Below are 91,918 nucleotides of genomic sequence, written 5' to 3' on the forward strand. Positions count from 1 at the left end.
CGATAGCGGTGTATCAGTCAACATCATTGCTGAGTGATCCGCCGCTATCGCGAGCAAGCTCGCTCCCAGAAGTTTCTCCACAAGGGTTCTGTGCAGGGCCCATGGCCAAAATTACTACTTTAGTACTGGTTTTCGTGTCTATGGTCGCATTCACAAGACCTCGACCCTGGCATGTAATGGGCGCATAACAAAAAGGATAAATCCTATGCCCCGTTTGCTGGCGATCCTCCTGCTGGGCCTGGCGCTGAATGTCGCGCAGGCCGAGACCGCGCTGTTTTCAGCGCAGGGCTATCGCATCGCCCAATACCGCAGCCCGACGCCCGCCACCGTCGACGGCGCCCAGACCCTCGACACCCAGGCCCTGCAACGTCTGCTCGGTCAAGCCCAGCCTCCGGTGCTGATCGACGTTTATCGTCGGCCGTGGCTCCAAGGACGTTTCATCGACAACGAACCCCACGCCAACCTCCCCGGCAGCCTGTGGCTGGCCAATACCGGTGACGGCGAGCTCGACCCGACCTGGCAGGACTACTTCAGCCATCACCTGCGCACGGCCACCGGCGGGCGGCTGGATCTACCGCTGGTCTTTTATTGCCGCGCCGATTGCTGGTTGAGCTGGAACGCGGTAAAACGCGCCGCCGCCATGGGCTATAAGCAAGTGTACTGGTATCGCGATGGCCTCGATGCCTGGGAGGCGGCCAACCTGCCCCTGCAAGCGGCCCGGCCCGAACCCTTCCCCTGACTTTGCTAAGAAACGCGTGCAACTGCCCTGCCCCACACGACAATAACGAGGTGAATGGCCATGTATAAAATCCTGATAGCCGACGATCACCCACTGTTTCGCGAAGCCATCCACAACGTCATCAGCGACGGCTTTCCTGGCAGCGAGGTCATGGAGACCGCCGACCTGGACAGTGCCCTGGCCTTGACAGCCGAGCACGACGACCTGGACCTGATCCTGCTGGACCTGAACATGCCCGGCATGCACGGGCTCAATGGCCTGATCAACCTGCGCAACGAGGCGCCGACCATCCCCGTGGTGATTGTCTCCGCCGAGCAGGACAAGCAGGTGGTGCTGCAAGCCATCACCTATGGTGCGGTGGGTTTCATCACCAAATCCTCGCCACGCTCGCAGATGACCGACGCCATCGAGCAGATCCTCAACGGCAACGTGTACCTGCCGCCCGACATCATTCGCACGCAAAAAAGCCCGATGGGCCGGCGCCTGAACGAAAACCCGAGCTTCCCGCCGGAACTGCTCCAGGCCTTGACCCGCAAGCAATTGCTGGTGCTCGAACGCATGACCAAGGGCGAATCGAACAAACAGATCGCCTACACCCTGGACATCGCCGAAACCACGGTCAAGGCCCACGTCTCGGCGATCCTGCGCAAACTCAACGTGCACAACCGGGTGCAGGCGATCCTCAGTGCCGGGGATATTGATTTCGGGGCTTATTTGCGGCGTTGACACATGTCCCTGTGGCGAGGGCGGTTGCTCCCGCTGGGCTCTGTAGGAGCTGGCGAAGCCTGCGATCTTTTGATCTTGATCTTGATCTTGATCTTTCGCTTGAGACTCAACTGTCTGGGACAAGATCGCAGCCTCGTTGCACTCGACAGCTCCTACACAGCTCCTACACAGCTCCTGCAGCGCCAGCGGGAGCAAGCTCCCTTGCCACAAAAGCCATTCGGCTCAATGGCTCTGGGCCTGGCCCAACAGATGACTCATCGCAATCTTCAGCTTCATCGGCCGCACCGGCTTATGCATCAGGGTGTGCCCGCGTTCGCGGATCTGCTGCTTGAGTTCGTTGCTGTAGTTGGCGGTGATCATCATGGCCGGGATCGGTGAGGCACGGCGGGCGTTGATCCTGGCCACCGCATCGACGCCGTTCTGATCGTGGTCCAGGTGATAATCGGCGATCAGCAAGTCGGCCTCGGCGTGGTAGTTGTCCACCTGGCGGGCCAGGTCCTGTTCCGACAACGCGGTGACTACCTGGCAACCCCAGCCCTCCAGCAACGTACGCATGCCGGCACAGATCGCCGCATCGTTATCCAGCACCCAGACCCGCGCCCCACGCAGGCGTTCGAGCATCGGCTCGCTCATGTCCAGGCACGGCAGCGGCTTGGGCGCGGTGGCGCTCAAGGGCACGTCGATAGAGAACATCGAGCCCTTGCCCGGCCAGGAGCGCACCTGGATCCGGTGCCCGAGGATCCCGGCGATTTTCTCGACAATCGCCAGGCCCAGGCCCAACCCACGGTCCTGGTTCGGGCGCTGCACGTCGCCGCGCTTGAACTCCTGGAATATTTCCTCCAGGCGGTTTTCGGCAATGCCGATGCCGCTGTCCCAGACCTGGATCGACACGCGCTGGCGATGTCGGCGGCAACCCAGCACCACCCGGCCGTTGGGGGTATAGCGAATGGCGTTGCTCAGCAGGTTGCGCAGGATGCGCGCGAGCAATTGCATGTCGCTGCGCACCAGCACCGAACAGCCGACAAAGTGCAGCTCTAGCCCTTCGCTGCGGGCGACCTGGGCATATTCGGCGGCCAGGTTGTCGAGCAACTCGCTGAGGCCAAACGGCGCGACATCGGCCTTGATCACCCCGGCGTCGAGCTTGGAGATGTCCACCAGGGTGCCCAGCAGGTTCTCGACGTCCTGCAGTGAATTGCTAACGTTGCGCACCAGTTGCGCGTTGGCGACCGGCTCGCGGCGCTCCAGCAAAGCACTGGTGAACAGCCGGGCGGCGTTGAGCGGTTGCAGCAGGTCATGGCTGACCGCTGCGAGAAACTTGGTCTTCGACAGGTTGGCCTGCTCGGCCTCGCGCTTGGCCTCCCGCAGGCGCAACTCCACCCGGCTGCGCTCATCGATCTCGCGCAGCAACTGGTCGTTGAGGGTGGTCAGTTCCGCCGTGCGTTCCTGCACGCGTTGTTCCAGGTTCTGGTAGGCCTGGTGCAGCGCTTCGGCGGTACGCCGGCGTTCGGTGATGTCGCGGATCAGCACGAAAATCCCCACCACTTCGCCGTTGGCCAAGCGGTTGGGCACATAGGAGCGCAGCATGTAGCGCTCCTGGTTGTTGATGTTGGTCTCGGCGAATTCGAAGGTGACGCTCTCACCCGCCAACGCCCGCGCCACGTAGGCCTCCAGGCGCTGGTAATGCTGCTCGCTGTGGGCTTCGCGCAGGCTCTGGCCGAGCATCACGCCACGGGGCCAGCAATACCATTGCTCGTAGACCTTGTTGGTGAATTCGTAGACCAGGTCGGCGTTGAGGTAGGCGATCAATGCCGGCACATGGTCGGTGATCAGGCGGATCCAGCGCTCGCTTTCACTCAGCGCCTCGGCGTGCTGGTAGCGTTCGGTGATGTCGGTGAAGGTGTTGACGTAACCGCCGGTGGGCAACGGATGCGTACGGATCTCCAGGACCCGGCCATCGGACAGGCGCTGCTCGGATTCGTGGATCAGCCGGCCGTTGCTGTCGCGACTGGCCGGGGTCAGCAGTTGCAATTCACTGTCGGCAATCACTTCGTTGAATGGCCGGTGCGCCGCTACCGGGGCCAGGCCGCTGAGTTCGAGGAAGCGCCGGTTCCACAACTCCAGCACGCCTTGGGCGTTGACCATCGCCACGCCCTGGGACAGGTTGTCCACCGCCCGCTGCAACAGGTGGGATTTCTGCGCGATGGCCTGCTCGCGACGCACGGTTTCGCTGAGCTTGACGTCGGTGATGTCGGTAAACAGGATGACCCGGCCGCCCTCCTGGGTCGGCCGCTCGCTGACTTGCAGCCAGCGCCCGTTCTGCAAGCGATACAGCACGTGTTCGTCGGCCTGGCCCCGGGGCTCTTCGCTGAACAACCCGTTGGCGGTCATCAAGCGCTTGACCTCGGAGAGGCGCATGCCGGCAATGATGCGCACCCGGCTGTTGGCCCAGAAAGCCTTGAAGCGGCTGTTGAACAGGACGATGCGTTGCTGCTCGTCGAACAGCACAAACGCATCGGAGATGCTTTCGATGGCGTCGATCAGGTGCCGGTGGGCGGTTTCTGCCCGCAGCCGCGCCTCGCCCAGCAAGTGATTGCCGGCCTTGAGTTCAGCCATGGCCTGGTTCAGCGCGTCAGTGCGCTCGCGTACCTGCTCGGCCAGCACCACCGAATGCTGGAACGCCGCATACGGGTCGTTGCCCCGGGTTACGCCGGACTCCACCCGTTCGATCAGCGCCTCGTTGATGCGCCGCAATTTGCGATTTTCATGCTGCAGGGCAGCGAGCTGGGCCTGCAGCTCAACGATGGCCGGGGACGCGATGGCGGGCAATGGCAACTCCGGTGAACGTCTGGTTGATGTGCATGCCATTGAACTGTTCTCCATAGGTGTTGAACCCCATCACCCGTTGTTCGCGCAGGAACTGGCCGATCTGCTCCAGGCCGCCGCGATCTTCCAGCTCCAGGCGCCGGAGAAAGCAATCGCAGCCGATGGTCAGCAGCAAGTCACCGAGGCGTGCCTGCAAACCGTCGAACAGCGTTTGCAGGTTGTGCAGCAAGGGCCCGGGGGTCATGGCGGTGAGAACGATGCCGTTTTCCACCGCACAGTAGAAACTCAGGCTCAGGTCCGGGTGCACCTGCTGGATCGCCCGCACGTAGTACTGGTCGTTGATGCGCACCGCCAAGGGATGGGCGGCGAAGACCCGGTAGTCGAGGGCGCTCACCGGCACGCCGATGTGCCGGGCGTATTCTTCGGCGGCGGGTTCGGCGTTGAGCTCGTAGACCCGTCGCGAGGCGCTGTCGGCGCCGGTCACCACCAGTTTTTCCTCCCGGGGCAGGATGTGATGGGTGGTGAAGACTTCGAATTCCAACCAGGTGTTGATCAGTACCACCACGGCCGCGCCGCTGTGGAACTGACCTTCGAAGTACACGTGGGTGTGGGTCAGGTAGTTGTCGTCGCCGGCCGAACCGCCGAAATGCGGGATGTCCCCCAGCGCGGCGCTCAAGGCCGCCAGCACCATTTCCTCGCGGCTGGACAGGCCATCGAGCAAGGTCAAGGCGAAACTGTGACCCTTGATCGGTGCCAAGGCGTTACTGCGACAGCCGCTCGCCAGGCGCTCGACCATTTGCTGGGCGTCGATCAGGCTGAAGCGCTCCATTTCACCGATCAGCTCGGCGGCAATGGAGAAGTGCCGATGATCGAAACCCACCGCCGTCACACAGTTGCGACCATAGCCCTGGGCGGTGATTTCACCGGCGCTGGTACAGCCCACCAGGCGAATCCCGCCGAAACTCTGGGACAGGGCCTGGCCCAGGGCCGGCAGGTCGTATTCGGCGGAACAGAAAAACAGCACGAAGCCCAGGTGCGGGTGCAACAACTGCCGCGCCAACTCCTGGGCCACCTGCTGGACGTCCGTCGCCTGGGACATGGCGCTCACCACACCTTCGCTCTGGGCCTGCTGCATCTTCGCCTCCGCCGGGTGCGTGATAGGAACCCTGAGTGTACGAAGCTGCGTCGAGTCCACGAATGCTACTTGGGTAGCGGGTGGACGCTTCCATGGGATGAGATTGATGCACAACGTGGCGAGGGAGCTTGCTCCCTCGCCACAAAGGCGGTTCGGCATACAAGTAAGATTGCCAGGTATCAGTGACTCATCGGCGCCATGGCAGTCGCCTGCCCCAGCAGTTTCTGGTCGATGTCTTCCAGGCGCAGCACCCGGCCGCCGGTGTCGCTGGCGAGTTTTTGTGCCGCCTGGGGGTCGGAGAACGAGGCCAGTACCACGCCCATGGCACCTTTGAGCCCGCTGCCAATGACGAAGTAGGCGGTGCGGGCGTCGATCAGGTGGGCGTCATCCGGCGTGTCCCAATGGCTGCGGCCCATGTCGTGGACATACAGCTTGACGTCGGCCCGATGGTTTTCCGGCTGCAACCACCAGCCCAGCATCTCCGCCGGCGAGCAGAATTTCTTCACACCCCCTGCCCCGACCGCCGCGCCCTTGGGCCCGGGGAAGTCATTGATGACCATGCCACACACATGGCACTCGTCACTGGAATGGAACCCCAGCGCCGCCTCGCTGGCCGCAGGTGGCTCGGCCTTGTCGCAAGCCGCCAGCGCCAAGCACATCGTTAATCCGGCCAAGAGGCGGCCCACCTTGAAGTACACCCTGTTCATCGTTACATGCTCCTTGATCAAATTTAGAAATTCATGGGCATCGGCGATTGAACAACCGATAAGCCAACCACAACGGCACCGCCATCCACAGGCCCAGGCACAGCCAGAGCAACCGCGCCGACACCGGCAGGTCGCTGCCCAAAGTCAGCACCGCGGCGCCGCTGGACGCCGCATCGAACCCGGACAGGTTGATCAGCCGATACACATCCGTTGGGTTGAACAGCAACAGCCATGGCAACAGTTCCGGGCTGAAGCGCCCTTCGCTCAGCACCAGCAACGCCAGCAAGGCCAGGTCGAACACCAGCACGAAGAAAAACCAAACCCCCAGCGCCAATCCGGCGGCGGTGGATTTCTCCGCCGACAGGCTGCTCAGCACATAGGCCAACCCGAGGAACACCCAGCCCAGCAGCGTGCTGGACACCATGAACCGACCGAAGGCCCAGAGCAGCAGGCTCAACTGGACATCGTCCACCAACAGGGCGATGGCAAGCATCGCGCAGCCAAAACCGATGAAGGTGGCCAGGGCCAGGATCAAGCCGTGCCCGACAAACTTGCCCAGCAGCAATTGGCCGCGGCCCAACGGGTAGGTCAGTAACAGCAACAAGGTGCCGCTTTCGTCCTCGCCGACAATCGCGTCATAGGCCAGCAGCAAGGCAATCAAGGGCATCAGGAAGGTCGCCAGGCTGGACAGGCTCGCCACCGTGGCGGGTACCGAGGTGAACCCCAGTTGACCGGACGCCGCCGCGCCGAGCCAGGCGATGCCGATCGCCAGCACCGCGAACAACAGGCTGATCGCCAACAACCAGCGATTGCGCAGGCCATCGCTGAATTCCTTGCGGGCCATGTTCCAGACCGGATTCATAGGCGCGTCTCCTCGGCCGCCGCACGGACCATGTAATGACGGTACAAATCCTCCAGCGACGGCGGCTTGATCTCGACATCCGACGGGTCATCCTGGGCCAGCAGCTGGCGCAGCAATTTAAGTTTGCTGCCATCCGGCGCGGACACCTGCACCCCTTCGGCGCCCCAGCCCTGGGTGGCGTGCCCTTCACTGCGCCAATGCTGGCGAAGCCAGTCGGCCCGCGACAGGCCCGAGGCGCGGATCAGCGTCGGCAGCCCGGCGTCCTCGCGCAGCCGGGCCAGGCTGCCCAGGGCCAACAGGCGCCCGCGGGTGAGAATCGCGGCGCGGTTGATGTGAGCTTCCACGCCAGGCAAGACGTGAGAGCAGAGAATGATGCTGGTGCCCTGCCAACGCAGGCGGTCGAGCAACTGATAGAGGTCCTGGGTGGCGATGGGGTCCAGGCCCACGGTCGGTTCATCCAGCAATAACAGGCGCGGTTGGCCGAGCAGCGCCTGGGCCAGACCGAGACGCTGGCGCATGCCCTTGGAATACGTCTTCACGCGCCGTGTCGCGGCACCCGCCAGCCCGACCTCTTCCAGCAAGCGCTGCACTTGCTCCGGCGCAGCGCCTTTGAGCCGGGCAAAATGGCGCAAGGTTTCCAGCCCGCTCAATTGCGGATAAAACATCACGTTCTCGGGCAGATAACCGAGCATCTGCCGCACGCTCGGGTCGCTGGGCGCGCGGCCGAAGACACGTACCTGCCCCTCGCTGGCCCGCAGCAAACCGAGGATCAGTTTCATGGTGGTGGTCTTGCCCGCACCGTTATGCCCGAACAGGCCGAGCACTTCGCCCTGGGCCAGGTTCAAGTCCAGCCCGCGCAGCACGGCGACATCGCCATAGTACTGGCTGACCCCTTCGATCTCGACGACGTTCAAGACGCGTCCTCCTGGGCACTGTTGCGTGGCGGGGGTTGGACAGGCGTTTCCATCAGCGGATGACTGTCCATCACCCCGGGGGATTTCATCACCGGGAAGGCTCGCTGCACCCAACGCAGCAGTTCGATCCCCGGGCTGTTCATCAACAAGCGCACCTGGGGATACAGCCACAGCAGGCGATCGACGTTGTCGTTGGGTTCATAGGCGACATCGCCCAGGCCATCGCCGTTGCGATCCCAGCCCAGGTAGTCGCTCCAGTAATTGCCGCGGCCGTCCGCCGACCATTCTTGCAACCGCGTGGCCACATACTTGACCTGGCGCTGGTTGTGGACGAAGGCATTACCGGCGATGCGGTTATCCTCCGAGCCGGCCGTCAGGTGGATACCCACGGCGCTGCGCTCGAAATGGTTGCCTTCGATGCGGTTGAACAACGAGTTGTAGATGAACAGGGCCTTGCCCTCGGCGCCGGTGATCATGGTGTCGCCGGTGGACCCGTCGCGCACGTCGGTGACGAAGTTGTCGCGCAGTGTGGAATAGGTGATGTAGTTCATCAGGATCCCGTAGTTCTGATCCTGTTCGGAGCGATTGCCGATGACCGTCAACTGGCGGCTTTGCATCAAGGCATAACCGGTGCGGGTACGCCGGGTGACGTTATCCAGCAAGCGGTTATCGTTGGCGAACATGTAATGCACGCCGTAGCGCAGGTCCTCCAGGACATTGCCCTGGAGCAGGTTGCCATTGGAGGTGTCGATGTAGATGCCGTCGCGGGTTTCGCGTACCTGATTACCGATGACCCGGGCGCCGTGTACGGCATACAAATGAATGCCATTGCCACGGTCCTGGGAGCGCAGGCTGGGGTCGCCCTGGATGCGGTTGTCGATCAGGCTGACGTCCCGCGTGCCATCGACCCAGATACCGAAGCCCTGGCCCTGCATCCGGTTGCCACGCACCACCGCCCCTTGAGCAACCGGTTGGATGAACACGGCCGCGTTCATGGCCGTCAGGTCGTGGCCCCAGTCCAGGAAGGTACAGCCCTGGATCCGCACGTTCGGGGCGCGAATGATCAGGCCATTGCCCTCGCCCTGGCCCTGGAATATCGCCTGCGGCGCACAGGTGAGGGTCATGGGCTGGTCGATGCTGAACGAGCCCCGGTACTGGCCCGCAGGCAGGCGCCATTGCTGGTCGCCCTCGGCCTGCAAAGGCAAATTAGTGATCGGCTGCGGCGCGCCGAACGCGCCGCCCGACAGCAGGCAGAACAACAGGGCAATGACCGGTCGACGAACGTTTGGATGCTGCGTATTCGCGGTCATTGCGCCTGTCTCCCTAGTGAATGACTCAGGCTTTTTCAACCAGCATGCGCCCGACCATTTCCATGTGCAGGGCGTGGCAGAACCAGCTGCAGTAGTACCAATGCAAACCGGCCTTGTCGGCGGTGAAGGTGATCGACGAGGTCTGTTGCGGGCTGATCTCCATGCTGGCGCCGTGGTTGGTCATGACAAAACCGTGGGACACGTCTTCGATCTGGTCGATGTTGGTGATGGTCACCGTCACCTCGTTGCCTTGCTTGACGGTGAACTCCGTCAAGCCATAGGCCGGCGCCATCGAGGTCATGTACACCCGCACCTTGTTGCCGTCGCGGATGACCTTGTTGTCGGTTTCCAGGTTGATGCCGTCCTTCTTCGCCCGGGTCACGGTGTCGGCGAAAAACGGGTCGTTGCGGCTCCAGATTTTCTGGGTCTTGATCTGGTCGCGCCGGGCGAGAATGCAGTCATGGGGTTCGGCGAAGGCCGGGCCGTCGTGCACCAGCTTCATTTCTTCACCGGAAATGTCGATCAGTTGATCGTTTTCCGGGTGCAATGGGCCGGTGGGCAGGAAGCGGTCCTTGGAGAATTTGCACAACACCACCAGCCACTTGCCGTCCGCCTCGCTGGTTTCGGTCAGGGACGCATGGTTGTGGCCGGGCTGGTACTGGACGTCGAGTTTCTGCTTGATGTAGTTGACCTTCTCGCCCTTGTAGGCGCGGATGGCCTCGTCCATGTTCCACTTCACCACCTGGCTGTCGATGAACAAGGTGGTATAGGCATTGCCGCGCCCGTCGAACGTGGTGTGCAGCGGTCCAAGCCCCAGTTCCGGCTCGGCGACGATCACTTCGCGTGGGTCCTTGAAGCGGTCGGCGAACAAATCGTCCAGGCGGTCGATGGCAATCATCGAGACCGTAGGCGACAGCTTGCCGTTGGCGATGAAGTATTTGCCGTCCGACGAGGTGTTGAGCCCATGGGGGTTCTTCGGCACGGGAATGTAGCGGGTGAATTCGGAGTCCTTGCCATCGATTTTGCGGCCATCGACCACCGGCACCTTGGAACCGTCCAGGGTGATGAACTTGCCGGCCTTGATCGCTGCCTCGATGCGCGGAATGTTGTACACCACCACCCAGTCGCGCTCGTTGCGCATCATGCCGCCCAGGTCGTAGGCCTTTTCGGAGTTGTAGCAGGTGCTCGCGGCGTATTTGCCGGTGTAGTCGGCATCGGTGTTGTCCAGGTTGCCGTCGACGATCACCTGGAAGGCCATTTCCATTTTTTCGGCATCGATGGCGTTGAACATCGTGAAGCTGTTCTTGTCCTGCAGGTCGAAGGTATGGCCGTCGTTGGGGTGCGGGATCACGAACTCAGCGTTGGCGAACACGTACTTGGTGTACGGCACCTTTTGCAGGCGCAGGCCGTGGATGGCTTGCACGTTGGGCACCGTGAGCATCTTGTCGCACTTCATGATGTCCAGGCGAATGCGCGCGACCCGGGAGTTGGCCTTGTCGTTGATGAACAGGTATTTGCCGTCGTACTTGCCGTCGGTCATGGAGATGTGCGGGTGGTGGCAATCGCCGTTCTGGTACTTGGCGCTGTCGCCCAGGATGCGCTTGCTTTCGTTGGTCAGGCCCCAACCGGTGGCCGAATCGACGTTGAACACCGGGATGCGCATCAGCTCACGCATCGACGGTACGCCCAGCACCCGTACCTCGCCTTGGTGGCCGCCGCTCCAGAAACCGTAGTATTCGTCGAGTTCCCCGGGCCCGACGTGGATCTTGGACTTGGCCTCCTTGGCCGCCGCGGCCCAGGACTCACGGGTGAACGTCCCGGCCCCCAGCGCCGTCGCACCGGCCAGTACGGCACCGGTTACCGCGCCGGTGCCGAGAAAAGTGCGCCGGCTGACACCCCTGGGTTCTTCCACCGCGCCTGGGGTCTGGTTTTTCTTATCGCTCATGCTGTGTGCTCCATGAAGAATTAAACGGTCAAGGGACAGGTCATTGGGGTGCCTCAAGGCGCCGGGGTCACCTGCACCACGGGAATCAGTTGCGCATCGGTCACGGTCGCCTTGCCGCGCTTCTTGCGCTTGTTGATCAGCGGGGGGCATTTGTTTTCGTTGTGCCAGGTCATCTGGCAGTCGAGGCAGTAATGGCATTCGTTGGCATTGATCCGGCCATCGGGATGAATCGCCTGGATCTCGCATTCCTTGGCGCACAGTTGGCAGGGGTTGCCACATTCCTTGCGGCGCTTGAGCCAGTCGAACAGCCGCAGCCGGGTCGGCATCGCCAGGGCCGCGCCCAGCGGGCAGACGTAGCGGCAATAGACTTTGCGGGTAAAGATATTGATCACCAGCAGTCCCACTGCGTAGGCCACGAACCACCACTGGCGGTCGAACCTGAGGGTGATGGCGGTCTTGAAGGGTTCCACTTCGGCCAGCCGTTCAGCGGTGGCCATCGACTCCAGCGAAACGCCGAACAGCACCAGCAAAATGATGTACTTGATCGCCCACAGCCGCTCATGCACGGCGAACGGCAACTCGTATTGGGGCACCTTGAGCTTGCGCGCCAGTTCGTTGATCAACTCCTGCAACGCGCCGAACGGACACAGCCAGCCGCAGAACACCCCACGCCCCCACAGCAGGATGCTGCCGGCGGTGAACACCCAGAGAATGAAGATCAGCGGATCGGTGAGGAACAGCTCCCAGCGAAAGCCTTCGAACAAGGCGTGGACGAAGGTCAGCACGTTGACCACGGATAACTGCGCCAGCGCGTAGCCGCCGAGAAACACTACTGTGAAGACCAGGTAGCCGCGGCGCAGCCAATGCAACAGCCTCGGCCGCCGGGCCAGTGAATCCTGGAAAAACAGGATCGCCGTCAGCACCAGCAGGGCTACGCCAAGCACGCTGATTTCGACACTTTTCTGGTACCAGAGCGTCAGCCACATCGGCCGGCTGGCTTCTTCGGCGGCCGCCAGTTGCTCGGCGGTGGGCAATGGCCGTTCCAGGTAAGGTTCGGGCAGTTGATAGGCCAACTCGAAACTGCTGAAGGTGCCGCTGACCGGTCCGGTCTGGCGGCGCACCAGCAGTTCCAGGGTCCAGGGTGAGCCAGGGTCGAAACGGTGGGAGGCACGGATGATGAAAATCGCCATTTCATCGAAGTCCGGCATGTCGTCGAGGGCCACATCATTCAGGCGCTGAAAATCCAAGTCGCGAAAGCTGATGGTGTCGCCGGACTGACGCAGTTGCACCCGGTCGAAGATGCCGCCACGCACGTATCCCGAACCCTTGAAGGAATAACGACCGCTGCCCATCACCGCGATGGCCTGCTCGCCCGGCTTGAGCTCGGCCATCAGTGTGCGGTATTGCGCCTCACCCAGCAGGTTGCGACCGATGGTGGGCGGGTTGAGGTGGGTGGCATAGAGGTCGATGAAGGTGTCGTTCACCTGCTCGCCGCTGGCGGTCTCGACCTGTTCGGCCTCAGTGCCTTTGAAGGAAGCGTCGACCTGGCCACGGGTCAGGAGTAGACGGCGGACAGCGCCGTTGCCGGTCAGGGTCTTCCAGTCGGCGGGCTCGTAGATGTCCTCGCGCACACGCGCCGGCGCCACGGCCAACCCCGCATCGCCCTTGACCAGGCCCAGGGACACCGCGACATCGTGGGCGGCACGCATGATGACTTCGTTGACCACCATCGCCGTCACGGTGGCCCCGGCGATGGCATCCACGGTCACGGCATTCGGATCGCTGGAATGCCCCACTACCACCCGTTGGTTGACCTTGATGCCGCTGTAGCGCGCGCTGAACGCGTGGAGTTTTTCTTCGGCGATGCCGATCAGCAGGATCGGCTCATGGTGTTCGAGCACATAGGCATCGAGAATCACACCGGCCGGATCGAGAATGACCTGGACGTTGATCGGCTTGCCTGAATAGGCGGGAATGTCCACCACGTCCAGGCTCTGGAACACATAGCCCACGACCTTGCCGGCAGCGGACAGCGTGCGCACCTTGAACCGCCCTTCGGGCTCGGAGATCGAGTCGGTCTGTTTCAGGACATGCTGGATGCGTTGTTGCGGGACGTCACCGTAGTCCTTGGCCTGGGCCAGGCCTGTGAACAACAGCAGGAAAACGAACAACCCACGGAGCCAGAAGCGGGATAGGTGCAGCATTACAAAGGGAGGGGTCATGGACGCCAGGGCTTAAAGACAGGATCTTGGCGATCATGGTAGGGGCCGGCCCCTTCTTCGGCCCTTGATTGAAATCAACTTGGGAAAAACTTAAGCCTTGCCCCAAAGGTGTTCCATATCAAGGTCGTGGATGTTGCTGGTGACGGCGACCGTGCGCATCGACCTTATTGGCACAGCGCCAAACCGCTCTTGTGGCGAGGGAGCTTGCTCCCTCGCCACAGGACCGTGCCCACTTTTGTGCCATGTTCACCGTTGGTACTCAGCGCAACCCATAGGAATAGATACGGCCGTCATTATTGTCGTACCAATTGCCATTGGCCCAGAACACCCGGTCCTGCGCCGATTGAAAGCCGAGAATGCCGAGGTAACCGTCAATGGCGAGGCGCTGCCAGGAGCGTCCCCAATCCTTGGAATAGAACACCCCATCGGCGGAGATGTTCGCGTCCGACCACCAGTAGAGCCAGCGCGGTGGATGGTGCTCGCTGGTGGTGTTGATCAGCAGGGTGTTCTGGCCCAGCCAGAGATTGTCGCCACGCACCTGGGTCTGCGCTGCCAGGGGTGCAAACACACTGGGCAGGTCACCCATGGTCTTCCAGGTCAGCGCGGCGGTGTCCAGTTCGGCGACAACATCTCGCCCGCGGTCACCTTGGTCAATCAGCCCAATCACCCGCCCGGCGTCGTTCTGTATCAGCTTGCTCACAAACAGGTTGTCGTCACGCTGTACGTCCACTACCTGCCATTGCCCGGCCTTGGCTTGCAACCGGGCCCGTGTCGTGACATTGATCGCGATATTGTCGCTGACGCCATCCGGATGGGCGCCCCAGAAGCGTTGGGACACCCAGATAAAGGCCGTCTGCGCATCCAGCTGCAGGACATTGGTCTGGATTTCCCCATGCTCATCTACATTCGTGCCCCAATCAGTGATGTCAGGGCGTTTGCCGTGGGCGTATTGGGCGGGCACCAGCAGCGACTCGGGCGCCATTATCGGCGCGCTGTTCGCCCCCCGATCAGCCGAGTAGAAGACGCCGGTGGAAACGGCAGTCGGCTTCTCTTCACCACTGTCTTCATCCACCGCGTCCGGCGTGCCTGCGGCCCAGACTTCATTCGAACCGTGGAAATAGGGAGCCAAGCTCCAGGCCAACGATTCGGCCTCGGGAAACCAGCCCTTGGTCAACCAGGTCCAGCGCTGGCCTTGATCATCGCTGCGAAAGACCACGGTCTGATCGGGCTCCTGGGTATTCGCCGTTTCAGGCCGACGAAGGCCCGTGAGCAGGAACACACTGGTGCCGTCGGGGCTGGCCACCAGACAAGCAGCGCCGCTGACATGTGCCACGAGCTGAAATTGCCCGTGGGCATCCAGGCGGGAAATGAAGGTGGTTTCCTTGTCACCATGAGAAAACAAACCGGCAAAGGCTCCAGACTCTTCCGCTTCATTGGGCTGCTTCGGCTGGCCATAGACCAGCGCATCCAGGTCCAACACGTCAACGGACGGGTCGAGCTCTCGGGCCTCCCTCTCCAGGCGCGCCACCAGCCAGGTTCCCTGTGGCGTCACCGTCACGCCCGTGCAATACGAGGCCATCGCCCGCAACTGGGTGTCCTTCACTTCACCGACTGTTTGCTCGTCAGGACTGTTGCCGCCCAACTCCAGCTTGGCGCTGGCAATCATCCAGATGTACCAGAGCGCGGCACCGGCCAGCAGCGCGACAAACAGTGTGGAGAACAACTTCGATCGAGGCATGAGGCGTCCGAATCCATGGGAAAAATCTGCAGAGCTTTTCTCATCTCTTGCGCCCGGAGTAAATTTTTATCGCACGCGAACGGTTGAACTCGGTCGCATAATTGTCGGCGCTGTGATCCAGTCCACTTTCCCATTGCCATAACGTCTCCAAGCGTTGCACCGACGTACAGAAGGAATGCCCGATGCCCCCACGCTCCGCCCCCGCTTCAACCGCAGACTTGCCGCAAGGCACCGGTTTCGTCCGGGTGCGTGGCGCCCGCGAACACAACCTCAAGAATGTCGACGTGGACATCCCCCGCGATGCCCTGGTGGTGTTTACCGGCGTGTCGGGCTCGGGCAAGTCGTCGCTGGCCTTCTCCACGCTCTACGCCGAAGCCCAGCGTCGTTATTTCGAGTCCGTTGCACCTTATGCACGTCGGCTGATCGACCAAGTGGGCGTGCCGGACGTGGACAGCATCGAGGGCCTGCCGCCGGCAGTTGCCTTGCAACAACAGCGCGGCACCCCCAGCGCACGTTCGTCGGTGGGCAGCGTCACCACCCTGTCGAGCCTGATTCGCATGCTCTACTCCCGCGCTGGCAGCTACCCGGCCGACCAGCCGATGCTCTATGCCGAAGACTTCTCGCCGAACACGCCACAGGGCGCCTGCCAGCAATGCCATGGCCTGGGCCGGGTCTATGAGGTGACCGAAGCGTCCATGGTGCCGGACCCGTCGCTGACCATCCGCGAGCGCGCCGTGGCCGCCTGGCCCATGGCTTGGCAGGGCCAGAACCTGCGGGACATCCTGGTGACCCTGGGCTATGACGTCGACATCCCCTGGCGCGACCTGCCGAAGAAGCAGCGGGACTGGATTCTCTTCACCGAAGAAACCCCCACCGTTCCCGTATACGCCGGGCTCACCCCGGCCCAGACCCGCGCCGCCCTCAAGCGCAAGCTCGAACCGAGCTACCAGGGCACGTTCAGCGGCGCTCGACGCTACCTGCTGCACACCTTCATGCACTCGCAAAGCGCGCAGATGCGCAAACGCGTGGCGCAATACATGCGCGCCAGCCCCTGCCCGGTGTGCGAGGGCAAGCGCCTCAAACGCCAGGCGTTGACCGTGACCTTTGCCGGCCTGGACATTGCCGAGCTGTCGCACCTGCCGTTGCTTGAGCTGGCCGACGTGCTCAAGGGCGTCCTGGCGCCTGATTACCTGGAACAGGCCGAAGCAACGGGAGACGTCCTCAGCCACCAGCAAACCCGAGAGGCCCGCGAGCAACGCGCCGCCAGGGGTGACAACCCCCACGCGGGTGGGCCCGACGCGCGCCACACCCCCAACCTCTCCCTGGAGAAACGCCTGGCCGCCCAACGCATCGCCGCCGAGCTGCTGGAACGGATCGTTACCTTGATCGACCTGGGCCTGGGCTACCTTGCCCTGGAACGCAGCACGCCGACGCTTTCGTCCGGCGAACTGCAACGCCTGCGCCTGGCGACACAACTCAATTCCCAGCTGTTCGGGGTGATCTACGTGCTGGACGAACCCTCCGCCGGCCTGCACCCGGCCGACAGCGAGGCGCTGTTTGGCGCCCTGCAACGCCTCAAGGCTGCGGGCAACTCGGTGTTTGTGGTCGAACACGACCTCGATACCATGCGCCGCGCCGACTGGCTCATCGACGTCGGCCCGGACGCTGGCGAACAAGGCGGGAAAGTCCTCTACAGCGGTCCGCCGGCAGGCCTTGGCCAAGTGCCGGAATCACGCACCCGCGCGTACCTCTTTGATGAGGAACACGTTGCGGTACGCAGCCCTCGGACACCCAGGGATTGGCTGCGCCTGGAAGGCATCACCCGCAACAACCTCGACAACCTGAGCGCGGCCTTCCCCTTGGGTTGCTTCACCGCTGTGACCGGCATCTCCGGCTCAGGCAAATCCAGCCTCGTCAGCCAGGCCCTGCTGGATCTGGTCGGCGCCCACCTGGGCCAGGCCAGCCCCAACGCCGAACCTGATGAGCAAAGCCTGGAAGACGAACCCGTGCAAACCAGCGCAGGGCGCGTCACCGCCGGACTCGACGCGGTCAAGCGGCTGGTGCAAGTGGACCAGAAACCCATCGGCCGCACCCCGCGCTCCAACCTCGCCACCTACACCGGGTTGTTCGATCACGTGCGCAAACTGTTCGCCGCGACAGACCAGGCGCAAGCATTGGGATTCGATGCCGGACGGTTTTCCTTCAACGTCGCCAAGGGCCGGTGCGAGACCTGCGAAGGTGAAGGTTTCGTCAGCGTGGAATTGTTGTTCATGCCCAGCGTGTACGCCCCCTGCCCCACCTGCCATGGCGCGCGCTACAACCCGCAGACGCTGGAGGTTCGCTGGCAAGGCCTGGACATTTCCCAGGTGCTGCAACTGACCGTGAACCAGGCACTCGAGGTGTTTGCCGAGCAAGCGGCGGCCAGGCGCTCATTGCAGGTGCTGCAGGATATCGGGTTGGGCTACCTGCGCCTGGGCCAACCGGCCACGGAACTGTCCGGCGGCGAAGCCCAGCGGATCAAGCTGGCGACGGAACTGCAGCGCAAGGCCCGGGGGGCGACGTTGTATGTGTTGGATGAGCCCACCAACGGGCTGCATCCCCAGGACGTGGACCGTTTGCTGGTGCAGTTGAATCGCCTGGTGGAGGAAGGTCATACGGTGGTGGTGGTGGAACATGACATGCGCGTTGTGGCGCAGAGTGACTGGGTCATCGACATCGGCCCAGGCGCGGGTTCCCAAGGTGGGAACGTCGTGGCCTGCGGGGCGCCGGAGGAAGTCGCGGCCTGCCGGGAAAGCCGGACGGCGGAGTTTCTGAAAAGGGCTTTGCAGCCCGGAAGATAAAGCCTGGCTCACCGCTCTTGTGGCGAGGGAGCTTGCTCCCGCTGGACCCTGTAGGAGCTGGCGAAGCCTGCGATCTTTTGATCTTGATCTTTCGCTTGGGACTCAATTGCCAGGGGAAAGATCGCAGCCTCGTTGCACTCGACAGCTCCTACACAGCTCCTGCAAGCGCAGCCCAGCGGGAGCAAGCTCCCTCGCCACAAGAGCGGTTATCAGACCGTACGCGAATACTGAACCGTCTGGTCCGCCCCCAGGTACGCGTCGAAAGCCATGGCCACGTTGCGCATCATCAGTTGCCCCTGGGGCAACAACACCAGCTCGTCGTCGCGAAGGTCCAGCAACCCATCGCGCACCAGCTCCTGGAGCCGGTCCAGGGCATCGGCGAAGTACTCGGTAAATCGAATGCCGTGGGCGCTCTCGATCTGGCCAAAATCGATGCGCCCATGACACATCAGTTCGCTGATGACCTCGCGCCGCAGCCGGTCATCGTCGCTCAGCCGATAGCCACGCTGCACCGCCAGCAAACCTTGATCCAACCGCGCGTAATACTGGGAAAGCTCCTTGACGTTCTGGTTGTAGCTGTCGCCCACCTTGCCGATCGACGACACCCCCAGGCCAATCAGGTCGCAATCAGCGTGGGTGGAATACCCCTGGAAATTGCGCTGCAGGCTGCCCTGGGCACGGGCGCGTACCAGTTCGTCATCCGGCAAGGCAAAGTGGTCCATGCCGATGTAGACGTAGCCAGCTTCAGTCAGGCGATTGATGGTCAGTTCCAGCAACTCCAACTTGCGCTCTGGCGGCGGCATGTCTTCGGGCCGGATCATCCGTTGCGCCCGCACCCGTTGCGGCAGGTGGGCGTAGCTGTAGGCTGCGATCCGGTCCGGACGCAGGGCGATGATCTTGCTCAAGGTGACATCGAAACTGGCGATGGTCTGCAACGGCAGGCCATAGATGAGATCGACGCTGACCGACTTGAAGCGCGCCAGGCGCGCGGCTTCCACCAGCTCGACGACCTGGGCTTCGCTTTGCACTCGATTGACGGCGATCTGCACCTGAGCATCGAAATCCTGGACGCCAAAGCTCAGGCGGTTGAACCCCAGCTGGCGCAAGCCTTGGATCTGTTGCGCGTCGATGGTCCGCGGATCGACCTCGATGGAAAACTCATGGGCGTCGCTGTCGTCCATGTCGAACGACTGGTGCAGGCAGTCCATCAGGTCGGCCAGCTGCTCATGGGTCAGGTAAGTCGGCGTGCCCCCGCCCAGGTGCAGTTGAGTCAGTTTGCGCGAGCGATCGAACAAGGTCGCCTGCAGGGCTATTTCGCGCTTGAGATAGGTCAGGTACTCGACGGCGCGATGGGTCTTGCGCGTGATGATCTTGTTGCACGCGCAGTAATAGCAAAGGCTCTGGCAGAACGGGATATGGATGTACACCGACAGCGACTTGGGCAGCGGCGCCTGGTTGCTGCGTTGGGCAGCCTGCTGGTATTCGTCCATGGCAAAGGCCTGGTGGAACTGCGGCGCCGTTGGATAAGAGGTGTAGCGCGGCCCCGGGCGGTCATATTTCTCCACCAGGGCACGATTGAAACCGGATGCAGCATTCATGATGGGTTCAACTTTTCAAAAGGGTGTGGGCCTGCGTCATCCAGTCCTGGGTCGAACAGATTGCAGATCGCATCGACGTTCAAGCGCCCGGCGGGCAGGATGCCGATAAACCGGCTCGACAGTTCGATCAATCCCTGGTCATGCAACGCTTCCAGCGACGGCCAGACAGAGGCGAAATGCTCGCGAAACACCAGGCCGAAGCGTGCCTCGATGGCCGGGATATCCAGCTCCAGGTCACAGGAAAGCTGCTCGGTCACGCAGGCCTTGACCTGATCCTGCGCTTCACAGCGCCAGCCGCGATAGACCGGCAACTGCCCGGCGTCCAGCTGTTGGCAATATTGATGCAGGTCGTCGGTGTTCTGTACGTACAGATGCTCGATCTGCGTGATGGCCGACAACCCGAAGCCCACGTGATCACAGCAACCGTGACGGGTAAAACCCTGGCAATTGCGATGCAGGCGTCCGTGCTCCTGGGCCACCGCTAGGTCATCGTCGGCCCTGACGAACTGGCCCAGGCCGATGTAGTGATAACCGGCGCCAATCAGTTGCTCGCAGCAGATCCGCCGCATGGCGTCCTTGTCGGCCGGGCTGCAAAAGTCGCCGGCCACTCCGGCGTTCTTCGAGCGGTAACGATAAGGCGCGCGGGCATAGTCAAAAACGTGCAGGCGGTCCGGTTCCAGTTCGATCAGCGTCGCCAGTTTCAGGGCGAAACTGCTCGGCGTCTGCCAGGCGTGGCCGTAGCCCAGGTCAATGTTGATGGAGCGAAAACCAAACGTGCGCGCTGCATCGATCAACGAATGGATCGGTGCCGGATTCTGGTAGCAATCGACCGACAGGTCGCTGTCGACGCCAATGTCGGGGACCCCGATGCTGACATGGGTGAAACCCTGGTCACGAATCAGGCCCATGGTCGACCAGTCGGTGTGGTGCAGGTCCACCTCGATGCTGTGGTCGCCGCCGTCGTATTCATTGAAGTCGAAGCGCTTGCGCAGGTCACTCATCAGCTTCTGCAGATGAGCGATCACCGGTGTGCCCCCGGTCAGGCAGAACTGCTCGACGCGCCGCCCTGTGCCCAGGTGGCAACCGACCAAGCCCATCTCATACGTCAGGCGTTGCAGATAACCCTCGATCTCACCGCAGCGGCAGTCACTGGCCAGGGTCGAACACGACGCCAGCCGCAAGCGCGAAGGCAGGTGCACTGCCAGGGACAGGGGCCGTCGTTTTTGACGGCTGCTGCGCAACCCTCGAAGCAGGTCGAGCGAGCCGATGCCTGTGTGGAATCTACGTGTACCGACCGGACAATCGAAATCAGCCACCACAGGCGCACGACCCGAAGGTCGCTCACCGAGGCTATGGAACGGGTCGAACATGACAATCTCCGAGTGGCTGTGCGGAAGCAGTTTGCGGGGTAACCCGCCGGGGCACCTTGACCTGTATCAAGCGCCTTGGAACCACGCGCCAGCGCTTACCAGGTGACGTAGAACATGGCCTTGGCCAGCAGCACGATCGCGACCATATGCAGGAACACGCTGGTATGGATGATCTGCACATAGCGGGCGTTCATGCGCCCGCTACGGAACAGCCACATGGCCCAGAGAAAATGCCCCAGCACACTGCCCGCCAACAGGATCTTCAACCCCAGCAGCAAACCGAAGGATGACTGCAACGGTGAGGAGAGCACCGGCCAATAGCGCAGCCAGACCATGCCAATGCCCGCACCGAACAGCACCAGCAGCACCCACGGCATCAACTGCCGGGCGCGTTGGCTGATGCCTTGCTCCAGCAGCACCATGACCTTGGTGGGCAGTTGCTTGCGGATGCTCTCCAGGAACAGGACTTCGAAGAAAACCGTGCCGATGAAAACCAGAGCGGCAAACAGGTGCAAGGTCAGAAACAGCGGATAAATCATGAGCTTCCTCGGTCGCCCTCTTCAGCGGGGCGATGGTTTATTCGAGGTTATCGCGCCGTCCCGAAAGTGAGGTTGATGCCAATCAAGGAAACCGCCTGTCCGCCCCAACACCGAACCCCTGTGGGAGCGAGCTTGCTCGCGATAGCGGTGTGTCAGTCCATATCGATGCAACTGATCCGACGCCATCGCGAGCAAGCTCGCTCCCACAGGGAGTGTCGTCGGCCTTAAGCGTCAACGAAACGTTATTTCCGCCCATCTCCACACAACCGCTGATCAGTTAGTCCGGCTTTTTGACACTTTCCCCGATATTCGGTCACAACTTTTGCGCTCCGTTGGGTCATAACACGAAGGCCGTCGATGGAATGTTGACGTCTACTTAGGTTTAAGCCTGATACGGAGATAAGCTCATGATTTTCAACGTACAAAATTTTGGCGCCAAAGGAGATGGCATCACGGACGACACGGCAGCCATTCAGAGTGCGATTGATGCGGCGGCCGCGGCCGGCGGTGGGCAGGTGTACATGCCGACCGGCACGTACATCGTGTCGGGGGGAGAGGAACCTTCCGATGGCTGCCTGATGCTCAAGAGCAATGTCTACCTGTACGGCGACGGCATGGGCGAGACCACGGTCCAGCTGGCCGATGGCTCCGACACCAAGATCACCGGGATCATCCGCTCGGCCTATGGCGAGGAAACCCACGACTTCGGCGTCAGCAACCTCACCATCGACGGCAACCGCGACAGCACCACCGGCAAGGTCGACGGCTGGTTCAACGGCTACATTCCCGGCGAAGAAGGCTACGACTCCAACGTCACCCTCGACAGCGTCGAGATCAAGGATTGCTCCGGGTACGGTTTCGACCCCCACGAGCAAACCGTCAACATGGTCATCAAGAACAGCGTGTCCCACGGCAACGGCCTGGACGGCTTCGTCGCCGACTTCCTCAGCGACAGCACCTTCGAAAACAACGTCGCCTATAACAACGACCGCCATGGTTTCAACGTCGTCACCAGCACCCACGATTTCACCATGACCAATAACGTCGCCTACGACAACGGCGGCAATGGCATCGTGGTCCAGCGCGGCAGCGAGGACATCCCCTCCCCCAGCAACATCACCATCACCGGCGGCGAGGTGTATGGCAACGGCGCCGAAGGCGTGCTGGTCAAGCTCTCCAGCGAAGTGACCGTCACCGGCGTCGACATCCACGACAACACCAGCGCCGGGATCCGCATCTACGGCAGCAACCACGTCGATGTCATCGACAACACCCTCAACAACAACGCCCTGGGCAGTGCCGTACCGGAAATCATCATCCAGTCCTATGACGACACCCTGGGCGTGTCCGGCAAGTACTTCAACGGCAGCGACAACCTCATCCAGGGCAACATTATCAGCGGCAGCGACCTGTCGACCTATGGCGTGGCGGAGCGCAACGAAGACGGCACCGACCGCAATGCGATCATCGCCAACACCATCAGCCACACGAGCAAGGGCGCCACGCTGGTCTATGGCGACGGCAGCTACGTCAGCGCCACAGTGCCCATGACCACCGTGCAGGGCACGGCGGGTAACGACATCCTTACGGGCACCAGCGCCAGCGAGCTTTTCTATGGCGCGGCGGGCAACGACACCATCAACGCCGGGGCCGGAAGCGACATCCTGGTCGGTGGCGCGGGCGTCGACAAACTCACCGGTGGCACCGGCGCCGATACGTTCCGCTTCGTCGCCCAGTCGGACAGTTACCGCAACGCGACCACCAGTTTCGATGACACCATCACCGACTTCGACGTCACCCAGGACAAGATCGACCTCGCCGGCCTCGGTTTCACCGGCCTGGGCAATGGCCGTGGCGGCACCCTGCAGGTCAGCTACAGCGCCAGCAACAACCGCACCTACATCAAGGATTTCGACGCCGATGCCAGCGGCAATCGCTTCGAGCTGATCCTCACGGGCAACCTTGCCAGCACCCTGACCGCCAGCAACTTCATCTTCAACCGGGTGATCACCGGCACCAGCGGCAGCGACTCACTGCTGGGGAGCGATGCGGCCGACACCCTGCTCGGCCTGGCGGGCAACGACAGCCTCAGTGGCGGCGCCGGCGACGACAAACTCGACGGCGGTGCCGGCATGGACACCCTCACCGGTGGCGCCGGGGCGGACACCTTCGTGTTCGCCAATCGCCTGGACAGCTACCGCAACTACAACACCGGCGGCGCCAACCTCGGCGACCTGATCACCGACTTCAACATCAGCGCCGACAAGATCGACCTCTCGGCCATGGGCTTCACCGGCCTGGGGGACGGCAAGAACAACACCGTGTATCTGGTGCTCAACAGTGCCGGCACCAAGACCTACATCAAATCCCTGGAGGCCGACGCCAATGGCAACCGCTTCGAAGTAGCGCTGGACGGCAATTACCTCAACACCCTGACCAGCGCCAACTTCGTCTTCGCCACCACCTCGCCGACCAACCAGGCGCCCGTGGTGGCGACGCCGCTGCTGGACCAGAACGCCACCGAAAACACCCCATTCAGCTACGTGGTGCCGGCCACCAGCTTCACCGATCCGGACAACGACAGCCTGAGCTACACCGCCAAACTCGCCAACGGCAGCGCCCTGCCCAGCTGGCTGGTCTTCGATGCCGCCACCCGCACCTTCAGCGGCACGCCCCCCGACACCGCGTCGGGCACCTACGCCATCCAGGTCACCGCGAGCGACGGCAGCAACGCCACCGTCAGCGACAGCTTTACCCTCGCCGTGCAGGACGTCCCCACCGCCATTGTGATCAATGGCACGCCGAACAACGACACGCTGACCGGCACCGCAGCCAATGAGCAATTGTTCGGAGGCGCGGGCAACGACACCCTCAACGGCGGCGCCGGCAACGACATCCTGGTCGGTGGCACCGGCGTCGACAAGCTCACCGGCGGCACCGGTGCCGATGTGTTCCGCTACACCTCGAAACTCGACAGCTACCGCACCAGCTCCACCAGCGTCAGTGACCAGATCCTCGATTTCGACCTGACGGCGGACAAGATCGATGTGGCGGCGCTTGGCTATACCGGCCTGGGTAACGGGCTCAACGGCACCCTGCAGGTCACTTACAGTTCGTCGACCAACCGCACCTACCTCAAGGACCTGACGGTCGACGCCAACGGCAACCGGTTCGAGGTCTCGCTGGCGGGCAACTTCGTCAGCAGCCTGACAGCCAATCACTTCGTCTTCGCCGACCAGACCAACCCCACCAACGTGGCGCCGGTCGTGGCCACCCCACTGCTGGACCAGAACGCCAGTGAAAGCACGCCGTTCAGCTATACCGTGGCGAGCAACAGCTTCACCGACGCCAACCAGGATGTGCTGACCTACACCGCGACCCTCGCCAACGGCAATGCCCTGCCCGCCTGGCTGAGTTTCAATGCCACCAGCCTGACCTTCAGCGGCACGCCGACCAGCACCGCGGCAGGCAACTACGACGTGCTGGTCAAGGCCACCGACCCCTCGGGCGCTTCGGTCAGCGACAACTTCAGCCTGGTGGTGGCCGATGCGCCGGCCAACACCATCACCGGCACCAACAACGCCGAGACCCTCAATGGCACGACAGGCGCGGACCTGATCCTTGGCCTGGGCGGCAACGACACGATCAAGGCCGGCACCGGCGCGGACATCGTCGACGGCGGTGCCGGACGGGACTCGTTGTACGGCGGTGACGGTGCCGACACGTTCCGCTACAGCAACCTGTCCGACAGCTACCGTGACTACGACACCGGCGGCGTCACGGCCACCGACACGATTTATGACTTCACCGTCGGCGTCGACAAAATCGATGTCTCGGGGCTGGGCTTCCTCGGTCTCGGCGATGGCAGCAACGGCACGCTGTACATGACCCTGAACGCGGCTGGCGACAAGACCTACGTCAAGTCCGCCGAAGCCGACGCCGATGGCAATCGCTTCGAGATCGCCCTCAACGGCAACTACCTCAACACCCTTACCGCCAATGACTTCGTCTTCGGCGAGCGCGCCCAGCAGGACATTCTGTACCTGCCGACCCTCGGCCAATCCAATGCGCGCCTGCTGCGCATGACCGAGGATGACAACCAGTCCGGCACCTCGATGCTGGTCAACGACCTGGACCGCTACACCACCTACGACGTGCGCAGCCAGTTCACCGATGCCGACGGCAATGGCATCGACATCGCGGTGGGCGGTAGCACGGTCAACGGCCTGTCCACCCTCAGCGCCGAGGAACTCCAGTTGTGCTGGTGGCTGACCGACACCAACCAACCGGGGCCGGCACTGCTGCGGGCGGTGACATTGCTGCGCGACCAGCGCACCGAACTGCAAGCGATTGATAACGTCACCATGGGCATCATCTGGGGCCAGGGCGAGGAAGCCGCCCAGGAAATCGCCCGCGCCACCGACAAGGCAGCGGCGGCTGCGGCGTACAAGGCCGCGACTTTGAAGGTGTTCGATTACTTGCATGCCCAGTTCGGCAATTTCAGCGTCTACTTGATGGAAACCGGTCATTACTCGGAGGACGCGGCCCGGGCCCGGGGTTATTCGGAAGAGAAGATCGCTTCCATCGTCGAGGGCGTCGGTTATGTGCGCGCCGCCCAGGAAGCCATCGCCGCCGAGCGCGCCGACGTCAAGCTGGCGGTGGACTACACCGACCTGCCCTTGCGCTACGAAGTCGACCCGCTGGTGTACCCCGATGACGTCTGGCACCTGCACGAGGAATCGGCGGAAATCGTCGGCCAACGCCTGGCGGACTACATTGCCGATGACCTGGGCTTCCAGGGCAACCCCAACGACAACAACAGCGTGCAGGACATTTTCGACAACGCCCAGAACCAGGGCGGGATGATCTCCGGTACTGACCAGGACGACACCCTGGTGGGCAGTTCGGGCAACGACACGCTGAACGGCGACCTCGGCGCCGACACCCTCACCGGTGGCGACGGCAACGACATCTACGTGGTCGACAATGCCTTCGACAGCGTGGTGGAAACCAACACCTCGCTCTCGCAGATCGACACAGTGCAAGCCTCGGTCACTTGGACCCTGGGCGCCAACCTGGAAAACCTGGTGCTCACCGGTGTGTCGGACATCGACGGCACCGGCAATGAACGGCGCAATTTCATCACCGGCAATGCCGCCAATAACGTGCTGGACGGCGCCGCAGGGGCCGACAGCATGAGCGGTGGCGACGGCAACGACAGCTACTTTGTCGACAACGCCGACGACAGCGTGATCGAGACCAACAGCAATACCGTGACCGGCGGGATCGACAGCGTGCACAGCAGCCTGGCGGCCTATACCTTGGGCAACAACGTCGAGAACCTGTATGTCGATAGCACCGGCGCCGCCAATGGCACCGGCAACGCGCTGGACAATACGCTGTTCGCCGGCGCGGGCAACAATGTGCTGGATGGGCGCGATGGCATTGATACGGCGAGCTTCGAGCGCGCGCTGTCCAGCGTGACCGTCAACCTCTCGACGTCGGCGCAACAGAACACCGTGGGGTCCGGGCTGGACACCTTGAAGTTCATCGAGAACCTGAAGGGAAGCGCCTACGCCGACACGCTGTCGGGCAACAGTGCGGCGAACGTCCTCGACGGAGGGGCCGGCAACGATACGCTGGTGGGCGGTTCGGGCGATGACCGGTTGATCGGCGGCGCAGGCACCGACAACCTTACCGGTGGCACCGGCGCGGACACCTACGTGTTTGGTGCGCTGTCGGACATGGGCGTCGGGGCCCTGCGCGATGTGATCAACGGTTTCAAGAGCGCGGAGTTCGACAAGTTGGACCTCACCAGCCTGGACGCCAACCCGCTGACCGCCACAGTCGATGCCTTCACGTTCATTGGCAGCAATGCCTTCGACCCCACCAACGCCACCGGCCAGCTGCGCTTCGTCGATGGCATCCTCTCCGGCAGCACCAACGCCGACGCCACCCCCGAGTTCGAATTCGAACTGGTCGGCGTCAAGGAGCTGCACGCCAGCGACTTCACCGCCTGAATCAAGCCCCCCACAGGGGGCTTGCTGTGCCAGAAAAACCCAGGTCAGCCGTAGATCAAAAATGTGGGAGCGAGCTTGCTCGCGAAGGCGCCGGCACATCTAGCATGGACTCAAGCTGACCCACCGCTATCGCGAGCAAGCTCGCTCCCACAGGGGGGCATGTTGTGCTTGAAGGCAAGCACTGGGCCTGGACCGTTTTTGTGGCGAGGGAGCTTGCTCCCGCTCGGCTGCGCAGCAGTCGTGAATCGGTGGACTCGGTCTGCCTGATACCACTCATTGTCTGGGCTTGGGGCTGCTTCGCAGCCCAGCGGGAGCAAGCTCCCTCGCCACAGGGACAAACCCTGGATTGTCTAGAACAAACTCTGCACCTGCTCCAGCACCGTGCGGTTCATCTGGCCGGTGTGGGTGTGCAGGCTTACATAGCTTTGCAGCATGTCGAGCTTGGTGTTGAGCAGGTCTCGGCGGGCCTGGAACAGCCGCTGCTGCGCGTCAAGAATATCCACCGTGGAACGCACGCCGCCCTGGAAGCCTTTTTCCGTCGAGGTCAGTGCTCGCTGATTGGACTCCACCGCCCGTTGCATCGCCTTGCTCTTGGCAAACCCGGCCACGACGCCCAGGTAATCGGCCTCGATATCCTCGGCCAGTTGCTGGCGTTGCACGTCGTAGTCGGACTGGGCGCCGGCCAGTTGCGCTTCGGCCTTGGCCACCGACGCCCGTACCGCCCCGCCGCGATACAACGGAATGTCCAGTTGCACGCCCACGTAGTAAGTGTCCTGGCGCGGGTCGAGTTCCTGGTATTGACGGGTTTCCCGGCGGGTCAACTGGGTGGTCAGCGACAAGGTTGGATAATGCCCGGCGCGCTGGCTGTCGGCCTGGGCCTCGGCCACTTTCACCGCCGCCAGCCGGGCGGCCAGCTCGGGGCTGGCTTCACGGGCAATCGCCGTCCAGTACGGCAAGTCCTGCTCCGGCGGGATCGGGCTACCGGCGGCCAATTCTTCGCGCATCGGCTGGATGTCGTCGATGGGCACGCTGGCACGCCCGGACAAGGCCCGCAACGCCGCCACGCGGCGCGCCTGGGCTTCAGCCTCCTGGGCTTGGACCAGATCGAGTCGCGCCTGGGCTTCGTCGATATCGGTGATCGCGCCTTGGCCGCCCTCATAAAGCTTTTTACTTTGAACGACCAAGCCTTGGATGGCGCTCTTCTGCTGGACGATCAACTTGATCTCGTTCTCGGCCCGGGCGACGTCGAAATACCCCTTCGCCACCCGGTCATACAGGGTCTGGCCAGCCACATCGAACACCTGGGTGCCCAGTTGACCGCGCGCCTTGCCCTCCTGATACGCCGCCCAGCGTGCCTTGTCATAGAGCGGCTGTTGCGCCGCCAGGGTCACGTTATTCGCCTGGTAATCATTGCTGTTGACGTAGGTGTTGTCGTCACCGCCGTCGGTCCGCCCGCCGTAGCCGTAGCGCGAGGTCAGCGACACTTGCGGGTAAAGACCGCCACGCCCGATGTCCTCTTCATGCCGCGAAGCTTCAAAGGCGTGGGCAGCCGACTGCACGGTCGGATCGTTGAGGCGCGAGGCATCATAAGCGGCGGTCAGGCTCAGGCCACCCTCGGCGGCCCGCGCCGGATTGAGCACCGCCCACCCCGCACACAGGCTCAGCAATACACACAAACGGTAGCGGCAACGGTCGACCACGCTCATTCCTCCTTGAAGGCTGCAAGCAAGCGTTCACGCAAAGGCTTCATCAGGTAATTCATCAAGGTGCGCTCGCCCGTCACCACCGTGACGTCGGCGAGCATCCCCGGGCGCACCAGCAGGCCGGCGCTCTGCAACGCAACCACGGTGTCGGCGGGAATCTCGACCTTGGCGGAGAAGTACGGTTGATGTGTCTGCTCATTGATCAACTGGTCCGCCGACACCGTCGTCACCGTGCCGGTGACCGTCGGCGTATCCACCCGTTGCAGCGCGGTGAAATGCACATGCACCGGTAGGCCCGGGCGCAGTTTGTTGGCCATCAGCGGCTCGAAACGCGCGGTGATCGCCATCGGCGCATCCAGCGGCACCACTTGCATCAGGGTCTGGCCGGCCTGCGCCACGCCGCCGACGGTATGAATGCTCACGTCCATGACCTGCCCGGCCACCGGCGCACGGATCGCACCGTTGTCGACTTCGAACTGCAAGGCGCGAATCTGATCGGCATAACCAGCGGCCTCAGCCGAGACTTCGCTGAGCTGGGTTTCGGCATCGCGGCGGAACTCCTGCTGCGCCTGCAAGGCCTTGAGCCGGCTTTCATTGATCGCCTGGCGAGTCCGGCCGACATCGCCCACACCCGAGGCGATCTGCCCCGCCAACTGAGCCGCGTTGCGCTCGGCCTCGAAGAGCTTGTTGCGCGGGACGTAACCTTCCCGGGCCAAATCGCGCAGGCCTTCGAGCTCCTGCTGCTGGAAACGCATCTGCGCATCGTAGTTGCGCTTGACGCCTTCGTAGCCAAGCAATTGCTGCTGCAAGGCCGCAGCTTCGTGCTCGATGATCTGCAAACGGCTGCCCAGCTCGGCGCGGCGGGTGACGAACAGCTGGCTCTGCAAGGCCATGGCCGCCTTGACTCGCGGTTCGTCAGCGTGCGCCAGCAGTTCCGCGGGCCATTGGATCTCGGCACTGCCCAGGCGCTCGGCAATCAAGCGCGCCTCGATGCTGCGATCATTGAGCAGCTTGCCCAGGGTCACGTCCAGTTGCGACTGCGCCTGCACCGTATTGAGCTGCACGAGCAATTGCCCTTGGGTGACGCGGTCGCCATCGCTGACCAGCAGTTTTTCCACCACCCCACCGACCAGCGACTGCACGGCCTTGCGCTCCCCCGCCACCACCACGGTGCCGCTGCCTACCACCCCCTGGTCGAGCGGCGCCAGGCAAGCCCAGAGCAGGAAACCACCCAGCGTCAGGACCAGGAATCCCACGCCATAACGCGCCGCGCTCCCGGCGTCGGTACTGGCGCTGGGCAGTGTCGTGGTGCTGCGCACGCTCAGCCCCTGTTCGCTATACGCTTGTGCCCCTGGCGCCAGATCACGCATCGCCGCCCGCCTCCCTGACCGCGGCCGGTCGCGGCCCCGGCATCAATGCCTTGAGCACCCGGTCCCGTGGGCCAAACGCCTGTTGAGTACCGTCCTTGAGCACCAGGATGTGATCGACCACCGCTAACACACTGGGCCGGTGAGTGATCAACACCACGGTGCTGCCGGCCGCCTTGAGTGCGCTGATGGCCTGCACCAGCGCCAGCTCACCGGCGTCATCGAGATTGGAGTTGGGTTCATCGAGCACGATCAGCGATGGCCGCCCGTAGAGCGCGCGAGCCAGGCCCAGGCGTTGTTTTTGCCCACCGGACAAGCCAAGCCCTCCGGGGCCCAACGGCGTGTCGTAGCCCTTGGGAAAGCGCAAGATCATTTCGTGAATGCCGGCATGACGCCCGGCGGCGATGATCTTGTCGGCGTCCTGTTCACCGAAGCGGGCGATGTTGTCGGCGACGGTGCCATCGAACAACTCAATGTCCTGTGGCAAGTATCCAAGGTAGGGACCCAAGGCGTCGTGGGACCACTGGCTGATCTCGGCATCGTCCAGGCGCACCGACCCGCCCATGGCCGGCCAGACCCCGACCAGCGCGCGCGCCAGTGTCGATTTACCGCTGGCGCTGGGCCCGACCACCGCGAGCACATCGCCCTTGGCGAGGCTGAAATTGATCCCGCGCAGGATCGGCTGTGAAGCCCCCGGCGGACCGACATACAACTGTTCCAGGCGCACCGCGCCGGTGGGCGGTGGCAATGGCATGCGCAGGCGCTCGCGGGGATGCTGGGCCAGGAGTTGGCTCAGGCGCTGGTAGCTCTGGCGTCCGGCGTTGAATTGCTTCCATGAGCCGATGGCGATTTCCACGGGCGCCAGGGCGCGCCCCAGCAACAGCGACATCGCAATCATCATGCCCGCTGACAATTGGCCTTCAAGCACCAGCAAAGCGCCCAAGCCCAAGGCCAGGGATTGCCCGGAGATACGCACGAAACGGGTCGTCGAGGTGATACGCGCGCTGCGGTCGCTGGCATGGGCCTGGGCGGCAATGATCCGTTGCTGCAACAGGCTCCAGCGCTGACGCAGCGGCCCGAGCATACCCAGGGCCTGGATGACTTCGGCATTGTGCAGCGTGCTGTTCACATAGATCGACGACTGCACCCCCAGTCGATTGGCCTCCCCCAGGCGTGCTCGCGTCGCCAGCTCTCCCCACAGCGCCAGGCCGATCAGCACCAAGGCCAACACCAACGTCAGCACGCCGAACCAGGGGTGAAAGATGAACGCCACCAGCAGGAAGATCGGCAGCCAGGGTGCATCGAGCAAGGCGATCAGGCCCTGCCCGGTAATCAACTGGCGCAGCGTCGCCAGGTCGGTGAGCACTTGCGCCGGGTTGGCGTTGTGCTCGCGCAGGCTGCGGGCGAAGGCGGCGTCGAAGATCCGCTCGCCCAAGGCTTCGTCCAGCCCCGCGCTCATGCGAATCATCACCTCGCCACGGACCCACTCGATCAGGGCACTGAACATGAACAGTCCCAGGGCCATCAAGGTGAGCATGAACAAGGTGGTTTCGTTGCGGCTGGTCAGGACTCGGTCGTAGACCTGCATCATGTAGAGCGAAGGTACCAGCACCAACAGATTGATCACGCCACTGAACAATGCCAGGGCCCAGAACACCCGGCGGTAGCTCAATAAGGCGGCATCAATGTCATGACGCGGATCGAGTAGAAACCCCATGGGAAAATCGCCTGCAAGAGAAATTGTCGGTCTAGGACGCAATCCTTCGCGAGGCTTTTTTCCCCCGAGCATGCTCAAGAAAAAACTGTCCAGCTGATGTGCCGATACCAGGGACGATCCTCATCCCTACAGACGCCAATTACTGACAACGCGGCCGCGGGTTAGTGCCGGTTCGCAAGGCTGGGTTTGCAAGTGGGTGACAGGCGGAAGGGCCGCGCTTCAAGACGGAGGTTTTTGCGTCCTGAATGGGCTTGAAAGACGGTTTTGTTGACGCCAGTAACGTGACGTCAACAGGGCAAAAATGACAGGCTAGCCGAGGGACGCGACGCTCTCAGGCCGGGGCGAATGCCGCGACGTCACCAGGCCGATAAAGGAAATGACCAGCGCCAGGCCCAGGGTAGTACTGACCTCGCTGCGGTGCTCGGGCGTGACCATCATGACCGCCAGCGCAGCCGAGATGAACACGATGACCAACCAGGTCAGCCAGGGGAACAGCCACATGCGAAAAGTCAGCTCGACATTCTGGCGAAGCAACATCCGGCGCATGCGCAGTTGCGAAATGGCGATCACCAGATACACCAGCAAGGCGATGGCGCCGGAGCTGGCGAGCAGGAACTGAAACAGGCCGGCGGGCATGAAGTAGCTGAACAAGGTGACGCCCGCGCCCAGCACGGTACTGGCAATCACCGCGGACCTTGGGACACCGGCCGAAGACGTCACCTTCAAGGCCTTTGGCGCATCGCCGCGACGCCCTAGCGAGTACAACATCCGCGAGGCGATGTAGATCGAGGAGTTCATGCAGCTGGCCACCGCGATCAGCACCACCACATCCACCATGAATTTGGCGTAGGGAATGTTCATCAGCTCCAGCGCTCGCTGGTAGGAGCCCACTGAAGCCAGGAGTGGATCGTTCCAAGGCACCACGGAAATGACCACGAAAATCGACAACAAATAGAACACACCAATGCGCCAGATCACCGAGCGGGTGGCCTTGGCAATGTTCTGCGCAGGATTGTTGGATTCAGCGGCCGCGATCGTCACCGCCTCCGTACCGATGAAGCTGAACATGATGGTGATGAACGCGCCTACCACCGCCGACAGGCCATTGGGTGCGAACCCACCATGCTCCTCCATCAATCGACTCAGGCCACTGGCTTCACGCTCGGGAATCCAGCCCATCAGCACCGCGAAACCCAGGGAGATGAAGCCGATAATCGCCACGACCTTGGCCATGGCGAACCAGAATTCGAACTCGCCATATTTGGCCACGCCGAAAAGATTCGTCACGGCCAGCAGAACGATCGACACCGAGGCGAACAGCCAGGCGTCAATGGCGGGAAACCACTGGTTCAACACATGGCCGGCGGCCAACGCTTCGATGGGAATTACCAACACCCAGAACCACCAGTAGAGCCAACCGATGGTGAAACCTGCCCAGCGTCCGATGGCCTGGTCGGCATAGGTAGAGAAAGAGCCAGTGTCCGGATTGGCAACCGCCATTTCCCCCAGCATGCGCATGACCAGGACCACCAACAGCCCGGAAAACAAATAGGCCAACATGACCGCCGGGCCGGCGGCGGCAATGGCATGGCCCGATCCCACGAACAGACCCGCACCGATGATTCCGGCAATGGACAGCATGGTGACGTGACGAGGCTTGAAGCCCTGTGCCAGATGGCCGTTCGAGTCCTTGAAGCTGGGGCTGGTCATTTTCTTATTCTCTTGTGATCGAACATTGAGGCGTGCTGAGGGACGGTCGGTGCTTGTGGTTTCATCCCCTCCTGAAGACGGTTCCCGTCGCGAACGTGTGCATGGCCGTTGAAAAGTCGCGCCACGTTACCTGTCTTCCCTCCCAAGTTAGTTACCTGAACGCGCCATCCCCGTGCCTGATTTCGCCAACCAGGGCATGGCATTTTGCCTCCTGCCAAGTGTCTGGACCGCGGCATTCAGCCTTGTCCTTGAGGGGGAGCCATGAAATAAGCCCTTTAAAAACTTTACTGGGTTAAGTATTTTGCATACCTATACCCGGCCTGTTGTTAACCAGGAACCCTGTGGGAGCGAGCTTGCTCGCGATGGCGGTATTTCAGTCGACTTCAATGCGGCTGATCCAACGCTATCGCGAGCAAGCTCGCTCCCACAGGGTTGGTGCGCCAAGGCCTTTAACCGCTGCTTTCTTTCCAACAAGGACCTCCCGTGAGCGGACTGCGTGAACGTCAAAAAGCCGAACGCCGCCAAGCCATCAGCAAGGCGGCGATCGAACTGTTCGAGCGCCAAGGTTTCCAGAACACCACCATCGAACAGATCGCCAGCCAGGCCGGCGTATCGGCGCCTACTGTCTTCAAGTATTTCGGCAACAAGCAGGAGATCATCCTGGAGATCCTGCACGACGCCGACCAGCGCGCACTCACGGACACCCGCAGCCAGATGCCTGAAATCGACGACCCGGTCGAAGCGCTGTGCTATCTGGAGCGGCTGCTGACCGGTTACGCACTGGAGGTCATGCACCCGAGCCTGTGGCGCGAGTTGCTGCCGCTGATCCTGTTTGGCGGCGACAACGGGCTGCCCGAGGGGTATCGCGCCATGAACGATGCGCTCAGGGCCGAAATCAGTGGGCTGATCAGGGAATTGCAACAAGCTGGCAAGTTGCGCGCCGACCTCGATGTCGAGTTGGCCGCGTTCCTGTTGAACGACTATTCGCACTTGCAGCTGTTCAGGTTGGTCAACCAGGAACAACCGGACATCGAGGCCCACTCCGCCCAGGTCCGGCGCATTACCGAATTGCTCTTCCTGGGCATGCGCGCCTGAGCGAACACCCCACCGATACGGACCCGGCGCCGCAACGCCGGGTCACGCTGATCAGCGATGGGTCTTGATGCTGGTCCAGGTGCGGGTGCGGATCCGCTCCAACGCGGCCGGCACCGGCTCTAACGCGAACAGGGTCTTGCGCGCTTCGTCCGGCACATACATGGCGGGGTTGTTGCGAATTTCGGCATTGACCAGCGCCGTGGCTTCCTTGTTCGGGTTGGGGTAACCGATCTTGTTGCTGATCCGCGCAATGACATCGGGACGCAAGATGTAGTTGATGAACGCGTAGGCCTCTTGGCTATGAGGGGCGTTGGTGGGCACCATCATGACGTCCGACCACATCGGCGCACCTTCCTTGGGCAGCGCCATTTCCACCTTGACCCCCTTCCCTGCGTCCTGCGCCAGTCGCTTGGCCAGGGCCACCCCACCGGACCAACCCACCCCTACGCAGATCTCGCCGTTGGCCAGGTCCATGCCGTAGCGTGACGAGTTGAAGTAGGTGATGTAGGGGCGAACCTTGAGCATCGCGGCCTGCGCCTTTGCGTAGTCCTCACGTTTCTGGCTGTTGGGGTCGAGCCCTTCGTAGTGCAAGGCGATGGGCACGATCTCGTTGGCGGCGTCCAGCAGACCCACACCACAACTGGCCAGCTTGGCCATGTTCTCTTCCTTGAAAAGGATGTCCCAAGTGTTCATTTGCACATCGGCGCCCAGCACCTGGCGCACCTTGTCGACGTTGTAGCCGATCAGGGTCGTGCCCCACAGGTACGGCGCCGCATAGCGGTTACCCGGATCGCCCACCGCCTCCAGGGACTTCATGAACTCGGGGTCCAGATGCTGCCAGTTCGGTAGTTGGCTGCGGTCCAGGGGCTGGACGGCACCGGCGGCAATCAGGTGACTGACGTTGGAACTGCTCGGGTAGACCACGTCATACCCGGAGTTGCCGGTCAGCAGCTTGGACTCCAAGGTCTCTACACTGTCGAACACGTCATAGATGGGACGGATGCCGGTTTCCTCCTGGAAGCTCTTGAGGATTTCAGGCGGCAGGTACTCGATCCAGTTGTAGATTCGCACCGTCCGCTCTTCGGCCAGGCTCGCGCCACTGACCAGCATCGAAACAACAGCGCCCAGCAAGGTGTTGCGCAAAAACAGGCTCATGATCAAACACTCCAGCGCGGCCGCGAAGGCTCGCGGCACTTAATAGCGGTAGGTGAAGTAGAGTTCCAGCGCGCTGAATTTCCGGTCGTCGCCAAAGACTTGTTTGGCCGCTGCCATGGGCTTGACCCAGTTATAGGACAGCGAGGTGGACAGCGACTTCGAAGGCGCCCAATCGAGGAAGACTACACTCTCGTCGGCAAACCGTTTGTCGCTGACGGCAGCGCCCATGTAGTTTTTTTCGTCGAGCCAGAACTGGTAGTGGATCGCACCGAGCGTAAGGGTTTCGTTGAGGTGGGTCTTGAGTGAGAACTGCTGGACATTTTCGTTGCTGTTGAACAGCAGATAGTTGCCGACGACATCGCCGATCAGCCAGGTGCTCCAGTCGACGAAGCCCTTGCTCAACGGATCCCAGGCTTTCTGTCGGTTGTCGGTGAGGTTGTCGTCGCCGGAAAAACTCGCGTAGCGGTAGCCAATCACCGGGGTCAACGGCAGTGTGCTGAAGGCGTAATCCGCCTGGCCGTACCAGGCCTTGGCATCGTAGTCCACGCCTTCGCCGCTGCCTCGTTCCAGGGCATATTCGCCATTGAGGGTCAGGTCCGGGATGCCCGGGAGCTTGGCGTTCAGGGCCCTGACGTTGTACACCAGCATGCCATCGCGACGCCGCGGTAACGTGCTGCCCTTGGGCCCCATGGCCTTGACCTTCAACGCGGTGGCGCCCAGCGTCACCTGATCGTCGAGGTTGTAGTCCAGGTTCGCACCGCTCATGCGAAAATCACCCAGGTCGCTGTCGGTGCCCAGGCTGAAGCCCTGGACCTTCAACGCGCCATGGTCCCAGGCGACCACCGCCGAATCCTTGAAGGCGGTGCGTGGGGCGAGCCAGTAGGCACCGTCGTTCAACTGGTCGAGGTTGCCATCCATCACGATGAAACCGTTGCCGATCATGTAATTCTGGCGACCGCCCGTGACCGTCCACTCACCGGCCCGGAAACCGCCATAGAACTCTTCGGTCGACAGCTTGCCGTCGGAGCTACGGGTGAAACCACCGGCATCGCCATCACCGAAGGTGGTCGCCCCCACCAGGGAGCCGCCGGCCAGCAAGCTGAAATCCGGTTGCACGGCGTATTCCAACTTGACGCCCGGCTTGACGTAGAACTCCTGCCAGTCGATTTTCGTGCCGCGATTCTTGCCGCTGCGCATGTCCACCGCGCCGCCGCCAAAGTTGACGTTGCGGGTAGAAAGGATTGCGCCACCGGCCGTCAAGTTGACCTCGCCTTTGAGATTGCCCTCCTCGAAGGTGTAGCCCGCCCAGGCAACCTGGGCGGTCAAGGGTAACCCGAGCACGAGGAATGTTCGGGACAAACGCATCATGGAAACCATATGGAGCTCCTGTTGATTATTGTTGTTACAGGGCAGTGAATGGCGGCGCAAACCCGCGCCAACACCTGGCCGGGCCAGGTGAACGGAACGAAATTCTTGTGTTTGTCGGATGAAGTCAGGGCGTCAGGTGCGCCGCGATGGCACGCAGCATGCGCACGCTGTCGCCATCGAATGGGCTGACGGCCTCGCCCAGGGAGGACTGCTTGACGATCACCACGCCGGACGGCTTGTCGATGAACAGGTATTGGCCATGGATGCCACCGGCCATGAGCGCCTGGCTGTGGTCGTTGAAGACATACCATTGGCTGCGGTAGGACGCGCCGGGGGTCCAGCTCGAAAAGTCGGCGCATGCGGCATAGATCGCGGGGTCGGCCCCGGCGGCGATCCCAGCGAGCGCCTCGGCCGAGAGCAGTTGTCGGCCCTCCTGGCGGCCATCGTTGGCCAGCAGGCGGCCGAAGCGCGCCATGTCACGCAAGGTCGCGTTGAAACCGGCGCCGGCGACGCTGCGGCCCCAGGGATCGGCCAGGAAGTAGCCGTCACGCTCACAGCCCAACTGGCTCCAGATCTCTTGCAGCAACTGATGACAGGCCTTGCCTGACGCCCGTTCCATGACCCAGGCCAACGCCTCGGTGGTGGCCGTGACGTAATGGAAAAAGCCGCCGTGACTGCCGCGCTTCCTCAGTGAGGGCAAGTACTGATACAGGGATTCGAACGTCGTGTACTGCGCTGGCGCTGGCTGGAAACCGCAGGCGTAACCGTATTGGGAACTCTCTGAATCCGGATCCTCATAGACCTCGCTGTAATCCACGGCCACTGCCATGTCGAACAGCTGGCGCACCGTCGCATCGCCGAACGCGCTGCCCGTCAGTTCCGGTACGTAATGGGCGGCCATCAGGGTCGGGTCCAGCAGGCCTTCGCAAACCAGTTGCTCGCCCAGGGCGCCGATCAGCGACTTGGTCACTGAAAACATGATGTGTCGGTCCTGAGGACGCTGGCCGTTGAAGTAGCGTTCGAACAGTACGGTGTCGCCCTGCAAGACCAGGAAAGCATCGGTCTGGCTGGCGACCAGGTGATCGATCACACTGATGCTCAAGCCACATTCGCTGTCGAAATGCAGCTCATCCAGCGGCTGGAGCGCCTGCTTGAACGCGCTGACCGGCCCGCTGCCGGCCTGCACATCGATGGAAGGCCGCAAGCGCGCCAGGTTGCGGAAGCCCCATTGGTTGAACGGTGGGCTCATCCAGTTGTGCCAGGTGACCCGGCGCTGGGGTTCGGCGGGAAAGCCTTGCATGAGTGAAGGCGCCAGGCGTGCGTCAAATGGCGATTCGTGAGTCTCGACGTAAAGACTGGCCAGTGAAGGCACGGTGTTCTGATTCATCGGGTTGCCCCTGCAAAATGACTCTGCGTGAAAGCAGATGCAGGGAAATAATTACTCGGTGTTATTTTTTAGTCAATAAAACTTTTTACCGTCAATCCAATTCATGCTTTCAGCAGCGGCAAAACCAATGGATCTGTGCTGAATGCTCGGATGAAAGTCTTAAGCACATAACTAAAGGTTATTTGTTGTCTGTTTTTTAGATCATCTAGATTAAGTCTTAAGCCCTATGGCTTCGCGGTAGTGCCTCAAGAACGTTGGTATTTACCGATCCTCAGTCACGGCAATCTCATTAATGGGCCACCGTCATGCAGCTTCTAACGCTACCTCCCTCCCCCGGCCTGGCCACCTCGATTCGTGCCACGGCCCAGGTCTTCAAGGACCCCACCTCCCGCGCTTTGCTGGCTCACCTGCAACAAGTCGCGCCCAGTGACGCCAGCGTGCTGATCATCGGCCAGACCGGGACCGGCAAGGAACTGGTGGCGCGCCACGTACACAACCTCAGCGCTCGTCGCCACAAGCCGTTTGTTGCGGTCAACTGCGGGGCGTTTTCCGAAACCCTGGTGGAGGCCGAGCTGTTCGGCCACGAGAAAGGCGCGTTCACCGGCGCACTGGCGGCCAAGGCCGGGTGGTTCGAGGAAGCGGATGGCGGCACGCTGTTCCTGGATGAAATCGGTGATTTGCCGTTGCCGATCCAGGTCAAGTTGCTGCGGGTGCTACAGGAGCGCGAGGTGGTCCGGCTGGGTTCGCGCAAGAGCATCAAGATCAATGTGCGCGTGTTGGCGGCCACCAACGTGCAGCTGGAAAAAGCCATCAACGCCGGGCACTTTCGCGAAGACCTCTATTACCGTCTGAACGTGGTCAGCCTGGTGCTCAAGCCGCTGCGCGAACGCCCCGGTGACATCCTGCCGCTGATCCGCCACTTCATTGCCGAGTACAGCCGCAGGCTCGGTCACGGCGAAGTAACGCTGGATGCCCAGGCGCAGCGCAAATTGCTCGACTATTCCTGGCCAGGGAACATCCGCGAGCTGGAAAACGTCATCCACCACACCCTGTTGATTCGCCGCAGCAACGTGATCGGCGTGCACGACCTGCACCTGTCGAACTTGCGCATCGAACGCCAGGACAGCCCGCCGCAGGCGCCCCCTCAAAGCGCAGAGGCGCTCTTGCACAAAGCCTTCGAGAAACTGCTCGAGCAAGAACATGGCGACTTGTATGAAAAGGTCGAAGCCGAGTTGCTGCGCACCGCCTACCGCTACGCCCATTGCAATCAGGTCCACACCGCCAGCCTGCTGGGCCTGAGCCGCAATGTCACCCGCACGTTGCTGATCAGGATTGGCGAGCTGGTAGTCAATCGACGCCGCCCGGCACTGGACACGCGGGATGGCCGGGTGATCAACCTGTCGACCTAGCCCACACCCCGTGGCGAGGAAGCTTGGCCCCGCGCGCCCTGTAGGAGCTGTCGAGCGAAGCGAGGCTGCGATCTTTCCCCAGGCACTTGAGTCCCAAGCGAAAAGTCAAAAGATCGTCCGAACGCAGCCCGAGCCTTCGCCAGCTCCTACGACGCCTAAGCGACCGCCGCCGTTTTGGCTGCCACTTTGCGTTGCTCCAACTCACGCACCAGCGGCAGCACCTTGCGGCCGAAATACTCGACTTCTTCCTGGAAGTGCAGGAAACCGGCGAGCACCAGATCCACACCCACGGCCTTGAGCGCGACGATGCGTTCGGCGATCTGCTGCGGTGTGCCGATCAGGTTGGTCTTGAAGCCATCGTTGTACTGCACCAGGTCCTCGAAGCTGGACTTGGCCCAGTTGCCCTCACCTTCGGGGCTGGACTTGCCGGCCTGCTTCGCCGCATCGCCAAAGGCATTGACGGCCTCGGGATCGGCCTGGTCGATGATCTGCGCGAGGACCGCCCGCGCCTCTTCTTCGGTGTCGCGAGCAATGACGAAGGCGTTCACGCCGACCTTGACCTTATGGTTGTTGGCCGCGGCTTTCGCCTGGAGGTCATCGATCTGCGCCTTGACGCCTTCCACGGTATTGCCGTTGGTGAAATACCAGTCCGATACCCGGGCGGCCATGTCCCGCGCCGCACGCGAGCTACCGCCCTGGAAGATCTCCGGGTGCTGCTGCAGGGGTTTTGGCTTGAGGGTGTAGTCGTGGAAGCGGTAGAAGTCACCGCGCAAGGTGAAGTTGTCCGTGGTCCAGATGCCCTTCAGCGCGGTGATGAATTCTTCGGAGCGGCGATAGCGCTCATCGTGTTCCAACCAGGGTTCGCCAATGGCAGTGAACTCGCCCTTGAACCAGCCCGACACGATGTTGACCGCCACCCGGCCGCCGGTCAGGTGATCGATGGTTGCGATCTGCTTGGCCAACACCGACGGCGTCCACGGCCCAGGCAACACCGCCGCGATGACTTTCAGGCGCGAGGTGGCGGCGAGCAAGGCATGACTGAACGCCACGGATTCGTGCTGGTATTCGGCGCCATAACCGGCGGTGAAGCGCACCTGGGACAGGGCGTAGTCAAAGCCGGCCGCTTCAGCGATCTGGGCCAGCTTGCGGTTGTAGTCGATGCCCCAGTCGGTGCGTTGCTCGATTTTGCTGACCACCAACCCGCCACTCACGTTGGGCACCCAGTAGGCAAATTTGATCGTGTCCTGGCTCATTGCATGTACTCCACGGCTCGTTTTGAAAGGAAGAAATTGATCAGGCGGCACTGGCGTCGCGTCGAACACTCGGGACCAGGCTCAGCAACGCCGACTCGACGGCGCGCTCGATACGCTCCAGCACCTGCGCACTGGAGATCCGGTATTGGCTGAAATCGGTTTCGCTGGCATAGACCCCCACCGGCAGGCTCAGGGCCTGGAAGAAGCCGAACAGGGGGCGCAGTTGGTGATCAATGATCAAGGCATGGCGATCCGAGCCTCCCGTCGCGGCCAGCAGCACCGGTACATTCTTGAGGGCTTCGTGATGGACGAAATCGAACAGATGCTTGAACAAACCGGTGTACGAGGCCCGATACACCGGGCTGGCGGCGATCAACAGATCAGCCGACTCAATGGCCTGCAGATCCTCCTGCACGGCAGCCGGCAACGCCTCGCGACGCAAGACCCCGGCGAACTGGGGGCCGACCTTGGCCAGTTCGATCAAGCGCAGCTCGATCGGCAGTTGCTGCCCGAGCCTGTCCACCAATGCCTGGAGCAGGACCAGCGTGCGTGACGGGTGCTGCACGCTGCCTGACACCGCCACCACTTTGAATTGCTTGCTCATTGCTTACCCCATGCCTGGAGACGCCACCTCAGCGTCTGCACAAGGTGTAGAGCAGCAACCGTGCCAGTTGAATATTCACTTATTAATCAAATGCTTAGAGTCTTAACCGGATCACGTCGCTGTCGCTCGACGGACAAGCTGTTGATCCACTGTTGCCTGGCGAACATTCACTGCGTCGATGTCTGTGGCAGCAACTGTTGCCGGGCACACAGTTGCGCAACAGATTGTCCGCAGCAAGGACAGCCCTTTCGCGATGAATGCGGTACAAGCCCCCCATTTACGGGCGTTGGGTCTCGGGCATGGACTGTGCAATAGCCACTGGCATCGGCAGGTTTTCTCCCTGCCCACCTATTCGTCATAAGAAGGAACATCGCCATGACCGCACAGCAACAACACCTGCCGCCGATCCTTTCCACCGGCACCGACTATGAGCCCTTGGCCGAACGCTTTCGGCCGATCTTTGCACGCATCCAGGCCGGCGCCCTGGAGCGTGAGCAGACGCGCAGCCTGCCCTTTGAACCGGTGAAATGGCTGAAGCAAGCCGGCTTTGGTGCCATTCGCGTGCCGGTCGAATATGGCGGCGCCGGGGCTTCGTTGCCGCAGCTGTTGCAACTGCTGATCGAACTGGCCGAAGCCGATTCCAACCTGCCCCAGGCGCTGCGCGGGCACTTTGCATTTGTCGAGGACCGCCTCAACGCCCATGCCAGCAGCCCGCAAGACATCTGGTTCAAGCGCTTCGTCGAGGGTGAGCTGGTGGGCAATGCCTGGACGGAAGTCGGCGCCGTGAAAATCGGCGACGTCGGCACCCGGGTTTCCCGGCAAGGTGATCAATGGGTGGTCAATGGCACCAAGTACTACAGCACCGGCAGCATCTTCGCCGATTGGATCGACGTGTATGCCCAACGCGACGACAACGGCGCCGACGTGATTGCCGCCGTGCGCGTGCACCAGCCGGGCGTCAGGCAAAGCGATGATTGGGATGGGTTTGGTCAACGCACCACTGGCAGCGGGACGTCGTCGTTCGAGAATGCGTTGGTCGAGGCGCAGAACCTTATCGATTTCTCTACCCGCTTCAAATACCAGACCGCGTTTTATCAACTGGTGTTGCTGGCCGTGCTGACCGGTGCCGGCCGCGCTGCGGTTCACGACATCACCGAGCAAGTGCGCCAGCGCACGCGGGTCTTCAGCACCGGCAATGCCAGCGAAGTGAGCCAGGACGTGCAGGTGCAGCAAGTGGTCGGTAGGGCCTCGGCCCAGGTCTATGCCGCCGAAGCCACCGCCCTGCGAGCCGCGAGCGCCTCCCAACGCGCCTACGAAAGCCGCTTCAGTCAGAACGCCGAGACCGAACACAGCGCCAACATCGCCGCCGAACTGGAGTCGGCCCAGGCCCAGGTGGTGATTTCCGATCTGGTGTTACGCGCCACCAGTGACTTGTTCAATGCCCTCGGTGCGTCGGCCACCAGCACCAGCAAGGCCCTCGACCGCCACTGGCGCAATGCCCGCACTGCCGCCTCGCACAATCCGTTGATCTACAAGGAGCGCATTATTGGTGATTGGGAGATCAATGGGACGGAACCGCCGTATGTCTGGCAGATTGGCGGGGGGTCCAAGCAGCTTTGAGTAGGTGGGTTGGTGTGTATATCCGTTGCTGCGGTAACGGATATACACACGACCCTCAAGAACGCCTCCTCCCGGCAAACGCCAATGTACCGGGCCAATTGCCGACCTCTCCACAAAGCCGACACGAACTCATCCCAGACAATCAAAACACTGGCATCATGCCGTTTTCCTTGCACTCATGGAGTGACTGTGACGAATCTAAGTGCCGCCCCTGAGTTTGCACCCGCCTCCACTTTATCGCGCTACCGCTTCTTCCCCCGGCTCGGGATGTTGGTGCTGGCTACCGTGATCGCCTTCCTGGCGGCGATGCCCGAGATCCTTTTCGTCCCCGCGGACATGCAGGCCTACCTGACATTCACGACCACCTCAGGTATCACCGCGCTCCTTCTCCTCGCCCTTTTCGCCTTGCAATACCGCACCGATTTACGGCCCCAGTGGCGCGGTCATTCCATCAGCAAACCCCTGCAATGGGGAGCCGTGGGCATCATCGGGGTCTACCTGCTTTTCGGGGTCGCCGCCTTCGTGCTCGGGTTGCCGCGTGAGGTGTTCATGGCCGAACTCCTGGACGGTCTCAACGGTTGGCAGGCCGCGATCAAGATTGCCTCGCTGATTGTGCTGCCACCCATCGCCGAAGAATTATTTTTCCGCCATTACATGTTCCGACTGTTTCCCTACGAAAACAGCCGTGCCTGGACATGGATCGCGGTCATCGTCACGTCGGCCATCTTCGCCGGCATGCACATCCAGTACGGAAATTGGATAACCGTCGTGCTGATCTTCGCTTGTGGCGGCGTGCTCGCCGTCGCCAGGGTGGCCAGCGGTGGCCTGCTGGTGCCGGTGCTCCTGCATTCGCTGGCGGAAATAGTTGCACTGACCACTGACAAGTCTTTCTCGCTGATGGGGCTTTACGGTTGAGCCAGGCAAAAGCGCAATGCCACGCTATGATTTCGCAAACGTCAGCACCTCAAAAACAAGGGCAGCCATGAACTCTCACGCAGCGTACCTCGGACTGTTTGCCTTGACGCTCGCCTTCCTATGCGAGCCCGTCCAGGCCTCGACATGGCAGATCTGCCAGATGGAGCTGCGTGTCGTCGAGGTGCTGAAACAACCCTATCCGCAACTCCAGGCGCAGGTCGTGAAAGCCAGGCCGAAATCCGCCTCGGTGGAGTGTCCGGCACAAGGCACGTTGCTCACCTTCACCCCGGAAACCCCGGACTACCAAGCCACGCTGCCCCGCCGGCAATGGCCCAGGAAAGGACAGTCGCTACAGGTCGACTACCGCTACCTGGATGGCGTTTGTAAAGGTGACGGCAATTCCTATGCGTGTCGTATCAAGCACTACCCGGTGGTGGGTCGATAATCAGGCGCCTGGAGATCCTGGCGTTTAGCTAATGGCCTCATCGCGAGCAGGCTCGCTCCCACAAAAGGACTTGCGCAACCCTGTGGAAGCGAGCTTGCTCGCGATGACATCGGCACAGCCAACCTCAATGCCACTCAAGCCAACAGCTCAGTGATCCAGCGGGCCTGCCTGGCTATGTCGTGCAGCTTCTCTTCCGGCACCGCTTGCCGTGCCTTGGCGAAACTGGCGAGGGTCTTTTGCTTCTGGCGCAGCAGGCGCTGCCACTTGGCCAGGAAGATCGGGGTGCGAGCTTGCAGCTGCAGCGGGCCGAAGTACAGCTGCTCGGCGGTGTACGCCACCGGCCCGGTGCGCTCGGCGACGATGATCTCGTAGTAGAAACGGTTTTCGCGCAGCACCTCCTCGCAGAGGATGCGGTAGTCGTTCTCCATCAGCCATTGGCGCAGCGGTTGCTCGCCGCCGTTGGGTTGCAGGATCAGGCGTTCCTGGCCGCTCAACTGCGCCTTGCCACTGTCGAGAATGTCGCGGATCGTCTCGCCGCCCATGCCGCAGAGGCTGATCGCCGTGATCCCGTCTTCCGGCTCGATCGCCGCCAAGCCATTGGCCAGGCGCACGCTGATCTGCTGTTCCAGGCCGTTCTCGCCCACGGTGCGTTCGGCGGCGCGAAACGGCGTCAGCGCCACCTCACCGGCCACCGCCATCGCGATGGCGCCACGGCGCAGCAAGGCCACCGGCAGGTAAGCGTGATCCGAGCCGATATCGGCCAGGCGCGCACCCGCGGGCATATGCGCCGCCACGCGCTCCAGGCGCATGGACAAGGTCTGTTCGTTCAACTGCAGTTCCCTGGATTAATCGTAGAACGGCTCGACCGCCGTCCGACTGCCGACAAAAAAACTGTCCGCGACCAACCGCAGCGGCTGCAGGTCCATGTCGCTGGTTTGGTCGGCAATCAGTTGTTGAAAATGTCGATACACCGCCGCGTACTCGCCTTCCTCGGATACAGCCTGACGCACGCCGTCGATGCTCAACAGTGCACCGCCGTTGTCCAGGCGCAGGACGCCTTCGGCGCAGCGAATCTCGATACTCCAAAGCTCGTCATGGCCATGGTCGAAATCGAACTCAGCACGAATATCGAGGTGGCGCGCGTCGGCCATCTTGATGCTGGCGGCAATCGGCGACTGGCAGTTGTCCGGCACGCGCAACTCGGCGGACTCCACGAACAGCGGCAGCGCCAACAGATGAGTCACAATCGACAAGGCATTGATGCCCGGATCGAAGACGCCCAGGCCACCGGGTTGCCAGATCCACGCCTGGCCGGGGTGCCACTTGCGCACGTCTTCCTTCCAGTCGATCTGCACGCTCTGCAAGGTGCGACTCGCCAGCCAGTCACGGGCGGCTGCGATGCCCGGCGCGTAACGCGAATGCCAGGCGTACAGGCCGCTGACGCCTTGCTCGCGGACCTGCTCCACCAAGGCCATGGCTTCACCCAGCGTGGCGCACGGCGGTTTTTCCACCAGCACGTGTTTGCCTGCCGCCAGCGCCTGTTGCACCAGGGCGAATCGACCTTGTGGCGGTGTGCAGAATGCAATGGCATCGACCTGCGGACCGTTTTCGAGCAGTTCGCCCAGGGAGCGGAAGTTCTCCACCCCGGCGCAGGGCTGCCCTTGCGTGGCGACAGCGACCAGTTGGAATGCGGGGTTGGCGTGGATGGCTGGAACGTGTTGATCCTGGGCAATCTTGCCGTAGCCCACCAGCCCGAGACGAATCGGTTGCATCAATGACTCCTGATTTTTGTACTTGTGATCGGCCAGCAAACTAGACGCAAATCGCCCGGCGGACAATGGGGGCCGTGCAGTATCTAGACGATTGTCCTGCGCAATGGGGCAACAGCCGTGCCGCAAAGACCTCAGCTGTGCCGCCGCTCACTGGCTGCAGTCACGACATTGGTCACCCGGCCGAAGAAGGGTTCGAGTCGCTCACGCGGCGCATCGTGCTCCACCACCAGGGTGGCGACTTCTTCGCAGGCGGCCACCTGATAGTGGGCAACGCTGGAGAGCTTCTCATTGGTCACCGCCGCGATCACCTGCCCGCTTGCCGCGACCACCGCGCGCTTGAACTCCGCGTCATCCAGGCCGAACGCCGTGACGCCATTGTCCGGATCGATGGCGCAGGCACCGAGCAAGCACACGTCAAAACTGAACTGACGCAATTGCTGGACAGCCGTCAACCCGATCACGCCACCGGCGATTGGATTCAAGCGGCCACCCAACAGGATGACCTCGGCGCGGGGCAGCTTCATCAACTGAACCGCAATCAGCGGCGAATTGGTGGTGAGGGTCAACTGAAGCTGCGGATCGATGGCGCAGGCGATCGCTAGGTTGGTCGACCCGGCGTCGATGAACACATGCTGCCCCGCGCGCAACAGTGCAGCGGCTGCTTGGCCGAGACTGCCCTTGCGCGCCGGGTCTTTGCGCACGCGTACCTCCATCGGCCCTTCGGCAGCGGGCACGAGTATCGCGCCGCCATAAACGCGCTTGCACACCCCCGCCGCTGCCAATGCGCCCAGGTCACGCCGTATCGAATGCTCGGATACATTGAATTCGCTGGCCAAGTCGGCTGCGATCACCCGCCCATACCGGGCAAGACGCTGGCTGATCAATTGCTGGCGTTCGCCAGGGAACGCTTCGTGAGGAGAAGTCATGACAGTACAACCTGCATAAACGAGCACCAATGATCATAAACGAGCAGATAGTGCCGATTATGCAGCGAGGCGTCAAACCCGCTCGTTCAAGCGGGCCGTCAAACGTTAAAGATCAAGCGCTCGCGGGGACATTGGTGCCCATGCCCAAGGGCAGGAAAGGTTGAATCTCGTCGATTTCCTCGGCACTGAGGCGCAGTTGTGCGCCGGCAATCAGTCCATCGACCTGCGCGGAACGGCGGGCACCAACGATGGCCCCGGTCACCACCGGTTTGCGCAGCACCCAGGCGATGGCGACTGCCGCCGCGCTCACGCCATGCCGTTCGCCGATACCGGCCAAGACCTCGACCAGCGCCAGGTTCGCACTCAAACGCGGCTCCTGGAAGTCCGCGCTTCGGGCCTTGCGCCAATCGTCGTCGGGCAATTGGGCGATGCGCGCGCGCGTCATGCTTCCGGAAAGCAGTCCCGATTGAAGGGTGGAATAGGCCAGGACCCCCATTCCCTCCGACTCGCAAAATGGCAGGACGTCTTGCTCGATATCTCGCATCAGGGCGGAATAAGGCGGCTGGAGTGAGACGATCTCGGTTATCGCCTGGGCCCGCTTAAGTTGCGCGACATCGAAATTGGACACGCCGATCGCGCGGATTTTTCCCTGTTCGCGCGCGGTGGCCAACGCCGAAAGCGCACTCTCGATTCCTTCACTGCTGCCGTCGGCAGGAAAGGCCGGCCAGTGGATTTGATAAAGATCGATGGTTTCGACGTGCAGCCGGCGCAAGCTTGCCTCGACCTCGGCGAGCAGCGATCGAGGCGCCAGCGAGTGCGAGATCGCTTTGGTGACCGGGTCCCAGACCAGACTGCCCTTGGTGAACACCAACGGACGCCGTGAAGCTGGTACCCGACGCAACAGTTGCCCAACCAGTTGCTCGGCGTGGCCCAAGCCATAAACCGCCGCCGTATCGATCCAGTTCACACCGCGTTCGACAGCATATTCAAGAGCACCCAGGCTGTCCTCGTCATCCTGCGCGCCCCAACTGTATTCCCAGCCGGTGCCGGCAATGGCCCACGTTCCCAGGCCAATGGGCGAAATCAGAAAATCCGATGATCCAAGACGATTCTTTTGCATAGCGAGTTCTCCACAGATGATGGGGCCAGTATCCGCGAGCGATCTCATGACGATAAGATGGGTAATCGTATTTGAACTACTGAACAGCATTCATGAGTCAGCACCCCGATCTTTCCGAACTGGATGCCTTTGCGGCCGTCGCTCGCCATCGCAGCTTTCGCAAAGCCGCCGACGAGCGTGGCGTTTCGGCTTCTGCCTTGAGTCACGCGATGCGTGCACTGGAAGCACGCCTGGGTGTCAGGCTGCTCAACCGAACCACGCGCAGTGTTACCCCGACCGAGGCCGGCCACCAGCTATTGGCAACGCTGGCCCCGACCCTGCAGCAGGTTGCCGATGCGCTGGCGCAACTGACCTCGATGCAGGAAGTGCCCACCGGCAAGCTTCGCCTCAACGTGGCGCGTCCGGCGGCGCGTGCGGTATTTGCGAAAGTGCTCGCGTCATTCGTGGCCAGGTTTCCACGTATTCAACTGGACCTGGTCACCGATGATGGCTTGACCGACATCGTGAACGGCGGGTTTGACGCTGGTGTGCGTTTTGGTGAAAGCCTGGCCGGCGACATGATCGCCGTCCCTGTCGGCCCTCCTCAATCGTTCGTGACCGTCGCTTCACAGGCTTATCTGGCCGCAAGGGGGAGCGTCCAGGCTCCACGGGACTTGCTCGACCATGCCTGTATCGCCCGACGTTTTCCCAGCGGCAAACTCTATGCCTGGGAGTATCAGGCGCAAGGGCAACCGATCCGCTTGTCCGTCACCGGCCCGCTCATTCTTGAAGACGATGCGCTGATGATCCAGGCAGCAAAAGATGGCGCCGGGATTGCCTACGTCTACGAGGAGCTGGTGCGCGATGACATCCGCAACGGGCAGCTCACGGAATTGCTTGCGCAATGGAAAGCTCCGCCAAGCCGGTTTTTTCTCTACTACCCCAGCCGACGCCATGTGCCACCGGCCCTGAAAGCATTCATCGAGTTCATCCGCGCAGATGATTGGCCAACCTGAAACCAGCAGGCAAAAAAAAACCCCGCGACCGAATACGGTGCGGGGCAAGGGGAATTGGTTGGTTGCGGCCAACCAAAGGAGCACAGTGAAAAACGTTTACGGGCCGGTCAGATGCATTCCTGTGCGGCGCGTTCAAAACTCGAAGGCAGGAGGTTGGAGGCCAGCAAATGCCGCTCGTAGATGAACACCTTGCCGCCGCTGCCCGCCTTGTAGGCTTCCAGCACGTTGTCCGCGGAGACTTTGCTCGGCACCACGATGCGGTAGCTGCGCTGGGTCTGCGAGACCATCGGGTTGCCCTGCAATTTCGGTACGACGCATTCAGCGTATTGGGCCGGTGTCTTGCTGGTCTGCAAGGTCAGGGTCGGATTGTTCGGTGCCGAGGCACAACCGACCAGCAACAACGGGGAAAACGCCAGGGGAAGCAAAAATAAAGGGCGCATGGGTGGGGTCCTGAAAATAAAATAGTGGTCTGCGTGTTCGATGGCGCTGATTTTCCAACGATTGTCGGCAAAGCAGAACTTGCATTTCGTAATGGTCACTATTACTCCTAGCAATAGTTGCAAGCCGAGAAAGATTGATGAGGCATCGCCATGAGAACGTTTGATCTGATTCGCGACGCGGTATTGCCCGACTTCCGTGAGCGGGTGGCTGATTACCTGATCCAGTACGAGAGCGTACTGCTGAGCAGCACCGAACCCGACCCGGAGCTCCGGCGCGCCACGGCCAATCAACTGCGCGGTTATTTGCGCGGGCTGAACACCACTCGGGTACTGGGCATGGCGGATTGGGAGGAGCTGGATCGGCGGGTGGTGAATACGTGGCTTTAGCTCTCGACTGGATTCATCGTGGCAAGGGAGCTTGCTCCCGCTGGGCTGCGCTGTAGGCGCTGCCGAAGGCTCAGGCCGCGTCCGGACGATCTCTTAATCTTTCACTTGAGGCTCAAGTGTCTGGGAAAGATCGCAGCCTCGCTTCGCTCGACAGCTCCTACAGGTCCGACACTGGCCTGCGCCCGGTCCACCAGCCGTTGCACCCACGCGGCATCCTGGTCATTGATCACCCCATAGCGGTTCGGCGGTAGAAAATTCCAGTGATGGGCGGCGTCGGCAAGGCGCTTGAGCTCATCGGCAGACAGCCAGTACGGCGTATCCACCAATGGCATCGGCGCACCGTCGAAACGCCGGCCCAGTTGCAGGTTTGTGCCGGGGGCGAAAGTGAACGCCAGTTGCTGGCGGGGTTGCAGCAGCTTGTCCGGCGCCGGCACTTGCCCTTCCCGTCCATAGCTGAAGTCGCCCGAAAATTGCTCCTTGAGCACCAGCCAATGCCCCGCCGTGGTCTTGGCCAGAATCCATTGCGATACACCACTGTCTTGCACGCACTTCAACTTGCCGTCGGTCCACTGCATGAGGGTGTTGCAGTCCGGGTCATAGTCGTTGGACCACAGGCTGATGCCGCAGATGAGGGTGTGGCGTTCGAGCTCGACCAGCCCTTGATCGGGCATCGCTTGCCAATAGCGCTTGGTCGGGTCGCGCTTATCGCGCAAGAAGTTGTGCAGGCCCCACGCCGCCATGAACAGCAAGGTGGCAAGCACAAGCCAACCAAGGGAATCCCCGACGATCCGGTCAAGGTCGACGCCTGGGGCGGATAACCCCTGATAGACCAACAGCCCCAGCGAAAACGCGATGCCCGGCAGCACCGGGCCCAGGCACAACGGCGGCACCAGCACCTCGATCCAGCTGAAGCGATGCTGGGTCGCGCGCTCACGCGCCCAGGCCAGCTCCTGCGCCAGCATCGGCGCCTGCTCCCGGGGGCCGATGTCAGGGTCGGGCGTCTGGAAGCGCATGTACAGGGTGTAGGTGTCATCGCTCATGGATCGGATCATGCCCTTGAAGTCATCATGGTCGAGCAACCCTTCGGGTCGCCCCTGACGCTGGAACAGGCGTATTATCCGGATAACCAGGCGCCCTGTAGACACCCATTCATGCCCAGCTCCCAAACTCGCCCCTCACCCGCGCCCTTGCTCAAGCCAGGCGAGACCGTGGTCCTGTTCGACGGCGTTTGTAAACTGTGCAATGGCTGGGCAAAGTTCCTGATCCGCCATGACCATGCCCGACGCGTGCGGTTGGCCTCCGTACAGTCGCCCGAAGGGCAAGCCCTGCTTGCCTGGGCGGGCCTGCCCCTGCAGCAGTTCGACACCATGGCCGTGGTTCGCGATCAGCATTACTGGGTGCGTTCGGATGCGATTTTTGAAGTCGTAGCCCTGCTGCCCCGGATCTGGGACCCGGTAAAACTGCTGCGCTACATCCCCCGCAGGCTTCGGGACTGGGCCTATGATCGCATTGCCCTGAATCGTTATCGGCTGTTTGGCAAATACGACGTATGCCTTTTGCCGAGCCCGGATCATGAGCGGCGTTTCTTGAAAGCTCCGACACCTGGGAGCAATCCGGTGGAACGGATCGGTACTTAGCCCGTCAGTAGCTCGATCCACTGAGGTGGCGTCATCTTCGTCACCATGATCAGCACAATGACAAACATCCCCAAAAAGCCCAGAACGCCCATCCAGAACCATTTTTGATACACCGATGAGTATCGATCATCGAGCGCCCGCCCGTCCCCAGCCGCGCTCGAAGCCATCACGTATAAGCGCTTCTGGAGCACCAGCACAGGAAGCCACAGCGCCCCCACGCAAAGGAAAATGATCAACGACGTCATTATCCATTCCGTGGTCAGGGGAAGTCCGGCCAGCCTCATTAGCAGGTAGCCCGTCCCAATCTGAATAAAGCCCGCCGGCGTGGTAATCCAAGTGTCGAACTGGACGACCGTCCTGGCGACGTGGGCAATGACCTGCGGGTTGGCGGTGCGGCTGGCCGCGATCAGGTAGAGATAGGACCCCATGCCGAAGCCGAAGAGGAAAATGGCAGCAATGATGTGGAGGTACTTCAGGCAAAGATAGAGCATCTGTCAGCCCTGCTCGCCAGAGAAGTGTACCGACAGGCTCAAGTTTTCGGGGTCGTTGATGGCGGTCATGTATTCGTCGTCGGTGATTTCACCCACGCAGGCCCGAGCACCAGGTTCGGGCAGATACCCTTGGGCGACCTTTGCCGCCAAGGCGACGGCTGCACAGCTGGGAATCTCCGGCCCCTTGTCGTTCATGGCGGTGAGCTGCACGTTCATCGACAACGGTTCGCCATTGGCCCCCATGCCGTGGACGTCGATGTACATTGCGCTTTTGCCATCGCCAAATCGTTCGAACCAGAGCCCCCATCGATGAAGCCTGGCGGCCCAGATAACATGGTCACGCACCAGCCCCATCCTCATTGCCTGGGCCAGCAAGTAGTTGGCAATGCCGCCGAGCTTCAGGCCTGCGCCGGCCTTGAAGCTCAGGTTCTGGGCACCATAGCGGTCGGCGAAGATATCCATGTCCGGCACGTCGACATTGGCCAGTACCCGGGTCCCCATGTACCGCATTCTGCGAAGCGTCAGATCCTGCCATCCCAGGACCTCATGCACCCGGCCATTCCGAAGTTGCTTGATCGGCTTGCCTGCATAGGCCAGAACGCCTTCGACGGTGGACAACCCCGGCATCTTGGCCGATGAGGAAATACCATGCTCGATCGAGTCGATACGTTTAAAGCGATGCCGCTGCTGATCAATGAGGGCGGCCGAGAGCGTCGGCACTGAGCTGCAACCACTGAGGATCGCCACGCCTGCCTGTTTTGCCCGGGCGTCGAGTGCGCTGATGCCGGTGACGAAGGCTCTGGAATCGGACAGGTCGCAGTAGTTTACGCCGGCCTCGATGCAGCTCTCGGCAACGGCATAGGATTGCCCTTGAAAGGGGCCGCCGGTATGGATGACCCATTGGATGTTCATCAAGCCCAGGACAGATTTGAAGCCCGCGCCCATGGCATCGCCGCACCAACTTTCACACACCGTGCCCGATTGAGCGTTCAACTCCTCGACTTTGCGCTGCAGTTTTTGGGCGTCGCGCCCCGAAATCACCAGCTGTACACCTGGCATCACCACCAGGTGCCTGGAAACGATACTGCCGAAATTTCCATACCCACCGACCACCATGACCCTGAGCGTCATTCCATCCGTCCCTAAATATTCGATGAAGCCCGCAACCTTGCCACAAGGAAGGCTCGGTGGTGTACCCCCTGCGGTGGGTCACTATCCCTTTGTGGCGAGGGAGCTTGCTCCCTCGCCACAAGAGCGGTTCGGCAGGAGGTCAGTGAGCGGCCGCATTGGCCCCCTGCTGATACTCCCGAGGGGTGCAGCCGAACTCGCGGCGAAACACGGTGTGCAGGTATTGCGCCGATTTGAAGCCGCAATTCTGGGCGATGTCGGCAATCGGCGCGTCGGTATTTTCCAATCCGCTGGCGGCGGCGGCCAGTTTGAAGCGCAGGATTTCGTCGTGGACGCTGCAGCCCCGTTCCTTGCGAAAATGCGCTTCCAGCGAGGAGCGCGACACTCCCACGTAGCCCGCCACCTGGGCCGTCTTGATGCCCTGGCAGGCGTATTGGCGGATGAAGAGCAGTGCCTGCATGACATAAGGGTTGCCCAACGGTTGATGCAGGCTCGATACCTGCACATTGATCGCATCCGGCGGGACCAGAATCTGTGTGCCGGTGGACGGCATGCCGTGCAGCATCTGGTGGAGCAGGCGTGCGGCGGTGCGGCCCATGGTCTCGGTGCCCTGGATCACCGAGCTCAGCGGCACCCGCGTCAGGCTGCGGGTCAGGGGGTCGTTGTCGATGCCGATCAACGCCACTTGCTCGGGCACGGCGATCCCGGCGGTCAGGCAGGCTTGCAGCAGCTGCCGGGCGCGGGCATCGCTGACGGCGATGATGCCGATGGGTTTGGGCAGGCTTTGCAGCCAGGCGATCTGCTGTTCGACGGCGCTGTCCCACAGCGGTGCGCTGGTGCCCATGCCGCGATAGACCTCGGCGTGCAGGCCGTCGCGCTGCACCAGCCGGCGAAAGGCTTTTTCCCGTTCCTGGGCCCAGCGATTGGCTTGTGCTTCAGGCAGGCTGAAACAGGCAAAACGCGTTAGCCCCGCCTCGATCAGGTGCTCGTAGGCCACTGTCATCAACGCATCATTGTCGGTGGCGACATAGGGAATGCCCTTGGGATAGGCGCGCTCATCCTGATAGGAGCCGCCCACCGCCACCACCGGCAGCTTGATCCCGGCCAGCGCCTCGCCGATCAGCGGGTCGTCGAAGTCGGCGATGATCCCGTCGCCCTGCCAGCGCTCGATGCCTTTCAAGCGGCAGAGAAAGTCTTCCTCGAGGAACAAGTCCCAGGACGCACGCGTGCTGCTCAGGTAATTGCCGATGCCGCTGATGATGCCACGGTCGTAGATCTTGCTGCCGTTGAACAACAGTGCAATGCGGTGAACGGGCGGGACGGTTTTCATTGGTTTAACCCTATGCCGATGCACACAGACTAGGCGCGCAAGCGGCGAACCTCAATACTCAAAATCGAACACCCTATTGGTGATTTTCATAATCAGCAGCCACGGGGCCGGCGTTAGTATCGAGACACCGCCAAGAATAAAAAGGAAATTGCACATGCCGTACTTCCCCGGTGTCGACAAGATTCGCTACGAGGGCTCCAACAGCGATTCGCCGCTTGCCTTCCGTCACTACGACGCCAACAAAGTGGTGCTCGGCAAACCCATGCGCGAGCACCTGCGCATGGCGGTCTGCTACTGGCATACCTTCGTCTGGCCGGGGTCGGATGTGTTTGGTGCCGGCACGTTCAAGCGCCCGTGGCAGCATGCCGGGGAGCCCATGGAACTGGCCATCGGCAAGGCCGAAGCGGCCTTCGAGTTCTTCTCCAAGCTGGGCATCGACTACTACTGCTTCCACGACACCGATGTCGCCCCGGAAGGCAACTCGCTCAAGGAGTACCGCAACCACTTCGCCCAGATGGTCGACCACCTGGAGCGCCATCAGGAAGAGACCGGGATCAAGCTGTTGTGGGGCACCGCCAACTGCTTCAGCAACCCACGTTTTGCCGCCGGCGCCGCCAGCAACCCGGACCCGGAGGTGTTCGCCTGCGCCGCCGCCCAGGTGTTCAGCGCCATGAACGCCACCCAACGCCTCAAGGGCTCCAACTACGTGCTGTGGGGCGGCCGTGAAGGCTACGAAACCCTGCTCAATACCGACCTGAAACAAGAGCGCGAACAGCTGGGCCGCTTCATGCGCATGGTGGTCGAGCACAAACACAAGATCGGCTTCAAGGGCGACCTGCTGATCGAACCCAAGCCCCAGGAGCCGACCAAGCACCAGTACGATTACGACAGCGCCACGGTGTTCGGCTTCCTGCAACAGTTCGGCCTGGAAAACGAGATCAAGGTCAACATCGAAGCCAACCACGCCACCCTGGCCGGCCACAGCTTCCACCACGAGATCGCCACGGCCGTCTCCCTGGGCATCTTCGGCAGCATCGACGCCAACCGTGGCGATCCGCAGAACGGCTGGGACACCGACCAGTTCCCCAACAGCGTCGAGGAAATGACCCTGGCCACCTACGAAATCCTCAAGGCCGGCGGTTTCAGCAATGGCGGGTTCAACTTCGATTCCAAGGTCCGGCGCCAGAGCCTGGACGATATCGACCTGTTCCACGGCCACGTCGCCGCCATGGACGTCCTGGCCCTCGCCCTGGAGCGCGCGGCGGCCATGGTGCAGAACGATCAATTGCAACAGTTCAAGGACCAGCGCTATGCCGGCTGGCAACAACCGCTTGGCAAAGCCGTGCTGGCCGGTGACTTCAGCCTTGAATCACTGGCCGAGCATGCCTTCGAACACGAGCTGGCCCCCCAAGCCGTCAGCGGCCGGCAGGAGATGCTCGAGAACGTGGTCAATCGGTTCATCTACCCCTGACAACGGGCAATGGCCGGGGCACAGGGGCTGTTACATTCGCGCGACAAATCTGTGCCCACGGCGCTCTGCAACGCTCTACAGTTCTACCCGGTATCACGCTCATCGTCAGGCAGTGTCTTTCAAACAACAATAAAAGGACGCACCACATGAATACATTCAAACGTACCCTGCTCGCCGGCGCCCTCGCCCTGCTCTCGCTTCCGGTCATGGCCGATGCGGCCCATCCGAAAATCGGTTTCTCCATCGATGACCTGCGCCTGGAACGCTGGTCGCGGGACCGCGACTACTTCGTCGCGGCGGCGGAAAAACTCGACGCCAAGGTCTTCGTCCAGTCCGCCGATGCCAACGAGCAGAAGCAGATCTCGCAGATCGAAAACCTGATTTCCCGCGGCGTCGATGTGATCGTCATCGTGCCCTTCAACGCCACCGTGCTGACCAACGCCATTGCCGAAGCCAAGAAGGCCGGGATCAAGGTCGTGTCCTACGACCGACTGATCCTCAATGCCGATATCGACGCCTACATTTCCTTCGATAACGAAAAGGTCGGCGAAATGCAGGCCAGCGGCGTGCTGAAAGCCGCGCCCAAGGGCAACTACTTCCTGCTCGGTGGCGCGCCCACGGACAACAACGCCAAGGTCCTGCGTGAAGGCCAGATGAAGGTGTTGCAACCGGCCATCGACAAGGGTGATATCAAGATCGTCGGCCAGCAGTGGGTGAAGGAATGGAACCCCACCGAAGCCTTGAGCATCGTGGAAAACGCCCTGACCCGGAACAACAACAAGATCGATGGCATCGTCGCTTCCAACGACGCCACCGCCGGCGGCGCCATCCAGGCCCTGGCCGCCCAGAAAATGGCCGGCAAGGTGCCGATCTCGGGCCAGGACGCTGACCTGGCAGCGGTCAAGCGCGTGATCGATGGCACCCAGACCATGACCGTCTACAAGCCGCTGAAACTGATCGCCTCCGAAGCCGCCAAGCTCTCGGTGCAACTGGCGCGCAACGAGAAACCGACCTTCAGCTCGCAATACGACAATGGCAGCAAGAAAGTCGACACCATCCTGCTCACCCCTACTGCGTTGACCAAGGACAATATCGACCTGCTGGAAAAGGACGGGTTCTACACCAAGGCACAGATCGCCGGGCAGTGACCTGACCAGTCAACCAAGCCCTCTGTGGGAGCGAGCTTGCTCGCGATGACGGCAGCACATCCAACATTGATGCAAGCTGAACTACCGCTATCGCGAGCAAGCTCGCTCCCACTGGTCACATGGCTTGGCTGCCTGCCCCACTGCTGACGTGTGAGCCCTTTTTCATGAGTCCTTGCCATGTCCGACTACCTGCTGCAAATGAACGGCATCGTCAAAACCTTTGGCGGTGTCAAAGCCCTGAACGGCATCGACATCAAGGTCAGGCCGGGGGAGTGTGTCGGCCTGTGCGGTGAGAACGGCGCCGGCAAATCCACGCTCATGAAAGTGCTGTCGGCGGTCTATCCCTACGGCACTTGGGAGGGTGAGATTCTTTGGGACGGCCAGCCGCTCAAGGCGCAGTCCATCAGCGAAACCGAAGCCGCCGGGATCGTCATCATTCACCAGGAGCTGACCCTGGTCCCCGACCTGTCGGTGGCTGAAAACATCTTCATGGGCCACGAACTCACACTGCCCGGCGGGCGCATGAACTACCCGGCGATGATCCACCGCGCCGAAGCCCTGATGCGTGAACTCAAAGTGCCGGACATGAACGTCTCGCTGCCGGTTTCGCAGTACGGCGGCGGCTACCAGCAACTGGTGGAAATCGCCAAGGCGCTGAACAAGCAGGCGCGGTTATTGATTCTCGATGAGCCCTCCTCGGCCCTGACTCGTTCGGAGATCGAGGTGCTGCTGGACATCATCCGCGACCTCAAGGCCAAGGGCGTCGCCTGCGTCTACATCTCGCACAAGCTCGATGAAGTGGCCGCCGTGTGCGACACCATCTCGGTGATCCGCGACGGCAAACACATCGCTACCACCGCCATGGCAGACATGAGCATCCCGAAGATCATCACCCAGATGGTCGGACGGGAGATGAGCAACCTCTACCCCACCGAACCCCATGATGTCGGCGAGGTGATTTTCGAGGCGCGCCACTTCACCTGCTACGACGTCGACAACCCCAAGCGCAAACGGGTCGACGACATTTCCTTCGTCCTCAAGCGCGGGGAAATCCTCGGCATCGCCGGGCTGGTCGGTGCCGGCCGTACGGAACTGGTGTCAGCGCTGTTCGGTGCCTACCCCGGCCGTTACGAAGGCGAAGTCTGGCTCAACGGCCAACACATCGACACGCGCACGCCGCTCAAGTCGATTCGTGCCGGCCTGTGCATGGTCCCCGAAGATCGCAAGCGCCAAGGCATTATCCCCGACTTGGGCGTGGGCCAGAACATCACCCTGGCGGTGCTGGACAACTATTCGAAAATGACCCGCATCGACGCCGAAGCCGAACTGGGCAGCATCGACAAGGAGATCGCGCGCATGCACCTCAAGACCGCGAGCCCGTTCCTGCCGATCACCAGTCTCTCCGGCGGCAACCAGCAAAAAGCCGTGCTGGCGAAAATGCTCCTGACCAAACCCCGGGTGCTGATTCTCGATGAACCCACCCGCGGCGTGGACGTTGGCGCCAAGTACGAGATCTACAAGTTGATGGGTGCGCTGGCGGCCGAAGGCGTGTCGATCATCATGGTGTCCTCGGAACTGGCCGAAGTCCTGGGGGTTTCCGACCGCGTCCTGGTGATCGGCGACGGCCAGTTGCGCGGCGACTTCATCAACCACGAACTGACCCAGGAACAGGTGCTCGCCGCCGCGCTCAGCCATCCCGATGGCCATAACAATAATGATCGGAAGTCCGCGTAGATGAATCAGGTCAAACAGCTGTTTTCCCGCTACAAGATGCTTGCGCTGGTGATCGCCGTGGCGATGATCTGGCTGTTTTTCAGTTGGCAGACCGAGGGTGGGTTCGTGACCCCGCGCAACCTCTCCAACTTGCTGCGGCAGATGTCCATCACCGGGATCCTCGCCTGCGGCATGGTGCTGGTGATCATCAGCGGCGAGATCGATTTGTCGGTGGGTTCATTGCTTGGGCTGCTCGGTGGCCTGGCGGCGATTCTCGACGTGGTCTATCACTTTCCGCTGCTGGCGAACCTGAGCCTGGTGGCCCTGTGCGGTTTGGTGATTGGCTTGGGCAACGGCTACATGACCGCCTACTTGCGTATCCCGTCGTTCATCGTTGGCCTGGGTGGCATGCTCGCGTTTCGCGGCGTCCTGCTGGGGGTGACTGGCGGTACCACCATTGCCCCGGTGTCACCGGAACTGGTCTACGTCGGCCAAGGTTACTTGCCGCACACGGTCGGGACCGGGCTCGGCATCCTGCTGTTCGCCCTGACCCTGTTCCTGACCTGGAAACAGCGGCGCAACCGTGCCCTCCATGGCCTGACGGCCCACTCCCTGGTGCGTGACGTGTTGCGCGTGGTGATGATCGGCGCGGTGCTGGCCGGATTCGTCTATACCCTCAACAGCTACGACGGCATCCCGGTACCGGTGCTGCTCCTGCTGATCCTGCTGGGTGTGTTCAGCTACGTCACCAGCCAGACCGTGTTCGGCCGCCGTGTCTACTCGGTGGGCAGCAACATGGAAGCCACGCGCCTGTCCGGCATCAACGTACAGGCCGTGAAGCTGTGGATCTTCGGCATCATGGGCGTAATGTGCGCCCTCGCCGGCGTGGTCAACACCGCACGCCTGGCCGCCGGCTCACCCTCGGCCGGCAACATGGGCGAACTCGACGCCATTGCCGCCTGCTTCATCGGTGGCACCTCCATGCGCGGCGGCTCCGGCACGGTCTACGGCGCCCTCCTCGGCGCGCTGGTGATCACCAGCCTGGACAACGGCATGTCCATGCTCGACGTCGACAGCTACTGGCAGATGATCGTCAAAGGCAGCATCCTGGTGCTGGCGGTGTGGGTGGATGTGAGTACGCGCACGGGGCGGCGTTGACCTGTACTCGTCACTTGCTGGCAGACGCCATCAACACACCAAAGCCCAGGAAGGTGATGCCCGACAGTTTGCCGACAATCCTGGCGCCCTGGCTCGAGGAGAGCCAGCCCCTGGCGCCATTGGCCATGAGCGCATAACCGCAATGGATCAGGACGACCAGCCCGGCATAGGACGACACCAGCAAGAAGAACTGGCTGAAGTAGTCACCCGCCGGCTTGATGAATTGGGGGAACACGGCGAGGAAGAAAAACCCGGCCTTGGGGTTGAGCAACTGGATCGACAGCGCCTCGCCGAATCGCCGCCACGGGCGCGTGGCCGTGACCGTGAGTTCGGGCACGAAGCGTTGGGTACGCCACATCTTGATGCCCAGGTACAACAAGTACAGCGCGCCGACGTATTTCAAAAGCGTGAAGGCCGTCGCCGAGGCGGCCAGGATCAACCCCAAGCTGCTGGCGCAGATACCCGCCACGATAACCGCGCCCGACGCGATCCCGAAAATGCCCGGCAGCGCACCGCGCCAGCCATGGCGCAAGGCATTGGAAATCGTCAACACCACACCGGGCCCCGGGCTGAGCACCGTCAGGGTCGCCAGGATCAGAAAAAGTCCGTAACCGGCCATGCATCACTCCACATTGAAGGCGAATTGCTGTGGCCTTCAGGGTGGCGTGGCACCGGGACGCTGACAAACGCTTTAATTGCAGCTCATATGTGACTAAATTAGACACATGATCGCCAACCTCCCGCCGTTGAACGCCGTCCGCGCCTTCGCCGCTGCCGCTCGCCACCAGAGTTTCAGCCGCGCCGCCGAAGAACTGCACGTGAGCCACAGCGCCGTCAGCCGCCACGTAAAGTTGCTCGAAGAGCGCCTGGGCGTGCTGCTGTTCGAACGTCGAACACGCCAGTCCGTGCTCACCCCGGCCGGCCGGGCTTTCTACGAGCAGGTCAGCGAGGCCCTGACCCAAATCGCCAACGCCGCCACCGCACTGACACGCAATGCGGCCCAGCGCAAAGTGACCATCAACGTGCGCCCCTCCTTCGCGGTGCGTTGGCTGATCCCGCGGCTGCCCGACTTCATGGCGCTCCATCCAGACATCAAGCCCAACGTCGTCACCAGCACGCGGCCGCCCGATCCATCACGGGAAACGTTCGACGTGGTCATCCGTCGCGGGCACGCCGGCTGGTCGGCCAATCTGCAGCCCACGGTATTGCTGGAAGACGACCTGCTGCTGGTCGCCGCACCGGCGTTACTGCAAAGCGTGCCATTGGAAAATGTCCACGACCTGGCTCGGCACACCTTGTTGTCGGGCAGGACGCGCAGCAGCGATTGGCAAGACTGGGCGGAACACGCAGGGATCAATCCATTGAACAACTCGCCGACCCTGCAATTCGATCACATGCACCTCGTGCTGCAGGCCGCCGTCGATGGGCTGGGCGTGGCGTTATGTCCGGCTTCGCTGCTGGGCAGGGATTTGTCCAACGGGCGCCTGACCTGCCCACTGCCGTCGTTACGCCTGCCGTTGGCCCGCTATTACTACGGGGTGTCCGGGGATGCGGTGGCTGAGACGCAGGTTTTTGTTGATTGGTTGTTTTATCAGATCCAGCAGCCAGCCACCGCTCAACCGAAGGCGTAATCATGCTCATCGAACCTTTCTCCATCAACATCCCTGACAGCGCTCTCGAAGACCTCCGCCACCGCCTGTTGAGCACAAGGCTGCCTGAGCCCTTGCCCGGCCAAGGCTGGAGCGAAGGCATGGACATGGATGTGCTTCGGGAGCTTCTCGCCTATTGGTCGAACACGTTCGATTGGCGTGCCCAGGAAGTCGCGCTGAATCGCCTGCCGCAGTTTGTCACCCACGTCGACGGGCAAAGGGTCCATTTTGTTCATCAGCGCGGCATCGGTCCGAAGCCGATGCCGCTCATCCTCACCCACGGCTGGCCCGGCTCGTTCATCGAGATGCAGCGCATCATCCCATTGCTGACGGACCCGGCCCGCCATGGCGGTGATCCTGCGGACGCCTTCGATGTGGTGGTGCCGTCGCTGCCCGGCTACACCTTTTCCGCACCGTTCCAGCAATCTGGCATGGGGCCTTATGAGGTCGCCGGTTTGTGGGGTGAGTTGATGACGGGGCTAGGCTATGACCGGTTTGGCGCCCAGGGTGGGGATATTGGCGCAGGCGTGTCGACGTGGTTGGGCGTGCGTTTCCCCGAGCGGGTGACCGGCATTCACCTCAATTACATCCCGGGTTCCTATCGCCCTCCCCTTGGCGAAACCGAACCCGCGCAGACAGCGGCGGAAACCGCGTTCCTGCAACATGCCGGGGCATTTGCCGATGCCGAAGGCGCCTACGCACACCTCCAAAGAACCAAGCCGCAAAGCCTGGCCGTGGGCTTGAATGATTCACCGGCCGGACTGTTGGCGTGGATGGGCGAAAAGATCCTGTCCTGGTGCGATACCCAACCCGCCATCGATCGTGACTGGCTGCTGACCAACGTCACGCTGTACTGGCTGACTAACTGCATCGGCTCGTCGTTTCGCCAGTATGTGGAAGGTAGCAAGCGGCCGTTGCTGTTCAACCACGGCGAGCGACTGAAACCGCCGGTGGAGTGGCGATGTTTCCCGAGGAACTGCCCATGCCGCCGAGGAGCTGGGTGGAGCGCTGCTTTAACGTGGATCGCTGGACCATCATGCCCCGCGGTGGTCACTTTGCCGCGTTGGAGCAGCCGGGGTTGTTGGCGGAGGATATCAGGGCGTTTTTTCGGGATTGGCGTTGATCGAATCGAAGATGTTCCTGGGCCTTAATCACACTCCCTCGACTGGAATCTTTACCGCAGCCAATGCGACTCCGTTGTCCACCCCAGAAAAACACGCGCACCTTCGGCGGTCAGTTTATGTTGCGGCAGGCGACGACCCGCTGCGGCCATGCGCAGTCCAATCATCACAGGTAGGAATTTCTCCCGGAAAGCACCTGGCTGCCGAGCGTAATGCGCTTCGATGCCCTCGATAGCCGAACCCATTTCGGATTCGTCGAGCATCGACAAGTAAAAAATCATCTGACGCCAGGCGTATGCCGTGTTCTTGAGCATAATCAAGCGCCCATGATAGTGCTCTATTCGCATCTGCTGACGCCTGCAGATCCATTCAAAACAGACCTGGGCGAGTGAGCTCAAGCGCGGATACAACAGTGTTTTCAAATCAAGCTCGCAGAACAGGCTTGAGAGATTCTGCGTGGTCAATATCTGCTGCTGTTCAATAATGGTGCCGTTGGTTGAGGGACGCCATGTATCAAGTTCTGCGTTTGCGCGCTGCGCGCACAAGGTTGTCAAAGCGTCGCGCCTTGTTGACGAGCGCCGCCAGAAGGATTGGGGCGCTCTCGATTTGGGTCTATCGGGAAGCGTCGCCAGCATGTCAGTTTCAATATCGTAGTAACGGGCGTACAGGGTACCTGTCAGCGCCTTGGCCGCACGCCTGGCAGCGTCGATGAACTTGTTTGAAAACTCCCCCATGAATATGTCCGAAGCGACTTCGTCCACCAATGGAAGATCCAGCCTGGCCGTTTCGGCGAGGGCGCGCAGTTCTTTAAGCAGCTTGTTGGGAAGAATCGCCTGGGGAAAGGCAGATAGAGTCAGCGCTGACGACTCGATAACCGCCTGCCGGGCGATGTTCGCATCGACGGGGTCACGTTGACGATAGCCTTCGACGGCCGCGACCCAGGGCAACTCACCCAGCCTGACCTGGCTTTGCAGGTTGAGCAATAACAACGAGCGACGTTGGCGAAAGGCACGATAAGTAGCGGCGTATAGATTACCTAATGCGGGATCGGAAAATCCGGAGCTACGTATTTCAGCGGTCATCGCTGGCAACACTCGCGCGACGGTGTCGCCCGAAGTAATCAAACCGTGATCGATCAACTCGGCAATCGTACCGCTGCGGCAGCGCTCTACGCGCCGGCAAATCGCCCGTGGAAGATCGGCTCCGTCCGTCAGGGCAAATACGTTTGCTTCTTCGTTGCTAATCGGCTCAAGCAAGGGAGCCAAATCCGAGACGCCGTCGTTGGCCGGATAACGCTCCATTCGCATGGCCACAGCCTTGGCGACGACGTGATGACCCGGCGCCGCTACATGCTCGCGCTGCTTTGATCGGTACTCACGATGGGCGCTGGAGTCGGGCAGACCATGCTTGCGCACGAAATCATCAACAATCTGACGAATGCGACCGACTTGACGTCCCGTAAGCGAGTTCGAATCGCCAGAGCATTGTTCGAGCAACGCAAACAGTTCCAAGAGGCGTCGCTTGGAGCCGCCTACGATGGGCCCTTGCGCTTCGCGAACGGCATTGAACCGAATGCAAAGCGAAGCAGCCTGCTCGTGCCATCCCTCTGGATAAACCCTACACGGCCACTCGTCCTGATAAGTCAAAAGGAAGTGGGAAACGACAGAGTCGTACAGGGGTAAGCAGACTTCGATAACCTGTTTCTGGATCGCCACACGTGGTTGACCGCGCAACGTCAAGAGCCGCTGCCGAATCTCATCGACGTTAAATACATGTATCTGCGCCGCAGAAAATTGCAGCTTTTCACAGGGTGTTGGAAAGAAGCGCAGGCGGTCGAAGAAAGGTGTGATCGATTCTATCAGCGCCCAGGCCTCATCCACTTGCTGTTGTCCTAACAGCCAAGCCACACTCAGCAGGGCGGACTCTTCTGGAACATTGACTCGGTAATTGCCCTTCGCCAGATATCCCCGCAATACTTCGAGACCTTCATCCGACAGATACCATGCATTGATATCCAGACGCTCGAAGCCCGGACGGATACCCGGGATCGATGCGGCCAGCGCTCGTTCGTGCTCGTTCAGGTCACCACCCGCCAGCAGGTGACCCGTGGCAAAGCCGCCAGTAGCGACCTCCAGCGTCACCCAGACGGGAATATCCGCCAGCGGCATACGCGATCCGTACTGCGCAGTACCCTGCACTGCATGCGCCAACACCTGCTGCCAGCGTGCAATCCGCTGAATCGCTTTGGCGTGGTTTTCTGACTCAGGATCAGCGTCCTGGGCGATCAGCGCCTTCGACAATTGGAAGATTGCATAGCCCATGCCAGGCGTTCCGTCAGATCGAGTACCGTCCCTGAGCATGCGTCCTCATGACCTTGCGATGGAATGGGTCCGGGGGCTGGATTCGAACCAGCGCCCACCCGGTTAAGAGCCAGGTGTTCTACCGCTGAACTACCCCGGAGCGGAGCGAGCATTGTCATTCAGCCTCGCTAAGATGTGAAGAACTTTTGGATGACAGAATTGGCAGGTAATTCATGCCAACTGGTTTACGACTGCTGCGCAGCTGAGCTGAGCTGAGCGGTGCGACGTTTCACTTCTCCTAACCACAAGAGGTCTGAATAAGCAGGCCGCCTGTGGGAGCAAGGCTTGCCCGCGATGAAGACGACGCGGTTTTCCGGGGAAGCGAGGTGCCTGCATCGCGAGCAAGCTTTGCTCCCACCACAGCAAGCCGTGCACTCCAGTGGTAGCGGCAAAAAACGATCCGAATATCTCGTAGGAATTTACTTCCCGTGGCGAGGGAGCTTGCTCCCGCTGGGCTGCGAAGCGGCCCCAAACCAGGCACCTCTTTTCGCCAGGTGCTCCGCAGGTACCGGTTTTACGACTGCTGCGCAGCCGAGCGGGAGCAAGCTCCCTCGCCACAGGGGACGGGGGCGTCCTACAGGTCGGTTGTGGGTGCCGGGATCGACTTCTATAGTTGGGTCGTCGCTGGCTTTGGCCGGTGGCTGGGTTTCGCAGCCCGATAGATACGCTGGCAACCAGGCATCATAAAAGTAACAATGGGCGCGTTTGGCGTTCAACGTCACTTATGGTGGCTGTGTGTGGGAGATCTTCGGGTCTGCCGAGTTCCTCGTATCCTCGGTCTGCGAACCCACATGCAGCTACCACCCGTTCGTTTCGCAGCGAATTGCAGTAGCTATCTTTCTTGATATGAGGAATTAGTAACTATGCGCCAGAATCCTTTGGATCAACGCTTCACCCCCCTGACCCAAACCGCCACCACCCACCCCGTCCTGCTGATCGACACCCAAGCCCCACTCCCCGAACTCCACGCTTGCGCCAGCGAGCGCCTGCACGCCACGCTTGATTACCTGACTTTGGTGGCGTGCGGCAGCCTGCGTGATTCGGCATCGAGTGACATCAACACCATCACCAACGTCGCCCGGATCCTGGTGCAGGACGTGGCGGATGTGTTCGGCGTGATCGAACAGCGCGGCCTCGAAGGCTAGCCAGCCTTTGTGGCGAGGGAGCTTGCTCCCGCTGGGTTGCGAAGCAACCCCAACACCAGGCACCGCAGTACAACAGGTAAACCGCACCAGCCGGTTTTACGACTGCTGCGCAGCCGAGTGGGAGCAAGCTCCCTCGCCACAATGCCCCTGTCCCTGTCCCTTGGGCCAAACAGGGGCCGTATACATGCGCAAGCAAGACTTGCCAGGCTGGATTGCCTACAGGTACTGTCAGGCCATGAATCTTTCTCAGATCGCCCCGTCCACCACAACCACGACCGCCAAGGCGGGTCGTGAGGTGTCGTGAGTCAATAACACACGTATCTCAAAGGCCCGCCAGTGATGGTAAGGGCCTTTTCTTTTGCCCTTGCGTCGCTGGCCCAAACGCAAGGAAAGCACCATGCACGCTCTGTTGATTCTCGATATGCAAGTTGGGTTGTTTCACGGCCCGGATAAACCCTGGGCCGGCGAAGCGTTGCTGGACACGTTGAATGGCTTGCTGCTCAAGGCCCGGAAGGCTGGCGCACCGGTTTTCCTGGCTCGCCACGTAGGCCCGCCCGGCTCGCCCATCGAGCCTGCAAGCCCGCTGACGCAACTGGTGCAGGAACTGCAGTTGGAGGGTGACGAAGTCATCTTCGAAAAAAACCGCCCCAACGCCTTCACCCAGACAGGCCTGGCAGAGCGGCTAAAGGCTTGCGATGCTGAAGGCCTGGTCATCACCGGTATGAAAACCCAGTATTGTATCGACAGCACCTGCCGAGCCGCTCGGGACCTGGGGTTCGACACGGTCCTGATCGCCGACGGTCATACCTGCTCCGACACGCCTGAATTGAAGGCGGAAATGATCGTCGCCCATCACAACGCAACCCTGGCCGGCGCCTTCTGTCGTGTCGTTCGCGCTGAGGACTGGTGCTTCTAAACTCCATCAGAAGATCGGCTCACATTGGGCCGATCTTGTTCAACAAGCGGAGCTCACAGCATGGACCCGTTGCAACCCTCGCAATGCGCAAACATGGAGGACATCCGACGCGAAATCGATGCCCTCGACAAGGCGGTCATCACGCTGCTGGGCAAGCGCTATCAATACGTGCTCGCGGCCTCGAAATTCAAGACCTCCGCATCTTCGGTGCAGGCACCGGAACGCTTCAAGGCGATGTTGGCAACACGGCGCGAGTGGGCCGAGGTCGAAGGCTTGAGCCCGGATGCCATCGAGAAGATGTACCGCGACCTGGTGACTCACTTCATTGCTGAAGAGATGAAACAGTGGACGGCTCATCAATCCGAAACCTGAGCCGCCACTCTATCTCGCCACGGGGGCGCGTGCCCCCGTGGCTCACTAGGCGCTTACCTGTGGCTCCGTCAGCGCCGCCAACACCAACGGGTGCAAGACAGCATCAGGATGTTTCGTTTGCCAGGCCGCCAAATCACGGCGCATGCCCGGCGTCCAGAAGCTCTTGATGTGCTGGCGCACGCCATTCACCGCCAATGTGTGATCCGGCTCGCTGGCGAAGTACTGGGCAATCTGGTTGGCCATCTTGATCAAGCTGTCAGAGCTCATCGACGCACCTCGGCTTTCTCGGCATGGCGACGTTCCCTGAGCAAGCGTCCCTGTTCATCACTGAACGCCTGGTAGCGCTTCTGCCATTCCGAAGGCTGGCTGACCCGCACGATCTCGACCGCCGTCACCTTGTATTCCGGGCAGTTGGTGGCCCAGTCGGAGTTGTCGGTGGTGATCACGTTGGCGCCCGATTCAGGGAAGTGGAACGTGGTGTAGACCACGCCCGGTGCCACCCGCTCGGTCACCTTCGCACGCAGCACCGTTTGCCCGGCACGACTGCCGATACCCACCCAGTCTTCGTCGACGATCCCGCGGTTCTCGGCGTCGGTTGGGTGAATCTCCAACCGGTCCTCCTCGTGCCAGGCCACGTTGTCGGTGCGCCGGGTCTGGGCGCCGACGTTGTACTGGCTGAGGATACGTCCGGTGGTCAGCAGCAGTGGATAGCGGCTGTTGACCTTTTCCTCGGTGGGCACGTAGCCGGTGAGCATGAAGCGCCCTTTGCCGCGCACGAACTGGTCGATGTGCATGGTCGGCGTGCCGTCCGGTGCGGCATCGTTGCAAGGCCATTGCAGGCTGCCGTGACGATCCAGTTCGGCGTAGCTGACGCGGGTGAACGTTGGCGTCAGGCGGGCGATTTCATCCATGATTTCCGAAGGATGGTTGTAGTGCATCTTGTAGCCCAGGGCGTCGGCCAGGGCGATGGTGGCTTCCCAGTCGGCCTTGCCGGCCAGCGGGTCCATCACCTTGCGAACGCGGGAGATGCGGCGTTCGGCGTTGGTGAAGGTGCCGTCCTTCTCCAGGAACGAGCTGCCCGGCAGGAACACGTGGGCGAACTTGGCCGTCTCGTTGAGAAAGATGTCCTGGACGATCACACATTCCAACGCAGACAACGCGGCCGTCACATGCTGCGTGTTGGGGTCGCTCTGGGCAATGTCCTCACCCTGGCAGTAAAGCGCCTTGAAGGTGCCGTCCAGGGCCGCCTCGAACATGTTGGGAATGCGCAGGCCCGGGTCGGGTTGCAAGGTGACGTTCCACGCCTGCTCGAACTCGGCGCGTACCGCCTCGTTGGAAATGTGCCGATAACCCGGCAGCTCGTGGGGGAACGAGCCCATGTCGCAGGAGCCCTGGACGTTGTTCTGCCCACGCAGCGGGTTCACCCCGACGCCTTCGCGACCGATGTTGCCGGTGGCCATGGCCAGGTTGGCGATGCCCATGACCGAGGTGCTGCCCTGGCTGTGCTCGGTGACGCCGAGGCCGTAGTAGATGGCCGCGTTGCCTCCGGTGGCGTAGAGCCGTGCGGCGGCGCGGATCTGCTCGGCAGGCACGCCGCACACCGGGCCCAGGACCTCAGGAGAGTTTTCCGGCAGGCTGACGAAATCGCGCCAGCGGGCGAAGTCCGCCGCCTCGCAGCGTGCCTCGACAAAAGGCTGGTCAATCAAGCCTTCGGTGGCAATCACATGACCCAACGCATTGAGCATTGCCACGTTGGTGCCCGGACGCAGTTGCAAGTGCAGCTCGGCGCGGGCATGAGGCGAATCCACCAGGTCGATGCGCCGTGGGTCGATGACGATCAACCGTGCGCCCTGGCGCAGGCGACGCTTGAGCTGGGAGCCGAACACCGGGTGCGCGTCAGTCGGGTTGGCGCCCATCACCAGGATGACGTCGGCCTTCATCACCGAGTCGAAATTCTGGGTGCCGGCGGATTCGCCCAAGGTCTGCTTGAGGCCGTAACCGGTAGGCGAATGGCAAACACGAGCACAGGTGTCGACGTTGTTGTTGCCAAACGCGGTGCGCACCAGTTTTTGCACCAGGTAGGTTTCTTCGTTGGTGCAGCGGCTGGAGGTGATGCCGCCGATGGAGTCGCGCCCGTACTTGAGCTGGATCCGGCGCAATTCGCTGGCGGCGTAGGTGACCGCCTCGTCCCAACTGACTTCCTGCCACGGATCGTTGATGTGCTTGCGGATCATCGGCTTGGTGATGCGGTCCGGGTGCGTGGCGTAGCCCCAGGCGAAACGGCCCTTGACGCAGGAGTGGCCGTGGTTGGCCTGGCCGTTCTTGTCCGGGACCATGCGCACCAGTTGTTCGCCTTTCATCTCGGCGCGGAACGAGCAACCCACGCCGCAGTAGGCGCACGTGGTGATGACGCTGCGCTCCGGCTGGCCGATCTCCACGACGCTCTTGTCGATCAGGGTAGCCGTCGGGCATGCCTGCACGCAGGCGCCGCAGGACACGCATTCGGAATCGAGGAAGTTGTCACCGCCGGCCGCCGCCACTCGAGAGTCAAAACCGCGTCCGGTGATCGTCAGGGCGAAGGTCCCCTGGATTTCCTCGCAGGCACGCACGCAGCGGTTGCAGACGATGCACTTGCTCGGGTCGTACTCGAAATAGGGGTTGGAAACGTCCTTGGCTTCATCCAGGTGATTGGCGCCGTCGTAGCCATAGCGCACTTCGCGCAAGCCCACCTGCCCCGCCACGGTCTGCAATTCACAGTTGCCGTTGGCTGCACATGTCAGGCAGTCCAGCGGGTGGTCGGAGATGTACAGCTCCATCACGTTGCGGCGCAAATCGGCGAGTTTGGAGGTCTGGGTGCGCACCACCATGCCCTCGGTTACCGGCGTGGTGCAGGACGCCGGATAACCGCGCATGCCGTCGATCTCTACCAGGCACATGCGGCAGGAGCCGAAGGCTTCCAGGCTGTCGGTGGCGCAGAGTTTGGGGATGGTGGTGCCGAGCAAGGCGGCGGCACGCATGACCGAGGTGCCGGAGGCGACGCTGATTTCGCGCCCGTCGATGGTCAGGCTGACCTGCACGTCGCTTTCGCGCGCCGGGGTGCCCAGGTCGATATCGCTGCTGGGGTCGAAGATAGTGATCATTGGTCGGCCTCCGTGGTCGCCAGACCGAAGTCGGCGGGGAAATGCTTGAGGGCGCTGGCGACAGGGTAGGACGTCATCCCACCGAGGGCACAGAGCGAACCGTATTGCAGGGTATCGCACAGATCCTGCAACAGCAGGGCCTGTTCCTGACGAGCAGCGGTTTCAGTGCTGGCGATCAAGCGATCCACCACTTCCACCCCGCGGGTGGAGCCGATCCGGCACGGCGTGCACTTGCCGCAGGATTCCTCGGCGCAGAACTGCAAGGCGAACCGCGCCATCTGGGCCATGTCCAGGCTGTCGTCGGCAACCACCACGCCACCGTGGCCGAGCATCGCGCCCATGGCGGCGAACGCTTCGTAGTCCAGCGGCGTATCGAATTGCGCAGGCGGCACCCAGGCACCCAACGGCCCGCCCACTTGCGCGGCCTTCAGGGATCGACCGCTTGCAGTACCGCCGCCATAGCCTTCCACCAGTTCACGCAGGCTCAGGCCGAAGGCGCGCTCCACCAGGCCACCGTGACGGACATTGCCGGCCAGTTGGAACGGCATCGTGCCCAGGGAGCGGCCCATGCCGAAGTCGCGATAGAACTGCGCGCCCTTCTCCAGGATGATCGGCACCGAGGCCAGGGTCACCACGTTGTGCACCAGGGTCGGCAGCCCGAACAGGCCTTGAATCGCTGGCAGTGGCGGCTTGGCGCGAACCGTACCGCGCTTGCCCTCGAGGGATTCCAGCAGTGCCGTTTCTTCGCCACAGATATAGGCGCCGGCCCCGACACGCACCTCAATGTCGAAGGCGCAGCCGCTACCGCTCACGCTCGCCCCCAGATAGCCGGCTTCGCGCGCAATGCGCAGCGCTTCGTTCAGCGTACTGATGGCGGCTGGGTATTCCGAACGCACATAGATGTAGCCCATCGTCGCGCCGACGGCGATGCCGGCGATGATCATGCCTTCGATCAGCAGGAAGGGGTCACCCTCCATCAGCATGCGGTCGGCAAACGTACCGGAGTCGCCTTCATCGGCGTTACACACCACATACTTCTGCGCACCCACGGCATCACGCACGGTGCGCCACTTGATGCCCGCCGGGAACGCCGCGCCACCCCGGCCACGCAGGCCGGAGTCCAACACGCTGGCGACCACCTCTGCGCCATCCATCTGGAGGGACCGGGCCAGGCCCAGGAAGCCGCCCCGGGCACGATAGTCATCCAGGGACAGCGGTTGCGTGATGCCGGCGCGCGCGAACAACAGACGCTGTTGGCTCTTGAGATAGGGAATCTCCTCCACCGGCCCCAGGGCCAGCGGATGGCTGCCGGGATCGCCTGCCAGCGCATCCAGCAAACCCGGCACATCGGCCGGTGTGACAGGGCCAAAGCCCAGCCGGACGCCGGCGCTTTCAAGCTCCACCAGCGGCTCCAGCCAATAGAGGCCACGGGAACTGGTGCGCAACACCGTCAACGGCAACTGTCGACGCTCAGCCTCAAGGGCCAACGCATCGGCCACCTTGTCCGCGCCCACGGCACGGGCTACCGAATCGCGGGGGACACAGAGCGTCAGCATGCGCCCTCCTCCATGCAATCATTGACCAACTGACGCAGACGCTCGGGCGTGATCCGCGCATGCAGCTCCCCGTCCAGCTCCAAGGCCGGCGAGCAGACGCAGGCACCCAGGCAATAGACCGGCCGCAGGCTGATGCTTCCATCGGCGCTGGTGCCGTGATCGTCCAGCGCCAGTTGCTCGCGCAACTGCGCCGCCAGGGTCTCGGCGCCCATGCTTTTGCAGGACTCGGCCCGGCACAGGCGCAGCGTATGGCGCGCCGGCGGTGTGGTGCGGAAATCGTGGTAGAAGCTGATGACCCCGCGCACTTCAGCCTGGCTGAGGTTCAGGGCGTGGGCGATCTCCGGGACGGCGCTGTCGGGGACATACCCGCAGCCTGCCTGGATGGCATGGAGAATAGGCAGCAAGGCACCGGGGGTGTCCTTTTCGCGCGCAAGCACGCTATGGATCAAAGGCAGGTGAAGCGTCTCATCGGGCATAAACGTACCTCGGCATCTCGAACGCCACCGCCGCATAGCGGCAGCCGTCCGGAGTCTTGGCTGCGGCGACCGACCCACGTCACGGTAGCGTGGCACATCCGATCGCCATTCTCGCTCTCCGGCCAGTGTCTTTGGCGCACTTGGTCCGGGGCATCCTCACAGCTTGCCACTCCCGGGGGTTGGCGATTGCACATGGACGACGAAACGTGTTCTGAAAGCGACTTGGCGTGAAAAGTTGTCCTGCGTCCGCGGGAAGTCAAATACACAAGTGATTGTAGGCGACGCACGGCGATCGGTGGCTACTGGCCGTTTTCCTGACTGCCAGCGTGGCGAGTGCTTTGCTGGATCACAACACAAGGTTACAAACACAATATATATGTATCGTTTTCACAGCGCCGCACCGAGAGATCATTAAGGGAGTTTAAAACCTAAAAACCGCAAGGACGCCCAATGTCACCCAAAATACTCGCCTCATACTCTCTGTCACTCTCACTGCTTGCCACCTGTTTTAACACAACAGCAGAGGAATATTATTGGCACATTCAACCGGAAGCTTGGGATTGGCACGGACCACAGAAAAATCATCTATCTCCGGAACTAGCCTGTCGATTTCTGCACGAAAACACTGACTACGAAATATATGAATACGGCTCTGCCACTCCCACCTCAAGGGAAAATCAATGGACCTGTAACCTTTTCTATGGCAACGTCCCCGATGACAATCTAGCCATATCGATATACAGGCATGGCAACTCATGCGAAGGCGGGAAAACTTTTAATAACTTTACCGAACAATGCGAAGCCCAAGGGGTGGACAACAGCTGCCCTTCAAGTCTCACGGGAAATCCGATAAATTTCGCAACAGGCTATAAAATACAACTCGAAAATGACTACTCTATTTCGAACTCACATTCAGCTTTAAATCCACTCGAGTTTTCAAAGTCCTACAGAAGCGCCGATGGAGCATGGCGACATGGTTATTCATCCTGGCTAAGTTTCGAAGAGAACCTGATCACGTTTATTCATCATAATGGAAATCGCTCCTATTTCGAAAAGGAAGGTGCGTCGTATAAGGGTAAGCCACCAGAAACAGGCAAGCTCACCCGCCTGTCAGACCGCTGGAGCTATCGTGCCTCCAACAACCAGGTGCTTGAGTTTGATAGCGACGGAAGGCTCATAGCGCTTATCAAATCAGGGATCGCATTAAACATCACATACTTAAATACCGTTGCAACTGTCACTGATGGCTTTGGCAATACCTTAACGTTTACCGAGGACGTAAAGAAGCAACCTCTTACCGTCACAGCGGACAACATAAACATTAGCTACACCTATAATGATTACAAACAACTTACTTCGATGACCAAAAACCATCCAAACCACACTAAAAACAAACAATACCTCTATCAAGACCCCAACGACAGCAGACTGCTGACCGGCATTATCGATGAACGCGGGGTGCGTTACGCCACATGGACCTATGATGAACAAGGACGCGCCATTTCAGGTGAGCACGCTGCTGGAGCTGAAAAAGTCCTGGTCAGCTACAACAGCGATGGATCGTCCACGGTCACTAACGCGTTGGGCAAGCAGACGCACTATCAATTTGAATTGATTCAAAACATCAAACGCATCAAGTCCATTACAGGGTTTCCATCGGCCAACTGTCCCGATAGCAACTCAAGTTTCACTTACGACGCCCGCGGTCTGCTGACAACAAAAACAGACAACAACGGCAATATAACCACCTATCTCTACAACGACCGAGGCCTGGAAACCTCTCGCACGGAAGCGAGCGGCACTTCTCAAGCGAGAACGACCACCACCGAATGGCACCCGACGCTGTATTCCCCAGTGCGCATCAACGAACCGGATCGCTCCATTCAATACACCTACGACATTCAAGGGCGCCAGCTCAGTAAAACAATCATTTCACGTTAATTCAGAAGGATCTGAATATGAACACATTGACATGCAAGGTTGCTCTGCTCGCCCTCGCTTTGGGCGGAACCATTACCACCCTTCCTCTTTGCCAAGCTGCTGAACGTGGCTGGTCGTTCACCTATAATACCCAGGGGCAGTTGGAGTCGTCAGATGGGCCCCGAACAGATGTAAGTGACATTACACGCTATGAATACGATGCCAAAGGACATCTGGCACGCATTATCAACGCGCTCGGGCACACCACCACATTTTCCAACTTTGACGTCGCCGGCAACCCTGAGACAGTTGTCGATCCCAATGGGGTTATTACAAACCTGACCTATGCGTCACAAGGCTGGGTGAAATCGCTGAGTACCGCTACCGGCACAGTTCGCCTTGAACACAACGCCGTGGGCGACATCACCGAAATCATTCGCGCAGACAATAGTTGGTCGACTTTCACCTGGGACGACGCAAGGCGGCTCATTCGAGTGACCAATAACGCAGGGGAACAGATCGAATTTGATCTCGACCCGATGGGAAACCGCACTGCGGTACGGATCAAGGACAAAACCGGTCATCTGACCAAACAACATCAATGGGTGTATGACGAACTGGGACGTTTGCTACGCTCAGTGGGTGCGGCCGGCCAGACAAGCCAGACACAGTACGACCTCAACGATAATCCAATCGAGCTGACCAATCCCCGCAATTACAGCCATCAACGGGCCTTTGACTCACTGAACCGATTGGTGACGAATACTGACCCGCTTAATGGCATTACTCAACTTGAGTACGACACTCAAGACAACCTCACGCAAGTCCGCGACCCACGTGGTGCAACCACTCAATATCAATACGACGGCCTGGGAAACCTGACGCGGTTGAACAGCCCTGATAGCGGCGCCACTGACTACCAGTACGATGCCGCAGGCAACGTAACGCAACAGGTGGACGCGCGTGGTGTGGTCACGACTTTTACCTACGATGCGCTCAATCGCTTGACCGCCCGCCGCTATCCGACGAACCCGGCACTGGACGTTCAGTTCCACTACGATTCGATTGCCGCAGGTAACAAAGGCATGAGCCGACTGACCGCCTTGGAGGACATCACCGGGGTGCTGAATTACACCTACGACGCCCAAGGCAACGTTACGACCCAGCGGCAAACAGCGCCCGCAAACACAGCGACTCAACCAGAACAAATCGGCTATGGATACGATGTCGCCAATCGGTTGAGCAGGATCGATTATCCAACAGGTTTCAGCATCGTCTACTTGCGCAACACCACAGGACAAATCAGCCAAGTACAAATTCGGCAGGGCACGGGGCAGCCGACCGCGTTCGCCAGCAACATCACGTATCAACCTTTCGGTCCGCTTAAAAACCTGACCTGGGCCAACGGGACTACGCTTCAACGTACCTTCGATCTGGACTACCGGCTGACCGCTCAAACCGTTGCAGGCCAGAGCAACGCCTATACCTACGACGGCCAGGGAAACATGACTCAAATGCAACGCGACTCAGTCGACAACCATGGCTACAGCTATGACCCGCTGGATCGCCTGGTAGGAGAATCTACTGCTTTCAACCGGATGACTTACGTTTATGATCCCGCGGGTAACCGCACCCGAAAAGCGCTCAGCACGTTGATTGACAGCGAGTTGCGTGTCACCGCTGGCACGTCTTATCAGTATGGGGCGAGCAACAATCGGTTGACGCAGGCAGGCACCCACTCGGTAGACTTCGACGCGGCTGGCAACCTGACGGCAGACCGCGCCCATCGTCAGTTTTCCTACGACGAGCAGAATCGCCTGAGCGAAGTGAAAATCAAGGGTGCTGTCAAGGCTCGGTTCCGCTACAACGCTTTCGGCCAACGAACCAAAAAAATCACCTCTCAAGGCACTACAACATTTATCTACGGGTTGAGTGGTGAACTTCTTGGCGAGCACGTATTCGATAACCAAGGCAAGAAGCTGAGAAGTCAGTTTTACATCTGGCTCGAAGGGGTGCCCTTGGGCGGGATCAGTGTGAGCTACGGTGCAACGGGCGCGCCAGCAAACAGCGCCGCATTCTACCTCCATAGCGACCACCTCAACACACCGCGAATCGCAACGAACGCGGCGCGAACCAAGATATGGGAGTGGGTTTCCGATGCATTTGGTACAAAGGAAGCCAGCGGACAACTGGAAATCAACCTGCGATTTCCCGGTCAGTACTACGATGTCGAGACTGGACTCCACTATAACTATTTTCGTGATTACGACCCGAAAACTGGACGCTACATGCAGAGTGATCCGATTGGGCTCAATGGTGGCCTTAATACCTATGGGTACGTAGAGGGGAACCCAATTTCCAAGTTCGATTTCTGGGGGCTGCAATCAGCATTCCCAGGAGTCGGCGGTATGAGTGCGGATCAACTTTCTAACTACGGGAAAGCGCAATCTACTATGAGTTCACCCACAGTTCAGGCTGCACAAGCAAGGGGAGCCTCAACATGGCAGAATTTTTATGCGCCAGATTATGTCTCTGCCGAGGCAAGTGTTTATATGATGACATGCAGCGTGACTTACACCAGATATGGTGACGGATTTTGTGGCTGCGGTATTACACGCGGATACCCGAGCAGTGGGTTTGGCATAAATGCATCAGCTGGTTTTCTTCTATCCCCGCTCATGCCATCAAAACCTCAGCTGAATGACTATTTGACTGGCCATGGAGCATCGGCTAGCTATTACTACGGTTTTGGCGGTGCTTTTGCTGGAAACGCTGCCGGCGCAGCAGTAAATGTCGGAGTTGGGATTGGTGGTGGTGCGGCAACTCCTGGGTCAGTTAACAGCCAGATAAACAAATAATGAAGCACAAAGCAAACCACCTCATTCTGTCGGCCAAGGCCATTCTTGCCTTGATTATCCTATCCACTATTTTTTACTGGGCTACAAGTCAAAGAGAGCAAAAAAATAGCTACGTGGGGATTTCAGTCCTTATTCGTGAAGTTGAGAAAGTACGCCCTCCTAGTGGTGCTGTACTCATAAACGAATGGAGCAATCACAAGATGAGCACAGCAATAGTTTCAAAACGATATAAGACCGCGCTGACTCAAAGCCAAATTTTCGATTATTACAAATCAGGTCTCGAGTCAACTGGATGGAGTCGTATAGATGGTAGTGGTCTCATCAGTGAGTACTGCAAGGGGGTATTGCGTGCAGGGGTTGAGTTCAACCCCGACATAGGCTTCTACACATTCTCTATAACTTGGCGGCAGCGGATTGCAGCCAAATGCGGCACTTAATTTAATGTAAAAACCAGCAACCTGCGACAAGAATATAGCTTTGCGACGCTCATTGCATCGAAACGGCTTTGCGCTCCCCCTTCAAGCCAAACGGACTAAACGACAGACATTAAACAAATGAAACCATTATTTCTCATACTAATTACTCGAACAGATTGAAATAGTTAAATGTTTGGATAGTGGGAGCCGTTGGAACCATGAAAAAGCCAGAGTGAGCACAAGGAAAAATTGGAAATAATAATTTAAACTTGATGCCCCACCTATCAGTTTCCTAGCGTTACGGCTTGCACCAAGCCGTAACGCTTAACCGCTCATCTGACCAAACAACATCAATGGGTATATGACGAACTGGGTCGCTTGCTGCGCTCAGTGGGTGCGGCCGGCCAGACAAGCCTGACACAGTACGACCTCAACGATAATCCGATCGCGCTGACCAATCCCCGCAATCACAGTCATCAACGGGCCTTTGACTCACTGAACCGATTGGTGACGAATACTGACCCGCTCAGTGGCATCACTCAACTTGAGTACGACGTTCAAGATAACCTCACGCAAGTCCGTGACCCACGTGGTGTAACCACTCAATATCAATACGACGGCCTGGGAAACATGACTCAAATGCAACGCGACTCAGTCGACAACCATGGCTACAGCTATGACCCGCTGGATCGCCTGGTAGGAGAATCTACTGCTTTCAACCGGATGAATTACGTTTATGATCCCGCGGGTAACCGCACCCGAAAAGCGCTCAGCACGTTGATTGACAGCGAGTTGCGTGTCACCGCTGGCACGTCTTATCAGTATGGGGCGAGCAACAATCGGTTGACGCAGGCAGGCACCCACTCGGTAGACTTCGACGCGGCTGGCAACCTGACGGCAGACCGCGCCCATCGTCAGTTTTCCTACGACGAGCAGAATCGCCTGAGCGAAGTGAAAATCAAGGGTGCTGTCAAGGCTCGGTTCCGCTACAACGCTTTCGGCCAACGAACCAAAAAAATCACCTCTCAAGGCACTACAACATTTATCTACGGGTTGAGTGGCGAACTTCTTGGCGAGCACGTATTCGATAACCAAGGCAAGAAGCTGAGAAGTCAGTTTTATATCTGGCTCGAAGGGGTGCCCTTGGGCGGGATCAGTGTGAGCTACGGTGCAACGGGCGCGCCAGCAAACAGCGCCGCATTCTACCTCCATAGCGACCACCTCAACACACCGCGAATCGCAACGAACGCGGCGCGAACCAAGATATGGGAGTGGGTTTCCGATGCATTTGGTACAAAGGAAGCCAGCGGACAACTGGAAATCAACCTGCGCTTTCCCGGTCAGTACTACGATGTCGAGACTGGACTCCACTATAACTATTTTCGTGATTACGACCCGAAAACTGGACGCTACATGCAGAGCTATCCGATTGGTTTGGCGGGTGGGCTGAACACCTACAGTTATGTAATGGTAACCCGCTAAAACACGTTGACCCATTAGGCTTGGAATCTATTTTTGAGTGGTCCGCAAAAGCTGAAACCGAAGCGCAAAATAGTAAAATTACCTGGCATGCACAATGGGCCTCAAGATGCGTATAGACATTGTGTTGCATCCTGCATGATCGCCTCATCGAATTGGGGAGAAACAGTAAGTCAGTTAGCAGGCTGGGCAAATGAAATATCAAATTTCGGGCAAAATCCCAGCGAAAGAGCCATGGATGACTTTAACAACCAAGCAGGCATATGCGCAGCCAAGGGCAAAAACCCTCCTGAAAACTGCCCCCAAAGCTGCATGACACTTCTTAACAATGGAATTTTAAGGACAGAGGCAAGCTCTGAAGGTGCACACTATTAATACCACTCTTAAACTATCGAAAAAAACAGCAGCACTGATTGCTCTGGTGACTGTGATTTTTGCTGCCATTGGACTCAGATACCAAGAACCTCTGAACATTGACCGTGTTTGCGAAGGCTCTCCACCTCTGCTAATAAACAACTTAAATAGCTGCAGCCTTGTTGATCAGACATTGAATTCTCTTGAGACGGAAGGTTATAAACCTGCAATTCTAGAAAGTTCAGAAAAACACAGCGGCCTTCTGCGAAAAAAATTCTCTTTAAAAATATTTGAAGTACCAAATTACAAAATAGACAACAATACTGGCCCTGCGCAATTCAGCTTTGTAAATGGACGATTATTTGCCATTTCCTACTTTCCGAAAGCATCAGACACTGTATTCGAAAGACATCCAGCAAGTAAATCCGAGACACTGACTGTAAAACACCTGACCAACTACCAAGGATTGAAATACATATCATGGTCAAACAATCACCTTGAAACCTATATCACTTGGTGGATATCGAGGTTCTCATAAGGGCTAGCATGTGAATTACTAAACGTTACGGCTTGCCCCGAGCCGTAACGTTTCTTTAGAGGTATTTGAGCGCACGGTTTCAATGCAGCAGTTCTTACCAGTCCATAGATCTCCAAGAAAATAGGACTCCCGCCTCGCCACAAAAGCAACACATCCAGACCAGAATACCCACGCCGAAATGACCTATCGGTCTACCCCCGCTTAAGCTTCCTGAACACCTGCGGCTCCCAAACCCGCATCGCCAGCAACAGCCCAGTCCCACGTTTTTCGGACAGCGGCGCGCTCAACGATTCGTTGTGAAGCGCCGCCAGTTTGCTGCGCAACTTGTGAATTTCGACTTGCAACTGGGCGTAAGCGGGCTTGGTCAGCATGCCATGGGCAAAGTGCAGGGTTTCATCGGGGACGTCGAATCGGCTCGCCATGAAATCCGGCAGGCCCTGTCGCAGGAAGAACCCTCGGATAGGGCCGTCCGGCAGCCAATCGAAATCCCGCGCAACCAGCAACCTGATGCGATTGCCCGGCTTCAGATCCGCCAGGCCCATCCGCTCCAACACCAGCAAATGCTTGATGCACTCGGCTTTTGACACGCAGTAGGCGGACACGATGTCTTCCAGCGACCAGTGATTGAGTGCACACACCGCCACCAGCAACAACTTTTCGTTGGAGACCAGCTGCGCTTCCTGTTCACGTGTCAGCGTTTGCAGGCGTGGGGTCGATCGCTCTGCCTCCTGAAGCAATTCCGCCATCGTCAGGCCCAGCAACTCACAGAATTGGGCAAGGCGTTCGAGCGTCAGGCGACCGCTGGCCAGCAGGCGCTTCACGCTGGGCTCCGACAGGTCGAGCGCTTGAGCTACGTCGCGATAGGTCATGCCGGCGGCCTTGAGGCGTTGTTTCAGGGTGAAGATGAGTTGAGTAATCTGGGTCATAAGTATTGATATCCGATACTAGAGGTATCAGCTTAGCGAAATACTAACTAAAACGTTGCGTATTTCGCCACCTCCTCGGATGCTTGAGGCTCAGAGGAGCCGAGAGGTCAGCATGTCTATCAAAACCGTAGTGCACGTTCCCCCAACACCCGGCGGACCACCAACAGGCGATTTGCAGATTGGAGATATTGTGTTCATCCGCGTCACCGCCCGCCCGTTCCTGGAGGTCGCCAATGCGACGAACTCATGGACGAACCATGTGGGTGTGGTGGTTGACGACCTTGGCGATGAACCGTTGATTGCGGAAAGTACATTTCCGCTGGCGCGAACCACCTCGCTGACCCAGTTTCTCAAACGCTCCGAGCATGGACGCTGCACCGTCGCGAGGCTCGCTTTACCCCTCACGGACACACAACGCACGGCACTTCAGAACGCCGCTGGTCATCGCTTAGGTACGTTCTATGACACAGGCTTCAACATAAGTTCGCGGCGCCAGTTCTGTTCTCGCTTCGTTCGTGAGGTTATTGGTGAAGCGACGAACATCCAGCTCGGCGAAGTGGAGACATTTGCGACCTTGCTGCACGATAACGCCAATCCGAATCTCGCTTTCTGGCGGCTGTGGTACTTCGGTCGAATTCCGTGGCGACGTCGTACTGTCACTCCGGCCAGCCTACTTCGAAGTCCGCACGTACGCGTGGTTTTCGATTCCCGATTGAGTGGTGCTGCATGATCAACGACGCGCGAGCGCCTACCCTTCCAGGACCGTCGCCCTGTCTCACCCGGCGCAGCCTGCTTCAGGCTGGCATGACCGCGATTGCCTTCGGCGTACTGTCGCCCTGGTCGTCATGGGCGGCCTCTTCGGGCGTCCTGGTCAACGATATGACATGGCTCAACCCGGTCTGGGTGAATCGCCTGCTCGCTCCGCGCACCACCGATGAGATCCGCCAGGCATTGGTCCTATGGACGGGCCCGGTGAGCATCGGTGGTGGCCGCTACAGCATGGGCGGACAGATTGCCACCGAAGACAGCCTGCACCTCGATATGCGTCAGTTCAATCAAGTCATCCGCTATTCGCCTGAGCACAAGGTCATACGCGTACAGTCAGGCATGCGCTGGCGCGACCTGCAGACCGTCATCGACCCGGACGATCTTTCGGTAAAGATCATGCAGAGCTATGCCAACTTCACCGTCGGCGGGGCGCTGTCAGTCAATGCTCATGGGCGTTACGTGGGTGCCGGGCCGATGAGCAACTCGGTACGCGCCCTGCAACTGGTGCTCGCCGACGGCTCCGTAGTGGAAGCCTCTCGCTTTGAAAATACCGATCTGTTTCACGCAGCCATCGGTAGCTATGGCGCGATGGGGGTCATCACCGAGATCGAACTGGACCTGGTACCCAACGTCACGATGGAGCGCCAAGTACACCCTATGCCGGTTGCCGATTACCCCAGGTTCTTCAATGACCGGATCCGCGGAAACGACCAGGCAATCCTGCACAACGCCGACCTGGCGCCGCCCCACTTCGACCAAGCCACCGCCATCACCTGGTGCACCACGGAAAAAGAGCTGACTGTCGAAGATCGGCTGGTCGCACCGGGGCAATCGTACACACTGGATCAAACCATCATGTGGGGCGTGGCCAGACTCCCCGGTGGCCCGCTGATTCGCAAGGATGTGGTCGATCCATTGCGTTACCTCAGTCACCCAGTGGTACGTCGCAATTACGAGGCCAGCAGGGACGTCGCCTCGCTCGGACCGATCGCTACCCACAACAGCACCTATGCGTTGCAGGAATATTTCGTACCGGTCGCCCATTTCAACGCGTTTGCCATGCAAATGGCCAATCTATTGAAAGCCCATGACGTTGATGCGATCAACATCTCCATCCGACACTCGCCGTCCGCCCCTCATTCGTGCCTGTCCTGGGCACGGGAGGAAGTCTTTTCATTCGTACTTTATTACTGGCAACGCGTTGGCGTGGCCGACCGCGAGAAGGTCGGCGCATGGACACGCGAGCTGATCGATATTGCCCTGGCGTTCGGGGGCACTTACTACCTGCCCTATCAATCGCATGCAACGCGACAGCAATTCTCGCGTGCCTACCCTGGCGCACAACGGTTGTTCGCACTCAAGGCACGGTTCGATCCGGACAAACGATTCCGGAACAAACTTTGGGATAAGTACTATGCGAGGTAGCGTTCGGCCGAATGGCAACTACTGCCAATGACGCGCGATCCGCTTGCTACCAAGCAGAACTCGTCCATCAAGAGCGGTTTCGCCCCGGCAGCATCCGAGCCAGGGTGTTGTCACCCACCCAGTAATGATGGAACAAACCCGCCGCCGCATGCAGGCCGATCAACCAGTAGCCGCTGCTGCCGAGCAATTCGTGCCAATACTTGAGCTGTTTGGCCAAATCGGGATCCACCGCCACGGGGGCCGGCAAGAAGAACCCGAAATACGGCACGGGCTTACCGCCGGCGGCCAGCATCAACCAGGCCAGCACCGGTGTCGCGATCATCAGGCCATACAGGGCCGCATGCATCAGGTGGGAAATACCCGTCTGCCAGGCCGGCGGCGCGGGTGTGACCGGCGGGCGCGGTGTCAGGCGCCCGAACAGGCGGACCCAAACCAGTGCAAAAATGCTCAGCCCGAAGAGCCCGTGCAACCCCAGGAACAGGCTTCGCCCGGTGCTGCCACGGGGCAACAAACCCTTGATCTCGATGCAGGCATACACACCGACGAACAGCGCCAGCATCAACCAGTGCAGGGTCATCGACAGTTTTCCATAACGGTTTACGGCAATATCGCGGGTCATAACGCGCCTCGTGAAGGTCTGAAGGACTGCCGACTCATTCGCCAGCCCCGATCCGGTCGCTGGGAACCGATGCTGCCAACTTGCAGGCGAAGTCTTAAGGCAGTCTGAAGACCGACATTTCAAGAAGCTTTTTTACCTTCAAACTCCGGCGATCCGGTTGGAGACCCAAATGACTCGATCATTTTCGAGCACCGCGTGAAACCCATTACCGACGTCAGGAAAAATCCAGCGAAAACGGAAAGCTGATACCATCCGGAAATTGACATGCTGAGCAGAACGAAATGAATCGCCGCAAGAAAATAAACCAGTTATTGAAGGCGAACGCCAAAAAAGCCAGTGCCAAGCTGGCCCCCAAAAACAAGCCTCAATACATCAGCAAAGCCGACCGACTGAAACTGGCGGCTGAAGCCAGTGACGCGCCCATCACGCCCCCGGAAAGCTGATCTACGACGCTTGAGCTCCATCCTCAGACCGTTTGCACGTTAGCCAGGCGCCCCAGAAAAGACTGCTGAAGAACCGGGTAGCACGGCCGAATCCTGCATCATTCAACAGTTTTTGAACCGCAGCCTCGGAATGTGGAGGGTCGGCGCCTTGAAGAATTTTTCCAAGCTTGACCGTCACTTCTTCCGCGCTGGCGCCATGCTGTCGCCACCGTTGCCCCCAGGCCGCGAGGAGTAATGGCTGGCTGGCATACGCATATTGGTTTCCAGCGACAATCAGCGGCGCTCCCGGCTTCAGATGTGCCTGGATGGACCGTAATATTTTCAACTTGGCGTCATCCCCATCGAGATGATGGATTACACCGATCAAGGTAGCGGCATCGTACGACCCGTTGGCTACCAGGTCTTCAACATGCCCAAGGTGCATGGCGGTTCTTTCAAGCAAGTTGTTTGCGGCGAGCTGCTGCTTCGCGGCCTCCAGCATCGGCCCGGACGGATCGACGGCAGTGAAGCGCCAACCCGGCTCCAGCTTGGCCATTGCAATGATCTCTTGCGCCGTACCGCCGGCGCCCACCACCAGTATTTTCGCCGCGCTCACATTCCCAACGGTCGCCGCCAGCATGCACGCCGCCAGGTCCTGGCAGGCGTCGTATCCAGCGAGCGCAATGCGGCTCTGCCGGGCGTACTCGTTGGCCCGTGAGGTATCAAATTTTTCCGCTGAGGTGAACGAGGATGATTTCAAAGCGCAGTTCTCCGTGTGCTGAAATCAAGCTACACCGCGCTTATGGATAATAAAAATTCATTAATTTTATGCGCAGCATTCCCATAAGGAATATCGCTTTCCATCAGCAGAATTTGCGCAGTCAGCGAATTGTGGCTTGCGATAAACATATGGAAATACGAATATGCTTTTTCCCATATGTTCTGGACCGAATTGGAGCTGTGTAATGACCGAGTTCTCCAGCGAAACCCCGCATGACTTCCCAAATCTTGACCTGTCACTCTTCGACGCACCAACAGCGGACAAACTCGCCAAGAGCGCAGAACCAGAACATAAACCGCGCATACTTTTACTGTACGGATCAACCCGCGAACGCTCTTTCAGTCAGTTGCTGACCCGCGAAGCGGCGCGCCTGTTGGAGCTCATGGGCGCCGAAACCGCTATCTTCGACCCGTCCGGGTTGCCACTGCCGGACGATGCGCCCGTCGATCACCCCAAGGTGCAGGAACTGCGTGACTTGGTGATGTGGTCGGAAGGCCAGGTCTGGTGCTCGCCAGAACGCCACGGCTCGATGTCGGCGGTGTTCAAGGCACAGATCGACTGGATCCCGCTCGCATTGGGCGCGGTTCGTCCTTCCCAAGGCAAGACACTGGCGGTGATGCAGGTATGCGGCGGCTCGCAATCCTTCAACACCGTGAACCAACTTCGCGTGCTGGGTCGCTGGATGCGCATGGTCACGATCCCCAATCAATCCTCCGTCCCCAAAGCCTTCCTTGAGTTCGACGAAGCCGGGCGCATGAAGCCCTCGTCCTATTACGACCGGGTCGTCGATGTCATGGAGGAACTGATGAAGTTCACCTTGCTGGTGCGGCAGAGAAGCCTATTTGGTCGACCGCTACTCCGAGCGCAAGGAAAGCGCCGAAGCGCTCTCCAAACGTGTTAACCAGAAGTCTATCTAGGTGCAGCGATAGTAATAGGTCTTCGGTGTGATGCAGGACTTTAACGAACGTAAGCTGCTTTCACATCGGGTCCGTCCTGAAGGGCAGTTACGGCCAATGAAGCAATCCAGACCACCGAAACCCCGTAATTGAGTCGCTGGTACAGGCCGAACAAGTGACCGTCGGCCAATGCGGTCGCCATCAGCATAACCGTCACGATGGCCAGGACTACGCAGATCGCCGAGAACATGGCGAACCTGGCAGATGAAAGCAGCGACTTGCCAAGGAACGTCCACAGCGCCCCCGTCAGAGTGAGCGAGATGAACATCACCAGCCCCGCAAGATTGTGGCTCTGTTGCGAGACCGACGGTTGAACCGGCGCGCAGCCTTGATCGCAGGAAAAATAGCCGGCCGTAAAGCTTGCCAAGCCATGGATGAGAATCAGTGCCGCACTAAGCAAGGCCATCGGCGACGCCTTGAACCGTCTCGCCACGCCTATTGCGAAAAGCACGAACATCACGCCCAGCGGAAAATTGTTCACCCAGGCAGAGAAGCTGTGGGTTGGTGCTCCAACAGCGCCTAGTTGGCTCATGGCTTGATCCAGATGGCTGTAGCCTGGGTAGGCCCGCGCAGTCAGCGCAACACCCAAAAACAGCCAGAATGGAATCAGTATTCCGGAGCCTAGCAGAGCACGATCAATGGTTTTCATGTTGTGACACTCCGTGTCGTTGTGATGTCCGTTTGTGGGGTGATGTGAGATATGGCATTGATTCAAGCATCCACCTGCTCAATCAAGGACAGGGCGCAGGAAACTACGCTCATAACTCAGGATGAATCGTTGTTCCGTCGCCTGGGTCACCAATTCAACGCACTCTGGATCCTGTTCGGCGTTCCTTCGATAGGTTTCGTATTCGGCCAGGCTGGCAAAACTGAACAGGCAGTAGGCGATATTGTTGGCGCCTTCGGCGGGTAGAAAATTGCCGTGATGCTCTCCCCCCATTCGGGTCACTACTTCAATCCATTGGCGGGAGTAGCTCTCGAAAGCTGGGATCTGGTAGGGGTCAATGACGTACCTGACATGGCAAGTAATCATGGGCTCAATCCTTTGAAAACTGGAAAAAAAGGATTCTACACAGGATACGAGGCACGTCGTCGATGATTGCCAGCAGCCGAACAACTTCGTTGCTCAACGCAATGCAATCGGCCATAAGCTAGCGGTAGGTCAATCAACAACCAGGATCGAAACACCATGGATGAACGCCAAGCAACCATCAAGAACAAGATCCACGCCGTGGTGACGAGCAGCGAGTCCGACGAGATCACCTATCGGTCAGAGTGGCTCGGTTACCTGCCCTTCCCGGTTTCTCAATGGATTGAACATCAGGGTGAAAGTTTCTCCAGTGACTTTCCCTTTGATTGGACCCTTGAGGACTTGGTGAGTCTTGAGCGCACAGGGTTCTTGGAAGTACTGGAAGCTTATGAAAACCCGGAAGACAGTTTTGATCGGGATATCAGGTATCGCGTTCATGTTGGGTGTGCGCCTCGATAGCTTCTGAGCAAAGAGGCGTAATCGCTGGGTAGCGTTATTACGCTGAACGAAGCGAGCAACACAATAGTCGGAGCAACAAGACCCTCGGCAAAGAACCCTGGCTCATGCCCCTACGATCCGCTGTCTTCGCAACGTTGTTCACTCTGGCTGCCGGCACGGCAGCCGCAGCACCTGAACCGCTGCGCCTGGAAAGCCTGAAACGCTGCGGCGACCTGCTGCAAAGCCAGCGGCAGGACTGGTGCCTGACCGTACACGGACTGGGCGACGCAACGCCGCAACTGAAGCTGGGCGCGAAAGTAATACCCGCAGACACGATCCAACGCGAAGGGAACAACCTGCGCGTGCGCCTGGACAGCGCCGACTACCAGAGCGGCCCGCTCTGGCTGCAGGACGGCCCACGCGCCAGCAATGCCGCCTGGCTGACCTTGCGCAACAGTCACGTACTGGCCGCCGGAGCGGACGAAGTAGCGAAGAACATGGATGGCCTGACCACCTACGTCGACCTGGTCAGCGTGCTGATCGAGGAAGACCGTGATGGCCGCCAGGAAGCCGAGCGCCTGGCCCGCAAGTACGGGGCAACGGTGGTCGGCAGCATCGCGCCGCTGAACCTGTACCAACTTCGCCTGCCGGCCAAGGACTTGGTGCAGCGCGACGCCCTGGTGCTGCGCCTGGGCAGCGAGACCAGCGTGGACGCCGTGGTCATCGAAGAATCCTCGGCCGAAGAAACCGAGCAAGCCGCAGCCCAGCCTGAAGAACCGAAGAAGCCAGCCCTGGACTCCGATGAGTGGGCCGCGAATCGCTTTCTCGACGCGGTGAATTATTACCAACGACGCATCCCCGGGCGACAACCGCCCATCCAGCCGCAACCGGTGCGCATCGGCCTGATCGAGCGTGATGTGGATTTCGACACGACGGATTTCGCCGACTACCTCGGCGCCTGCTCGCCGCCGCGCACCTGCGTCTATGCGCGCGATGCGGACAAACCGGACAACCACGGCACGACCGTCGCCGGCATTCTCGCCGCGCGCTGGGACGACAGCGGCAACACCGGTTTTCTCCGAGGCCTGGACAAGACCAGCGGTGGCTTCGAAGTTATCGTCGAGCGCAATTCCGATGCCGGGATCACCGCCAACATCGCCGCCTCCGTCAACCTCGTGGAGGACGGTGTGCGCGTGCTCAACTGGAGCTGGGGCATCCACCGCGTCGGCGCCAAAGACATCAAGGGCGATGACGTCGACTCGCTGCTGCGCTCGGGCATCGCCATGGGCGGGTACGAGGAGTTGCTGGAGGAGTTCTTCCTCTGGCTGCGCAAGGAACATCCCGACGTCATCGTAGTGAACTCCGCCGGCAATGGATCTTCGTTCTCGGGCAGCGACGAATACCGCCTGCCTTCCTCCTTCATCACCGAGCAATTGCTGGTGGTCGGCGGGCACCAGCGCAGCGAGCGCACCGGCGTTGCCGTCGATGATCCGGCCTATGCAGTCAAGCGCAGTTCTTCGAACATCGACATGCGCGTTGACATCACCGCCGCCGCTTGCGCCCACGCCTCGACGACCAACGCCGGCCAGGACAGCGCGGTGCATTGCGGCACGTCCTACGCCACGCCCATGGTCGCTGGCCTGCTGGCGGCAATGCTGTCCATCAACCCGCAACTGCAACCCGAGCAACTGCGCATGCTGCTACGCCGCAGCGCCATGACCATTGGTGAAAATCACGACTTCGAACAGATGGACGGCGAAGACCTCACTGCGCCAATCCTGCCGTCAGAGCGCCGCTACCAACTCAACGACAAAGACGTCGGCCGCTCGGCGCGGCTGGACATGCAAAAGGCCCTGGACTTGGCCGCACAAAGCCGCGACCGGGTGCGTTAAAAGTCAAGGTCACGTCAAACTCAAGAGATGTTTGCCTTGCGCGGGCAAAACCATCCATGCATCAGGCCCGCCTGGTAGAACTGCACCGCAGCCTCGAACCCGGCAGCCTCGATGAGACCGGCGACCTGCTGTGTCGGCAGGATAGCCACGTCTCGGGCGTAGGCGGCACGAGCTCTTGCCAGCATTTGCGGCTGTACGCCTGCAGAGGACATCAGCGTCATCCAGTTGCGCAGTAGTGCCTCATAGGCAGGAGATTCGGTGTCAGCAGCGAGGTCGGTGTTTGCCAGTATTCCACCCGCTTTAAGCCGGCGGGCGATCTCGTGAAAGAACGTTATACGGGCCTGTGGCTCAAGCAAAAACTGAGACACCAGAAAACAGGTGGCGCCGTCGTGTTCAGGCTCGGCAGGCAGCGCATCAAGGTAACCCTGATGAAAACTGCAACGCGAGAGGAAGCCCTCCTTCACCGCTTTCTGCCGGCAGATATCGAGCATGGCGCCCGAGGGGTCAACAGCGGTGAAATGCCAGCCGGGGTTATGCTTGGCCAGGTGGGCCAGCTCCGCACCGGTGCCTACGCCGACGCAGAGTATCCGGGCGTTTTCCGGTAAGTCAGCGAACACCGCGTCAAGCAGGGTGTACAGGGCGTCACGAATGGGTGCCATTCCCGACCATTGCTTGTCGTAGCTGGCGGCCTGCTGGTCGAATAGGGCCTTGAGTTCTTCATTGCGCATGGAGAGCATCTTCCTTTGCATGGTGATGGGATGTACCGCGATGGATGCGGCTACGCTTTGAGTATCCCAGGGCTGTCAAGCCCCACCGGTTGTGCGGCATTGAATCGCCAGTCATGGAACCAGTCGGTAGGTGGACTGCACCAGCCCTGAAGGAAAGCAGCGGCTGGATACCAGTTTCAAATCCACATCCCGCTCAAGCCCGCCGAACAACGGCCGTCCCGAGCCGATCAACACGGGAACGGTGGTGATCACTATATCGGTGACCAACCCCTCGCGCAGGAACGACTGCACCACCCGCCCACCATCCACATAGACACGCTGCACGCCTTGGCTCGCCAGCTCCGCCATCAAATCCTTGGGGGCCAGATTGGAGAAACGCAGCTTGCCCTTCAACGCCTCGGGCACTGGCGAACCGGCCAACTGCTCGGACAGCACCACCACGGGCCGATCGTAGAACCAGGTGTCGAAGGTCCGCACCTTTTCATAGCTCCCGCGCCCCATCACGATCACGTCCTTGTCGGCGATGAAGGCTGGATAGCCGTGGTCTTCGGACGGGTCGTCGCGCTGTAGAAGCCAGTCGATGTCACCGTCGGGGCGGGAGATGAAGCCATCCAGGCTGGTGGCGATGAAAACGTGGGCGGTGGGCATTTTGAGGGGGCCTTTGTCGGGGGGTGTATTGAG

General features: G+C 60.5%; 75 protein-coding genes, 1 tRNA gene and 1 pseudogene. 33 read left to right on the top strand and 44 right to left on the bottom strand.

Annotated features, from left to right (window positions below; translation table 11 throughout):
• The first annotated feature begins 205 nt into the window (after positions 1-205).
• Positions 206-739, top strand: coding sequence for a PQQ-dependent catabolism-associated CXXCW motif protein (locus tag LQ215_RS09030; protein WP_230149016.1), 534 nt, complete (start codon positions 206-208; stop codon positions 737-739).
• Between the two features lie 60 nt (positions 740-799).
• The gene (locus LQ215_RS09035) at positions 800-1,465 is read left to right on the top strand and encodes a response regulator transcription factor (RefSeq protein WP_014338437.1); all 666 of its coding nucleotides are present in this window, start codon (positions 800-802) and stop codon (positions 1,463-1,465) included.
• Positions 1,466-1,687: 222 nt separating this feature from the next.
• Here LQ215_RS09035 and nahK read toward each other — a convergent pair whose 3' ends face one another.
• The 9 genes from nahK to LQ215_RS09080 all read right to left on the bottom strand — a co-directional run bounded on the left by nahK (position 1,688) and on the right by LQ215_RS09080 (position 15,121).
• Positions 1,688-4,330 (bottom strand): hybrid sensor histidine kinase/response regulator NahK/ErcS', encoded by a 2,643-nt coding sequence (gene nahK / locus LQ215_RS09040; RefSeq protein WP_230149018.1) that lies wholly within the window; start codon positions 4,328-4,330, stop codon positions 1,688-1,690.
• Complete coding sequence (gene nosP, locus LQ215_RS09045; RefSeq protein WP_230149027.1) at positions 4,260-5,423, bottom strand: nitric oxide-sensing protein NosP; 1,164 nt, start codon at positions 5,421-5,423, stop codon at positions 4,260-4,262. Before nosP ends, nahK begins: the two co-directional genes overlap by 71 nt.
• A 179-nt stretch (positions 5,424-5,602) precedes the next feature.
• Complete coding sequence (locus LQ215_RS09050) at positions 5,603-6,130, bottom strand: nitrous oxide reductase accessory protein NosL (protein ID WP_230149029.1); 528 nt, start codon at positions 6,128-6,130, stop codon at positions 5,603-5,605.
• 31 nt (positions 6,131-6,161) lie between these two features.
• Entirely contained in the window at positions 6,162-6,992 is an 831-nt protein-coding gene (locus LQ215_RS09055; protein ID WP_230149031.1) for an ABC transporter permease, read from the bottom strand.
• A complete protein-coding gene (locus tag LQ215_RS09060) occupies positions 6,989-7,906 on the bottom strand; it encodes an ABC transporter ATP-binding protein (RefSeq protein ID WP_063321461.1) in 918 nt (305 codons plus the stop codon). The genes LQ215_RS09055 and LQ215_RS09060 overlap by 4 nt, the downstream gene beginning before the upstream one ends.
• Positions 7,903-9,216: a nitrous oxide reductase family maturation protein NosD gene (locus tag LQ215_RS09065; RefSeq protein ID WP_230149032.1), complete on the bottom strand. Its 1,314-nt coding sequence runs from the start codon at positions 9,214-9,216 to the stop codon at positions 7,903-7,905. Before LQ215_RS09065 ends, LQ215_RS09060 begins: the two co-directional genes overlap by 4 nt.
• 25 nt (positions 9,217-9,241) lie before the next feature.
• Positions 9,242-11,161, bottom strand: a complete 1,920-nt coding sequence (gene nosZ, locus LQ215_RS09070; RefSeq protein ID WP_230149034.1) for a TAT-dependent nitrous-oxide reductase — start codon at positions 11,159-11,161, stop codon at positions 9,242-9,244.
• 53 nt (positions 11,162-11,214) lie between these two features.
• Positions 11,215-13,365: a transcriptional regulator NosR gene (gene nosR / locus LQ215_RS09075; RefSeq protein WP_230149036.1), complete on the bottom strand. Its 2,151-nt coding sequence runs from the start codon at positions 13,363-13,365 to the stop codon at positions 11,215-11,217.
• A gap of 277 nt (positions 13,366-13,642) precedes the next feature.
• Positions 13,643-15,121 (bottom strand): hypothetical protein, encoded by a 1,479-nt coding sequence (locus LQ215_RS09080; RefSeq protein ID WP_230149038.1) that lies wholly within the window; start codon positions 15,119-15,121, stop codon positions 13,643-13,645.
• Between the two features lie 182 nt (positions 15,122-15,303).
• Between LQ215_RS09080 and LQ215_RS09085 the strand changes: the two genes are divergently transcribed.
• A complete protein-coding gene (locus LQ215_RS09085; RefSeq protein WP_230149040.1) occupies positions 15,304-17,961 on the top strand; it encodes an excinuclease ABC subunit UvrA in 2,658 nt (885 codons plus the stop codon).
• A gap of 209 nt (positions 17,962-18,170) precedes the next feature.
• On the opposite strand, the gene hemN is transcribed toward LQ215_RS09085, so the two are convergent.
• The 3 genes from hemN to LQ215_RS09100 form a co-directional block, all read right to left on the bottom strand.
• Complete coding sequence (hemN, locus tag LQ215_RS09090; protein ID WP_230149042.1) at positions 18,171-19,559, bottom strand: oxygen-independent coproporphyrinogen III oxidase; 1,389 nt, start codon at positions 19,557-19,559, stop codon at positions 18,171-18,173.
• Positions 19,556-20,929 (bottom strand): coproporphyrinogen III oxidase, encoded by a 1,374-nt coding sequence (locus LQ215_RS09095; RefSeq protein WP_230149044.1) that lies wholly within the window; start codon positions 20,927-20,929, stop codon positions 19,556-19,558. Before LQ215_RS09095 ends, hemN begins: the two co-directional genes overlap by 4 nt.
• Positions 20,930-21,024: 95 nt before the next feature.
• Positions 21,025-21,468 (bottom strand): CopD family copper resistance protein, encoded by a 444-nt coding sequence (locus LQ215_RS09100; RefSeq protein ID WP_230149046.1) that lies wholly within the window; start codon positions 21,466-21,468, stop codon positions 21,025-21,027.
• 407 nt (positions 21,469-21,875) lie between these two features.
• Here LQ215_RS09100 and LQ215_RS09105 point away from each other — a divergent pair, with 407 nt between their 5' ends.
• A complete protein-coding gene (locus LQ215_RS09105) occupies positions 21,876-27,488 on the top strand; it encodes a putative Ig domain-containing protein (protein ID WP_230149048.1) in 5,613 nt (1,870 codons plus the stop codon).
• 350 nt (positions 27,489-27,838) lie between these two features.
• On the opposite strand, the gene LQ215_RS09110 is transcribed toward LQ215_RS09105, so the two are convergent.
• From LQ215_RS09110 to LQ215_RS09125, 4 genes are all read right to left on the bottom strand, one after another.
• Complete coding sequence (locus LQ215_RS09110; protein WP_230149049.1) at positions 27,839-29,188, bottom strand: TolC family outer membrane protein; 1,350 nt, start codon at positions 29,186-29,188, stop codon at positions 27,839-27,841.
• 2 nt (positions 29,189-29,190) lie between these two features.
• Positions 29,191-30,561, bottom strand: a complete 1,371-nt coding sequence (locus LQ215_RS09115; RefSeq protein WP_230149051.1) for an HlyD family type I secretion periplasmic adaptor subunit — start codon at positions 30,559-30,561, stop codon at positions 29,191-29,193.
• Complete coding sequence (locus LQ215_RS09120; RefSeq protein ID WP_003201392.1) at positions 30,554-32,275, bottom strand: type I secretion system permease/ATPase; 1,722 nt, start codon at positions 32,273-32,275, stop codon at positions 30,554-30,556. The genes LQ215_RS09115 and LQ215_RS09120 overlap by 8 nt, the downstream gene beginning before the upstream one ends.
• A gap of 309 nt (positions 32,276-32,584) precedes the next feature.
• The gene (locus LQ215_RS09125; protein ID WP_230149053.1) at positions 32,585-33,985 is read right to left on the bottom strand and encodes an amino acid permease; all 1,401 of its coding nucleotides are present in this window, start codon (positions 33,983-33,985) and stop codon (positions 32,585-32,587) included.
• 483 nt (positions 33,986-34,468) lie between these two features.
• On the opposite strand from LQ215_RS09125, the gene LQ215_RS09130 reads away from it, so the two are divergent.
• Positions 34,469-35,080, top strand: coding sequence for a TetR/AcrR family transcriptional regulator (locus tag LQ215_RS09130; protein ID WP_230149055.1), 612 nt, complete (start codon positions 34,469-34,471; stop codon positions 35,078-35,080).
• A gap of 51 nt (positions 35,081-35,131) precedes the next feature.
• On the opposite strand, the gene LQ215_RS09135 is transcribed toward LQ215_RS09130, so the two are convergent.
• The 3 genes from LQ215_RS09135 to LQ215_RS09145 all read right to left on the bottom strand — a co-directional run bounded on the left by LQ215_RS09135 (position 35,132) and on the right by LQ215_RS09145 (position 38,990).
• Positions 35,132-36,235: a polyamine ABC transporter substrate-binding protein gene (locus LQ215_RS09135; RefSeq protein WP_230149057.1), complete on the bottom strand. Its 1,104-nt coding sequence runs from the start codon at positions 36,233-36,235 to the stop codon at positions 35,132-35,134.
• Between the two features lie 39 nt (positions 36,236-36,274).
• Positions 36,275-37,612 (bottom strand): alginate export family protein, encoded by a 1,338-nt coding sequence (locus LQ215_RS09140; RefSeq protein WP_230149059.1) that lies wholly within the window; start codon positions 37,610-37,612, stop codon positions 36,275-36,277.
• A gap of 115 nt (positions 37,613-37,727) precedes the next feature.
• Complete coding sequence (locus LQ215_RS09145) at positions 37,728-38,990, bottom strand: serine hydrolase domain-containing protein (protein WP_230149061.1); 1,263 nt, start codon at positions 38,988-38,990, stop codon at positions 37,728-37,730.
• Positions 38,991-39,295: 305 nt separating this feature from the next.
• On the opposite strand from LQ215_RS09145, the gene LQ215_RS09150 reads away from it, so the two are divergent.
• A complete protein-coding gene (locus LQ215_RS09150) occupies positions 39,296-40,399 on the top strand; it encodes a sigma-54 interaction domain-containing protein (RefSeq protein ID WP_230149063.1) in 1,104 nt (367 codons plus the stop codon).
• A 155-nt stretch (positions 40,400-40,554) separates the two neighbouring features.
• Here the strand turns inward: LQ215_RS09150 and sfnG are convergent, their stop codons facing one another.
• Together sfnG and msuE are read right to left on the bottom strand one after the other, a co-directional pair.
• Entirely contained in the window at positions 40,555-41,652 is a 1,098-nt protein-coding gene (sfnG, locus tag LQ215_RS09155) for a dimethylsulfone monooxygenase SfnG (RefSeq protein WP_230149065.1), read from the bottom strand.
• Between the two features lie 40 nt (positions 41,653-41,692).
• Positions 41,693-42,256 carry an FMN reductase gene (gene msuE / locus LQ215_RS09160; protein ID WP_230149067.1) on the bottom strand — a complete coding sequence of 188 codons (564 nt, stop codon included), beginning with the start codon at positions 42,254-42,256 and terminating at the stop codon, positions 41,693-41,695.
• Positions 42,257-42,631: 375 nt separating this feature from the next.
• Here msuE and LQ215_RS09165 point away from each other — a divergent pair, with 375 nt between their 5' ends.
• The 3 genes from LQ215_RS09165 to LQ215_RS09175 all read left to right on the top strand — a co-directional run bounded on the left by LQ215_RS09165 (position 42,632) and on the right by LQ215_RS09175 (position 45,236).
• Positions 42,632-43,876 carry an acyl-CoA dehydrogenase family protein gene (locus LQ215_RS09165; RefSeq protein WP_230149069.1) on the top strand — a complete coding sequence of 415 codons (1,245 nt, stop codon included), beginning with the start codon at positions 42,632-42,634 and terminating at the stop codon, positions 43,874-43,876.
• A 189-nt stretch (positions 43,877-44,065) separates the two neighbouring features.
• Entirely contained in the window at positions 44,066-44,791 is a 726-nt protein-coding gene (locus tag LQ215_RS09170; RefSeq protein ID WP_230149071.1) for a CPBP family intramembrane glutamic endopeptidase, read from the top strand.
• 67 nt (positions 44,792-44,858) lie between these two features.
• Positions 44,859-45,236 (top strand): hypothetical protein, encoded by a 378-nt coding sequence (locus LQ215_RS09175; protein ID WP_230149073.1) that lies wholly within the window; start codon positions 44,859-44,861, stop codon positions 45,234-45,236.
• A gap of 134 nt (positions 45,237-45,370) precedes the next feature.
• Here the strand turns inward: LQ215_RS09175 and LQ215_RS09180 are convergent, their stop codons facing one another.
• The 4 genes from LQ215_RS09180 to LQ215_RS09195 all read right to left on the bottom strand — a co-directional run bounded on the left by LQ215_RS09180 (position 45,371) and on the right by LQ215_RS09195 (position 49,054).
• Positions 45,371-46,066: a tRNA (adenine(22)-N(1))-methyltransferase gene (locus LQ215_RS09180; protein ID WP_290369101.1), complete on the bottom strand. Its 696-nt coding sequence runs from the start codon at positions 46,064-46,066 to the stop codon at positions 45,371-45,373.
• A gap of 15 nt (positions 46,067-46,081) precedes the next feature.
• The gene (locus tag LQ215_RS09185) at positions 46,082-47,008 is read right to left on the bottom strand and encodes a Gfo/Idh/MocA family protein (RefSeq protein ID WP_230149075.1); all 927 of its coding nucleotides are present in this window, start codon (positions 47,006-47,008) and stop codon (positions 46,082-46,084) included.
• Between the two features lie 131 nt (positions 47,009-47,139).
• Positions 47,140-47,934, bottom strand: coding sequence for a DeoR/GlpR family DNA-binding transcription regulator (locus LQ215_RS09190; protein ID WP_230149077.1), 795 nt, complete (start codon positions 47,932-47,934; stop codon positions 47,140-47,142).
• A 112-nt stretch (positions 47,935-48,046) separates the two neighbouring features.
• Positions 48,047-49,054 (bottom strand): aldo/keto reductase, encoded by a 1,008-nt coding sequence (locus tag LQ215_RS09195; protein ID WP_230149079.1) that lies wholly within the window; start codon positions 49,052-49,054, stop codon positions 48,047-48,049.
• A 92-nt stretch (positions 49,055-49,146) separates the two neighbouring features.
• Between LQ215_RS09195 and LQ215_RS09200 the strand changes: the two genes are divergently transcribed.
• Positions 49,147-50,049, top strand: a complete 903-nt coding sequence (locus LQ215_RS09200; RefSeq protein WP_230149081.1) for a LysR family transcriptional regulator — start codon at positions 49,147-49,149, stop codon at positions 50,047-50,049.
• 107 nt (positions 50,050-50,156) lie between these two features.
• Here the strand turns inward: LQ215_RS09200 and LQ215_RS09205 are convergent, their stop codons facing one another.
• Positions 50,157-50,489, bottom strand: coding sequence for a hypothetical protein (locus LQ215_RS09205; protein WP_230149083.1), 333 nt, complete (start codon positions 50,487-50,489; stop codon positions 50,157-50,159).
• Positions 50,490-50,639: 150 nt separating this feature from the next.
• Here LQ215_RS09205 and LQ215_RS09210 point away from each other — a divergent pair, with 150 nt between their 5' ends.
• Positions 50,640-50,876 carry a hypothetical protein gene (locus LQ215_RS09210; protein WP_003201330.1) on the top strand — a complete coding sequence of 79 codons (237 nt, stop codon included), beginning with the start codon at positions 50,640-50,642 and terminating at the stop codon, positions 50,874-50,876.
• Between the two features lie 101 nt (positions 50,877-50,977).
• Here the strand turns inward: LQ215_RS09210 and LQ215_RS09215 are convergent, their stop codons facing one another.
• Positions 50,978-51,916 (bottom strand): hypothetical protein, encoded by a 939-nt coding sequence (locus LQ215_RS09215; protein WP_230149085.1) that lies wholly within the window; start codon positions 51,914-51,916, stop codon positions 50,978-50,980.
• A gap of 111 nt (positions 51,917-52,027) precedes the next feature.
• On the opposite strand from LQ215_RS09215, the gene LQ215_RS09220 reads away from it, so the two are divergent.
• Positions 52,028-52,513, top strand: coding sequence for a thiol-disulfide oxidoreductase DCC family protein (locus tag LQ215_RS09220; protein WP_230149087.1), 486 nt, complete (start codon positions 52,028-52,030; stop codon positions 52,511-52,513).
• Here the strand turns inward: LQ215_RS09220 and LQ215_RS09225 are convergent.
• From LQ215_RS09225 to LQ215_RS09235, 3 genes are all read right to left on the bottom strand, one after another.
• Positions 52,510-53,004 carry a DUF2269 family protein gene (locus LQ215_RS09225; RefSeq protein ID WP_230149089.1) on the bottom strand — a complete coding sequence of 165 codons (495 nt, stop codon included), beginning with the start codon at positions 53,002-53,004 and terminating at the stop codon, positions 52,510-52,512. The two genes, LQ215_RS09220 and LQ215_RS09225, sit on opposite strands and share 4 nt — an antisense overlap.
• Positions 53,005-53,007: 3 nt before the next feature.
• Positions 53,008-54,135, bottom strand: coding sequence for a saccharopine dehydrogenase NADP-binding domain-containing protein (locus LQ215_RS09230; RefSeq protein ID WP_230149091.1), 1,128 nt, complete (start codon positions 54,133-54,135; stop codon positions 53,008-53,010).
• 139 nt (positions 54,136-54,274) lie between these two features.
• Positions 54,275-55,462: a XylR family transcriptional regulator gene (locus tag LQ215_RS09235; protein WP_230149093.1), complete on the bottom strand. Its 1,188-nt coding sequence runs from the start codon at positions 55,460-55,462 to the stop codon at positions 54,275-54,277.
• A gap of 154 nt (positions 55,463-55,616) precedes the next feature.
• Here LQ215_RS09235 and xylA point away from each other — a divergent pair, with 154 nt between their 5' ends.
• The 4 genes from xylA (at position 55,617) to LQ215_RS09255 (ending at position 60,952) form a co-directional block, all read left to right on the top strand.
• A complete protein-coding gene (gene xylA, locus LQ215_RS09240; protein ID WP_230149094.1) occupies positions 55,617-56,933 on the top strand; it encodes a xylose isomerase in 1,317 nt (438 codons plus the stop codon).
• 146 nt (positions 56,934-57,079) lie between these two features.
• Complete coding sequence (gene xylF / locus LQ215_RS09245; protein WP_230149096.1) at positions 57,080-58,081, top strand: D-xylose ABC transporter substrate-binding protein; 1,002 nt, start codon at positions 57,080-57,082, stop codon at positions 58,079-58,081.
• 177 nt (positions 58,082-58,258) lie between these two features.
• Positions 58,259-59,815 (top strand): D-xylose ABC transporter ATP-binding protein, encoded by a 1,557-nt coding sequence (gene xylG, locus LQ215_RS09250; RefSeq protein WP_230149104.1) that lies wholly within the window; start codon positions 58,259-58,261, stop codon positions 59,813-59,815.
• Positions 59,816-60,952 carry a sugar ABC transporter permease gene (locus LQ215_RS09255; protein WP_230149107.1) on the top strand — a complete coding sequence of 379 codons (1,137 nt, stop codon included), beginning with the start codon at positions 59,816-59,818 and terminating at the stop codon, positions 60,950-60,952. It begins immediately after the preceding gene.
• Between the two features lie 10 nt (positions 60,953-60,962).
• Here LQ215_RS09255 and LQ215_RS09260 read toward each other — a convergent pair whose 3' ends face one another.
• A complete protein-coding gene (locus LQ215_RS09260; RefSeq protein ID WP_230149109.1) occupies positions 60,963-61,571 on the bottom strand; it encodes a LysE family translocator in 609 nt (202 codons plus the stop codon).
• Between the two features lie 106 nt (positions 61,572-61,677).
• On the opposite strand from LQ215_RS09260, the gene gcvA reads away from it, so the two are divergent.
• Together gcvA and LQ215_RS09270 are read left to right on the top strand one after the other, a co-directional pair.
• Positions 61,678-62,583 (top strand): transcriptional regulator GcvA, encoded by a 906-nt coding sequence (gcvA, locus tag LQ215_RS09265; RefSeq protein WP_230149111.1) that lies wholly within the window; start codon positions 61,678-61,680, stop codon positions 62,581-62,583.
• A 2-nt stretch (positions 62,584-62,585) separates the two neighbouring features.
• Complete coding sequence (locus LQ215_RS09270; protein WP_230149113.1) at positions 62,586-63,752, top strand: epoxide hydrolase family protein; 1,167 nt, start codon at positions 62,586-62,588, stop codon at positions 63,750-63,752.
• Positions 63,753-63,775: 23 nt separating this feature from the next.
• Here LQ215_RS09270 and LQ215_RS09275 read toward each other — a convergent pair whose 3' ends face one another.
• Positions 63,776-66,043, bottom strand: coding sequence for a hypothetical protein (locus tag LQ215_RS09275; RefSeq protein WP_230149115.1), 2,268 nt, complete (start codon positions 66,041-66,043; stop codon positions 63,776-63,778).
• Between the two features lie 64 nt (positions 66,044-66,107).
• A tRNA-Lys gene (locus LQ215_RS09280) sits at positions 66,108-66,182 on the bottom strand.
• A 763-nt stretch (positions 66,183-66,945) separates the two neighbouring features.
• Between LQ215_RS09280 and LQ215_RS09285 the strand changes: the two genes are divergently transcribed.
• The 3 genes from LQ215_RS09285 to LQ215_RS09295 all read left to right on the top strand — a co-directional run bounded on the left by LQ215_RS09285 (position 66,946) and on the right by LQ215_RS09295 (position 68,515).
• Positions 66,946-67,227 carry a fructose-bisphosphate aldolase gene (locus LQ215_RS09285; RefSeq protein ID WP_230149117.1) on the top strand — a complete coding sequence of 94 codons (282 nt, stop codon included), beginning with the start codon at positions 66,946-66,948 and terminating at the stop codon, positions 67,225-67,227.
• 397 nt (positions 67,228-67,624) lie between these two features.
• Positions 67,625-68,143 (top strand): isochorismatase family protein, encoded by a 519-nt coding sequence (locus tag LQ215_RS09290; protein ID WP_230149119.1) that lies wholly within the window; start codon positions 67,625-67,627, stop codon positions 68,141-68,143.
• 60 nt (positions 68,144-68,203) lie between these two features.
• Positions 68,204-68,515, top strand: coding sequence for an isochorismate lyase (locus tag LQ215_RS09295; protein WP_230149121.1), 312 nt, complete (start codon positions 68,204-68,206; stop codon positions 68,513-68,515).
• Positions 68,516-68,560: 45 nt separating this feature from the next.
• On the opposite strand, the gene LQ215_RS09300 is transcribed toward LQ215_RS09295, so the two are convergent.
• Genes LQ215_RS09300 through LQ215_RS09315 form a run of 4 tightly spaced genes read right to left on the bottom strand, consistent with a single transcriptional unit; the run spans position 68,561 to position 73,687 of the window.
• A complete protein-coding gene (locus tag LQ215_RS09300) occupies positions 68,561-68,782 on the bottom strand; it encodes a formate dehydrogenase subunit delta (protein ID WP_230149123.1) in 222 nt (73 codons plus the stop codon).
• Positions 68,779-71,655, bottom strand: a complete 2,877-nt coding sequence (gene fdhF / locus LQ215_RS09305) for a formate dehydrogenase subunit alpha (RefSeq protein WP_230149125.1) — start codon at positions 71,653-71,655, stop codon at positions 68,779-68,781. Before fdhF ends, LQ215_RS09300 begins: the two co-directional genes overlap by 4 nt.
• Entirely contained in the window at positions 71,652-73,211 is a 1,560-nt protein-coding gene (locus LQ215_RS09310; RefSeq protein WP_230149127.1) for a formate dehydrogenase beta subunit, read from the bottom strand. Before LQ215_RS09310 ends, fdhF begins: the two co-directional genes overlap by 4 nt.
• Positions 73,205-73,687, bottom strand: a complete 483-nt coding sequence (locus tag LQ215_RS09315) for a formate dehydrogenase subunit gamma (protein ID WP_003201284.1) — start codon at positions 73,685-73,687, stop codon at positions 73,205-73,207. The genes LQ215_RS09310 and LQ215_RS09315 overlap by 7 nt, the downstream gene beginning before the upstream one ends.
• 450 nt (positions 73,688-74,137) lie before the next feature.
• Here LQ215_RS09315 and LQ215_RS09320 point away from each other — a divergent pair, with 450 nt between their 5' ends.
• The 6 genes from LQ215_RS09320 to LQ215_RS09340 all read left to right on the top strand — a co-directional run bounded on the left by LQ215_RS09320 (position 74,138) and on the right by LQ215_RS09340 (position 81,252).
• Positions 74,138-75,628 carry an RHS repeat domain-containing protein gene (locus tag LQ215_RS09320; protein ID WP_230149129.1) on the top strand — a complete coding sequence of 497 codons (1,491 nt, stop codon included), beginning with the start codon at positions 74,138-74,140 and terminating at the stop codon, positions 75,626-75,628.
• A gap of 17 nt (positions 75,629-75,645) precedes the next feature.
• Positions 75,646-78,465, top strand: coding sequence for an RHS repeat domain-containing protein (locus LQ215_RS09325; protein WP_230149131.1), 2,820 nt, complete (start codon positions 75,646-75,648; stop codon positions 78,463-78,465).
• Positions 78,465-78,902, top strand: coding sequence for a hypothetical protein (locus tag LQ215_RS09330; RefSeq protein WP_230149134.1), 438 nt, complete (start codon positions 78,465-78,467; stop codon positions 78,900-78,902). Before LQ215_RS09325 ends, LQ215_RS09330 begins: the two co-directional genes overlap by 1 nt.
• Before the next feature lie 357 nt (positions 78,903-79,259).
• Positions 79,260-80,363, top strand: a complete 1,104-nt coding sequence (locus tag LQ215_RS09335) for an RHS repeat domain-containing protein (RefSeq protein ID WP_230149135.1) — start codon at positions 79,260-79,262, stop codon at positions 80,361-80,363.
• 87 nt (positions 80,364-80,450) lie between these two features.
• Entirely contained in the window at positions 80,451-80,735 is a 285-nt protein-coding gene (locus LQ215_RS29745; RefSeq protein WP_436839565.1) for a DUF6973 domain-containing protein, read from the top strand.
• Complete coding sequence (locus LQ215_RS09340) at positions 80,722-81,252, top strand: hypothetical protein (protein WP_230149137.1); 531 nt, start codon at positions 80,722-80,724, stop codon at positions 81,250-81,252. Before LQ215_RS29745 ends, LQ215_RS09340 begins: the two co-directional genes overlap by 14 nt.
• A 191-nt stretch (positions 81,253-81,443) precedes the next feature.
• On the opposite strand, the gene LQ215_RS09345 is transcribed toward LQ215_RS09340, so the two are convergent.
• Positions 81,444-82,178, bottom strand: coding sequence for a helix-turn-helix domain-containing protein (locus LQ215_RS09345; protein WP_230149138.1), 735 nt, complete (start codon positions 82,176-82,178; stop codon positions 81,444-81,446).
• Between the two features lie 112 nt (positions 82,179-82,290).
• On the opposite strand from LQ215_RS09345, the gene LQ215_RS09350 reads away from it, so the two are divergent.
• Both LQ215_RS09350 and LQ215_RS09355 read left to right on the top strand, forming a co-directional pair.
• The gene (locus tag LQ215_RS09350; RefSeq protein ID WP_230149139.1) at positions 82,291-82,908 is read left to right on the top strand and encodes a YebB family permuted papain-like enzyme; all 618 of its coding nucleotides are present in this window, start codon (positions 82,291-82,293) and stop codon (positions 82,906-82,908) included.
• A 74-nt stretch (positions 82,909-82,982) separates the two neighbouring features.
• Positions 82,983-84,371, top strand: coding sequence for an FAD-binding oxidoreductase (locus tag LQ215_RS09355; protein ID WP_230149140.1), 1,389 nt, complete (start codon positions 82,983-82,985; stop codon positions 84,369-84,371).
• Positions 84,372-84,438: 67 nt separating this feature from the next.
• On the opposite strand, the gene LQ215_RS09360 is transcribed toward LQ215_RS09355, so the two are convergent.
• A complete protein-coding gene (locus LQ215_RS09360) occupies positions 84,439-84,990 on the bottom strand; it encodes a cytochrome b (RefSeq protein ID WP_230149142.1) in 552 nt (183 codons plus the stop codon).
• Positions 84,991-85,271: 281 nt separating this feature from the next.
• Between LQ215_RS09360 and LQ215_RS09365 the strand changes: the two genes are divergently transcribed.
• Positions 85,272-85,433 (top strand): DUF2986 domain-containing protein, encoded by a 162-nt coding sequence (locus LQ215_RS09365; RefSeq protein WP_064503197.1) that lies wholly within the window; start codon positions 85,272-85,274, stop codon positions 85,431-85,433.
• A 1-nt stretch (position 85,434) separates the two neighbouring features.
• Here the strand turns inward: LQ215_RS09365 and LQ215_RS09370 are convergent, their stop codons facing one another.
• Positions 85,435-86,172, bottom strand: coding sequence for a class I SAM-dependent methyltransferase (locus LQ215_RS09370; protein ID WP_230149148.1), 738 nt, complete (start codon positions 86,170-86,172; stop codon positions 85,435-85,437).
• Positions 86,173-86,377: 205 nt separating this feature from the next.
• Here LQ215_RS09370 and arsH point away from each other — a divergent pair.
• A pseudogene (gene arsH, locus LQ215_RS09375) lies at positions 86,378-87,110 on the top strand (arsenical resistance protein ArsH).
• Positions 87,111-87,150: 40 nt separating this feature from the next.
• Here the strand turns inward: arsH and LQ215_RS09380 are convergent.
• Both LQ215_RS09380 and LQ215_RS09385 read right to left on the bottom strand, forming a co-directional pair.
• On the bottom strand, positions 87,151-87,798 hold the full coding sequence (locus tag LQ215_RS09380; protein WP_230149150.1) for a DUF998 domain-containing protein: 648 nt from the start codon (positions 87,796-87,798) through the stop codon (positions 87,151-87,153).
• Positions 87,799-87,876: 78 nt separating this feature from the next.
• On the bottom strand, positions 87,877-88,182 hold the full coding sequence (locus tag LQ215_RS09385) for an NIPSNAP family protein (RefSeq protein ID WP_230149152.1): 306 nt from the start codon (positions 88,180-88,182) through the stop codon (positions 87,877-87,879).
• 156 nt (positions 88,183-88,338) lie between these two features.
• On the opposite strand from LQ215_RS09385, the gene LQ215_RS09390 reads away from it, so the two are divergent.
• Both LQ215_RS09390 and LQ215_RS09395 read left to right on the top strand, forming a co-directional pair.
• Entirely contained in the window at positions 88,339-88,638 is a 300-nt protein-coding gene (locus LQ215_RS09390; protein ID WP_230149154.1) for a hypothetical protein, read from the top strand.
• A gap of 104 nt (positions 88,639-88,742) precedes the next feature.
• A complete protein-coding gene (locus tag LQ215_RS09395; protein ID WP_230149156.1) occupies positions 88,743-90,509 on the top strand; it encodes a S8/S53 family peptidase in 1,767 nt (588 codons plus the stop codon).
• Between the two features lie 20 nt (positions 90,510-90,529).
• Here the strand turns inward: LQ215_RS09395 and LQ215_RS09400 are convergent, their stop codons facing one another.
• Both LQ215_RS09400 and LQ215_RS09405 read right to left on the bottom strand, forming a co-directional pair.
• Entirely contained in the window at positions 90,530-91,237 is a 708-nt protein-coding gene (locus LQ215_RS09400) for a class I SAM-dependent methyltransferase (protein ID WP_230149158.1), read from the bottom strand.
• Positions 91,238-91,348: 111 nt separating this feature from the next.
• Positions 91,349-91,885 (bottom strand): dihydrofolate reductase family protein, encoded by a 537-nt coding sequence (locus LQ215_RS09405; protein ID WP_230149166.1) that lies wholly within the window; start codon positions 91,883-91,885, stop codon positions 91,349-91,351.
• Positions 91,886-91,918 lie beyond the last annotated feature (33 nt).

It is taken from the genome of Pseudomonas brassicacearum, assembly GCF_918698105.1.
GTDB classification, from domain to species: Bacteria; Pseudomonadota; Gammaproteobacteria; order Pseudomonadales; family Pseudomonadaceae; genus Aquipseudomonas; species Aquipseudomonas brassicacearum_F.

What these genes read in the sequence shown, in the direction of transcription:
- LQ215_RS09030 (WP_230149016.1), top strand. Translation starts at nt 206, where the DNA reads ATGCCCCGTTTGCTGGCGATCCTCCTGCTGGGCCTGGCGCTGAATGTC.
- LQ215_RS09035 (WP_014338437.1), top strand. Translation starts at nt 800, where the DNA reads ATGTATAAAATCCTGATAGCCGACGATCACCCACTGTTTCGCGAAGCC.
- nahK (WP_230149018.1), bottom strand. Translation starts at nt 4,330, where the DNA reads ATGGCATGCACATCAACCAGACGTTCACCGGAGTTGCCATTGCCCGCC.
- nosP (WP_230149027.1), bottom strand. Translation starts at nt 5,423, where the DNA reads ATGCAGCAGGCCCAGAGCGAAGGTGTGGTGAGCGCCATGTCCCAGGCG.
- LQ215_RS09050 (WP_230149029.1), bottom strand. Translation starts at nt 6,130, where the DNA reads ATGAACAGGGTGTACTTCAAGGTGGGCCGCCTCTTGGCCGGATTAACG.
- LQ215_RS09055 (WP_230149031.1), bottom strand. Translation starts at nt 6,992, where the DNA reads ATGAATCCGGTCTGGAACATGGCCCGCAAGGAATTCAGCGATGGCCTG.
- LQ215_RS09065 (WP_230149032.1), bottom strand. Translation starts at nt 9,216, where the DNA reads ATGACCGCGAATACGCAGCATCCAAACGTTCGTCGACCGGTCATTGCC.
- nosZ (WP_230149034.1), bottom strand. Translation starts at nt 11,161, where the DNA reads ATGAGCGATAAGAAAAACCAGACCCCAGGCGCGGTGGAAGAACCCAGG.
- nosR (WP_230149036.1), bottom strand. Translation starts at nt 13,365, where the DNA reads ATGCTGCACCTATCCCGCTTCTGGCTCCGTGGGTTGTTCGTTTTCCTG.
- LQ215_RS09080 (WP_230149038.1), bottom strand. Translation starts at nt 15,121, where the DNA reads ATGCCTCGATCGAAGTTGTTCTCCACACTGTTTGTCGCGCTGCTGGCC.
- LQ215_RS09085 (WP_230149040.1), top strand. Translation starts at nt 15,304, where the DNA reads ATGCCCCCACGCTCCGCCCCCGCTTCAACCGCAGACTTGCCGCAAGGC.
- hemN (WP_230149042.1), bottom strand. Translation starts at nt 19,559, where the DNA reads ATGAATGCTGCATCCGGTTTCAATCGTGCCCTGGTGGAGAAATATGAC.
- LQ215_RS09095 (WP_230149044.1), bottom strand. Translation starts at nt 20,929, where the DNA reads ATGTTCGACCCGTTCCATAGCCTCGGTGAGCGACCTTCGGGTCGTGCG.
- LQ215_RS09100 (WP_230149046.1), bottom strand. Translation starts at nt 21,468, where the DNA reads ATGATTTATCCGCTGTTTCTGACCTTGCACCTGTTTGCCGCTCTGGTT.
- LQ215_RS09105 (WP_230149048.1), top strand. Translation starts at nt 21,876, where the DNA reads ATGATTTTCAACGTACAAAATTTTGGCGCCAAAGGAGATGGCATCACG.
- LQ215_RS09115 (WP_230149051.1), bottom strand. Translation starts at nt 30,561, where the DNA reads ATGCGTGATCTGGCGCCAGGGGCACAAGCGTATAGCGAACAGGGGCTG.
- LQ215_RS09120 (WP_003201392.1), bottom strand. Translation starts at nt 32,275, where the DNA reads ATGGGGTTTCTACTCGATCCGCGTCATGACATTGATGCCGCCTTATTG.
- LQ215_RS09125 (WP_230149053.1), bottom strand. Translation starts at nt 33,985, where the DNA reads ATGACCAGCCCCAGCTTCAAGGACTCGAACGGCCATCTGGCACAGGGC.
- LQ215_RS09135 (WP_230149057.1), bottom strand. Translation starts at nt 36,235, where the DNA reads ATGAGCCTGTTTTTGCGCAACACCTTGCTGGGCGCTGTTGTTTCGATG.
- LQ215_RS09140 (WP_230149059.1), bottom strand. Translation starts at nt 37,612, where the DNA reads ATGGTTTCCATGATGCGTTTGTCCCGAACATTCCTCGTGCTCGGGTTA.
- LQ215_RS09145 (WP_230149061.1), bottom strand. Translation starts at nt 38,990, where the DNA reads ATGAATCAGAACACCGTGCCTTCACTGGCCAGTCTTTACGTCGAGACT.
- LQ215_RS09150 (WP_230149063.1), top strand. Translation starts at nt 39,296, where the DNA reads ATGCAGCTTCTAACGCTACCTCCCTCCCCCGGCCTGGCCACCTCGATT.
- sfnG (WP_230149065.1), bottom strand. Translation starts at nt 41,652, where the DNA reads ATGAGCCAGGACACGATCAAATTTGCCTACTGGGTGCCCAACGTGAGT.
- msuE (WP_230149067.1), bottom strand. Translation starts at nt 42,256, where the DNA reads ATGAGCAAGCAATTCAAAGTGGTGGCGGTGTCAGGCAGCGTGCAGCAC.
- LQ215_RS09165 (WP_230149069.1), top strand. Translation starts at nt 42,632, where the DNA reads ATGACCGCACAGCAACAACACCTGCCGCCGATCCTTTCCACCGGCACC.
- LQ215_RS09175 (WP_230149073.1), top strand. Translation starts at nt 44,859, where the DNA reads ATGAACTCTCACGCAGCGTACCTCGGACTGTTTGCCTTGACGCTCGCC.
- LQ215_RS09185 (WP_230149075.1), bottom strand. Translation starts at nt 47,008, where the DNA reads ATGCAACCGATTCGTCTCGGGCTGGTGGGCTACGGCAAGATTGCCCAG.
- LQ215_RS09190 (WP_230149077.1), bottom strand. Translation starts at nt 47,934, where the DNA reads ATGACTTCTCCTCACGAAGCGTTCCCTGGCGAACGCCAGCAATTGATC.
- LQ215_RS09195 (WP_230149079.1), bottom strand. Translation starts at nt 49,054, where the DNA reads ATGCAAAAGAATCGTCTTGGATCATCGGATTTTCTGATTTCGCCCATT.
- LQ215_RS09200 (WP_230149081.1), top strand. Translation starts at nt 49,147, where the DNA reads ATGAGTCAGCACCCCGATCTTTCCGAACTGGATGCCTTTGCGGCCGTC.
- LQ215_RS09205 (WP_230149083.1), bottom strand. Translation starts at nt 50,489, where the DNA reads ATGCGCCCTTTATTTTTGCTTCCCCTGGCGTTTTCCCCGTTGTTGCTG.
- LQ215_RS09210 (WP_003201330.1), top strand. Translation starts at nt 50,640, where the DNA reads ATGAGAACGTTTGATCTGATTCGCGACGCGGTATTGCCCGACTTCCGT.
- LQ215_RS09215 (WP_230149085.1), bottom strand. Translation starts at nt 51,916, where the DNA reads ATGAGCGATGACACCTACACCCTGTACATGCGCTTCCAGACGCCCGAC.
- LQ215_RS09220 (WP_230149087.1), top strand. Translation starts at nt 52,028, where the DNA reads ATGCCCAGCTCCCAAACTCGCCCCTCACCCGCGCCCTTGCTCAAGCCA.
- LQ215_RS09225 (WP_230149089.1), bottom strand. Translation starts at nt 53,004, where the DNA reads ATGCTCTATCTTTGCCTGAAGTACCTCCACATCATTGCTGCCATTTTC.
- LQ215_RS09230 (WP_230149091.1), bottom strand. Translation starts at nt 54,135, where the DNA reads ATGACGCTCAGGGTCATGGTGGTCGGTGGGTATGGAAATTTCGGCAGT.
- LQ215_RS09235 (WP_230149093.1), bottom strand. Translation starts at nt 55,462, where the DNA reads ATGAAAACCGTCCCGCCCGTTCACCGCATTGCACTGTTGTTCAACGGC.
- xylA (WP_230149094.1), top strand. Translation starts at nt 55,617, where the DNA reads ATGCCGTACTTCCCCGGTGTCGACAAGATTCGCTACGAGGGCTCCAAC.
- xylF (WP_230149096.1), top strand. Translation starts at nt 57,080, where the DNA reads ATGAATACATTCAAACGTACCCTGCTCGCCGGCGCCCTCGCCCTGCTC.
- xylG (WP_230149104.1), top strand. Translation starts at nt 58,259, where the DNA reads ATGTCCGACTACCTGCTGCAAATGAACGGCATCGTCAAAACCTTTGGC.
- LQ215_RS09255 (WP_230149107.1), top strand. Translation starts at nt 59,816, where the DNA reads ATGAATCAGGTCAAACAGCTGTTTTCCCGCTACAAGATGCTTGCGCTG.
- LQ215_RS09260 (WP_230149109.1), bottom strand. Translation starts at nt 61,571, where the DNA reads ATGGCCGGTTACGGACTTTTTCTGATCCTGGCGACCCTGACGGTGCTC.
- gcvA (WP_230149111.1), top strand. Translation starts at nt 61,678, where the DNA reads ATGATCGCCAACCTCCCGCCGTTGAACGCCGTCCGCGCCTTCGCCGCT.
- LQ215_RS09270 (WP_230149113.1), top strand. Translation starts at nt 62,586, where the DNA reads ATGCTCATCGAACCTTTCTCCATCAACATCCCTGACAGCGCTCTCGAA.
- LQ215_RS09275 (WP_230149115.1), bottom strand. Translation starts at nt 66,043, where the DNA reads ATGGGCTATGCAATCTTCCAATTGTCGAAGGCGCTGATCGCCCAGGAC.
- LQ215_RS09285 (WP_230149117.1), top strand. Translation starts at nt 66,946, where the DNA reads ATGCGCCAGAATCCTTTGGATCAACGCTTCACCCCCCTGACCCAAACC.
- LQ215_RS09290 (WP_230149119.1), top strand. Translation starts at nt 67,625, where the DNA reads ATGCACGCTCTGTTGATTCTCGATATGCAAGTTGGGTTGTTTCACGGC.
- LQ215_RS09295 (WP_230149121.1), top strand. Translation starts at nt 68,204, where the DNA reads ATGGACCCGTTGCAACCCTCGCAATGCGCAAACATGGAGGACATCCGA.
- LQ215_RS09300 (WP_230149123.1), bottom strand. Translation starts at nt 68,782, where the DNA reads ATGAGCTCTGACAGCTTGATCAAGATGGCCAACCAGATTGCCCAGTAC.
- fdhF (WP_230149125.1), bottom strand. Translation starts at nt 71,655, where the DNA reads ATGATCACTATCTTCGACCCCAGCAGCGATATCGACCTGGGCACCCCG.
- LQ215_RS09310 (WP_230149127.1), bottom strand. Translation starts at nt 73,211, where the DNA reads ATGCTGACGCTCTGTGTCCCCCGCGATTCGGTAGCCCGTGCCGTGGGC.
- LQ215_RS09315 (WP_003201284.1), bottom strand. Translation starts at nt 73,687, where the DNA reads ATGCCCGATGAGACGCTTCACCTGCCTTTGATCCATAGCGTGCTTGCG.
- LQ215_RS09320 (WP_230149129.1), top strand. Translation starts at nt 74,138, where the DNA reads ATGTCACCCAAAATACTCGCCTCATACTCTCTGTCACTCTCACTGCTT.
- LQ215_RS09325 (WP_230149131.1), top strand. Translation starts at nt 75,646, where the DNA reads ATGAACACATTGACATGCAAGGTTGCTCTGCTCGCCCTCGCTTTGGGC.
- LQ215_RS09330 (WP_230149134.1), top strand. Translation starts at nt 78,465, where the DNA reads ATGAAGCACAAAGCAAACCACCTCATTCTGTCGGCCAAGGCCATTCTT.
- LQ215_RS29745 (WP_436839565.1), top strand. Translation starts at nt 80,451, where the DNA reads ATGCACAATGGGCCTCAAGATGCGTATAGACATTGTGTTGCATCCTGC.
- LQ215_RS09345 (WP_230149138.1), bottom strand. Translation starts at nt 82,178, where the DNA reads ATGACCCAGATTACTCAACTCATCTTCACCCTGAAACAACGCCTCAAG.
- LQ215_RS09350 (WP_230149139.1), top strand. Translation starts at nt 82,291, where the DNA reads ATGTCTATCAAAACCGTAGTGCACGTTCCCCCAACACCCGGCGGACCA.
- LQ215_RS09355 (WP_230149140.1), top strand. Translation starts at nt 82,983, where the DNA reads ATGACCGCGATTGCCTTCGGCGTACTGTCGCCCTGGTCGTCATGGGCG.
- LQ215_RS09360 (WP_230149142.1), bottom strand. Translation starts at nt 84,990, where the DNA reads ATGACCCGCGATATTGCCGTAAACCGTTATGGAAAACTGTCGATGACC.
- LQ215_RS09365 (WP_064503197.1), top strand. Translation starts at nt 85,272, where the DNA reads ATGAATCGCCGCAAGAAAATAAACCAGTTATTGAAGGCGAACGCCAAA.
- LQ215_RS09380 (WP_230149150.1), bottom strand. Translation starts at nt 87,798, where the DNA reads ATGAAAACCATTGATCGTGCTCTGCTAGGCTCCGGAATACTGATTCCA.
- LQ215_RS09385 (WP_230149152.1), bottom strand. Translation starts at nt 88,182, where the DNA reads ATGATTACTTGCCATGTCAGGTACGTCATTGACCCCTACCAGATCCCA.
- LQ215_RS09390 (WP_230149154.1), top strand. Translation starts at nt 88,339, where the DNA reads ATGGATGAACGCCAAGCAACCATCAAGAACAAGATCCACGCCGTGGTG.
- LQ215_RS09395 (WP_230149156.1), top strand. Translation starts at nt 88,743, where the DNA reads ATGCCCCTACGATCCGCTGTCTTCGCAACGTTGTTCACTCTGGCTGCC.
- LQ215_RS09400 (WP_230149158.1), bottom strand. Translation starts at nt 91,237, where the DNA reads ATGCGCAATGAAGAACTCAAGGCCCTATTCGACCAGCAGGCCGCCAGC.
- LQ215_RS09405 (WP_230149166.1), bottom strand. Translation starts at nt 91,885, where the DNA reads ATGCCCACCGCCCACGTTTTCATCGCCACCAGCCTGGATGGCTTCATC.